The following is a 115343-nucleotide window of genomic DNA, read 5'->3' as shown; positions in this document are numbered from 1 at the left end:
ATTGCCGGCAAAGACCGGGTTGGGCAGATGATGGCTGATTTGCACCAGACCGCCTTTTTTCCAGTAGTCGATCAGCGTGCTGTTACAACTGTAATCCACCAGGTCCGCCTCGTTACCCGCCGAGGTTCTGTCCCAGCCGCGCGCGTAGTCGCAGGCGTAGATGGCCGGATACTGGCCGGTGCGGGCGGCGATGTTCTCCGCTTCGGTCAGCGAGAAGGCGTCATCGCCGCCGATATTGGCGTAACCGCCAAACGCGCCGGAGAGCAGGCGAGAGTCGCTGCGATTCGGCAGGTGCGCCATCCAGTTGTAGATAGCGCGGGTAGTGGCCATCGCATTAGCGGTAACCGGTGAAACGGTATGGGCGCCGACCTGGCTGATTGTGGCGGTCATCAGACAGGCGGCAAGCGATATCCGGCGAAATAGCTGATACGTCCTTTGCATGAGATATATCCTGTTGGTGAAGGGAAAATGCTTCGGTCGCAACGACTGCCCCGAGGTCGAGCACGACAATCCTGCGCCCGCCGATGTGAAACCGGGCGTGATCATCGTCATGGTTAGAGAGCGTCATGGCAACAGAAATTGTTGTCGTTTATCCGGTAATTGCAACCCCGATGGTGGTAACATGGGCCTGTTTTGGCATAAGTTTTCGATTGTCGGGTCGGGGTAGCCCGGCTTCGGCCAGTGTATCGACTATCACGGAGAGAAGCATGCGGACTCGTATTCTGATGGGATTGGCTGCCGTCGCCTTGCTGGCGGGATGCAGCACCAGCAACGAACTCAGTGCTGCCGGTCAGGCGGTGCGTTTTACTGACAGTAAACCGGCGGCGCAATGCCAGCTGTTGGGCAACATCACCGGCACGCAGTCCAACTGGCTGTCGGGCGGCGGCAACGAAGGCAGTTCAATGCGTGGTGCGGCGAACGACCTGCGCAATAAAGCGGCGGCGATGGGCGGCAACGTGATTTATGGTGCGACCACGCCGAGCCAGACGTTCCTGTCCAGCTTCGCGCCGCTGGACAGCAAGATGCAGGGTCAGGTTTACAAGTGCCCCTGATGTCGAAGACCGCCAGCGTCGCGTGACGCTGGCGGCGCCTCAGTTCTGATTTTCCTGCCGTTGCGGCATTCCGATATCCAGCAGCGTCTTGCTGGCTTCGCCGCCGATTTCCCTTGTCAGGCTTGGCACCAGATAGCCTGATACCTGCGTCATCAATTCCCTGATCAGCGCTCGCGCTTCGTCGTCCGGCACCAGAAAGTGCGCCGCGCCCTGTACCTTGTCCAGCACATGCAGGTAATAGGGTAGAATGCCGGCGTCGAACAACGCGTTGCTGAGCGCCGCCAGCGTATCGGCGTTATCGTTGACGCCCCGCAGCAATACGCTTTGATTGAGCAGCGTCACGCCTGCGCGGCGCAAACGTGCCATACTGTCGGTGAATTCGGCGTCGATTTCGTTGGCATGGTTGATATGGGTCACCAGCACCACGCGCAGCGACGATTGCGCCAGCCGCTGGCAGAGTTCAGCGGTGATGCGCGCCGGAATCACCACCGGCAGGCGGGTGTGGATGCGCAGCCGCTTCAGGTGGGGAATCTGTTCCAGTTCGTTCAGCAGCCAGTCCAGCTCATGATCCTTGGCCATCAGCGGATCGCCGCCGGAAAAGATGATTTCGTCCAGTTGCGGCTGCTGGCGAATGTAATCCAGCGCCTGACGCCAGTTGGCCTTGTTGCCCTGGTTATCCTGATAAGGAAAATGGCGGCGGAAACAGTAACGGCAGTTGACCGCGCACCCGCCCTTCACCAGCAGCAGTGCGCGATTGTGGTATTTGTGCAGCAGTCCGGGCACCACGCTGTGCTGTTCGTCCAGCGGATCGTGGCTGAAGCCGGGGGTGACGATGAACTCGTCCTGCGCGGTCAGCACCTGCAACAGCAGCGGATCGCGGGCGTCGCCGGGGCGCATACGCGCGGCAAACGCGCGCGGCACCCGCAGCGGAAACAGTTTGCGGGCATCGCGCCCGGCGCTCAGTTGCGGATGGGTATCCAGCGCCAGAAGTCGCAGCAATTCATCAGGATCGGTAATAACGTCGGTGAGTTGCTGCAACCAATCTTCTCGGGAAGGTATATTTAGGGTTACAATGTGTGCCATTTTTTTGGCTAAGTACCAGTATTAATGTAGAGGGCCATTATGGCGACTTATTTTAGCAACGATTTCCGCTCCGGTCTTAAAATCATGTTCGAGGGCGAGCCGTATGCCATCGAATCCAGTGAATTTGTGAAACCGGGTAAAGGCCAGGCTTTTGCTCGCGTCAAAATGCGTCGTCTGTTGACGGGCACCCGCGTTGAGAAAACCTTCAAGTCTACCGACTCGGCGGAAGGTGCCGACGTGGTGGATACCAACATGACCTACCTGTATAACGACGGTGAGTTCTTCCATTTCATGCACCCTGAAACCTTTGAGCAGCATCAGGTTGAAGCGAAAACCGTGAGTGATTCCGCTAAATGGTTGCAGGATAACGCCGAATGTATCGTTACCCTGTGGGACGGTCGACCGATCGCCGTTCAGCCGCCGAACTTTATCGAAGCTGAAATCACCGAAACCGATCCGGGCCTGAAAGGCGACACCGCTGGTACTGGCGGCAAGCCGGCCACGCTGTCTACCGGCGCGGTGGTAAAAGTGCCGCTGTTCGTCCAGATCGGCGAAGTGATTAAGGTTGACACCCGCTCCGGCGAATACGTCTCCCGCGTGAAGTAATCTTCCCGGCGCGTAAACTGCCCGTCGGGCGGTTTACGCGTTGCAATGCCCTTGATATCCCGCCTGAAAAATTCTCTCACACAAGCTGAGCGTTGCCTGATGGTATTTTCTCCCGCCTGACGTAATAATGCCGCGTCTTGGTTAAGGAGATCGCTATGTCCCCACTGATTATTACCGTTTTCATGCTGACCCTCAGTAATGTATTCATGACCTTTGCCTGGTATGGGCATCTTCGCTATTTCAGCGGCCGAACCTGGATGGTGGCGGCGTTGGTCAGCTGGGGGATCGCGCTGTTTGAATACCTGTTGCAGGTGCCGGCCAACCGTATCGGTTATCAGGTAGCGTCGGCCGGGCAACTGAAAATTTTGCAGGAAGTGATCAGCCTGTCGGTGTTTATTCCTTTCTCGATGATTATTCTCAAAGAACCATTCCGCACCGACTATATTTGGGCCGGTTTGTGTCTGCTGGGCGCGGTATTCTTTATGTTCCGCGACAAAATTATGGGTTGACCCATCGCGTAACGATATTTCATAAAAACCGCCGGTTCACACGGCTGAAAATAAACCGGGTGAACCGGTTTGCTGTTGCAGGAAACAATAATATCGAAACGCTGTTTTATTTATTTCCTGAGCTGTTTTGACTAACCAGATTATTTCCCTAAACCGGCGAACGGATTCACCCAGATTAAGGGCGAGCCCAGATTAAGTTGTCCGTCTGAAAACCATTGCGTTGGGCGGTCGCCAGCAGCGCCTGCCTGACGAGATGATTGATTTCAGGCGTGCGGGACAGAATCCAGAGATAATCTCGGTTTGGCCCGCACACCAGCGCGTAACGATAATCGCTGTCCAGCGCAATTACGTTATAACCGCCATAAAACGGCCCGAAGAACGACACTTTCAGTGCGGCACGTTGCGGCGAGCCGGTGAAGTAGCCCTTGCCGATACTTTCGCGCCAGACCCGCTTAACCGGGTCGAAACCGCGGTTAACCACGGTGATGCCGCCGTCCTCCCGCGGGCTGTAGGTGGCGGTGACCTGCTCCAGACCGCGCTCGAAACGGTTGTCCAGTCGGGCGATTTCATACCAGGTTCCCATATAGCGGGAGAGTTCGAAGTTGTCCACGACCTGAACGCCCCGCGGCGGCGTGGTGCTGCAGGCAACGGAAAACAGCGCAACGGCGGTGGTGAATATGACGCGCCAGTATGTCATGGCGGGTGATCCCTTTTCAGTCCGAACACGACTTTAAAGGTAGAAAGGGCTAGGCGAAGATGCAATGAAAAGCTGAGGGATAAAGCCTGACGTGGGGCTGGCCCAAAGCATAACGGCCTGCGCAGGCAGGCCGTTGGTGCAGACGTGGGTAGCGCCTTACAGCGTCACGACGCCGATGACGGTCACCACCGACAGGATCGCCGCCAGACCGTAGAACACCCATTTACCGGCCGGCACATGGATTTTCAGGTCGTGCATGGCGTGGTGGATGCGGTGCAGGCCGAGCCACAGCGGCAGCACGATCATCAGCAGCAGAAACACGCGGCCAATCAGGCTATGACTGAACGCGGCGATGCGATCGTAGGTCAGCGCCTGCGGGAACAGACCGAGCGGCAGCAGCACGCCCACCAGCAGGATGATAACCGGCGCGAACATGGCGCACCACATGCCGCCGGCGCCGAACAGGCCCCAGAACGGTGGTTCATCGGAACGTTTGGGTTGTTGATTAATCACGAGATTCCTCCTGTTCAGAACAGCAAGGCGATGGCCAGCACCGCCAGCGTGATGACCACAGCGGCCGCCCACAGTCCTTTAACGATCGGCTCCGGCCCCATTTTTTCATCTTTTACGATGATGATGGCGGCCTTCGGCGCCAAATCGAACCAGGTCTTGGTGTGCAACACCGCCGCCAGCAAGGCGATGATGTTGAGCAACAGTACCAGCGGGTTTTGCAGGAAGCCGACAAACTGGCTCCAGCCTTCCGGGCCGGCTTTGAGCGAAAACACGCCATGCAGCAGCACGATGCTGAACCAGACGGCGGGCACCGCAGTGCCTTCGCGCAGCATATAGAAACGGTAGAAACCGAGCTTCTGCCACCAGGTGGGCGTCATGCCACGGACATACGCTTTACGTTTGGTGATCATTTGTTGCCTCCCTTATTGTGGTCTCAGCATGGCGATCATGAAGTCTTTGGCGCTTTCCACCTTACCCTGCTGGATAGCCGCCGCCGGATCGACGTGCTTCGGACACACTTCGGAGCAGTAACCCACGAAAGTACAGGACCAGACGCCGTTGTCGCTGTTCAACTGCGCCATACGCTCTTTCTTGCCGTGGTCGCGGTTGTCCAGGTTGTAACGGTGCGCCAGCGTGATGGCGGCGGGACCGATGAACTCCGGGTTCAGGCCGAACTGCGGGCAGGCGGCGTAGCACAGCCCGCAGTTGATGCAGCCTGAGAACTGATGGTATTTCGCCATCTGAGCCGGCGTCTGTTTGTTCGGGCCCTGATCCGGCGTGCGGTTGTTGCCGATGATGTACGGCTTGATGGCTTCCAGACTTTCGATGAAGTGGGTCATGTCCACCACCAGATCGCGTTCGATCGGGAAGTTACCCAGCGCTTCGATCTTCATGCCGGCCGTGTAGTCGCGCAGGAAGGTTTTACAGGCCAGCTTCGGCACGTTGTTGACCATCATGCCGCAGGAGCCGCAAATCGCCATGCGGCAGGACCAGCGGTAAGACAGGTCCGGCGCCAGGTTGTCCTTGATGTAGCCCAGCGCATCGAGCAGCGAGGTTTCGCGGGTATACGGCACGTCGTAGGTTTCGAAGTGCGGGGCGTTATCCTGCTCCGGGTTATAGCGCATGACTTCCATTTTCAGGGTTTGCATATCAGCCATTCGCTTGCTCCTTCTTGTTTTTCTCCTGAGCTTCCGCTTCGGCGCCGTAAACGCGTTTCGCCGGCGGCAGCTTGGTGATCTTCACATCGCTGTATTCCAGGCGAGGCGCGCCTTCCGGGTTATAAAACGCCAGCGTGTGCTTCAGGAAGTTGACGTCGTCACGCTCGGTGCAGCCTTCGTCCAGACGCTGATGCGCACCGCGTGACTCTTTGCGGTTGATGGCGGAATGCGCCATACACTCGGCAACGTCCAGACTGTGGCCCAGTTCGATGGTGTAGAGCAGATCGGTGTTGAACACGCTGGAGCGGTCGGTGATCTTCACGCGCTTGAAGCGCTCTTTCAGTTCCGCCAGTTTGTCGACGGTTTTCTGCATCAGGTCGGTGGTGCGGTAAATACCGCAGCCTTCTTCCATTGACAGCCCCATTTCGTCGCGGATTTTGGCCCAGCTTTCGGTGCCTTCCTGCTTCATCAATGCGTGCAGGCGCTGCTCCACGTCATTGGCCTGCGCATCCAGCGCGCTGGCGTTGGCCGGCGCTGCGGACTGCGAGCGTTCCACTGCTTTTTCACCGGCGACGCGGCCGAACACCACCAGTTCCGCCAGCGAGTTGGAACCGAGACGATTGGCGCCGTGCAGACCGACGGACGAACATTCGCCGACGGCGAACAGGCCCTGAATACGGGTTTCACACTGCTGATCGGTTTCGATGCCGCCCATGGTGTAGTGCGCGGTGGGGCGAATCGGAATCGGCTCTTTCACCGGGTCGACGCCGACGTAGGCTTTCGCCAGTTCGCAAATGAACGGCAGACGTTCTTTCAGTTTCTTCTCGCCCAGATGGCGTAGGTCGAGGTAGACCACGTCGCCCAGCGGGGTGGGCACGGTGCGCCCGGCGCGCCATTCGTGCCAGAAAGCCTGCGACACTTTATCGCGCGGCCCCAGTTCCATGTATTTGTTTTTCGGCTCGCCCAGCGGCGTTTCCGGCCCGAGGCCGTAGTCTTGCAGATAGCGGTAGCCGTCTTTGTTGACCATGATACCGCCTTCACCGCGGCAGCCTTCGGTCATCAGAATACCGGAACCCGGCAGGCCGGTAGGGTGGTACTGTACGAATTCCATGTCGCGCAGCGGTACGCCGTGGCGGAAGGCCATGCCCATGCCGTCGCCGGTAACGATGCCGCCGTTGGTGTTGTAGCGATAGACGCGACCGGCGCCGCCGGTAGCCATCACGATGGCGTTGGCGCGAATCTGAATCAGCGACCCTTCCATCATGTTGATGGCGACGACCCCGCGGGCGTGCCCGTCATCCACCAGAATATCCAGTACGAAATGCTCGTCGAAACGCTGAATCTGCGGGTATTTCAGCGAGGTCTGGAACAGGGTGTGCAGCATGTGGAAGCCGGTTTTATCCGCGGCGAACCAGGTGCGTTCGATCTTCATCCCGCCGAAACGGCGCACGTTGACCGAGCCGTCCGGCTTGCGGCTCCACGGACAGCCCCACTGTTCAAGCTGGGTCATTTCGCGCGGGCACTGTTGCACGAAGTGGTCCACCACGTCCTGTTCACACAGCCAGTCGCCTCCGGCCACGGTGTCGTGAAAGTGGAAGTCGAAGCTATCGTGATCTTGTGTGACCGCCGCCGATCCCCCCTCTGCGGCCACGGTGTGGCTGCGCATCGGGTAGACTTTGGAAATCAGCGCAATCTTGAGTTGGGGATTTGCTTGTGCCGCAGCAATCGCGGCCCGTAAACCTGCTCCCCCGGCCCCGATAATGGCCAAATCGGCATTAAAGGTTTGCACTGCATGCCTCCAGTTACTTAAGTTAAATAAATTAAATTAAGAAAATAATATGCAATTCAGTCTAGTCACTTATTTTCCGTTTTAATTTCCAAGACATTAAATCGAGTGAAAAAATATCCGAACTACCTATAAAGAGAGAGTCAATCACCCTTTTTTTGTATGGAAATGATTATAGCGATTTGCAGATGTCTGAAATTTGATGTGATCCAGTATTTTGCTGTTTTTTAATATCTATACGGACATATTTCGGAAATTGTGATTTATCCGCAAATAACGCTTTCATACCCTAAATAATTCAAGTTACGGGAAGACGGCAACCAGGTGAATGGTCAGGATCGTGCACCGTAATTATGAATGTAGGTAAGCTAAATAGTCGCTTGCCAATATAGAGGAAAACCTTTCGCGGGATAAATTTGTCTGGTTGTGGTGATGCGGGTAGACTGCACCTCCAGTTTGAGTGTGGAGTGGAAATCATGAGCGAAACGGCAAGTTGGCAGCCCAGCGCCCCTGTCGCCAATCTGTTGAAGCGGGCGTCGATAATGAAAGAAATCCGGTGTTTCTTCTCAGACCGCGGCGTGCTGGAGGTGGAAACGCCGGCCATGAGCCAGGCGACGGTGACGGATGTGCATCTGTTCCCGTTCCAGACCCACTTTGTCGGCCCCGGCGCCGCCGATGGCATGGCGCTGTATCTGATGACCAGCCCGGAATACCACATGAAACGCCTGCTGGCGGCGGGCAGCGGGCCGATTTACCAACTGTGCCGCAGTTTCCGCAACGAAGAGTCCGGCCGTTATCACAACCCTGAGTTCACTATGCTGGAGTGGTATCGCCCGCACTACGATATGTACCGGCTGATGAACGAAATGGATGACCTGCTGCAACAGGTGCTGGAGTGCGATAGCGCGGAGATGCTTTCCTATCAGCAGGCGTTCCAGCGTCATCTGGAGGTGGATCCGCTGTCGGCGGACAAGGCGCAACTGCGTGACGCGGCGGAGAAAATCGGCGTGGGGGATGTCGCCGGCCGGGAAGAGGATCGCGATACCCTGCTGCAACTGCTGTTCGCGTTTGGCGTGGAGCCGCACATCGGCCGCGACAAACCGGCGTTTGTCTACCATTTCCCGGCGACGCAGGCGGCGCTGGCGGAAATCAGCACCGAGGATCACCGGGTGGCGGAGCGTTTCGAGGTCTATTACAAAGGCATCGAACTGGCTAACGGTTTCTGCGAACTGACCGACAGTAAAGAGCAGCGTCAGCGTTTCGAGCAGGATAACCGCAAGCGCGCGGCACGCGGCCTGCCGGTGCAACCGATCGACGAAAACCTGCTGGCGGCGCTGGAAGCCGGCATCCCGCCGTGTTCCGGCGTGGCGCTGGGCGTTGATCGTCTGGTGATGATGGCGCTGAACGCCGAGTCTATCGGCGAGGTGATGGCGTTTACGGTCGATCGCGCCTGACATCGCTTTTTCATTCTTAATGACTTAGGGATGACAGAAAACCACGGAAGCCATCGCTTACCGTGGTTTTCTTTTTCTAAGAAATTACAATCCGCTTAAGAGGAATTACAACCCGCCTGCGGTGCGGGTTGACGTGGTAGCGTTACGCCCGGCGATTTGCACCGAATCCATCTGTACCTGAAACGGTGGGAATGGCATCACCAGATTGTGCTCGCGGTAGCTTTCCAGAATCAGCTGGTGCAGTTCATGGCGCAGCGGCATACGGTGGCCCATTTCCGCGGCGAAGATACGCAGTTCGAAAATCTGGATGCCCTGACGCAGGTCCACCAGAAACACTTCCGGCGGCGGGTTATCCAGCACCAGCGAGCAGCGTTTCACCGCGTCCAGCAGCAGCGTGGTGACCTCCTGCGTACTGGCGTCGGCGGGCGCCGGGATGGTCAGCACCACGCGGGTGACCGAGTCGGACAGCGACCAGTTGATGAACTGTTCGGTGATGAAAGCCTTGTTGGGCACGATGATCTCTTTGCGGTCCCAGTCGGAAATGGTGGTGGCGCGGGTATTGATGCGCATCACGCTGCCGGTTAGATCGCGGATGGTCACGGTATCGCCGATACGGATCGGTTTTTCGAACAGAATGATCAGGCCGGAGATGAAGTTGGCGAAGATTTCCTGCAAACCGAACCCCAGCCCCACGCCGAGTGCTGCCACCAGCCACTGGAGCTTCGACCATTCGATACCGATCAGCGAGAACCCCATCAGCCCGCCCACCAGCATCATCAGGTATTTGCTGACGGTGATGATGGCGTAGCCGGTGCCGGGCGACAGTTCGATATGTTGCAACACCGCCAGCTCCAGTAGCGCGGGCAGGTTGCGCATTAGCTGCGCGGTGATGATAAATACCAGCAGCGCGATCAGCACCGCGCCAAGGGTAATCGGCTGCACGCTCTCCACGCCTTTCACCGTGCTGGTGACATCCCACAGGCTGATGTTTTCCATAAAGGCGAACGCGGAATGGATTTCCGACCACAGCGCAATCACCGACACCAGCGCGATCAGCGTCAGGATAGAGCGCACCAGTTTCAGCGAGCGGGCGCTGATAGCGTCCAGATCCACCACCGGCTCTTCCATTACGTCGCCGCTGGCTTCGTGGGACGACGGGTTCGCGTCTTCCTCGCCGCGGGCGCGTTGCGCCAGCATGTCCGCCCGGCGCTGTCTGGCGCGGTCAAAGGCGATGCGGCGGCGCTGAATCCACATCCAGCGGCGGATGATGTGATAAATCACCAGCAGGAAGAACCAGATGGCGACCGAGGTTTCCAGCCGCGCCAGCAACGCCTGCGAGGTAGTCAGGTAGCCCAGACAAGACGCCAGCGCGGCGATCAGCGGGATGCAGATCATCAGATTCCACATCGCGCGGTTCACCGGGTTTTCGCCGGAGCCTTCCTTATCCAGATACAGCGGAATACCGGCGCGTTTCAGGCTGGTGGTCACCAGGCTAAGCGCCATACACAGCAGGATGAAGCACAACCGCCCCAGCGTGCTGGAAAACTCGCGGTCGTTGAGGTTATCAAAGGTGATCAGCGCCATCACCAGCGGCACGATAAGGCCGATGGACAACCGGTAGTAGCGCATGGCGCGCGCCACCTGTTTCGGCGACCAGCCGAAATGCACGATGAACAGCCCCTGGCGGTGGGAAAACGCGGCGCAGACCATCACCACCCACATCAGCGGCACCGTGGCGGTAACACTGTCGCCGATCGCCACCGCCACCGGGTAAGGCCAGGCGTTTTGCAGGCCATAACCGAGCGCGGCCCACAGCACCGGCAGCGGCATCGCCACCATTACCGACCAAAACACGGTACGCAGCGTTAGCATGAAATAGTCGAGGGTGACTTTGCCCACCCGGCTGCTGGCGCGTTCCAGAAAAGCGTGATAATGACGGCGCGAGCTGATGCTGAGCCCGACCAGCAGCAACGCGCCCAGCAGCGGCAACAGCGTGCTCTGGCTGGTTGCCATCATCAGCATCGCGCCGCTCAGTTGGGTGAGGGTATCCAGCGACAACAGGCGCGACAGGTCGCGCAGCAGGTTGAGCGGGTAGGCGAAACCGATCGGGTCGACATCCGCCACCCAGAACAAATAACGGTGCGCCGCGTCGCGTATTTCGGTCAGCGCGTCCTCCAGTTGGCTGCTGGCGACTTTCAGCTTGGTCAGTTCCAGAATCTGGGTGTCGCAGCCGGAAATCAGCGACGTGAGCAGATCGCGCTGGGTGCGTTGCTGATCGTTGACGATCTTTTGCTGGGCGGTGGTGAGCGGTGTGCCGTCGTCCTGCCGGGCGGGTTCGCCGGTCGCCGACAGCTTATTGAGCAGGTCTTCGTAATGCAGGCGCTGGGCGCGAAGTTGCGCCATATCGCCGTCCAGTTGCTGGGGCTTGGGCATTTCCGGCAGCCGCGCCACCTGTGCGCGCAGGGTTTCACCCAGCGCCGGCGACGAGCCGAGCCATTGCGCCTGTTCGCGCAGCGTGCTCAGCGCCTGACGTACCTGTAGCGTTTGGGCGGCGGTCTGGCGCTGGCGGGCGGCAATCTGATCCATGCGTTGCGCCTGCTGGTTGAGCGCCAGAGACAGCTCGCGGTTGGTTTGCAGCAGGCCGGCGACCGCGGTGGGCAACTGACCTTCCTGTTCCGCCAGTTGCTCGGTACGCTCCAGCGCTTGCTCCGCCTCGCGCTGGCGCAGTGTATTCAGCGTGCTGCGCAACAGCTGGAGCTGATTATCCAGCCGGTCGCGCCGCTTTTTGTAGACGTCCGCCTGCAGGCGCGACAGTTCCTGACGGTTGCTGGCGGAAAGCTGCGCCAGTTCCAGCTCTTCCACCCGGCTTTTACGCAGCGCCGCCTCGGCCTGCAATGCGGCCAGTTGTGCTTGTCCGAGCGCGGTCGTCGGGTTGCCCAGCGCCTGTAAGCGCCGTTCGACCTCGCTCAGCGCGCGGTTGGCTTCGGTTTGCTGTTGCGGCAGTTGGGCCAGCGAATCGCTGATTTCCCGCTGGTGGTCCTGCTCCTGCTGCAACTGGCGGCTTTGCTCCAGCAGTTGGCTGCTGAACTGAACAATCTGCTGTTCCAGTTCGTTGACCGATGTCGCTTTCGGCGGCGCCGCCGGTTTGGCGTTTTCGGCGTCTAACTGCTGGCGTAGGTCGCGGGTCAGTTTGGGAAAGTCGTCAATCGCGCGCTGGTACTGATCGGCGCGCTGGCGGGTGTCCCGGCGCTCGTCCAGCAGGCGCAGCGCCGATTGCAACTCTTTGACGATGTCGGCCTGCGCCGGGGTGTTCTTGTTGGTTTCCGCCTGTTGCAGATCTTGCTTCAGTTGCGTTTCGTCAGGCAACTGGGCGGCCAGCGACGTGGTTGATAACAGGCATCCCAGCAGGAAAATCAGGATCAGACGCACGGCTGGCCTCCTCAGGCGTGTTGATGGGGTCAGGGGGTGGTATCAGTGTCGTCGTTGGCGCTCATGCGTGCCAGAATGTCCTCATCCAGCGCTTCAGCCATGGCTTCACCCATGCGGGTTACGCTTTGGCTGGCCAGTCCGGGCATCAACTGCACACGGTCTTTGGCAAACAGGTTAATCACCGTGGAGCCGAGTTTGAAGCGCCCCATCTCGTCGCCTTTCTCCAGGATAACGGCGCCTTCGCCTTCCATCGGATAGGCCCAACGTTTGATGATGCCTTCACGCGGCGGCGTGACCACTCCCGCCCAGACGGTTTCGATGCTGCCGACGATGGTGGCGCCGACCAGAATCTGCACCATCGGGCCGAACGGCGTATCGAACAGACAGATCACGCGCTCGTTGCGGGCAAACAGATTCGGCACGTTGGCGGCGGTCAGCGGGTTGACCGAAAACAGGTCGCCCGGCACGTAAATCATGTCGCGCAAAATGCCGTCGCACGGCATGTGGACGCGGTGGTAATCACGCGGGGAGAGATAAGTGGTGACGAACAGGCCGTCGCGAAACAGGTCGGAGATGATGTAGTTGCCGGCCAGCAGCGCTTCCAGCGTGTAGTCGTGCTGTTTGGCCTGCAGGATCCGGTCGTCGTCAATGGCGCCCAACTGGGAGATGGCACCGTCGGCGGGAAACACCAGCCGGTTCGGCAACGGGTCTACCGGGCGAATGCCGGGTTTCAGCGGGCGCACAAAGAAGTCGTTGAACGAGTGGTAGGACGCGGTGTCCGGTTGTTGCGCTTCCTGCATATTGACCTTGTAGATGCGGGCAAACAGGTCGATCACCAGTTTGGTGAGCATACCGGCCTGGCGGTCGGCTCCCCAACCGGCTAGCTGCGTCAGCCAAACCTTCGGGAGCAGATGTTGTAGAGCAATCTTGATTCTGTCCAGCACAGTGGGCCTCGTTGTTTTTTTAAGGGTACGCCGTAAAAAGGGGCGCATTGTAGCGGTGGATACGATAAATGTCAGTTATCCGGAGCAGAAAAGGATTTACGCGTTTTTACCTGCGCCATGCTCTCAAGGATGCGGTGGTAATTGTCGAAACGCTCCGGCGCGATCTCCCCGCGTTCCAGCGCGGCGCGAATGGCGCAGCCGGGGTCGGTGTCGTGTTTGCAGTCGCGGAATTTACAACTGCCCAGGTAGTCGCGAAACTCGATAAACCCGCGCGTCACCTGTTCCGGCTCCAGGTGCCACAGCCCGAACTCGCGCACGCCCGGCGAGTCGATAACATCGCCGCCGTGCGGGAAATGGTACAGACGCGCGGCGGTAGTGGTGTGCTGGCCCAGCCCGGAGGCGTCGGAGACGTCGTTGACCAGAATTTGTGCATCGTCAGGGTAGAGCAGCGCGTTGAGCAGGCTTGATTTGCCGACGCCGGACTGCCCGGCGAAGATACTGACCCGGCCGGTCAGCGCGGCCTCCAGCTCGGCGACGCCCTGCTGGGTGTGGCTGGACATCATCAACACCCGGTAATGCAGCGCGCGATAGATATCCATCACCTCTTCCACAAACGCCCGGCCTTCGTCATCCAGCAGGTCGATTTTGTTGAGCACGATCAGCGGCTCGATTTCCAGCGTTTCGCAGGCCACCAGATAGCGATCGATAATATTGAGCGACAGCTCCGGCAGAATGGCGGAGACAATCACAATCTGGTCGATGTTGGCGGCGATGGGTTTGAGACCGTCATAGTAGTCCGGGCGGGTCAACACCGACTGGCGCGGATGCACCGCTTCGACGATGCCGCTGATGCCGGCCAGCGTTTCGTTGCCGGCGCGCCAGACCACCCGATCGCCGGTGACCAGTGAGTGGATAGTGCGGCGAATGTTGCAGCGGTGCAGCTTGCCGTCCGGCGCTTCCACATCGGCGTGCATGCCGAAACGGCTGATGATGACGCCTTCCTGCGGTTCGCTCAGTTGGCTGTCATCCCACTCGACCTTGCTGTCGGCATGTTTCAGGCGGCGCTGATGGTTGGCGCTGACCCGCCGTTGCTGACCTTTTGACAGTTTCTTTTTACTCACGCAGTCTCTCTTGGTTCGGCGCTTATCGCCGGTGGCGATGGAAGCGACTATAATACACGCTATTTTATTTTAATTAACCGCCGCCGGCAGGGCTGGATAGCCCGCTGACGGCGAAACCCGATGGGAATGGCGACGATGGTAAATGAAAACAACCTGATCTGGATCGATTTGGAAATGACGGGGCTTGATCCCGAGCGGGATCGGATCATCGAGATCGCAACGCTGGTGACCGATGCCAACCTGAACGTACTGGCGGAAGGCCCGACGCTGGCGGTGCATCAGCCGGACAGCCAGCTAGCGCTGATGGATGACTGGAACGTGCGCACTCACACCGCCAGCGGGCTGGTGGATCGGGTTAAAGCCAGCGCTTTTGACGAAGGCGCCGCGGAACGGGAAACCATCGCGTTCCTGCAGCAGTGGGTGCCGGCGGGCAAATCGCCGATTTGCGGCAACAGCATCGGGCAGGATCGCCGTTTTCTGTTCCGTTACATGCCGGAACTGGAAGCTTACTTCCACTACCGTTATCTGGACGTCAGCACGCTTAAGGAACTGGCGCGCCGCTGGAAACCGGAGATGCTGGCCGGGTTCAAAAAGCGCAACACCCATCAGGCGCTGGACGATATCCGCGAGTCGGTGGCGGAACTGGCTTACTACCGCGAGCATTTCATTCAGTTGTAGTGCGGGAAACTTGTACCCAGGGCCGAGTGGAAAATCGGCAGGTAGTGGTTTTTTTCTGCGAGCTGCCGGTTTTGTCAGCGGTTGAACCGCATTTTTCATTTAAGGGGTTGCGAGACGAAACGTTTTTCGTATAATGCGCCCCACATAACGACAGCACACCGTGCCGCGTTATGACTCACCCAAGCGGGAATAGCTCAGTTGGTAGAGCACGACCTTGCCAAGGTCGGGGTCGCGAGTTCGAGTCTCGTTTCCCGCTCCAAATTCAGTTGTGCAGATGAATGTCTGCATAATGCAGAAAACCACCGAAAGGTGGTTTTTTTGTTTCTGGCGGATGAAAGCAACCCTTTCCACGTTGCCAGAGGCTACCGATCTCGAATGTCCTGAAAAAACATCCCTGTTTAAGAGGCTCTCAGTACCGCATGTTCCCGGCTGTTGTGGCGGAGTTACCCCTCCGCCAGACGTTTGTACCGCTCGAAACGCGCTTTGGCGTCCTGCTCGGTTTTGGCGAACAACTGGCTTGCCAGCTCCGGGTATTGGCGCTGTAACGCGCTGTAGCGCACTTCGCCCATCAGGAAGTCCTGGAAATCGGCTTCCGGTTCGTCGGAATCCAGCGTGAACGGGTTTTTGCCTGCCGCCTGCAACTGCGGGTTGAAGCGGTACAGGTTCCAGTATCCCGACTCCACCGCCTTTTGGGTTTCCCGCTGGCTGCACCCCATGCCGGCTTTCAGGCCGTGGTTGATACAGGCGGCGTAGGCAATGATCAGCGACGGGCCGGGGTGGGCTTCCGCTTCGGCGATGGCGCGCAGCGTTTGCGCTTTGTCCGCGCCCATCGCTACCTGCGCCACGTACACGTAGCCGTAACTCATCGCCATCAGGCCGAGGTCTTTCTTGCGGGTGCGTTTGCCTTCGGCGGCGAATTTCGCCATCGCCGCCGCCGGGGTGGATTTGGACGACTGGCCGCCGGTGTTGGAATAGACCTCGGTATCGAACACCAGCACGTTAATATCCTCGCCGGAGGCCAGCACATGGTCCAGCCCGCCGAAGCCGATGTCGTAAGCCCAGCCGTCGCCGCCGAAAATCCACTGCGAGCGTTTGGCGAGGTAATCCCGGTTTTGGTAGAGACGGTTGAGCAACGGGTCGTCGCCCTTTTCACGCTCAAGCAGGGCGATGACGTGATCGGCCCGCTCGCGGGTGCCGTCGCCGCGGTCTTTCAGCTCCAGCCACAGATTGAGCGCGTCGGTCAGCGCCGGGCTGAGCGGCTGCATCAGCGCCGTGGCGGCGTCGCCGGCCAGCTGTTCGCGGATGGCGTTGCCGCCAAGCAGCATCCCCAGCCCGAATTCGGCGTTGTCCTCAAACAGCGAGTTGGCCCAGGCGGGGCCGTGTCCACGGTGGTTGGCGGTATAAGGGATGGACGGCGCGCTGGCGCCCCAGATGGAGGAACAGCCGGTGGCGTTGGCGATCAACATGCGGTCGCCAAACAGCTGGGTCACCAGCCGGGCGTACGGGGTTTCGCCGCACCCGGCGCAGGCACCGGAGAACTCCAGCAGCGGTGTCTCGAACTGGCTGCCCTTGACGGTGGTTTTATTGAACGGGTTCGGCTTGGGCGGCAGGCCGAGCACCTGTTCCCACTGCGCGATTTTGGGTTGCTGCGACGCCAGCGGTTGCATGGTCAGCGATTTGCCGCGCGACGGGCAGATATCCACGCAGTTGCCGCAGCCGGAGCAGTCCAGCGGCGACACCGCCAGATGATAGTGCAGGGTTTTGGCGCCGGTGGCCGGTTTGCTGAGCAGGGTGTCGGGCGCCAGCGTGCGCTCCTCGTCGGTCAACAGCGCCGGGCGGATGGCGGCGTGCGGGCAGATAAACGCGCACTGGTTGCACTGGGTGCAGCCTTCCGGCTGCCAGGCGGGCACGCTGATGGCGATGCCGCGTTTCTCAAACGCCGCGGTGCCGAGCGGAAAGGTGCCGTCTTCCATGCCGGCAAAGGCGCTGACCGGCAGGCTATCGCCTTCCTGCCGGTTCATCGGCGTCAGAATGCGCCGGATAAACTCGGGCAGCGCGGCGGCAGCGACCGTCGGTTCCGGCAGGTCGGCCCAGTGCGTCGGAATCGTGACCTGAACCGGCGCTAGCATGCCCTGATCGATGGCGGCCTGATTCATCGCCACCACGTGCTGGCCTTTCTTACCGTAGGACAGGGCGACGGCGCTTTTCAGGTAGTCGGCGGCGGTGTCGGCGGGGATGATCCCGGTCAGCTTGAAGAACGCCGCCTGCATAATCATGTTGAAGCGGCCGCTAAGCCCGAGCTGTTGGGCGATATCCACCGCGTTGACCACGTAGAAGCGGATCTGGTTGTGCGCCAGATAGCGTTTCATCGCCGCCGGCAGCGCGTCTTCCAGCGCCGCCTGGCTCCAGGTGCAGTTAAGCAGGAAGGTGCCGCCGGGTTTCAACCCTGCCAGCAGGTCGTATTTCTCCACGTAGGATTGCTGCGAGCAGGCGATGAAATCGGCGTTGCGAATCAGGTACGGCGAGGTAATCGGCTGGGTGCCGAAACGCAGGTGCGAGACGGTAATGCCGCCGGATTTTTTCGAGTCGTAGGAGAAATAGGCCTGCGCGTACATCGGCGTCTGGTCGCCGATGATCTTGATGGCGCTTTTGTTGGCGCCCACCGTGCCGTCGGAACCCAGCCCCCAGAACTTGCAGGCGGTGGTGCCTTCAGGCGCGGTGTCGATGTCGTCGACCGGCAGCGGCAGCGAGCTGTGGGTCACGTCGTCCACGATGCCGACGGTAAAACCGTCCTGCGGCATCGGGTGCAGCAGGTTGGTAAACACCGCGGCGATATGCGTCGGCGCGATGTCTTTGCCGCCCAGCGCATAACGGCCGCCGACGATCAGCGGCCGGGCGTCGTGGTTATAGAAGGCGTTTTTGACGTCCAGATACAGCGGTTCAGCCTGCGCGCCCGGCTCCTTGGTGCGGTCCAGCACCGCGATGCGTTGCACCGTGGGCGGGATGGCGGCAAAAAAAATGCGTCAGCGAGAACGGGCGGTACAGGTGCACGGTCAGCAGCCCGACCTTTTCCCCGCGCTGGTTGAGGTAATCGACGGTTTCCGCGATGGTTTCGCATACCGAGCCCATCGCGATAATCAGGCGTTCGGCGTCCGGCGCGCCATAATAGTTGAACAGATGGTATTCGCGGCCGGTGAGTCGGCTGATGTGCGCCATCGTCTCTTCCACCAGTTCCGGCAGCGCCTGATAGAAACGATTGACCGACTCCCGCTCCTGAAAGTAGATATCCGGATTTTGCGCGGTGCCGCGCGCCACCGGATGGTCCGGATGCAAGGCGCGGCGGCGAAAACTGTCCACCGCCTCCCGGTCCAGCAGCGTAGCCAGTTCGTCGTACTCCAGCAGTTCGATCTTCTGGATCTCGTGGGAGGTACGAAAGCCGTCGAAGAAGTTGATGAACGGCACCCGGCCTTTGATCGCCGCCAGATGCGCCACGGCGGATAGATCCATCACCTGCTGCACGCTGCTTTCCGCCAGCATGGCGCAGCCGGTTTGCCGCACCGCCATCACGTCCTGATGGTCGCCGAAGATATTGAGTGAACTGGTGGCCAGCGCGCGGGCGCTAACGTGGAACACCGCCGGCAATAGCTCCCCGGCGATTTTGTAGAGGTTGGGGATCATCAGCAGCAATCCCTGCGAGGCGGTATAGGTGGTGGTAAGCGCGCCGGCCTGTAGCGAACCGTGCACCGCCGCCGCCGCGCCGGCTTCCGACTGCATTTCCACCATTCTGACCGGCTGGCCGAACAGATTTTTTTTGCCCTGCGCCGCCCATTCATCCACGTTTTCAGCCATCGGCGTGGAAGGGGTGATGGGATAGATGGCCGCCACCTCGGTAAAGGCGTACGAGATATACGCTGCCGCCGCGTTGCCATCCATTGTTTTCATCTTTCTTGCCATGTACGGGTTCCTCTCTGTGGTGTCGAAGGGCGCCAGCCATGCTCTGCCGGCCGGCGCACCGTCATGGGCTGATCTAGCACGGCTTATGCCAGTTAGCGCCGGATACAGGAAAGACAGAAGATTGAACGGGTTACGAGGGGCGCCACGGCGGCTGGGGCGGTATCGCGCCGGTGTGATTGGGCGGAACAAGACACGGACTGCGACATCCTGTCGGCCTGCTAACAAAGTGTCGGAGTCAGTAAGGTGGGCAACCTGACGCAATGTCTGACGACAATGCCTGACGACAAACCATCACGCTCATCTTTCCCGATTGTCCCTTTTCCAACAATTGGTCTGCCGATTGTCTTGTCTCTGTGCTGTCGCGGCGGCTGGTGATTTTTAAAAACCAAAATAAATCAATTAGTTGATTGATTTGGCCCGGCTGGTACGTTCCCTGCACTCCTTGAGGTGTGTGCAACAAGCATTCAACCCGAACAGGAGAAGCAATCATGGCAATGCGTCAATGTGCCATCTATGGCAAGGGCGGTATCGGTAAATCCACCACTACCCAGAATCTGGTCGCCGCGCTGGCGGAGATGGGGAAGAAGGTGATGATCGTCGGCTGCGACCCGAAGGCGGATTCCACCCGTCTGATCCTGCACGCCAAGGCCCAGAACACCATTATGGAAATGGCGGCGGAAGTCGGCTCGGTGGAAGACCTCGAATTGGAGGACGTGTTGCAAATCGGCTACGGCGGCGTGCGCTGCGCTGAATCCGGCGGTCCGGAGCCGGGCGTGGGCTGCGCCGGTCGTGGCGTCATCACCGCCATCAACTTCCTCGAAGAAGAAGGCGCGTATGAAGAGGACATCGACTTCGTGTTCTACGACGTGCTGGGCGACGTGGTGTGCGGCGGCTTCGCCATGCCGATCCGCGAAAACAAGGCGCAGGAAATCTACATCGTCTGCTCCGGCGAGATGATGGCGATGTACGCCGCCAACAACATTTCCAAAGGCATCGTGAAGTACGCCAAGTCCGGCAAGGTGCGCCTCGGCGGGTTGATCTGCAATTCCCGTCAGACCGATCGGGAAGATGAATTGATCATCGCGCTGGCGGAAAAACTCGGCACCCAGATGATTCACTTCGTGCCGCGCGACAACATCGTGCAGCGCGCCGAAATCCGCCGTATGACGGTGATCGAATACGACCCTAAATGCAATCAGGCCGATGAGTACCGCACGCTGGCGGGCAAGATCGTCAACAACACCAAAATGGTGGTGCCGACGCCGGTGACGATGGACGAACTGGAGTCGCTATTGATGGAGTTCGGCATCATGGAAGAAGAAGACACCAGCATCATCGGCAAGACCGCCGCCGAAGAGAATGCCGCCTGACGACCCCCACGCCGGCGGCCGTGAGACGGGCGCCTGGCGAAGCATGAAGGAAAGACGGAATGACAAACGCAACCAGTGAACGTAATCAGGCGATCATCCAGGAAGTGCTGGAGATTTTCCCTGAAAAAGCGCGCAAAGAGCGCAAAAAACACATGATGGTGACCGACCCGGCGATGGACGGCGTGGGCAAATGCTTGGTGTCCAACCGCAAATCCCAGCCGGGGGTGATGACCGTGCGCGGCTGTGCCTACGCCGGCTCCAAGGGCGTGGTGTTCGGCCCGATCAAGGACATGGCCCACATCTCTCACGGGCCGATCGGCTGCGGGCAGTATTCCCGCGCCGGACGCCGCAACTATTACACCGGCGTCAGCGGTGTGAACAGTTTCAGTACCCTGAATTTCACCTCTGATTTTCAGGAGAAAGACATCGTGTTCGGCGGCGATAAAAAGCTCACCAAGCTGATCGAGGAACTGGAGCAGTTGTTCCCGTTGACCAAGGGCATTTCCATCCAGTCGGAGTGCCCGGTAGGACTGATCGGCGACGACATCGAAGCCGTCGCCAACGCCAGCCGCAAAGCCATCGGCAAACCGGTGGTGCCGGTGCGCTGCGAAGGGTTTCGAGGCGTGTCGCAGTCGCTGGGGCACCACATCGCCAACGACGTGATCCGCGACTGGGTGCTGGATAACCGCGACGGTAAACCGTTCGAATCCACACCCTATGACGTGGCGATTATCGGCGACTACAACATCGGCGGCGACGCCTGGGCCTCGCGCATTCTGCTGGAAGAAATGGGGCTGCGGGTGGTGGCGCAGTGGTCCGGCGACGGCACGCTGGTGGAGATGGAAAACACCCCCCACGTGAAGCTGAATCTGGTGCATTGCTACCGGTCGATGAACTACATCTCGCGCCACATGGAGGAAAAACACGGCATTCCGTGGATGGAATACAACTTTTTCGGTCCGACCAAGATCGCCGAGTCGCTGCGCAAAATCGCCGCGCAGTTCGATGACAGCATCCAGCAAAACGCCGAGGCGGTGATCGCCCGGTATCAGGCCCAGACCGAGGCGGTGATCGCCAAATACCGCCCACGGCTGGAAGGGCGCAAGGTGATGCTGTACCTCGGCGGGCTGCGGCCGCGCCACATTATCGGTGCGTATGAAGATCTCGGTATGGAGATCATCGGCACCGGCTACGAATTTGGTCACAACGACGATTACGACCGCACGTTGCCGGATCTGAAGGAAGGCACGCTGATGTTTGACGACGCCAGCAGTTACGAGCTGGAAGCCTTCGTCAAGGCGCTGAAACCGGACCTGATCGGTTCCGGCATCAAAGAAAAGTACATCTTTCAGAAGATGGGGGTGCCGTTCCGCCAGATGCACTCCTGGGACTACTCCGGTCCGTACCACGGCTATGACGGCTTCGCCATTTTTGCCCGCGACATGGACATGACGCTCAATAACCCTAGCTGGAGCGAATTAACCGCCCCGTGGCTGAAGTCCGCCTGACGATGATTATTTAGCGATGACTGTTTAGCGGTGATTGTTTAGCGATGATTGTTAATAAAACCAGCCTGATATCCCGTCAGTTCACCGATTAGTGACGCGGGAGGAGAACACCATGAGTCAAACTGCTGAAAAAACCCAGCCCTGCTACCCGTTGTTTGAGCAGGAAGAGTACCAGACGCTGTTTCGCAACAAGCGCGGTATGGAGGAAGCCCACGACGAACAGCGCGTGCGCGACGTGTTCGAATGGACCACCACCCAAGAGTACCAGGACCTGAATTTCCAGCGTGAAGCGCTGACCATCGACCCAGCGAAAGCCTGCCAGCCGCTGGGCGCGGTGCTGTGCGCGCTCGGGTTTGCCAATACCTTGCCTTATGTGCACGGTTCGCAGGGGTGCGTGGCTTATTTTCGCACCTATTTTAATCGTCACTTCAAAGAGCCGATCGCCTGCGTTTCCGACTCGATGACCGAAGATGCCGCGGTATTCGGCGGTAATAACAATATGAACAGCGGCTTGCAAAACGCCAGCGCGCTCTACCAGCCGGAGATGATCGCCGTCTCTACCACCTGCATGGCGGAAGTGATCGGCGATGACTTGCAGGCCTTTATCGCCAACGCCAAGAAAGACGGATTTGTCGCGGCAGACATGCCGATCCCTTACGCCCACACCCCGAGTTTTATCGGCAGCCACGTCACCGGCTGGGACAACATGTTCGAAGGGTTCGCCCGCACCTTCACCACCGGCGAAGGGAAAAACTACCAGCCCGGCAGTCAGCCGCGGCTGAATCTGGTTACCGGGTTTGAAACCTATCTCGGCAACTTCCGGGTGATGAAACGGATGATGGCGCAGATGGACGTGCCGTGCAGCCTGCTGTCGGACCCGTCCGAGGTGCTGGATACCCCGGCCGACGGCCACTACCGCATGTACGCCGGCGGCACCAGCCAGCAGGAGATGCGCGAGGCGCCGAACGCCATCGATACGCTGTTGCTACAGCCGTGGCATCTGGTGAAAACCAAAAAGATGGTGCAGGACGTGTGGAATCAGCCCGCCAGCGAGGTGCCGGTGCCGATCGGCCTGGCGGCGACCGACAAACTGCTGATGACGGTCAGCGAACTGACCGGCAAACCGATTGGCGAGGCGCTGACGCTGGAGCGCGGCCGGCTGGTGGACATGATGCTCGACTCCCACACCTGGCTGCACGGCAAGCGCTTCGGCCTGTACGGCGACCCGGATTTTGTCATGGGGTTAACCCAGTTTCTGCTGGAGCTGGGCTGCGAACCAACGGTGATTCTGTGTCACAACGGCAGCAAACGCTGGCAGAAGGCGATGAAGGCATTGCTGGAAGCGTCGCCCTACGGTCAGGACAGCGACGTGTACATCAACTGCGACCTGTGGCATTTCCGCTCGCTGATGTTCACCAACCAACCGGATTTCATGATCGGCAACTCCTACGGCAAGTTCATCCAGCGCGACACGCTGGCGAAGGGCGAGCAGTTTGAAGTGCCGTTGATCCGGCTCGGCTTCCCGCTGTTCGACCGCCACCACCTGCACCGTCAGACCACCTGGGGCTACGAGGGGGCGATGTCGATCCTTACCACGCTGGTGAACACGGTGCTGGAGAAACTGGATCACGACACCATGAAGCTCGGCCAGACCGATTACAGCTTCGATCTGATCCGTTGAGGTAGCGGCGTCTCCCTGCGGACGGGGAGATCGCGCGACCTTCTGCCATAACCAGGCGCCCGGCGTTGTCCGGGCGGCCCTGTTCCGTTAAGGAGAAACCGATGCCGGTGGTGATTTTTCGTGAGCGCAACGCGCAGCTGTATTGCTACATCGCCAAGCTGGACCTGGAAGCCAAAGTAACGGGCATGGAGTTTGATCGGTACGATTACTGGGGCGGGCGCGTCGAGCTGGAAGGTGGCAAAGCCTATTACGTCAATCCTCAGGACGCGAAACCCGTGTTCCCGGTCAGCTTGCGCGCCAGCCGTGCTGAGCTTGGATAAGGAGAAAGGAGCATGTCTGATGACGATGTGTTGTTCTGGCGCCTGTTCGCGCTGATCCAGTGCCTGCCGGAGCTGCCGCCGCCCCGGCTGCTGGGCTGGCTCGGCGACGGCGATGAGGCATCGCTGGATGCGGAGCGGCTGGCGTCGCTGACGCAGGCGCAACTGGCGGCGCGTTTTCCGGTTGATGCCGACGCCATGACCCCGGCGCGCTGGCGCTCGGTAATGGACTGCCTGCGCGGCGCGCTGCCGCCGCATCTGGCGGTAGTTGCGCCTTCCCGACGCAGCCCGCAGCTACTGGCGGCGTTCGCGTCGCAGGATGGGCTGACCATTAACGGCCATTTCGGTCAGTGTCGGCTGTTTTTTATCTACGCGTTCGATCAGGACGGTTCCTGGCTGCACGACCTGCGCCGCTATCAGCCCGCCGGGGGCGAGCAAGAAGGCAACGAAGTGCGTTCAGCGCTGCTGAACGATTGCCACCTGTTGTTCTGCGAGGCGATTGGCGGCCCGGCGGCGGCGCGCATCATTCGCCACAATATTCACCCGGTGAAGATTGCGCCCGGCACCCAGATTCAGCCTCAACGCGACGCGTTGCAAACCCTGCTGGCCGGCACGCTGCCGCCGTGGCTCGCCAAGCGGCTGGAGAAAGGCAACCCGCTGGAGGATAGGGTGTTTTGATGCCCGGCAAGCATACCGGTGTATTGGTCTGTTTTTTCCTGGTGGCTGGTGTTTGCTGTTATACATCGTGTCTCGCCGTCGATCGGCGTAATCATCGTGATGCCGGTTTTTTTGATAAAAGGTAGCCATATGGCTACCTTTTTATGTTCTGTCTCGTTTATTAGCTATATGGCTAACTTTTTGGGTGGTATTCTCTTGATAAGCGATGGCATAACGTTAGCGGCGGCGGAGCATGGCAAGCAGAGAGAGTATGGGAAAAACGATAGCCAGTACCCGTAAGGCGTGCGGGTTGACGCAAAAACAAGTGGCGGAACAGACGGGGATTAACAAAACCACGTTATCCGAGATTGAAAACGGCCGGTTTACCGGCTCGCTGGATATTTTTGAACGGTATCTGGATGCGGTCGGTTTACAGCTTGAATTGATGACGAAGCAGCATCGGCTGCCAGGCTGGGATGAGGTCGACAAGCTATTCGCGGAGGATGAATAATGGTGCTGGAGCAACTGCCCGGAAAAATCGACAAGATTACCGTGTGTTCATCAGGCCAGCCATTGGGCGTTCTGACGCACGGTTCGGTTCATCATTATCAGCCCACTCAGGTTCAGCATCATGTGTCGTTAACCATGACAAACTCTACGCTGGATGGCTATGTATCCGGCGCCCTGCATCCTGTTTTCGCGCAGAACCTTCCTGAAGGATTTAACCGACGTTATATCGCGGAAAAACTGGCCCGTTATGCGCGGGTCAATGATATGTATCTGCTTGCATTGCAGGGAGAGCATGGTATTGGCATGCTGGATTACCAAAGCGATTTACATTTTTCTGAAACTGAAAATATCTCGTTATCCGAGATTTTGCATTATCAGGGCGCGGAGCCGTTATTTCCCCAGTTGCTGGAAAAATATTACTTGAGTAATACGCTGGCCGGCGTACAGCCCAAGGTTAGCCTGCCCGAAACAGGCAGGACGGTGGAACAGAAAGCGCTTATCGTGAAATCGTTTGACGAGCTATTTCCTTTGCTGACGGTTAATGAATTTGTATGTATGGGGGCGGCGAGGTATTGCGGTTTAGAACCGCCTGATACCTGGTTGTCAGAGAATCTTGAAACCTTTGTTGTTGCGCGTTTCGATAAACCAGAAGGGCAGCGATTGGGGTATGAAGATTTCACTACATTGCTGAAAAAATCCAACAATCCTGATGCGAAATATAGTGGCAGCTACGAGACATTGTTGAAAGCAACGCATCTTTACACCGGTAGTTATGATGAAGTATTCAAAATGTATCAATACATTGTGTTTAATTGTTTGATCGGTAATGGCGATGCTCATCTGAAAAATTTTGCCTTGCAATATACGCCCGACATGAAACGGATATTTATTTCTCCGCCGTTTGATATCACCCATACTCTGATTTATGACGCCATTGATAATAAGATGGCGCTCAAGATGGCAAACAGTAAGGTATTTCCGGATAAAGCCTGTCTGCTGAAACTGGCTGAGTCGTCTACTTTCCGTATTCGTGACGCACAAACTATTATTGAGTCCCTGGCTCAGGGGATCAGTGATTATCTGGATATCTCAAATGAAATCAGCTTGTTTAAAGGATTAAAAGAGTCAATTAAACAAGCGGTATCGACAGTCATGACGCCGGCTTACAGTGCGAAGCCGTACCGTCATGATAAGAAGAAAAAATTCAATTAAGTTCCGTGCTATCACTCCACCGTGATGCTCTCTGCGTCCTGATGCGTGATCCGCAGCCGGGTGCCGGTAATCGCCATCTGCACTGCCTGACGGATGGTCATGGTGCCGACCACCGGATGAGGCCGGACGGCGGCGGTGCTGTTGTCGGTGATGATGCCGCAACCGGTGGCGTGGGCGATCTGCTGAGCGGTTTCGTCGAAGCGATCGAACCGGATGTTGTAGTCGCCGACTTTGTCGCACTTGCCGTAGGGAATCGGCTGTTTGGCCGGCGGCCATTCTGACTTGCGAGGGCAACCGGACAACAGCAGCATGCTGCATAGCAACAGTGTCCAGGATAATAACGCGTTAGTTGGGGTGATGCCGGTTCGGGCAGGCTTGAGCGCCATGATGTCTCCTGATAAGGCCGATGCAGGTAAGAGTCGCTGTTAACGCTGGGCGGTGTCATGCCTCATTGCGGGACACAGTTCGATTATCTTCACTTCTATTATCGTCGCGGGATGTAAAAGATCGCTTGCCGGGTGTAACAAGCGCGTTGATTGGTGTGAGCGGCTGTGTCTACCGGCGAAATAGGGGGAAAATCAACCCGCCGTTGATAGCGGGCTGACGAAGAGGCCGCGGTTGCGGCCGGAAAGCGTCAACGCGGCGCGGCGATAGCCAGTGGGCTGTTGTCGCTCAGGTTGAAAAACGTCATGGTGTCGTCCAGATTTTTCGCCTGTTCGTGCAGCGAGGAACTGGCGGAGGCGGACTCTTCGACCAGCGCCGCGTTTTGCTGGGAGGCTTGCTCAAGCAGGGTGATGGCGGTGTTAACCTGTTCGATGCCTTTGGCTTGCTCTGATGAAGCCATCGAGATATCCGCCATGAATTCATTCACGCGTTTAATCTCATCCATCAGCCGCGTCATATCCTGGGTGGAGAGCGAGGCGACTTTTTCGCCCAGAGCGATTTCACTGGCCGTTTTTTCGATCAACTCTTTGATTTCTCGCGCTGACCCGGCGCTGCGCTGCGCCAGACTGCGCACTTCAGACGCCACCACCGCAAAGCCTTTACCGGCTTCGCCCGCGCGGGCGGCTTCCACCGCGGCGTTAAGCGCCAGAATGTTGGTCTGGAAGGCGATGCCGTCCATGATGCTGATGATATCGTTGATCTTGTTGGAGCTGTCGGCGATATGCTGGATGCGTTCGATCATCTGGCTAAAGTTGCTGGCGTTTTTTTCCGCCAGCGTCGCCACGGAGTTGGTCAGAGTCATGGCTTTGCCGGTGTTGGCGGTGTTTTCCTGCACAGATGCGGTGATTTGTTCCATGCTGGCGGCGGTTTGCTCGACGGATGACGCCTGCGCTTCGGTACGGGCGGCGAAATCCCGGTTGGCGGCGGAGATCTGTTCCGCGCCGGCCGCCACGGAACCGGCCGAGTCTCTGACATCCAGCACGATTTTGCGGAATGCCTGCTGCATGTCTTTCAGCGAAACCATCAGCCCGCCCATCTCGGTATTGTGCTGAGGAGGAATATCCAGCGTCAGTACGCCTTGTTCCATCATGCCGAAATAGGTTCTGACTTTCTGCATCGGGGTCAGCACCACGGTGCGGATGAACTTCAGGGTGAATAGACTGATGAGCACCACCACACCCAGCGTGGCGATCAGGACCGTTAATGTTTGCTGATAGAAGCTGTCCGCCTGTGCGATCTCTTCATGCCCGATACCTTTGGCGAAGGTGACAAACTGCGTCAGCTTCTGGCGGAAGGTCGCGCCTTTCTCCAGTGCACTGGGCACCAGCGTGGTGTAGAACCGCTCAACGTTGCGCTCGCGCAGCGCGGTGAGCATCGGGGCGACGGCGTTGTTCATGTAGTCATTGAAGGCTTCATCGATTTCACCGCGCAGCGCGCGGCCTTGCGACGTCAGCGTCGGAATATTGCGCAGTTCCGCCATCGTACCGTTGGCGGCGTCGATATAGCCGTTAAGCCGGTTCAATGCGGCGTCGATCGTGGCGTTATCCTTTTTTTCCTCAATCGCCAGCGCGACGTTGATGCCGGCCAGTCTGGCATTGAGCATTTCCGAATAGGCGGAATAAAGGGGGATAAGCTGTTCTCCATCAATGCTGTTGACCTTTCGGATCGACAGGTTGCTTTGCATGGAGGAATACAGACTGTACGTGCAAATGGAAAGTAATAGCAGCACAAATACGGCGATAACGCAGTAAAGCCCATTTTTTATTTTGATTTTTTCTAACATCCCCTATCTCCTTTAAACGACTGGTTTTCCCTGCCTGCCGCTATGGTTTCTTCCGTCTTGCTGACATGAAATCAATATCGGTAAGGCAGAGGCTGTGTTCCATAATTACGTGTGCCGCTGGTGCAGACCCGCCCCGCCGCTATCAACGCGGAGAGCGGCGCGCAGAGTGGGCCTATGCGCGAGTCCGCAGCCTGTTACGCTGTGTTTCCTATCAGAGGTGGCGCACCGGCCTGATAGGAGGGACAGCCTAATAGTTTTATAACGAAGGGTCGTTGATGTAGGTCAGACTGTGTCCCGCAATGATTCGCGTCCCTCTGTGCTGATCCTCTCCGCCAATTGTCTGCTTTGTCGTAAACCTCACATCACTTTTTCCTTATAAATCAAAATATCAGCGCTGGCCTGCGTTTTGCACCGTCCGGGTGATATCAACAAACGCGGCGAGGGTGAGATGAAGGGAAGTGAGATTCTGGCGTTGTTCGACGAGCCGGCCTGTGAACACAACCACAAGCAAAAGTCGGGGTGCAGCGCGCCTAAACCCGGCGCTACCGCGGGCGGCTGCGCGTTTGACGGCGCGCAGATCACGCTGCTGCCGCTGGCGGATGTCGCCCATCTGGTACACGGGCCGATTGGCTGCACCGGCAGTTCCTGGGATAACCGCGGCAGCCAGAGTTCCGGCCCGACGCTCAACCGACTCGGTTTCACCACCGACCTCAACGAGCAGGACGTGATCATGGGGCGCGGCGAACGGCGGCTGTTCCACGCGGTGCGGCATATCGTCAGCCGTTATCACCCGGCGGCGGTCTTTATCTACAACACCTGCGTGCCGGCGATGGAGGGCGACGACATCGAGGCGGTGTGTCGCGCCGCATCGACAGCGGTGGGCGTGCCGGTGATCGCTATCGACGCCGCCGGGTTTTACGGCAGCAAGAATTTCGGCAACCGGCTGGCGGGCGAGGTGATGGTGAAACAGGTGATTGGTCAACGGGAACCGGCGCCCTGGCCGCAGGACACCCCATTCGCCCCTGAGCACCGGCACGATATCGGTCTGATTGGCGAGTTCAATATCGCCGGCGAGTTCTGGAACGTGCTGCCGCTGCTGGACGAACTGGGCATTCGGGTGTTGGGCAGCCTGTCTGGTGATGCCCGTTTCGCCGAAATCCAGACGCTGCACCGGGCCGAAGCCAACATGCTGGTGTGCTCGCGGGCGCTGATCAACGTCGCCCGGCAACTGGAGCAGCGCTACGCCATTCCGTGGTTTGAAGGCAGTTTCTACGGCGTGCGGGCGATGTCCGACGCGCTACGGCAACTGGCGTCGATGACCGGCGATGCAGACCTGATGACCCGCACCGACGCGCTGATCGCCCGCGAAGAGGCGGCGACCGCGCAGGCGCTGGCGCCGTACCGCGAACGCCTACAGGGGCGTAAGGTGCTGCTGTATACCGGCGGCGTCAAGTCCTGGTCGGTGGTGTCGGCGTTGCAGGATTTGGGCATTACCGTGGTCGCTACCGGTACCCGCAAATCCACCGAGGAGGACAAACAGCGCATCCGCGAACTGATGGGCGACGACGCGCTGATGCTGGAAGAGGGCAACGCCCGCACGTTGCTGGATGTGGTCTATCGCTACGGCGCGGACATGATGATCGCCGGCGGGCGCAACATGTACACCGCGTACAAGGCGCGGCTGCCGTTTCTGGACATCAATCAGGAGCGCGAGCACGCGTTCGCCGGGTATCGCGGGCTGGTGGCGCTGGCGCAGCAGCTGTGCCTGACGCTGGACAGCCCTATCTGGCGGCAAACCCATCAACGGGCCCCGTGGCACTAAGGAGTAGCCGATGGCACAGGTGATTCGCAATAAAAAACCGCTGGCGACCAGCCCGATTAAAAGCGGGCAACCGCTGGGGGCGATTCTGGCCGCTCAGGGAATCGAGCACAGCATTCCGCTGGTGCATGGCGCGCAGGGTTGCAGCGCCTTCGCCAAGGTGTTTTTCATCCAGCATTTTCACGAGCCGATCCCGTTGCAGTCCACCGCGATGGACCCGACCACCACCATCATGGGGGCGGACGACAATATCTTCACCGCGCTCGCCACGCTGTGCCAGCGCAATACGCCAAAGGCGATCGTGCTGGTCAGCACCGGGTTGTCCGAGGCGCAGGGCAGCGACATGGCGCGTGCGGTGCGGCAGTTCCGCGACGACTATCCGCGCTTTAAATCGGTGGCGATCCTGACGGTCAACACGCCGGACTTTTACGGATCGCTGGAGAATGGCTTCAGCGCGGTGGTGGAGAGCGTGATCCAGCAGTGGGTGCCGGACAAACCGCCGGTGGGGATGCGCAACCGGCGCGTCAATCTGCTGCTGAGCCATCTGCTCAATCCCGGCGATGTCGAGCTGATCCGCAGCTACGTTGAAGCGTTCGGGCTGCAACCGGTGATCCTGCCGGATCTCTCGCAGTCGCTGGACGGGCATCTCGCCGGCGGCGATTTTCAGGCGGTGACGCAGGGCGGTACGCCGTTGCGCGGCATCGAGCAGATGGGGCAAAGCCTGAGCACCGTCGCCATCGGCGTGTCGCTGAACCGCGCCGCCAGCTTACTGGCGATGCGCAGCCGCGGCCAGTCGCTCAGCCTGCCGCATTTGATGACGCTGGAGAACATGGACTGCTTCATCCGGCATCTGCAACAGCTGGCCGGACGCGACGTACCGGCGTGGATCGATCGCCAGCGCGGCCAGTTGCAGGACGCGATGATCGACTGCCACATGTGGCTGCAAGGGCAGCGCATGGCGCTGGCGGCGGAGGGCGATCTACTGGCGGGCTGGTGCGACTTTGCGATCAGCCAGGGGATAACGCCGGGGCCGGTGGTGGCGCCGGTCAACCAGCCAAGCCTGGCGGCGTTGCCGGTGGAGCAGGTGCTGATCGGCGATCTGGAGGATTTGCAGGATCAGCTGTGCGACAGCCCGGCCGACATGCTGGTGTCCAATTCCCATGCCGCCGATCTGGCGGAGCAGTTTGGCATCCCGCTGATCCGCGCCGGATTTCCTGTCTTCGATAAGATCGGCGAATTCCGCCGGCCGCGTCAGGGCTATGCCGGTATGCGCGACACCCTGTTTGAACTGGCGAACCTGATGCTGGCGCGCCATCATCACCAGCCGGTTTACCACTCGCCGCTCAAGCAGCAGTTTGCGCCGCAGCGGCGTCAGGAGGCGGACCATGCAGCATATTAACCGGCATCTCAGCGCCATCAGCGCGGGCGTGTGGTCCATGAAGGTGGCGTTCGCCAGTTCTGACTATCACCATGTCGATCAGCACTTTGGCGCCACGCCCCGGCTGGTGGTTTACGGCGTAAAGGAAGATCAGGTCACGCTGCTGAAAGTGGTGGATTTCAACGTGCGCTACGGCCATCAGGAGGACAAACTCACCTGTCGCATCGACGCACTGGAAGATTGCGTCACGCTGTATTGCGTGGCGATTGGCGACGCCGTGTTCCGCCAGTTGCTGCAGGTGGGGGTGCGGGCGGTGCGCGTACCGGCCGACACGCCGATCGCCCAACTGCTACAACAAATTCAACAGTGCTGGCACGACGACGATCAGCGCGTTGCCCGCCGCCAGCGCGACCCTGATCGTTTCGATCGGTTGATCGCCGAACAGCAGTGGAGCGAGGAGGATGATGTGTTGTGAGTGAGGGTTATGTAAGCTTCTGGGGTTGCCGCGTGACAAGGCTCGTCATGAGCCTTGTCCCTGAGGCCAGGGCGTTGCGCTGTTCGAAACGCGACCGACTGGCGTTGTGTTGGAATTTTTGCGTAATTTTATGAAAAATATAATTTATTTTCTTATTTTGCTCTTCTTGTTCGCATCTATCCTGCCTGAACAGGCATTAAGGGATTTTGTTATGAGCCACCTGACTATCAGCGGCGATGGCGAAGAAGCGATGGATGATTTCTATTTTTCAGTATTGGTTATCAAGGTACTGATATCGTCCGTTTTATCTTTTGCCGTAACGTACCTGGTTGGCGTGTTTTTGAAAAAGAAAACATAGTTTTGCTTGTCATGGTTAGCCGGTGAATTTGATTTTACCCACGAAAAATAGGCGCATCCTTAATCGAGGCTCTGGTTTTAAAATTGTTCCGGGTTAGGGCAGCAGCAAGTCCTATAACGACGCCAGCAGTTATAATCTCACTTGATATAATTGATCGCCGTTATTTAAGTAATGAATGCAGTATACCCATAGGAAACTATCCAAGAGATTATATACTTATTTGCTAATTTAATTTATTTTTTGAATTTTTTTGATGTACTATCCATGAACACTATTAATATGGTGCGATTATATTATTTTCACAAGGATGGTAATCAATGTCACATATTATTTATCTGACTCTGGAAGGTAATCAGCAGGGGCTAATTTCTTCGGGGTGCTCAACATTTGATTCTATTGGAAATCGTTATCAGAAAGGGCATGAAGACCAAATACAGGTGTTGGGGTTAAACCATACGATAACCCGAGAGGAGAATATAGCCCATCATCCTATACAGCTGATTAAACCGATAGATAAATCCTCTCCTCTCCTTTGCTTGGTGTTTCTGTTACATCAAATGAATCACTTACTGCTTACTTTTTTCTTTTATCGGACAAACCTGGCTGGACAACTAGAGGTTTTTTATGAATTAAAACTTACTGATGCCAGAATTGTTGAAGTATCAGCAACTTATCCGCATTCGTTAAATGATAGTGATTCTCTACCATATGAAGTTATCATGCTCCGGTATAACACTATAGAATGGACCCATAAAACCGCAGGCACATCAGGATATAGTATATGGAATGATAATCAATTTTAATTCATATTAAATTGATTTTTTATCTTGTAAAAGCCTGTTGTTACAGGCTTTTACTGTAGGCTAATTATTCTTTTTATTTTACTAATCAGATACCCTTCCTTTTTCTCTGAAAATAGATTTGTCACCATTGTCTGTTGTTTTATAGACATCCAGGAACCAGATGCTGTCATCATAATTATCTGCTTCTGGAGAAGGGGTGAGTGTATAAGTGTATGAGCCATTTTTAAATATATACCCTCTGAAGTCTTTTGATGGCCCTACATTTAATGTTTTTCCTTTTATATTTAACTCGCTTTTATTCTTTTTATTAATTGAATGATATGTTATATCGCTGCATTCGATGTCATGTCGAGAACACTTACCATAGGATAAATAAATATTATATGTTTCTCCTTCGAAAAAAGGGAGGGCGGGATTCTCTTCTTTAGAGAATGCATTGAATGAAATAATCATAATTGCAATTATTGATGTGATTATTTTCTTCATAATTTTATATAATTACCTTTGTGATATACATTTAGTTCACTTCTTCTTCTGTTAACTAACCCCCGCATTTGGTGCCCCTGAGATATTGTATATCTCATCCATGCGTTATCTATGTTTTCTGACGATTCACCATTTATGATTTTTAAGACGGTTGAGTAATATAATCCTCTGTGTCTCTGTCTATCCTTTATTCCAATATTAAAAGATAGCATGACGAGTGCATCAAATTCATTTTGAGTGATATCCACTTTAACAAAGTTTCTAACCGCTAGTATGAATCTGCTAATATCTTGGGCGAATAACGTGTCTGCTTCAGAAAGAGCTATTCCTTGCTTATATCGTTCAAATTCATTCTCACTAATTAAATGCCCATAACCTATTGTGGCGCCTACTTTCCAAAATGTTGTTTCCCTTCCAGTCTGATCATCATAAGGCTTAGTTTTCAGTTTTTCATATTGCTTCATTAAATAAATGCATTGAGAGCTGGGGGACATGAGGGATGCTCTTTTTCTTTCACCTCTGGGGTTTATTCCTGTCGCTCCATGAGGATTAGGTAAAGAATCTGTATGCGAAGTTGATGTAAGGTTTTCAATGGTTTTTCCGCCGGGTTCTATAATGCCATAAGGAGAGAAGTGGAAGTACTTTTGATAAGCAATAATTGCTCTTTTTGTGTTTCTCCCGCAAATTCCATCCACGCGTAAATATGGAAAGCCACTGTTCCTCAATAACTGTTGCACGATAGTAACATCGTTTTTCCTATTTATACCGCCAAGGCCAACGGATGACTCAATAGCATTCATATCATCTCCTTATGAAAAAATCCATTTTCCCTCTGCCCTATAACCTTATGATTTTATATCATAAATAAGATATTTGAAAATTAAAATGGTTAAATAATTTTTCAGATCGAATACACATTCATGCAGTATGCGTTAAGTGTTGTGCAAACTCTCTTTATGATCCAACTAAAAGCGGAAAAGCTATTTAATAGCACCCCAAGTGAGAATCTATTTCCCTGCGGTCAGGCTTTCGCACTGGAAGGATAGCCTTTGATTAATGTCACCTCTCTGACAAACCCGACATAAACCGCGACATTCGTGGTGGTTTTTTTAGCGGCCGTCGCGGCTATCTCGTTGATCTGCATTTATTTCTGTGACTGGCATCACATTTGCTCTGACTCTGCTTACTCAGACCATGCAACGCGCGTGAGCGCCGGGCGGCTGGGTGCCCGGCGTTTTCACCCATTCAGTAGGGAGCAGAGCAGATGTGGAACTATTCCGAGAAAGTGAAAGACCATTTTTTTAATCCCCGCAACGCCAGGGTGGTGGCGGAAGCCAACGCCGTGGGCGATGTCGGTTCGCTCAGCTGCGGCGATGCCCTACGGTTGATGCTGCGCGTCGACCCGGACAGCGAAACCATCCTCGACGCCGGGTTTCAGACGTTCGGCTGCGGCAGCGCCATCGCGTCGTCTTCGGCGCTGACGGAGCTGATCATCGGCCGCACCCTGCGGGAAGCGGAACAGGTAACCAACCAACAGATCGCCGATTATCTCGACGGTCTGCCGCCGGAAAAAATGCATTGCTCGGTGATGGGTCAGGAAGCGTTGCGGGTGGCGATCGCCAACTACCGCGGCGAAACGCTGGAAGACGATCACGAGGAAGGGGCGCTGATCTGCAAATGCTTTGCGGTGGATGAAGGGCAGATCCGCCGCGCGGTGGTGGCTAACGGCCTGACGACGTTGCAGGAAGTGATCAACTACACCAAAGCGGGCGGCGGTTGCAGCGCCTGCCATGAAAAGATCGAGCTGGCGCTGGCGCAGATCCTGAGCGAGCACGAGGCGACGCCGGCTGCGGCGGCGATAGTGGTGAAGGATGCGCGCTGGCAACAGGTGGCGGAGGCGGTGGCGGAGCTGCGGCCGCATATTCAGGCCGACGGCGGCGATATGTCACTGGTGAATGTCAGCGAGCGTCAGGTCACGGTGAGCCTGTCCGGCAGTTGCAACGGCTGCATGATGACCGACATGACGCTGGCCTGGCTGCAGCAGAAGCTGGTGGAGCGCACCGGGCAGTATATGGACGTGGTGGCGGCGTAAGTGGTCGTCAGGCAGACAGGCATGAGGAAAAAACCATGAACAACGTGTATCCGGACAAAAAAAGTGGTTCAGACAAAAAAATCTATCTGGACAACAACGCCACCACCCGGCTTGACCCGATGGTGCTGGAGGCGATGCTGCCGTTTCTGACCGAACACTACGGCAACCCGTCGTCGATTCACGATTTCGGCACACCGTGCCGCGGCGCGCTGGAGCGGGCGCGCCAGCAGGTAGCCAGCCTGCTGGGGGCGCGTTATGACAGCGAGATCCTGTTTACCTCCTGCGCCACCGAAGCCACCTCTACCGCGATTTACTCCGCGGTGAATCTGGCGCCGGAACGGCGCGAAATCATCACCACCGCGGTGGAGCACCCGGCCACGCTGGAGGTGTGCGAGCATCTGGCGCGGCAGGGCTATACCATTCACCGGCTGGCGGTGTCGCCGCAGGGCGCGCTGGATCTGGCGGAGTACCGCCGCTTGCTGAGCGATCGCGTCGCGCTGGTCAGCGTGATGTGGGCCAACAATGAAACCGGGGTGCAGTTCCCGGTGCCGGAGATGGCGGCGCTGGCGCATGAACACGGCGTGTTGTTTCACTGCGACGCGGTGCAGGCGGTGGGCAAAATCCCGATGGTGCTGTCCACCACCGATATCGACATGCTCTCCTGTTCGGCGCACAAGATTCACGGCCCAAAAGGGGTCGGTTGCCTGTATCTGCGTCGTAACACCCGTTTTCGCCCGCTGCTGCGCGGCGGGCATCAGGAGCGCGGCCGGCGTGCCGGCACGGAAAATATCGCCGGGATTGTCGGCATGGGCAGCGCCTGCGAACTGGCGGAAGTGCACTTGCCGATGATGACGGCGGCGGTGGCACCGCTGCGCGATACCTTGCAGCATGAACTGGTGCGGCGCATTCCCAGCGTAATGGTGATGGGCGACGGGCAACCGCGTACCCCCAACACCCTCAATATGGCGTTCGAATTCATCGAAGGGGAGGCGATTCTGTTGCTGATGAACCATGTCGGCATCGCCGCTTCCAGCGGCAGCGCCTGCACGTCCGGCTCGCTGGAGCCGTCGCACGTGATGCGGGCGATGGACATTCCCTACACCGCCGCTCACGGCAGCATCCGTTTCTCGCTGTCGCGCTATACCCGTGAAAAGGAGATCGACTACGTGATTGAGCAATTGCCGCCGATTATCGCCCGGCTAAGAACGCTGTCGCCTTACTGGCAGCAGGACAAACCGGCGGCGCTGGCCGGGACGGCGTTCGCGCCGACCTACGGCTAAGGGGAACGGGCGATGGAGCAGGTGATCATCAACGACACCACCCTGCGCGACGGCGAGCAGAGCCCTGGGGTGGCGTTTTGCGCCAGTGAAAAACTGGCGATTGCCGAGGCGCTGGCGGAGGCGGGCGTGCCGGCGCTGGAGGTCGGCACCCCGGCGATGGGGCCGGAAGAGCGCTCACGTATGGCGCTGGTCAGACGGCGGCTGCCGGGCATCGTGATGATGGCCTGGTGCCGGATGAATGAAGACGAAATCCATCAGAGCGCCGATCTGGGCATGGACTGGGTCGATATTTCGGTGCCGTCGTCCGATCGGCTGCGGCAGCAGAAACTGCGTCAGCCGCTTTCCGCGCTGCTGCCCCGGCTGGCGGCGTTGATTGCGCTGGCGCGTCAGTGCGGGCTGCGGGTGAGCATCGGCTGTGAAGACGCCTCGCGCGCCGGCGACGACACCCTGCGTCAACTGGCGCAGACGGCGCAGGCGGCGGGTGCGCAACGGCTGCGCTTCGCCGATACGCTGGGGTTGCTGGACCCGTTCGCCACTTACGATCGCATTCAGGCGTTGCGCCAGTGCTGGCCCGGCGAGATCGAGATGCACGCCCATAACGATCTGGGGCTGGCGACCGCCAACACGCTGGCGGCGGTACGGGCGGGAGCCACCCACGTCAACACTACCGTGCTGGGACTGGGCGAGCGGGCGGGCAACGCGGCGCTGGAATCGGTGGCGCTGGGGTTGCAACGCTGTCTCGGGCGCTCAAGCGGCATCCGTTTCGAGCGCCTGCCCGCGTTGTGTCAGCGGGTGGCGAACGCGGCGCAGCGCCCGATCGATATGCAACAACCGCTGGTGGGAGAGCAGGTGTTCACCCATGAATCCGGGGTGCACGTGGCGGCGCTGCTGCATGACCGGGAAAGCTATCAGGGCATCGATCCGCATCTGATGGGGCGGGAGTTCCGGCTGGTGCTGGGCAAACACTCCGGCCGTCAGGCGGTGGGCGGCGTGTTCGCCCGCTTGGGCTACGGGCTGGAGGCACAACAGGTCGACGCGCTGCTCGACGCGGTGCGGCTGTTCGCCGAAAGCAGCAAGCGCAACCCGCGGGATAGCGAGCTGCGGCAGATCTATCAGGATCTGTTTGGCGACGAACGGGCGTTGCGCTGTCAGGGAGGGTGAGACGATGGAATGGTTCTACCGTTTGCCGGGGGTACAGGCGTTGCAGGGCGCCGACGCTTTTTTTGCCTTTTTTGAGGTGCCGTACGACGCCGACCGACTAAGCCGGTGTCAGGTGCCGGTGCTGCGCGAGTTTCGCCGTCGGCTGATGGCGGCGGTGCCGCTGCGTAATGCGCTGGATGATGTGCAGAACGCCGACTGGCAATTGGCACGACGGCTGCTGGCGGAGAGTTATCAGCAATCGGTGGGCGGAGGTCGCGATGACGCCGAAATTTGAGTGCGGTGACGCCGTGCGGGTGGTGCGCGCGCTGCGTAACGACGGCACGTTCGTCGGCCGGGCGCGCGGTGAGTTGCTGGTGCGCCGCGGCAGTGTCGGGTATGTGCGCGAGTGGGGGGTATTTCTGCAGGATCAGATCATCTATCAGGTGCATTTTCTCGATCGGGATCGGGTCGTCGGCTGCCGCGAGTCAGAGCTGATCGACGCCGATCGGCCCTGGCTGGCCGGGGATTTTCAGTACGGCGACCGGGTGCGCTGCGTGCAGCCGCTGGCGATCGGCGGCGATATCGTGGCGGCGGCGGGCCTGCAGGGCGAGGTGCTGGCGACCGCGCAGGGAGAGCGGTGCGACAGCTGCATCGTGCTGTTCGGCGAACGGCAGTTTCAGGTGCCGGTATCGGCGCTGTACAACCTGGAGGTGGCGGAATGACCGGGCGAGAAAGCATGACGCCGCCGGCCTGGCAGCGCTTTAGCCGCCTGCGGCTGGCGCAGACCCGTTGGCATTGTCTACCGGAGCAACTACCTGAGGCGGAGCTGCCGCGTTTTGAGCGTCAACTGCTGCGCCAGCTGGCGCTGGAGCAGGCAGTGGCGGCGGCGGCCTGCCAACAGTCGCTGACCGCGACAAGCGCGCAATTGCAGCAGGTGGCGCAACAGCTGGCGCAGGAGCTGGTTAGCGCCGGGTTTTCCGCCGACGAGCAGCGGGCCATTGTGCTGCATCACTCGTTGATGGAATTGCAACTGGCGAGCGTCGGCGCGCAGGCCGACGAACCGCAACCGGCGGAGGTTCGGCGCTGGTATCGACAGCACGCCGACCGTTTCCGCCGACCGGAGCAGCGGCTGACCCGCCATCTACTGCTGACTGTCGATGGTAACCGCCCGGCGGTCGATCAACAGGTGGCGGGGATGTTACGTCAGTTGCGTGCCGATCCGGACGGCTTTGCGTCGCTGGCGCAGCGCCATTCCCACTGCCCGACCGCGTTGGAGGGGGGGCTGATGGGCTGGGTCAGCCGCGGCCTGTTGTTTCCGGCGCTGGAGCGTTGCCTGTTTGCGCTGGCGGTGGGGGAGCTGAGCGAACCGGTGGAGACCGAACTGGGCCTGCATCTGCTGCGCTGTGAGGCGATTCGTCCGGCCGTGCCGCTGCCGGAAGCGGAGGCGCTGGTTAAAGCGGGCGATTACCTGCGCTTACAGCGTCAGCATCAGCAGCAGCGACAGTGGTTGCAGACGCTGCTGCCGTCTTAACGGCATGACGCCGTTCGTGCGCCAGTAGCCACTGTTTGGTCGCCAGCCCGCCGGCGTAACCGGTCAGCGCGCCGGAGGTCGCGATCACCCGGTGGCAGGGCACGATGATGGAAATCTGGTTTTTGGACGACGCCATGCCTACCGCCCGCGACCCTTTGGGGTTGCCGACGGCGATGGCGACGTGCTGGTAACTACGGGTCACGCCGTAGCCGATATCCAGCAGCCGGGCGTAGACCTGCCGGCGGAACGGCGTGGCGTCCTGATGCAGCGGCAGGTCGAAGGTGGTGCGCTGGCCGGCGAAATATTCCTGCAACTGCCGGCAGCAGGTTTGTGTGACGGTATCCGGCCGGGCGGTTTTTTTCTCGTTGCTGAACAGCACGCTGGTCACGCAGCCGTCAGCGGCGGTGACGTCGGCGTAGCGCCAGGGGAAACCGTTCGGGCAGTCCAGTTGTTGCGTCGCCATCTTCACAGGGTGTTCCTCCACAAAACGTGTTTCCACGGTCTGTTTTTTCACTGAATGTTCTTCCTCAACATGTTTTTCCACCGAATGCTTTTTCCACTGCATGTTTTTTTCCACAGCATGCTTTTTCCACGGATAGCGCATGTTTACAGCGTGTTCCACAGATGCAGCGTGAGGTAGCTTTTCCACGGCGCCGCCCGCTGCGGGTCGATGTCACCCAACTGGCGCAAAGCGTTGCGGATGCCGAGATCGCCGCCAAGCCAGATATCGGGATCGTTGAGCGAACGCAGTTTCAAATAATCGAGCGTCCAGCGACCGACGCCTTTGACCTCGGTGAGCCTGTCGATCTCGCTGAGGTCGTGGTGGCAGAACCAGTCGGCGATATTCACCAGCGTGGCTTTTTTCGACTGCATGGTGCGCAGTTGGCCGACAACCTCTGGCGTAATGCGATCCGGCGTTGGGAAATAACGCTGGCCGTCTTCCTCAATCGCGCAGAGCGACACCAGCTGGTTCAGCAGCGTGGTGGCGGCGGATACGCTCACCTGCTGACCGCAAACGGCGCGGAGAGCGGCTTCAAACGGTGAGAACACGCCGGGAATGCGGATGCCGGGGACGATCGGCAATGTCGGATAGGCTCGACGCAACTGATCCTCGACCGCCTCGATATTGACGTTGAGATCGAACAGGTTGCGGATCCGCTCCAGCACCTGCGACAACAGCGTCAGGCGGCTTAGCGCGATCGTCACATCAAACCCGCCCGTCGCCGGACGTATCTGAAACGACCCCCTCTCGCCGTTAAGGCTAAAGCGGCGGCCGTAAGTGGCGCCCTCGATCCATTCCACGCCGTCGATCAACCGCCGCGACTGGAACGCCAGAAAATAATCCCAGTGGTAGCGCCCGCCGACCGGCAGGCGCAGCCTGATGTGTTCGGTCTTATTCCGGCTGTCCGATGGCGACAGCATCATCCGTTTGGGCGTGGTTTTCAGGTATTTGTCGATAAGCTGATAAAACCCGCTCAGGCCGCTGAATCCGCACGATGCGGCGATATCGGTGATGCTGAGGCTGGAGCTTTGGAACAGCTTTTTGGCGAAAAAAATCTTCGCGATGTTTTGGTATTCCTTCACCGAACAGCCGTAATGCTCGCGGAACAACCGGTTCAGGTAGCGGCTGGAGAGAAAGTGGGCATCGGCAATCTGCTCCACCTTCGACAGCAGGTGTTCACCGCTGTCGATGGCGGCGGCGATGCGCACCGGCAGTAGCTGTTTGCGGTCCAGTTCGGCAAAGCGCGGCGCGTATTCCGGCTTGCAGCGCAGGCAGGGGCGAAAACCGGCCTGAATCGCCTCGGTGCGGGTGCGGTAGTAAACGACGTTCTTCTCCAGCGGCAACGACGCCGGGCAGATGGGGCGGCAGAAAATACCGGTGGATTTGACGGCGACGAAAAAGGTGCCGTCAAAACGCGGATCGCGGCTGATCCTCGCCTGTTGCCATATTGTCAGCACCGTGTCGTTCATGTCGTGTTCCTCGTGTGTTGCCTTAAGTTAATCGCAAAACGGCGCGTTAATCTTCCTCGTTTCGGAACAGGATGATGAATGTGGCGGTTAAGTGTGATTTTTATCACGTTCAATCGAGGTGGCGATCTGGCTGGTCTTTTAATATCAAGTAATTAGGTTTTTGACGCACGACGATGGGAAACGCCGTTGGCGGGCGCGGGCGACCCGGCCGTTGCCCTGACGGAGCAACAGGCCGGGAAGGGATGACGTGGGATGAAAGGACACACGGCACAGGCTGCCGCGCGGCATTACAGGATGGTGGACTTGATTTGCGCCAGCCAGTTGTCGAGGCGCTGTTCCGTCAGGTCGTGCTGGTTGTCCTGATCCAGCACCAGACCGACAAACCGGTCTTCCTGCAACGCGGCGGAGGCGTTGAATTCGTAGCCGTCGCTCGGCCAGTCGCCCACCACGCGCGCGCCCAGATCGGTCATGACGTCGTAGAGCGGTTTCAGGCCGCTGGCGAAATTGTCCGGGTAGCCCTGCTGATCCCCCAGCCCGAACAGCGCGACGATTTTCCCTTTCAGGTCGGCACCCGCCAGTTCATCGGCGAATTCCAGCCAGGACGGCGCTTCGCAACCGGCTTCGATGCCGGGCAACTGGCCGTCGCCCAGCGTCGGGGTGCCCAGCAGCAGCACCGGATAGGACAGAAACGTCTCCAGCGAGGTACGGTTGATGTTGACCGGCGCGTCCGCCGCCTCGCCCAGCTTCTGATGAATCAGTTTGGCGATTTTGCGGGTTTTGCCGGTATCGGTGCCAAAGAAAATGCCAATGTTCGCCATAGTTATGCTCCTGACAGCGTGATGATGAAGAGAAAAACCGGTAATGAAGAAAACGGCGCTCCTGGAAGGAGGCATCAGGCCGTTCGTTCATGTTGTGAATCCTGTTACGAATTCTGTTAGTGCGAATCCCGTGCCAGTTTTGGCCGGTGCGCCACATGGATTTTTCTGCACATTGATGGCGCACGGCTGCACTTTTGTTGTGCTTTTTTTGTACTGGCGAGGCGGCTTTTTCCCCTGATAAACGCGCATGGTTGCGGGGTTTGACGGTTTTTGGCGGCAAAACAGGGATCCGGATCAATGTTTAGTCTTCTTAATCAATAAAAGGTGCAGTGTTTGCATGGTTATTCCCCGTAATTCGCCAGCCGGACGGGGTGTCGCAGCCTGCGACAAATTGTCGAAAAGCCGACATCCCCGCCGCCAAACCGTAAGGGAGTCACCCTATGTCCATGCATGTGATGGCGGAATCTTTTCCGCTGGGCGAAATCGCCAGCCATCTGTCCCGACAGCACCCGTCGCTGTTTTCCACCGTGGTGGAGCAGTCGTCGGTGGCGATCTCCCTGACCGACCCGCACGCCCATATCGTGTACACCAACCCGGCGTTTTGCCGCCTGACCGGCTATAACCTGCCGCAGTTGCTCGGGCAGAATCATCGCATTCTCGCCAGCCAGCAAACCCCGGCCGAGGTGTATCAGGCGCTATGGCAGACGCTGTTGCAGGGGAATGCCTGGCGCGGTCAACTGATTAACCGCCGCCGCGACGGCAGCCTGTATCTGGCCGAAATCGACATCACGCCGATTTTCAATTCCCGCGGCGAGGTGGAGCACTACCTCGGTATGCACAAGGACATCAGCGCCGGCTATGCGCTGGAGCAGCGGCTGCGCAACCACATGACGCTGATCACCGCGGTGCTGAATAACATTCCGGCGGCGGTGGTGGTGGTGGACGAGCAGGACCGGGTGATCATGGATAATCTGGCTTACAAGACACTGTGCGCCGACTGCGGTGGCCGCGAGCTGCTGGCGGTGCTGGATTATCCGGCCAATAAAGCGGCGCTGCAGCAAGGCGCGGCGCTGCCGGTCACCGTCCGCGGCGCGGTGCGCTGGCTGACGCTCGGCTGCTGGGCGCTGCCCGGCGTCAATGAAGAAGCCAGCCGCTATTTCACCGATACCGCGCTGCCGCGCACGCTGCTCGTCATCAGCGACTGCACCGAACAGCAGCAGCAACACCAGCAGGGGCGGATCGACCGCCTCAAACAGCAGATGACCAACGGCAAGCTGCTGGCGGCGATCCGCGAGTCGTTGGATGCGGCGCTGATTCAGCTCAACTGTCCGCTCAACATGCTGGCGGCCGCCCGCCGGCTCAACGGCGAAGACCGCAGCAACGTGGCGCTGGAGTCCGCCTGGCGCGAAGGCGAAGAAGCGGTGGCGCGGCTACAGTCCTGCCGCCCGTCGCTGGATTTCGAACCCGTGGCGGACTGGCCGCTCGGCACGCTGGCCGAGGATCTGGCCGCGCTGTATCACACCCGCTTTACCGACGGCGACCAGTTGCGCTACGAGCTGGAAACGCCGCAACTGGTCGGATTCGGCCAGCGCACCCAGATTCTGGCCTGCCTCAGCCTGTGGCTGGATCGTACGCTGGCGCTGGCGGGAGAAATTCGACCCTTCGCACTTTCAGTGCATCTGTTCGCCCGGCAGGACGGCGACTGGCTGGCGTTGTATCTGGAAGACAACGTGCCGCTGGAACAGGTGCGCTACGTCAGCACCCAGACCGCGCTCACCTCGCCGGGCAAAGGCATGGAACTGCGCCTGATTCAAACGCTGGTAGCCCATCATCAGGGGGCGATAGACTTGACCTCCCGTCCGGGCGGCGGCACCTGTCTGACCCTGCGCTTCCCGCTATCAGCCTCACCCACAGGACTTTCCGCGTCACTAACAGGACACTCCCCTTCACTAACAGGAGGCTCAAAATGACACAGGCATCCGATACGGGCCACGTGGTATGGCGTTTTGATTTGTCTCAGCAGTTTACGGCGGTGCAACGCATCAGCGCGGCGCTGAGCCGGGCGACCGATGTGGGGCAGGCGCTGCAGGCGGTGCTGCGGGTGCTGCATGATGACGCCTTTATGCAGCACAGCATGATTTGCCTGTATGACCCGCAGCGCGGCGCGCTGAGGGTGGAGGCGCTGCACTGTGAGGATGAACGGGTGGCATCCAGCAGCAGCCAGGTGTGCTACCGGCCGGGCGAAGGGCTGGTGGGCGCGGTGATGGCCCAGCGTCAGCCGCTGGTGTTGCCGCGCGTGGCGGATGACCAGCGTTTTCTCGACCGGCTTAGCCTGTACGACTACGAACTGCCGTTCATCGGCGTGCCGCTGCTGGGCATCGAACAACAGCCGATCGGCGTGCTGGCGGCGCAGCCGATGGCGCGCTACGAGGAACGTCTGCCGGCCAGCACCCGTTTTCTGGAAACGGTGGCCAGCCTGATCGTGCAGACGGTTCGGCTGATGCGTGCGCCTCAGCGTGATGGCGAGCCGCCATCAGCCGTGAACCGCCCGGCCGCCTGCAAGACGCCGCGGCCGTTCGGTTTTGACAGCATGGTGGGAACCAGCGTGGCGATGCGCCAGACGCTGGAGATCATCCGTCAGGTATCGCGCTGGGATACCACGGTGCTGGTGCGCGGCGAGAGCGGCACCGGTAAAGAGCTGGTGGCGAACGCTATCCACTACAATTCGCCGCGCGCGGCGGCGCCGTTCGTGAAATTCAACTGCGCGGCGCTGCCGGACAACCTGCTGGAAAGCGAACTGTTCGGCCATGAAAAAGGCGCCTTCACCGGCGCGGTGCGTCAGCGCAAAGGGCGCTTTGAACTGGCGGACGGCGGCACGCTGTTTTTGGATGAAATCGGCGAAAGCAGCGCTTCGTTTCAGGCCAAACTGCTGCGCATCCTGCAGGAAGGGGAGATGGAGCGCGTAGGCGGCGACGAAACCCTGCGCGTTAATGTGCGGATTATCGCCGCCACCAACCGTCATCTGGAGGAAGAGGTGCGCGCCGGTCATTTCCGCGAAGATCTCTACTACCGGCTGAACGTGATGCCGGTATCGCTGCCGCCGCTGCGGGAACGGCAGGAGGACATTGTCGAACTGGCGCAGTTTCTGGTGAAAAAGATCGCCGCGCATCAGGGGCGGACGCTGCGCATCAGCGACGGCGCCATCCGCCTGCTGATGGGATACAACTGGCCGGGCAACGTGCGCGAGCTGGAGAACTGTCTGGAGCGGGCGGCGGTGATGACCGACAGCGGGTTGATCGACCGTGACGTCATCCTGTTTAACCACCACGACGCGATACCGATGATGAACAAACCGACGCCGCCGGCCGCCGCCGAAGAGGGCTGGCTCGATCAGAATCTGGATGAACGCCAGCGGCTGATCGCCGCGCTGGAGAAAACCGGCTGGGTACAGGCTAAGGCGGCGCGGTTACTGGGGATGACGCCGCGGCAGGTGGCCTATCGCATCCAGATTATGGACATCAATATGCACCGTCTTTAAGCGGCCGTCGGGATTAAGGCGTGTGGCAGATGAGTGTGTGGCCGATTGTAGTGTGGCAGATTGTAGTGTGGCAGATTGTGGTGGGGCGGATGAATGTGTGGCCGATTGTGATATGTGGCACATTGTCGGCCGAATGCCACAATCCCGACAAACCCGCCTGACGGTTTTATTCGCATCATATTGTTTTTAAATCAATAAATTTTTATGTCATGCGGTATGGCTCTTGCACCTTCCGGGTATGATTTCTTTCTTCGCATAGGCCATAACCATGACATCCTGCCCTTCCGCATCCGGCTGCCGTTCCGACCAGACCGACCGTTTTACTCCGCTGCAAGCCAGCAAGGTGGCGCATCACCCCTGCTACTCGGTGAGCGGGCACCATCACTACGCCCGTATGCATCTGGCGGTAGCGCCCGCCTGTAACCTGCAATGCCACTACTGCAATCGCAAATACGATTGCAGTAACGAATCCCGGCCCGGCGTGGTGTCCGAACTGCTGACGCCGGAGCAGGCGGTGGCGAAAGCGCATCAGGTGGCGGCGGCCATCCCGCAGCTGTCGGTGGTCGGCATCGCCGGGCCGGGCGACCCGCTGGCGAATATCGCCCGCACCTTCCGCACCCTGACGCTGCTGCGCGAGCAGTTGCCGGACCTCAAGCTATGCCTGTCCACCAACGGTCTGATGCTGCCGGAGGCGGTGGATCGGCTGCTGGATGTCGGCGTCGATCACGTCACGGTGACGGTCAACGCGCTCGATGCGGATATTGCGGCGCAGATCTATGCCTGGCTGTGGCTGGATGGCGATCGCTATACCGGGCGTGAGGCGGGCATGATCCTGCTGGAGCGCCAGCAGGAGGGGATCCGGCGACTGACGGAAAACGGCGTGCTGGTGAAGATCAACTCGGTACTGATCCCCGGCATCAACGATCGGCATTTGTTCGAGGTCAGCCAGCAGGCGCGGCGCTGGGGGGCATTTTTGCACAACATCATGCCGCTGATCGCCCGACCGGAACACGGCACGGTGTTCGGCCTCAACGGCCAGCCGGAACCGGACGCCGACGCGCTGGCGGCGGTGCGGACGCAGTGCGGCGCGGCGATGCCGCAGATGGCGCATTGTCAGCAGTGCCGGGCGGACGCCATCGGCATGCTGGGGGAAGACCGTAGCCAGCAGTTCCGGCTGTCATCGTTGCCCGCTGAGCCGCAACCTTATCTGCCGCTGTTGCACCAGCGCGCGCAGGTACACGCCAGCATCGCCTCGCGGGGCGAATCCGAAGAGCCGGATGCCTGTCTGGTGGCGGTGGCGTCGTCCGGCGGCGAGGTGATCGACTGCCATTTCGGCCATGCCGAACGCTTTCAAATCTACAGCCTGTCGGCCGCGGGCGTGGTGCTGGTCAACGAACGTTTCGCGCCTAAATATTGCCGTGGCAGCGATGACTGCGAACCCGCCGACAGCGAAGATCGCATGGCGGCGATGCTGGCGTTGCTGGCGGACGTAGAGGCGGTGTTTTGCGCCCGCATCGGCTATGCGCCGTGGCAGAAGCTGGAGCAGCAGGGGATCCAGCCCAACGTGGAAGGGGCCTGGCAGAATGTCGCCGAGGTGCTGGGCCGCTGGTGGCGGCAACGTCAGCAGGCACGCCCCGCCGGGGAACGTGCGCAGGGTGCGGCGTGATGGACGGGGCGGAGTTCTGGCTGCGGCGACTGCTGACGCTACATGACGCCGGCGCAGCCTGTTTCCCCCGGCTAATGGGGCTGGATGAGGCGGCCTGGCTGGCGCTGCGGCAGCGGCTGAACCAGCCCGCGCCGGGAGCGAACGCCGCGCGGGATCAGCGCCAGTCGCTGATCAATGAACCACAACAGAACTCGGCCAGAAGAGCGGCCGCAAGCTGGCCGTGCTGGCTGAACCCTTACCAGAATCAGCAGGACGCCGCGCAGTATGCATCAGCTAATATCGCCAGCTGCCTCGCTACGTTTCACAGCAACAAAAACAGCATCTGGGGTCGGACTACCGCTGCACAAATGCGCCTCTGCATAAGCGATCGCGTCCCGGAGCTGATCCCGCTGAACACACGGCACAACATGAGCTGGAAAAAATCAACCTGACCGTCAGCGCCGTACTGCATCAAACGACGAGCGAAGTGATGAGCTGATGCACAGGCTTCCATACCAATTAAACAGGGCGACAACTGCGCCAGAAATGGCAGCAATGCGTTTCTGCGCAGGAGCAGGCGCAATACAGTTGTGCCCCGCAATGATCAACGCCATGAAGCTGAGAAAACATTTTACTGCCAAATCAATGCCAAGGCCTGATACTTGCATGTGGACGCTCCTGCTGTAACTGAAGTGTGATGCTCTCAGTATGGCAAAAACGACGCCGCCTAAGTTGGAGCGGCCATCTCATCATCCATGCAGCTCACACGACGAAGCCGCTCACCTCAGCACAGTTTTAACGCCGGGAAAACCCTTCATTATGCTCTTATACGGTCTGCCAGCGAATAAGAAATATATTTTTTTAAATATATTTCTTACTTATCATTTTCAGCTTGCCGGTTAAATAAAAAGGCGGAATGGCCGATATAGCAGGCATCTCTGCTGCGATAAAAGGAGGCGGATAACAATTAATTAAAATAAGCCCGAGTCAACAGCTATAAAACTAATAATCAATCGCATGATCGAGAGGTATTAAATGAGTTTTATTTGTAACGTCAGGGTTAAAATTATGATGCTGGCTATCCTGATCATATTCACCCTGTTATGGGGCGGAGTGTCGTTTTTTTCTCTGTATTCACTAAATAGTCTGACCGGCGAGATTGGCCTGACGAATGTGCAGCAAACTAACGGCGACATTATTAACGGCGCCAGCGATCGTTACTACAAAGTTAAATTGTCGATGGATGAAGCGGCCATTGCCGAAAATAACAGCGATCGCGTGCGCACGTTGCTTAACGATGCCGCGGCGGACGTGGATTTTCTGAAAGGCGGGCTGGCGCAGTTCAAGGCTACCGACCACGCCAATATCAGCAGCAACATCATTGATGATATTTACAATAGTTCCTACCAGCTGTTCAGCGAAGCGATTGTGCCGATGCTGGACGCGGTCAGGCAGAATAATCACGATGCCTATAACAAACTCGTCAGGGAGAAATACAACCCGCTGCGGGTAAAATTCACCACCGCCATTAACGAATATAACCAGATTATTAAAAACCTGAAAACCGATGCGCAGGCCCGCATTTCAGCCTGGGTATACTGGTGTAAGGTTACGCTGATCGTCGCCATGATTGTTGGGTTGTGCGTGGTGATATTAACCGACCGCTATCTCGCTATTCAAATGGGCCGCCCGCTGGAAAAGGTTAAAGCGCATTTGCAGATTCTGTCGAACGGGCAACTGGATTCGACAATTGGCGAAATGGGGCGTAATGAGATTGGGCAGTTAATTCCGTTTGTTAACGCCATGCAGCAGAACTGGATAAAAACGGTGGCCGATATTCGCCGGAGCGCCAGCGAGATTTATCACGGCAGCAGCGAGATCGCCGCCGGTAACGCCGACCTGTCCTCTCGCACCGAAGAACAGGCCGCCGCCCTGAGCGAAACCGCCGCCAGCATGGAACAGCTGAGCGCGGTGGTGAAACAGAACGCGGATAGCGCCCATCAGGCCAGTTCGCTGGCGCGGGATGCGTCAAAAGCGGCCAACAACGGCGGCGACGTGGTGAAAGCGGTAAGCAACAGCATGCAGAACATCACCCACAGTTCGCAGAAAATCGTCGATATCATCAATGTGATCGACAGTATTGCCTTCCAGACCAATATCCTGGCGCTGAATGCGGCGGTGGAAGCGGCGCGCGCCGGAGAAGCCGGGCGCGGGTTCGCGGTGGTGGCGAGCGAGGTCAGAAATCTGGCCCAGCGCAGCGCCCAGGCGGCGAAGGAAATCAAAACCCTGATCGACGAGTCGGTAGACAATGTCAAAAATGGCTACGAGCAGGTATCGCTGGCCAGCAAGTCGATGGAGGACATCCTGAAGTCGGTCATCAATGTGACGGATATCATGGGGGAAATCGCCTCGGCGTCCAGCGAGCAGAGCAAGGGCATTTCCCAGGTGGGAACGGCCATCACGCAAATGGATAGCGTGACGCAGCAGAACGCGGCGCTGGTCGAACAGTCTTCGGCGACGTCGTCTTCGCTGGAAGAACAGGCGCATCACCTGAACGAGATTGTCTCGGTATTCAAACTGCCGGGCGTGGCCGACGCCACGGCGGCGCGCCGGGAACTCAAACCGGCCGGGAAGGTGGCCGCGCTGGCGAACCTGAGTCAGACCTCCCGACAGGAGAAGGCCGGCGACGACTGGACGTCGTTCTGAACCCGGTGGTGTCCGGCTTTACGCGGCGCTTTTAGCGTGAGCCTCACTTTAGCGTGAGATTCACCACGGCGACGGCCTGCGGGTGGTCGCCGTTTTTTTTTTGCATCAGCGATGCGTTAAACCAGCGATGCATTAAACCAGCGATGCATTAAACCTCCGATGCGTTAAACCAGCGATGTGCTAAACCACAGACGCGTTAAACCACAGACGCGTTCATCGCGCCGGTTACCGGCAATACCGCCGAAACAGTTTGGCTAATTGAGCGCCCATCGGCGACAGCATGGTGTCCTTGCGTTGAATCAGATAGAAGGTGGCTTTGGGCAGCGGCTGGTCCAGCTCCAGCACCCGCAGGCGTTCGCCGAGGATCGGGTCGCGGATGACGTCCCGCGACAGGATGCTGATGAAGTCGGTTTTGGCGACCAGACTGACGCTGGACATCAGGGTTTCGCAGGTGACGCTGACCCGGGGCGTGACCGGCAGCGTGGCGAACAGGTCAAACAGCTGTTTGTAGTAACTGCCGCGCGGGGTGGGCATGGTCCACTCGTAGTCCAGTAAATCCTCCAGCGAATGCGCCCGTTGAATCGGGTGATCGCGCCGCACTACCACGCAGTATTCCTTTTCCATCAGTTTTTCGTATAACAGTTCGTTATCATAGGACGAGCCGGAATAGGTATTGACGGTGAAATCCAGTTCCCCCTGCCGCAGCTCGTGGATCATCGCCACCAGTTGCCCTTCGGTGATCCGCAGTTTGACCTGCGGATACAGCCGGTGAAAACGGCTGACGATCTCCGGCATCACCGTGTGGGCGATGCTGGCGCCGACCCCGATATTGACCCGTCCGCTGGCCTGCCCGAGCCGCTGCTGGATGTCTTCGCGCGCCACGCGCAACTCTTCCATAATCAGGCTGGCGTGGCGGAAATAGGCTTCGCCGCAGTCGGTCAGCGCCATCCCCTGGCGGTGGCGCAGAAACAGGCGCGCGCCCAGACAGGCTTCCAGTTCCTGAATGGATTTAGTCAGCGCCGGTTGCGACAGATTCAACTGCCGCGACGCGGCCCGGATGCTGCCGTGGCGCGCCACTTCTACGAATGATTGCAACTGATGCAGCTTTACGTTCTGAGTCATCTCGTTCTCTGATCGCCGTTCTGGTGATAACTATGATTTATCACGCCAAAGATCCTGACATCTTATTCACACTGGTGGGTTTGTGTACATTTTTTTCAGTTAATGACAGTCCGTTGCACGGGCGTCTTCGAATCAGAACACCACCAGAGAAAACAGGCTTATGCACTCAGACGTTCTTTATTCCGATTTGTCTCAACGCGTGGAACAACTCATTCCGTGGCTGCGGGAAACGCGCCGCGATTTGCATAAATATGCGGAATCCGGCTGGCTGGAGTTTCGTACCGCCACTCGGGTCGCCGAAGCGCTGCACCAGTTGGGCTACCCGCTTAAGCTCGGACGGGAGGTGATCAACGCCGACGCCCGCATGGGGCTGCCGCCGGCCGAGGTATTGCAGGCGCAGGAACAGCGGGCGCTGGCGCAGGGCGCGCTGCCGCAATGGCTGCCCTATTTCTCCGGTGGTTTTACCGGCATCGTGGCGACGCTGGACACCGGTCGCCCCGGCCCGGTCATCGGGTATCGCGTCGATATGGACGCGCTCGATCTTAACGAACAGCTGGCGGACGATCACCGCCCATTCCGCGACGGGTTCGCCTCCTGCAACGCCGGCATGATGCATGCCTGCGGCCATGACGGTCATACCACCATTGGGCTGGGGTTGGCGCAGGTATTGATGGCGATGCGCGATCAACTGTGCGGCACCATCAAGATTCTGTTCCAGCCGGCGGAAGAGGGCACCCGCGGCGGTAAGTCGATGGCGGAAGCAGGCGTGGTGGATGACGTGGACTATTTCACCGCCATTCATATCGGCACCGGTATTCCGAACGGGCATCTGGTGTGCGGCAACGACACGTTCATGGCGACCACCAAGCTGGACGTCACCTACCGCGGCGTGGCGTCTCATGCCGGCGGCCGGCCGGAAGAGGGCCGCAACGCTCTGCTGGCGGCGGCGCAGGCCACGCTGGGGCTGCATGCCATTCCACGCCACAGCGGCGGCAGTTCGCGCATCAACGTCGGCGTGTTGCAGGCCGGCACCGGGCGCAATGTGGTGCCGTCGCACGCCATGATGAAAGTGGAAACCCGCGGCGCCACCAACGAGGTTAACGAATTTATCTATCAGCAGGCGCTGAAGGTGATCGACGGCGCAGCCGCCATGCACGGCGTCGAGGTGGATGTCGCGCTGATGGGCGCGGCGCAGTGCAGCCAGCCCAGTCCGGAATGGGTGGCGTTTATTCGCCGTCAGGCCGGGCGGGTCGGTGAACTGAGCCACATTATCGACCGCAAAGACGGCGCGGCCGGCTCTGAAGACGCCACCTACCTGATGGAACGGGTGAAGGCGCACGGCGGTCTGGCGTCTTACGCGGTGTTCGGCACCGAACTCAGCGCCGGGCATCACAACGAGAAGTTCGATTTTGACGAAAGCGTGATGGCGGTGGCGGTGAAAACGCTGGCGCTGCTGGCGCTCAATATCCGCGAGTTTGGGGAGGCGCAATGACCCAGGCGATCGTCGGATTGGTTAACGACGCGCTGGCCGCCCGCGCGCAACAGCTGGCCGCCATCGCGGATGATATCTGGGATCACCCGGAAACCCGTTTTACCGAGCATTACTCGGCCGAACGGCTGGCCGGCACGCTGGAAGCGGAAGGCTTCAGCGTGCAGCGCGGCATCGCCGGTATCGACACCGCGTTCGTCGCCAGCTTTGGCAGCGGTAAGCCGGTGGTGGCGCTGCTGGGCGAATTCGACGCGCTGGCCGGGTTGAGTCAACAGGCCGGCTGCGCCGCACCGGCGCCGCTGGCGGCGGGCGGTAACGGTCACGGCTGCGGCCACAACCTGCTCGGCACCGCCGGGCTGGGCGGGGTGCTGGCGGTCAAAGCCTGGCTGGAACAACACCCGCAGGCCGGCACCGTCCGTTTTTACGGCTGCCCGGGGGAAGAGGGCGGTTCCGGCAAAACCTTTATGGCGCGCGAAGGCGTGTTCGACGATGTGGATGCGGCGCTGACCTGGCACCCGGAAACCTTCAGCGGCATGTTCTGCACCCCAACGCTGGCCAACATTCAGGCCGCGTTCCGTTTCAAGGGCGTGGCGGCGCACGCGGCGGCCGCGCCGCATCTGGGGCGCAGCGCGCTGGACGCGGTGACGCTGATGAACACCGGCGCCAATTTCCTGCGCGAGCACATCATTCCCGAAGCCCGGCTGCATTACGCCGTGACCGACACCGGCGGCCATTCGCCCAACGTGGTGCAGGCGGACGCCGAAGTGTTGTATCTGGTGCGCGCCCCGCAGATCGACCAGGCGCAGGCTATCTATGAGCGGGTGGTGAATATCGCCCGGGGCGCGGCGCTGATGACCGATACCACTCTGACGGTGCGCTTTGATAAGGCTTGTTCCAACTATGTGCCCAACCGGACGTTGGAACAGGCGATGTACGGTTTTGTCGAGGCGTTTGGCGTGCCGGCGTACAGCGCGCAGGAGCAGGACTACGCCGCCGACATCGTCCGGACGCTGAGCGCCGAGGACATCGCCAGCAATTTTTCGAGCATAGCCCGCACCGGCGGCACGGCCGGTCAGGCGTTCAGCCGTTCGCTCAAAGGCCATGCGCTGACCTCGCAGGTCGCGCCCTATGCGCCGACCGACGCGTTGCTTTCCGGCTCCACCGACGTCGGGGATGTCAGCTGGCTGGTGCCGACCGCCCAATGCTTCAGTCCCTGTTACGCGCTCGGCACGCCGCTGCATACCTGGCAGGCGGTGGCGCAGGGTCGCACCTCGCTGGCGCACAAGGGCATGCTGCTGGCGGCGAAAGTGATGTCGGCCACCGCGCTGGCGCTGTTTACCGATAGCGCGCTATTGCAGGCCTGCCGACAGGAATGGCGGCAACAGCGGCAGGAAACGCCGTACCGTTGCCCGATCCCGGCCGGTATCCAGCCATCGCCCTTATCACATTGATCTTAAATTTTTTTCTTGAGGTTTTGCCTGGGGATTTCCTGCGTTGCGCCGTTCCCGCAACGCAGCTCTGGGCCGGATAAGCCGAGTCGCGCGGCTGCCCGAAAAGCGATAACACGAATAACAACAATACCAACCACAACACAATAAATCACAACAAAACAACCACATAAAATTCAGTACAGAGGGGAAAACCATGAGTGTGACAGCGGAAAGCAGCCAGCCGCAGCCGGGCGGGCTATTTCAGTGGGTAGAGCGGGTGGGGAACAAAATCCCCAATCCGTTTCTGTTGTTTGTATACCTGATCGCCGCGTTAATGGCGGCCAGCGCGCTGTTTTCCTGGTTTGGCATTACCGCCACCAACCCGGCCAACGGTGAAGTGGTGCGGGTGAAAAACCTGCTCAGCGTGGAAGGGTTGCAATGGATTTTGCCCAACGTCATCAAGAATTTCAGTGGATTTACCCCGCTGGGCGCCATTCTGGCGCTGGTGCTGGGGGCCGGGCTGGCGGAGCGCGTCGGCCTGCTGCAAACGCTGATGTACAAAATGGCTTCGCGCGTCAGCGCCCGCTATGCCAGCTACATGGTGCTGTTTATCGCTTTTTTCAGCCATATCTCGTCGGATGCCGCGCTGGTGGTGATGCCGCCGTTGGGCGCGCTGATTTTTCTGGCGGTCGGCCGTCATCCGGTGGCCGGCCTGCTGGCGGCGATAGCCGGCGTCGGCTCCGGTTTTACCGCTAATCTGCTGATCGTCACCACCGATGTGTTGTTGTCCGGGTTGAGCACCGAATCGGCCAAGGTCATCAATCCGGCGGTGCATGTCAGCGTGATTGATAACTGGTTTTTCATGGCGGCGTCGGTGGTGGTATTGACAATTGCCGGGGCGCTGCTGACCGACAAATTCATCGAGCCGCGTCTGCCGCCGTATCAGGGCGAGCGTCACGAGCATCTGTCCCGGCTGACGCCGGAGCAGAACCGTGGCCTGCGCGCCAGCGGTATCGCCGCGCTGGCGTTCATCGCTCTCGTCGCATTGCTGGTGGTGCCGGAGTGGGGGCCGCTGCGCGATCCGGTCAAACATACCGTGATGCCGTCGCCGTTTATTCAGGGCATCGTGCCGTTGATCATCCTGTTTTTCTTCGTGGTGTCGATTCCTTACGGCATGGTCACCGGCCAAATCAAATCCCAGAACGACCTGCCACAGCTGATGGTGGACCCGATGAAGGGCATGGCCGGTTTCATCGTGATGGTGTTTCCGCTGTCGCAGTTCGTGGCGTTCTTCAACTGGAGCAACATGGGCAAGTTCATCGCCATCGGGCTGACCGACCTGCTGGAGTCGCTGGGTATGACCGGGATACCGGCGTTTGTCGGGCTGATCTTCCTGTCGGCGTTCCTGTGCATGTTCATCGCCAGCGGTTCGGCCATCTGGTCGATTCTGGCGCCGATTTTCGTACCGATGTTCATGTTGCTGGGCTTTCATCCGGCGTTTGCTCAGATCGTGTTCCGGGTGGCGGATTCGTCGGTGATCCCGCTGGCACCGGTGTCGCCGTTCATTCCGTTATTCCTCGGATTCCTGCAGCGCTATAACAAAGAGGCGCGGCTGGGCACCTATTACTCGCTGGTGCTGCCGTATCCGCTGGTGTTTTTTACCGTCTGGCTGGCGCTGTTGGTGGTGTGGTATCTGCTGGGGCTGCCGATCGGGCCGGGGGTTTATCCGCATTTATAATCGCCGTATTGCATGACGTTGATGGAAAACCGGCGGTGTCACTCGCCGGTTTTTATTTATTATCAATGTATTATAATTTATTTTCCGTTTTTTGTTATTTTTTAATCTAAATCGTTTGCTATTTAATTTTGAGCGATGTAGAGTGGCGACCATGAACAGAAATGATACCGACACCAAACCGACATTCACCAAACCAGCATTGAGCGATGACGCCTTCCGACTGGATGGCCAGCTCTGTTTCGCGCTCTACTCGGCGAATCTGGCAATGAACAAGTTGTATCGTCGCCTGCTGGCCGAGCTGAACCTGACCTACCCCCAGTATCTGGCGATGCTGGTGCTGTGGGAACGCGATGGGGTGACGGTATCTGAACTGGGTGAGCGCCTGTTTCTGGATTCCGCTACCCTGACGCCGCTGCTCAAGCGCCTGCAAGCCGCGGGGCTGGTAACGCGCCGTCGCGGCACCGAAGATGAACGTCAGGTACTGATTGAGCTGACCGATGACGGGCGTGATCTGCAAAATAAAGCACAGGCGGTGCCGGAAGGCGTGTTCTGCGCGTCAGAATGTAATATCGAGCAGTTGCGTGCCATCAAGCACGATCTGGAAACGCTGCGCGCCAGCCTCATCAGACATATTTGATGAGTCGATATGATGTAACGCGTGCTTGCCGGCCGCGTTTTTTTATCACCAATTAAGTAGTGTACGATTTAATTTTTAACGATACAAATAAGCGTAATCCATCCACAGGAGTCACATGATGTCTATTGAAAAAGTTCTCTACGTTGCACATGCCCAGGCTAACGGCGGCCGTGATGGTCGGGCGGTCTCTTCCGACCAACAGCTGGATGTCAAGCTGACCACTCCGCGTGAGCTGGGCGGCGCCGGCGGTGAAGGCACCAACCCGGAGCAGCTGTTCGCGGCCGGTTACTCCGCCTGTTTCCTGGGCGCGCTGAAGTTCGTCGGCGCCCGCGACAAAGTGTCGATTCCGGCGGGCACCACCATTAACGGTAGCGTGGGGATCGGTGCGATTCCGAACGGTTTCGGCATCGAAGTTGAACTGAAAATCTCTCTGCCAGGTCTGGACCGTGCGGTAGCGGAAGAGCTGGTACAGAAAGCGCACATCGTCTGCCCGTACTCCAATGCGACACGCGGCAACATCGATGTAACACTGACTGTTATCTGAGTCAGGTGAGAAGTAAGTGTAATTTGTTAAAAAATAAACTCTTTTTCACTTAACAACAGGGTAATTCACCATGAGAAAATGTCTTGTCGCAGCCTTGCTGGCCGCCGTAACCGGAAATGCCGCCGCAGCGGATAACAACGCGCCGTATGTTGAACGTCATGTGCAGGCGTTTCTGGACAAACTGAACGCGGGCGGCGGCAAGCCTCTTGAACAGTTGTCGCCGGCTGAAGCGCGTGAAGTGCTGGTGGGGGCGCAGGCGGGCGCGAAACTGCCGGCGGCCGACGTCACCCAGAAAACCATTACCGTTGACGGTCAGAAGATCCCGCTGATTATCGTCAAACCAGCGGGCAGCACCGGCATTCTGCCAGTGTTCATGTTCTTCCACGGCGGCGGCTGGATTCTGGGGGATTACCAGACGCATGAACGCTTCGTGCGTGACCTGGTGGTACAGTCCGGCGCGGCGGCAGTGTTCGTCGATTACTCGCGGTCGCCGGAAGTGCATTATCCGGTAGCGATTCGTCAGGCGTACGCCGCGACCCGCTGGGTAGCGGAAAACGGCAAAGACATCGGCGTTGACGGTTCACGACTGGCGCTGGCGGGCAACAGCGTGGGCGGCAACATGGTGGCGGCAGTGGCGCAGCAGGCCAAACAGGCCGGTACGCCGCGTATTCGCTATCAGGTGATGTTCTGGCCGGTGACCGACGCTAACTTCAACACCGCGTCTTACCAGCAGTTCCAGAATGGTTATTTCCTGAGCCGCAACATGATGAAATGGTTCTGGGATGCCTACACCACCGACGGCAAGCAGCGCCGCGATATTCTGGCCTCGCCGCTGCAGGGCACCCGCGAACAGCTGAAAGGCTTGCCGCCGGCGCTGATTCAAACCGCGGAACTGGACGTGCTGCGCGACGAAGGCGAAGCCTACGGCCGTAAGCTGGACGCCGCCGGGGTGGATGTCACCGTCACGCGCTATAACGGCATGATCCATGACTTCGGTCTGCTGAATGCGCTGAGCGATGTACCGGCCACCCGCGCCGCGCTGTTGCAGGCGTCCACCGAACTGCGTGAACGACTGAAATAACCCGCTCTCCCCGGCGTCAGCCGGGGAATTGGGACACAATCTATTGAGACACAATCTATTGAGACCCAATCTATTGGGACCCAGCTTAGAGCACCTTGTTTAAAAAGCTGACGGTGCGCGGATGGGCTGGATGGTTCAGCACCTGCTGCGCGTCGCCGCTTTCCACGATTCTGCCGTCCACCATAAACACCACCCGATCCGCCACTTCGCGCGCGAAACCGATCTCATGGGTAACGATCACCATCGTCACGCCGGATCGCGCCAGATCCTTGATCACGTCCAGCACCTCGCCCACCAGTTCCGGGTCCAGCGCCGAGGTCGGTTCGTCAAACAGCATCACCTTGGGGTTGAGCGCCAGCGCGCGGGCGATGGCGATGCGTTGTTGCTGCCCGCCGGAGAGGTGGCGCGGGTAAGCGTTCGCCTTGTGGCGTAATCCGACCCGGTCCAGCAGCGCCAGCGCTACGCTCTGCGCCTGCGCACGGCGGTACAACCGGTGCACCCGCGGCGCTTCAATAATGTTTTCCAGCACCGTTAGGTGCGGGAACAGGTTGAAATTCTGGAAGACGTAACCGACGCCGAGGCGCTGGCGCAGAATTTCCCGTTCTTTCAGTTCGTACAGCGTATCGCCTTCGCGGCGGTAGCCGATGTAGTCGCCGTCGATACGGATGGTGCCTTCGTCCACCCGCTCCAGATGGTTGATGGTACGCAGCAGGGTGGATTTGCCGGAACCGGACGGCCCGATAATCACCGTGACCGAACCGGGCGGCAGCGTCAGGCTGATGTTATCCAGCGCCCGGTGCGCGCCGAACCACTTGCCGACCCCCTGAATGTCGATCCGGCCTTTTTCGGTTACGGGGCGGGGCGCGGTACGCGGGATGGAATAGAGATCAATGGCTTCAGACATGTTGCTTCTCCCTGAAAATCAGCGGCGGCGCGTGCTCAGGCGCTGGAATAGCCGCCGCAGCGGATGCGTCGGCGTTTCCCGCACCGCGCCGCGGGCGACGTAGCGTTCGACAAAATACTGCAACACCGACAGCACGCTGGTGATCACCAGATACCAGACGGTGGCGACCATCAGCAGCGGAATCACCTGCTGGGTACGGTTGTAAATTACCTGCACGGTGTAAAACAGCTCCGGCAGCGCCAGCACGTACACCACCGAGGTCCCTTTGGCCAGGCTGATGATTTCGTTGAAACCGGTCGGCAGAATCGAGCGCAGCGCCTGCGGCAGAATAATCCGCCAGGTGCGGCGGTAACCCGGCAGGCCGAGCGCGGCGGCGGCTTCGAACTGCCCGGCGTCGACGCCGAGAATGCCGCCGCGGATAATTTCGGCGGTGTAGGCCGATTGCACCAGCGTCAGCCCCAGCACCGCCACGGCGAATGGGCCGAGCACATCAATGGTCGGGTAGCGGAAAAACTCGATGGAGGTGAAGGGGATGCCCAGCGCCAGCGCGTCGTACAGGTACGAAAAGTTGTAGAGGATAATCAGTACCAGAATCAGCGGCAGCGATCGAAACAGCCAGATGTACAGCCAGGCCAGCGTGCTGAGTAGCGTGGACGACGACAGCCGCGCCAGCGCCAGCCCGGTGCCGGCGATGATGCTGAACAGGGAGCCAAGCAGCGTCAGCAGCAGCGTGCGCCCCAGCCCTTCCACAATCACCGGATTAAAGAAATAGCTGGCGAACACCGGCCATTCCCAACGGCTGTTGAGCGCCACCGATTCGGCGATGCCGGCGAAAATAAACAGCGAAAACAGCGCGCCGGCGATGCGCAGCGGATAACGGGTCGGCACCACGCGTAACGGCGTCGCAGGCGCGTCGGCTGAATTCTGGGACAGCGAAGGATGGATGGATTGCGTCATGAGCTTATACCTTTACCCGTTCCTGATGCGCTGTCCGGGTAAGGGCCGGGTCATACAGTGGTTTGCGAAACGGCAGCCGGCCATCGTGCGGCGGCAGGCTGTAATATTCCGGGTCGATCTGGGTATCGAACTGCGGCTGATAACCTTCGCTCAGGTACAACCCGACCGCTTCCGGCTGACGGAAACCGGTGGTCAGAAATACCTCCCGGTAGCCCAGCCGGCGGGCGTGTTGCTCCAGCTCGTGCAGTACCCGTCTGGCTAACCCCTGACGCCGCAGGGTTCTGTCGGTCCAGATGCGTTTAAGCTCGGCGGTGGCGGCGTCGTAGCGTTTGAACGCGCCGGTGGCGATCGGCCGCTCATCGCGCAGCAGTACGATGAAGATGCCGTCCGGCGGTAAATAAAGCCCCTGCGGCTCTGGATCCCGATGGGCGAAGTAATCGCCGTAGCGCTGGCGGTATTCGGCAAACAGCCCGTCCAACACCGGCACAATGCGGTGGTCTTCCGGGTCGGTGATGATAAAGCGTTCGTCAGACATAACGTCCTCCCTGTGCGGCTGGATGCGGATTACAGCGGCGCGTCGCCCAGACCCGGCGGGTTGATCTCCGAGCGGCTGATGCGTTCTACGCCTTCCCCCCAGCGGTTCAGCACCCGGTCGTACTCGCCGCCCTGAATCACGCCGTTAAGCGCGCTATTGAGGGCGGTCACCAGCCCGTTGCCTTTGCGGGTGGTCACCGCGATATGCGCCACCTGTGGCCAGCCGCCGTTGACGGTGCCCACCAGTCGGGTCTGCCCATTCAGCGCCGCTTTGTACGCGCCGGTGACGTTCGGGCCGAACGTGGCGTCGGCGCGGCCGGACTGAATGCTCAGGTTGGCGGCGGCAGCGTCGGTGACGTAGACCGGCTGGAACGGCGGCAGGCCGGCCGCCTGATTTTGCTTGTCCCAGTCGAGCAGGATGGCTTCCTGATTGGTGCCGGAACCGACGATAATCTTCAGCCCGGCGATATCTTTGGCGCTCTGTATTGTCTGGATTTTACTGCTGGATTTCACATAGAAGCCCAGCGTGTCGGCGCGGTAGGTGGCAAAGTCAAAACGCTCTTTTCGCGCTTTGGTCACCGTCACGTTGGTGATGGCGACGTCATACTTGCCGGAGGCGACGCCCAGCGGCCAGTCTTCCCACGAGGTCGATACCAGATTCAATTCTAGTCCGAGGCTGTCGGCCACCAGCCGGGCGATATCCGGTTCGCTGCCGATGATGCTTTTGTTGTCGTCCGCCAGAAAGGCCAGCGGCGGCGAGGAGCCTAATGCCGCGACCGCGACGGTGAGTTTGCCCGGTTCGACAAACGTAAATCCGGCCGGAATCTGCGCGATGGCCTGCGGATTTTTGGGCGCCTGGATTGGCTGTTGGTTAGCCTTCAGATCGATGCCGGCGGCGTGCGCGCTGCCGAGCAATAGCCAGCCGCCGAACAACGTGGCGGCCAGACGGTAAAACGGACGAACGGCGAGAGTCTGCATAGCGTATTCCTTGAACATAAAAAATCGACGGCGGCGCGAGTCGGGTTATTCGTCCAGACCGCGCGGATTGACCTCGGAACGTGTGACTTTTTCGTCATTCTCGCCCCAGCGGTCCAGCACCTGTGCGTACTGCCCGCCGGCGATGACGCCGTTGAGCGCGGTGCTGATCGGTTGCGCCAGCCCGTTGCCCTTGCGGGTGGTGACCGCTACCGGCGCCACGGTGGGGCCGATACCCACCATCCGCGTTTGGCCGGTCAACGCCGCTTTGTAGGCCCCGATGGAGTGCGGGCCGAAAAAGGCGTCCACCCGGCCGGACTGAATACTCAGGTTGGCGGCGGCATCGTCGGTAACGTAGACAGGTTGCACCGGCGGCAAGCCCTGCGCGCGGTTCTGGCGATCCCAGCCCAACAGGATATTTTCCTGATTGGTGCCGGAACCGACGATCACCTTCAGCCCCGCTACGTCCGCCGGCCCGCGAATCGCCTGAATCCGGCTGGTGGATTTGACGTAAAAGCCCAGCGTATCGACGCGGTAGGTGGCGAAATCGAATCTCTCCTTGCGCGCTTTGGTGACCGCGATATTGATGATGGCGGCATCGTAGCGGCCGGAGGCGATGCCCAGCGGCCAGTCCTCCCAGGCGGTGGGTACCAGCTTGAGCTTCAGCCCCAACGCGTCGGCAAGCAGCCGGGCGATGTCCGGATCGCTGCCGATGCGCGTCTTGTTGTCATCCGCCAGCAGCGCCAGCGGCGGGGAGCTGTGATTGGAGATCGCCACCGTCAGCGTGCCGGGTTCGGCAAAGGTAAACCCGGCCGGGATCTCGGCGATGGCCTGCGGATTGCCCGGCGCGCGCACCGGCAACTGGTTGGCTTGCAGGTCGATCCCGCCGACGACGGCAGGCCCGGCGTGCCCGCTGGCGCTGAACACATGTCCGCTGGCGCTGAACACATGTCCGCTGGCGCTGAACACATATCCGCTGACGCTGAACAACAGCGCGGCGAGCAGCAACGGCGTGGCGTGGCGCGCGTTCACGGTGCCGTTTCCTCTGCCGGCTGGCGGGCGTCGGCGTAGCGGTTGGCCGGATAATCCAACGCCAGGCTTTCCCGCAGCGTGTAGCCGGGGTACTCCCGACGGAATAGGCCGCGCTGTTGCAGCAGCGGCACCACCTGATCGACAAACCGGGTGAAGTTGTCCGGCGTGGCGCTCTGGATGATGAAGCCATCGGCGGCGCGCTGTTCGAACCACGATTGCAGCCCGTCCGCCACCTGTTGCGGCGTGCCGCTGAACAGCGGACGCGGGGTGGTGGCTTCCAGCGCTGCCTGGCGCAGGGTCAAACCGCGTTCGCGGGCGTTGCGTTTGATTTCATCGGTGGTGCTGCGAAAACTGTTCTGGCCCAGCGCGCCGATATCCGGGAACGGTTCATCCAGCGGGTGCTGCGAGAAGTCGTAGTGTTCGAAGTAGCGGCCGAGGTAATTGAGCGCATCTTCAATAGTGACCAATGCGGCGGTATCCTGATACTGACGCTCCACGTCTTCCGCGCTGTCGCCCACCAGCACGCTGACGCCCTGAAAGATATGCAACTGGTCTTCGCGCCGCCCTTGTTCCACCAACTGTTGCTTAACGTCGCGGTAAAACGCCTGTGCCTCCGCCAGCGTGTGTTGGTGGGTGAAGATGGCATCCGCGTGGCTGGCGGCCAGTTTCTTGCCGTCATCCGACGCGCCGGCCTGGAAGATAATCGGCCGGCCCTGCGGCGTACGGCCGATGTTCAGCGGCCCGGCGACCGAGAAGAATTCACCCTGATGGTTCAGCGTATGCAGTTTCTGCGGGTCGAAGAAGCGGCCGCTGGCCTTGTCGCGGATAAACGCGTCGTCTTCCCAGGAGTCCCACAGTCCTTTCACCACCTGTAGAAACTCATCGGCGATGCGGTAGCGCAGGGCGTGTTCCGGGTGCTGGGCACGCGAGAAGTTTTTCGCCGACCCTTCCAGCGGCGAGGTCACCACGTTCCAGCCGGCGCGGCCGTGGCTCAGATGGTCGAGGCTGGCGAACTGCCGCGCGGTGGTAAACGGCTCGCTGTAAGAGGTGGATAGGGTGCCGACCAAACCGATGTGATGGGTTGATGCCGCCAGCGCCGACAGCAGCGTCAGCGGTTCGAACCGGTTAAGAAAGTGGGGAATAGACTTCTCGTTGATGTACAGACCGTCAGCCACGAAGGCGAAGTCGAATTTTCCCTGCTCGGCTTTTTTCACGGTATCCAGTACAAACCCGAAATTGATGCTGGCGTCCGGCACCACATTGCGGTGTCGCCAGGCCGACATGTTTCCGGCCGCGCCCTGCAATATCACGCCCAGCCTCAGCTGACGCTGGTCAGGACTCGTCTTTTGTCGGGAAATCGTTTTTTCACTCATCAGCATGCTCCCTACAGCGAAATTTGGCGAAAAGAAACCCGTCTCCGGCATGGATAACGAGCCGGAGAAATCTCATGTCCGGGTGGTTAATAGAGAGTTAAGAAAACTGGAAAATACTATTGATGAGAGAATACGGGATGTAAAACAACAAAATTGAATATGCCAAAGCAAAAAAACGTCTCAGGGGGTTTTGTGATTTGTTTATTCGAGAATTGAAATTGAAGCCCGTGGGTACGCCTATTTCCCGAATGAGAGCAGGACGAAAATACGTTAGAAAAGTATGCAGTTCACTACGCTGATTATTGTGATTCCCATTTTATTAATAGTGAGAATTATTAATAGTGCGGATTTGTACTAACCAAACCCTATTTTGTTATTTATGGATTTTTCCGGGCTATGAAAATATGCGGAAAATGTAGGCTGGATCAAAAAAGGGAAATATATGAGTTATCGTCTTGGCTTATTGGATCAAAGCCCGATTGCGGAGGGGATGACCGCCGCCGACGCGCTGGCCCGGACCGTCGAACTGGCCAGTCTTGCTGAAGCGTCGGGGTATTCCCGTTTCTGGGTGTCTGAACACCACAATTCCGATTCACTGGCGGGATCGTCGCCGGAAGTATTGATTACCTGGCTGCTGGCCCACACCCGCCGCATCCGGATTGGTTCCGGTGGGGTCATGCTGCAGCACTACAGTCCCTATAAAGTGGCGGAGAATTTCCATGTGCTGGCGTCGCTGGCGCCGGATCGGGTCGATCTGGGCGTCGGCAAGGCACCCGGCGGTTTTCCTCTGTCGACCCGTGCGTTGCAACAGGAGATTGACCCGGCGCGTCAGATATCGTTTGCCGATAAGCTACGGCAATTGCATGAGCTGCTGGAGCCAGCGTCGACGCCGAATACCGACCTGCGCGCTACACCGCTGCCGCCGGCGCCGCCGGCACGTTTTCTGCTGGGCGCCAGTGTGGAAAGCGCGCGCCTGGCGGCGTCGCTGGGCTGGAATTTTGTGTTCGCCGGGTTTATCCAGCCCAGTGAAAGTTTGTTGACGGAAGCGCTGCTGACCTGGCGCGAGTACCAGCCTGAGCAGGCGCAGGCGCTGTTGTCGCTCTCGGTGATCGTGGCGGACAGCCATGACGAGGCGAAAGCGCTGGCGGGCGAACGGTATAACTACAAGGTGTATATCGAAGACCGCGCGCCGCTGAATGTACTGTCGCAGGAGCAGGCGGACACGCTGGTGCAGCAGTCCGGCAGCGCGCAGTTTCGTATCGAGAAACAGGCACAGAACATCCTGTACGGCACGGCGGCGGAGGTCCACCGCCAGTTGCAGCACTATCACCAGCGTTTTGGCATCAACGAGTTCATCATTCATACCCCGGTCAACGACCCGGCCGCGCGACTGACGTCAATCAGAGGGCTGACCGCCGGGCTTAAGGTGCAGGATTCACGGTAGTCGGCGCCATTTCCCGTCTGGGGCTATCCTGCCGGATGGCAAGCAGCATCTCCAGCAGGCTCGGGTAATCAGCCAGACCGGAAAAATCGAAGGGGTGAGCCCCGTCGCGGTTGGGCAGCAGGTGGCATTGCAATTCCCGCTCGTAGTGGCGCGGGTATTGCGCTTTTTCAATCGCTGGCAGCTCCCGGTAATTTTTCAGTACTTCGGTAAAAAAGCGTATTTGCCACTGAGGATGGCGGTAGTTCAGACGGGCCTGCGTGACGACGTGCTGCCGCCAGGCTTGATCCAGAGAGTAGGCTTCGCTCCAGGCGGCCCGGCGTTCATTCAGGGTAAACTCGCCGCTTTCATCGTAGACAATCAGCGATAGTTGATGGTAAGTCAGCCCGTTGAACGGATTTGCGGCGTGGCCGTTGACGAAGTCGGAGGCCTGCCGGGCGCGCGCCAGACGTTCGGGGGCATCGTCAGCGGGCTGCCCGCAGCGGTCATTCTGATAACTATCATTGTCTAGGCCGGTGAGCTGGTCGAGCAGCGCACGGGCTTTTTGATGTAATTCCTGACGGCTCAGCGCTGCCGCCCGGGCACTGGCGCGCCCGGCGGCATCATGTAATTGCCGTTCGAGCAGGGAAGAAAAAAATATATTGATATCTAGCATACGCGTTCTCTCCAGAAATGAGCCAGCAACCTGCTTCTCAAAAGCCTGCATAAAGAAGAATGAAATAGTGGTTGTGGTGTTGTCGAGTAATAACGCTATGTGAAATTAATGGCTTTATTTTTAATTCATGACATCAATAGTGATTGATGCGCCATTGGGCGTCGGTTTAATTTGCCAGAATGCCGGCGTGTGCTCAATCAGATTTTATATCTACAGCATCTTATTTATGTCGCTCGCCGGATATTGCCGATAAAATGCACGGAATAGTATGCGACTTAAAATGATAACTATTCCACGGTGATATTATGACGTCTCGGAATAGATGATGATGGGTGGTGAAAAAATAAAATATATTGATTGGTTATACTGAATAACCCTCTTGCCCGACAGATAGAAAACGAGAAAGCACCGGCGCGACTCTGTCTGCTTCGGTATCACCCTGGCGATGCGATGGCGGGAGAAGGACTTAGGGGGTAGCATTGCCGCGTTGTATCGACCGCCGGGAGATGCATAGGGCAGCAGATTGTCGATATTATAAACAAACGAAACTGATGGCACGAAAAAGCACTTGCCATAGCGGGAGAACCGGTCCATAATCAGCGCCATTCCAAACGCCTTAAAGTGTTAAAGCCTTTTTAATCAGTTGGTTACAAAGAATTAGATGCTTCAAGGCGCTTTGAATAACCATCCTACGCGGGAATAGCTCAGTTGGTAGAGCACGACCTTGCCAAGGTCGGGGTCGCGAGTTCGAGTCTCGTTTCCCGCTCCAAGTTTTCTTTCTGTTTTATCTTACTTTTCTTCTCGTTTTCAAACAGTCTCAGCCATAAGCTACCGCTATTTGGCGTCATCCCGATTTCATATATTATCGTCGCATTGAATTTTTCCCAGACGACGAACATGACATCTATTCTGCTGTTGGATTCCCGTGCGGATGAGTTACGGGATGTGCTGCATGAGGCGGCGCCGGACTTACCGCTGGTGATCGGCTCGGGCGAGGCCGCTCAGGCTCAGGCCTGTGAGATCTGGGTGGGCGAGCCGGACAAGGCTGCACAATTGTTGGCTCAGGGGGTGAAACCTCGCTGGTTGCAATCGACCTGGGCCGGCTATAAACCTTTACTGGCTGAGGGATTGCCGCGTGATTATCGGCTGAGCCGGGCCGTCGGGGTGTTTGGCCAGCCTATTGCTGAATACGTGCTGGCTTACCTGTTGCAGCATGAGCTTCATTTATCGCAACGGCTGCGGAGCCAGCAATACGGCGAATGGAAAAAGATATTGCCGGGGTCGTTGTTCGGGCGTCGGGTGCTGATTGTCGGTGCGGGGGATATCGGTCGGGAGGTGGCGGCTTTTTTGCAGCCTTTCGGCGTGGAGCTGTACGGCGTGGCTTATTCACCGCGTGAGATACCGATGTTTGCACGGGTAGAAGGGTTATCATCGCTTACGTCGGCAGTGGCGTCAGCGGATTACGTCATCAACATTTTGCCGGATACGCCAGCTACAACGGATATCTATCACGCTGGCGTGTTTGCCGCGATGAAGCCTTCGGCGTTGTTTATCAACGTTGGCCGCGGCACCGCGGTGGTGGATACGGATTTGTGCACGGCCTTGCATGAAGGGCAGATTGCCGGGGCGGTGCTGGATGTGTTTCGAAAGGAGCCTCTGCCGGGCGATCATCCGTTCTGGCGCACGCCGAACCTCACGATCACGGCGCATGTTGCCGGGCCGCTGGTGCCCGCTCGTCTGGGGAAACTGTTTCTGGACAACCTGCCGCGTTTTCGGCAAGGGCTGGCGTTAGCCGGAGAGGTGGGTTTCGATAAAAGTTACTGATAATAAAGCGGAAATCAGGCATCCTTGCCGCCATAACATCCTTGCCGCCATAAATAGGGGGATGACTAGGCGTGCTCCCTATGCAGAAGTTTTTTGTAAAGGGCGACGTAGTCATTCACCATTTTTTCAGCCGTGAATAACTCGTGGAATCGTTTTTGGGCGTTCATGCCCATTTCCTGTGCTTTCTCCGGGTTCACCCACAGATATTCCATCGCTTCACGCAGTTTTGCCGGATCCGATGGCGGCACGACAATCCCGGTTTGACGATCAATATTAATAAAAGATGTACCGGTGCCAATTTCACAGGAGATCAGCGGTTTACCATACATTGCCCCTTCCAGCAGGGTGATGCCAAACGCTTCTGTTCGTAATTGAGACGGAAAAACAATGCCGGAACAAAGTGCAAGTAATGTGTTTTTATCATTATCAGGCAGTGCACCAAGAAAATAGACATTCTCAATGTTTTTTCTTGAGACCTGTTCTTTTAACTGCTTTTCCTGAGGCCCGGATCCAATAATAACAATTTTTATTTCCGGGCTATTCTCTATGGCATCTAAAAGTGTGCCCAGACCTTTGTAATACCGTAGATTTCCGATAAACAGCAGAAAGCGTTCGGGGAGGATTTTTTGCCATTTCAGCTTATTGTCATTATCAATAACCTGATGAGAGCGAGCATCCAGACCAATAGGAATCACCGAGGTTTTATGGCTGAATTTTTGCAGTGTCTCGCTGGTAGCCAGATAGTTTGGCGACGTTGCTACAATCGATGTCACCGAATCCAGAAAATTGTACATCAGTGGCTTGTACAATTTCAGTAAATACTTTTGTTTCAGAATATCAGAGTGATAGCTGACGACTGTCGGCTTTTTAATTTTGCAGATAAAATGCAGCATATCCGCAAAGGGATAAGGGAAATGGTAATGAATGATATCTGCGGATTCCGCCAGCTTTTTGAATTTTCTTATCGATGATAAGGAAAAAGGGGTAGAAGATATTTCGAAAAATTTATGGTCGCAGGTGACGTTATGGTGGTGAAACTGTTCTATATCACTGTCTTTATTGGGAGCAATATACTCAACCGTTGAGTTAACGCCATGATGAGCCGCACCCTCACAAAGTTGAAATATAACCTGCTCAATTCCACCATAAGTGTAGGGGTAGTACGTTTTATAAAAATGCAGAACGTTAATCATGTTTTTCCCAGAAAATGATGAGCCGCCTCACCAAGAGACGGCTCTTTCGCTTTATTCTGTCGACAGCTTGATATAAAGCTCGGCCTGAGACCGTAGAGTATATTTCTTCTCTCCGGATGATGCTTGCTTAGGCTTGGCAGGAATAAAGCGCGTTGTTTTGGTTGCCAGTTCCAAATAGTTACCGATATCGAATCGCGAATAGTTGCTGTAATCTGGAATTAGGCGGAATAATTCATCAAATGCAAATGACGAAGAGCACAGCACTTGTTTGGATACGTCCATACAAATGGACGCGATACCTGAACCATCCTGGCCGTTTTCTACATAGGGTAGCCAAACGTAGTCAACCGATCCTGCAAGGTTGATAAAATCTTCGTTATCGTATTCACCCATGAAGAAAACGCGATCCGCGACTTTATCACAATGAATCTGATGCTGAAGTGATGAAATATAATGGTTAACCAGTTCGTTATTCTTGATCGTCTGAGGGTGCTGTCTGCCAAAGATCATTAATTTATAACCTTTCGGCATGCAGGATAACGTCTTAATCGCCATTGAGTGGCCTTTGTATTCATTCACAAAGCCAAACATACCGATGATTTTATCATTCTCACGGAATTTATATTTTACTCTAATCGCCTTCAGGAGGTCCGGCGATGTTTCATGTGATTCATCCACGATTTTCAACGGATGTACATGAACGTTGTCGTAATTGAAGAATAATTCAATCTGTTCCTTCGCTCTTAAAGTATGAGCGATAATATTGATTCTTCTCTTGATCAGGTTTTTGATAATGGTCGCATTCAGACGGGTCGACACATTACGTCTGAGTTCGGCGAAATACATCCTGATGGCTGTTTTGATACGTAGCTTGAGCGCCTGTTTAATGGCTTCGCGCTGTGACGCGCTATCGCTAACCAGTCTTGGGCTATGCAGCGTCACGCTGGTGTGCGGGTTGGCGGAAACCAGCTTTAATGTGCGTTTGATGATATCGGACGGGATAGTGCCATAGAGCCCGGCTTCAAACTGAATATTTACACCGTCAAACTGTTTGAGTTTTTCACACAGATCGTCGATATGTTTGTCGGCTTTCTTTCTGACCTCAGGGTTAACAGATTGAGTTAACAATAAGTTTAAGCTGAGACACTCAACCTGAACACCAGCATCTGTCATGGAGTCCATCAAAATTCTTGTAAAATAAGCGTTGCCACAGCTTTCGGAGAAGCTGGAAATTATAGCTATTTTTTTCATTTTCTTATCCTGGAAATATTGTTCTCATACCAAGAAATTGTATCTGAGATTTGCAGGTTTAAATCAAACTCTGGTTGAAAGCCTGAATCATTCAAGCGCTTTATTGATACACTTCTTTTCGGAATTCCGATCGGAGCGTTCGCGTCCCACACTGCCGTTATTTTGTTATCATAATAACGGGCAATCGCGTTCACGATATCTCCCATTGACGTTTCTACGCCGCTGGCAATATTGACCACACCACTCAGGTTATTCATGACGTGTAGCGCTGCCAGACCAGCCTGCTTATTGTATAGGAAATCTCGTGTCGTTTCAGGTCTACCCCATACTGTCAGTTGGTTATCACCGCGTAGCAAACTGTTGTATGTTTTATCGATCAATGAAGGAATGACATGTCCATTGATTGGATCAAACTTATCGTTTGCGCCAAACAGATTGGTGAACAGGGCATAACAATAATCAACATTATGATACTGGTTCAATATCTTAAGGTAAGCCAGAGCATGTCGTTTGGACATGGCATAGCCATACTCGCCCCCATGAGGCTCACCCAACATCAAATCGCCTTCATCCAATGGTAGCTGAACATACGGGAAAGGATAAGAGGCGACGGTACCAGCAAAGAAGATTTTCTTTACGTTAAACTTATGGCAGGCCAGGATAACGTTCTGGTTGATAATGGTATTGTTGGATATCGATTTTAGCTGGTTATCTAGATTCCCTTTCAAACCGAATACAAGCGATGCCAGATGGAAAACATAATCAGGTTGGTGTTGGTTGAAATAATCATCAACACTTTCCTGACTCAGGCAGTTCATCTCATCTCTATTTGGGGTAAGTACATTATCATAACCATTTTTTGCCAGCGCATCGGTTAAGCCATATCCTAAGACACCGCCTGCGCCAGTGATTAAAATCTTGCTCTTCCTTTCCATTTATTCACCATTATAGATAATTATCTAAATCAGAGAGTGCCAGTTCTGTAATACTTCCGTTCTGTAGTAAGAAGAACCTATTACAGTATTTTTTGATAATATCTTTAGAGTGAGAGGCCAGTACCAGAACAGATGTATTGTTGATCATCTCCTCCAGTTTTTTCCCCATTTTCTCTCTGAAATAGGTATCGCCAACGGTCAGCCATTCATCCATCAGCAGAACACTGGGTTTCAGGATAGAGATGATAGAGAAGGCAAGACGTAACAGCATACCACTGGAATAGGTTCTGACGGGGAGGTTGATATAATCACCGAGTTCACTGAATTCGATAATGTAATCGATATGCTTGGCAATTTCTTTTCTTTTCAAACCAAGCAGGATTCCTCGTATATAAATATTCTGGTATCCCGTTGCTTCACTGTCCATTCCCATTGCCATATCGATGAGGGAGACAACCTCCCCTGCAATATTGATAGCGCCGGAAGAGGGGTGATAGACACCGGCCAGAACTCGTAACAGCGTAGTTTTCCCTGCACCGTTATGCCCTATCAGCGCGACCCGTTCGCCTTCATGCACATCAAAGGAGACGTTATTCAGGGCCTTAACCGTGACATAACTTGTGTTATCGGTGAATCCACCCCCAACGGTACGCTTGAAAATCATCTTTTTCAGGCTGCGCTGGGATGATGAATATATTGGAAACTCAACGCTGACGTTTACCGCCTCAATTATTTTCTTCATATATTAAAGCCAGTACGCAATCTTGGTTTTAGTCTTATTGAGAGTTATCATTGACAGTATAAACAGAACAACAGTTATTGCGGTTGCGATAATCATTGAGTTCTGATCTGGCAAATGACCAAGCATGGGCTCACGGATGATATTAAAAAAATGAACTAATGGATTGAATTGAACCCAATAAAGCCATTGTTCATTCAGTTGATCTGTTTTCCACATAATTGGAGTAAAGTAGAAACTGACTAACAGGATGTTTTGAATAATCATCTGCATATCTCTGAATCGGGTACATATGATACCTAATATCAGAGAGCTTGAGACTAATGCCACTGATAACAATACAAACCCTATAATGGATAGCAGGGCAGTAACAGTCCATCCCGGACCGACAAAGGTAATAACAAAAATAATAATGATGAAGTTGTGAAGGAAAACAATAATGTTTCTACTTAGTATTCTTAACATTATTGATGTGAAAGATATTTTCGACTGGCGGATTATATAATCAAACTGAATAAAACCGTTACTGGCTTCGGTCAGTTGGGTAGAGATATATGTCCAGAATACCTGACCTATACAGAAGAAAGGGAGGTAATCTTTTACATCTAACTTAAAGAGAGTTGACCACAATAAGCTCAACATCCCTACCAGAATAGCAGTGCTGATTGTTACCCAAAAAGGGCCTAGCGTTGAGCGTTTATATCTCTGCTTAATATCATACCAGGATAAAACTACCCACGACTCCGGGTTCTTTAACGCTGATTTTAAGTCATTTAACATGTAAGAAGTGCCCAAATTAATAAAAGAGCTGATTAATACAGCTCTTTTAATTTGTTGTATCGAGTTATTCTACGCTTACGCTTACATCGTAACCGTTGGATTTCAGCAAAGCGAATTGCTTAGCTTTTTCCAGGTCATAAGCGACCATTTCATCGATCATTTCTTCCAGTGTCGTTTCCGGTACCCAGCCCAGTACATTTTTCGCTTTGCTCGGGTCACCCAGCAGCGTATCTACTTCGGCAGGACGGAAGTAACGCGGGTCGACAGCCACGATCACATCACCTACTTTCAGTGCCGGCGCATTATTGCCCGTGATTTTGGATACTACCGCTTTTTCGTTGACGCCAGTACCGGTGAATTCCAGTTCAATACCCAGTTTGGCGGCAGACATTCTGATGAAGTCACGTACGCTATACTGAACGCCGGTCGCGATGACGAAGTCTTCCGGTTTTTCCTGCTGCAGCATCATCCACTGCATTTTGACGTAGTCACGAGCGTGACCCCAGTCGCGCAGAGAATCGAGGTTGCCCATGTAAATGCATTTTTCCAGGCCTTGTGCGATGTTGGACAGGCCGCGTGTGATTTTACGGGTCACAAACGTTTCGCCGCGACGCGGAGATTCATGGTTGAAGAGGATGCCGTTACAGGCGTACATACCATAGGATTCTCTGTAGTTTACTGTAATCCAGTAAGCGTACATTTTAGCTACGGCGTACGGGCTTCTCGGGTAGAACGGCGTGGTTTCTTTCTGCGGGATTTCCTGCACCAGACCATACAGTTCAGAAGTTGATGCCTGATAAAAACGGGTCTTGTTGGCCAGGCCCAGGAAACGGATAGATTCCAGCAGGCGAAGCGTACCGATAGCATCAACATCCGCGGTGTATTCCGGGGATTCGAAGCTGACTGCAACGTGTGACTGTGCGCCCAGGTTGTAAATTTCGTCAGGCTGAACTTCAGCAATAATACGAGTCAGGTTGGAGGTATCAGTCAGATCGCCATAATGAAGGTTGAATTTTACATTCTCTTCATGCGGATCCTGATACAAATGGTCAACACGCTGTGTATTAAATAGTGATGAACGGCGCTTAATACCGTGAACTTCGTAACCTTTTTCCAAAAGGAACTCAGCAAGATAAGAACCATCCTGCCCTGTTACACCGGAAATCAAAGCAACTTTCTTCATCTATAACTCTCCAATATTATTTTACTGTCTTGATATTAAGATTTAATAATTTTATCTAGCTTTTCAACTTCGGCACGCAGTAACTCGCTGCTGTTGTTGGTTTCTACATTCAGTCTCAGAAGCGGTTCAGTGTTGGAAACTCGGACATTGAATCTAAAATCCTCATATTCAATACTCACTCCATCAACATATTCTGCGCGCTTGGCGTTACCCACATAAACTTCTTCAATCCGGGACAGGACTTCTTTTGCATTCTCAACACGATAATTTATTTCCCCGCTGCACGGGAATAAATTCACTCTTTCATTCAGGGTGTCTGAAAGCGTGGTTTTTTTAATACACAGTAATTCCGCGACCAGCAACCAGGGAATCATACCGCTATCGCAGTAGGCGAAATCTCTGAAGTAGTGGTGTGCGCTCATTTCGCCGCCATAAATGGCGTTTTCGCTGCGCATCCGTTCTTTGATGAACGCATGGCCGGTTTTTGACATGACGGGAACACCGCCAGCCCTCTTCACGATATCAATCGTATTCCAGGTCAGGCGTGGGTCATGGATGATTTTTGCGCCAGATTCTTTCTGCAGAAAGGCTTCGGCGAGTAAACCGACAATGTAGTAACCCTCGATAAACTCGGCATGATTATCATAAAGGAAGCAGCGATCAAAATCTCCGTCGAACGCAACGCCCATATCCGCATTATGCTTGAGCATGGCATCAGACGTATCTTTACGGCATTCAGGCAGAAGAGGGTTCGGGATACCATTAGGGAAATTACCATCCGCCTGATGGTGTACCTTGATAAATTCAACCGGAGCATTGGCTTGCTTGAATCGTTTCTCGATCTCATCGATAACATGACCGGCGGCGCCATTGCCTGAGTTGATTACCAGCTTGAACGGCTGCGTAAAATTATTGAGGTCGATATAGCTCATTAGATGATCGACGTACGCATTCAGTATATCGATCTTCTTATAAGAACCGCGTTTTTGCGGATCAACCGCAGGGAAGGTGTTTTCTTCCGCAAGCCGTTGAATATCTCGTAGCCCAGTGTCGCCGCTGATCGGCTTCGCATTATCTCGGACTAATTTCATGCCGTTGTAATTCATTGGATTATGGCTGGCCGTGACTTCAATACCACCATCAAGATTCAGGTGGAAGGTAGTGAAATACACTTCTTCCGTGCCGCTTAACCCTATATCCAGCACATCGGTGCCGGAGTCCATTAATCCGTTTGCCAGCGCCATTTTCAGGGATTCGCTGGTTAGACGAACATCTCCGCCTACGACTACCGTTTTCGGTGAAAGAAATTGCCCATAGGCTCGGCCGATGCGATAAGCGATATCCTCATTCAACTCTTTGCCTAATTCACCGCGAATATCATAGGCTTTGAAACACGTTAATGCTGACATATATCCCTTCTGAAATTTTGATTATCAATTGATTTCAATAAAATCATCATCACCCAAATAGGAACCAGACTGGATTTCCAGCATTTCCAGCGGGATCTTTCCAGGATTCTCAAGCTTATGCATAGCGCCAATGGGGATAAAAGTGGATTGATTTTCAGTTAATAGCTGAGTTTTATCCTGAATAGTCACCTTGGCCGTACCGGACAAAATGACCCAGTGCTCGGTGCGGTGATAATGCATTTGCAGTGGGAATGATTCGCCGGGTTTCACGGTAATGCGGTTAACGTTAAACCGGTCAGTGCGGACAATCAGATCGCAACGTCCCCAGGGCCAGTAAGTTTCCCGGTGACGACGGTATTCGCGGCGGCATTTTTCTTTCAGGAATTCAACCACCCGTTTTACATCCTGAACCTGGTCTTTCTGGACGACCAGCACGGCATCCTTGGTATTGACGATTACCAGGTTATCAACGCCGATCGCGGCAACCAGTTGGTCATCGGTATTGATATAACAGTTCTTGGTGTTATGCAGGAAGGTGTCGCCTTTCAGCGAGTTGCCGTCGTCGTCTTTTTCATTGACTTCCCACAGCGCCGACCAGGAGCCGACATCGCTCCATCCTGCGTCTAAAGGAACAACAACGGCGTCTTCGGTTTTTTCCATTACCGCGTAATCGATGGACTCGTCCGGGCAGGTAATAAAGTGCTCGGTCTGGACATTAATAAAGTCCCCTTGCTGACTAACGCCCTCAATAGATAACTGGCACGCTTTCAAAATATCGGGACGGAATTTTTCCAGTTCCTGTAAATAACGTTTGGCGCGGAACATGAACATGCCGCTATTCCAGTAATATTCGCCCGACTGCAAATATTCCTCTGCAATTTTGAGGCTTGGTTTTTCAACAAACCGTAAAACCTTATGAGGCGAGGATTCGTCGCCGGGTAGTCTTTCGCCGCGCTGAATATATCCGTAGCCGGTTTCAGGTCCGGTAGGGACGATACCAAACGTGACCAAACTTCCTTTCTGGGCGTAGGCGATGGCTTTTTTGATGGAGGAGTGAAATGCGGCTGTATTTTCAATGATGTGGTCGGCGGCAAGTACTAATAGGAGCGGGTCTTCTCCCTGTCTGATCGCGTTCAGCGCGGCTAGCGCGATCGCTGGAGCAGTATTGCGCCCCGCAGGTTCCAGAATGATATTGTTGGATAGCTGGTTAATTTGTCTCAACTGTTCCGCAACCAGGAAACGGTGCTCTTCGTTGCAGATAACTACAGGCGCTCGCGTTTCAATACCACTCAGGCGGTTAACCGTTTCCTGCAGCATGGAATTCTGACCGTGGAGACAAATGAACTGCTTGGGATAAAGTTCACGTGAAAGCGGCCACAGGCGACTACCTGTACCACCAGCCATGATTACGGGGAGTAACATCTTGTAATGACCTTGATTGTTTTCCGTTCGAAAAGGGGTTTTTCGAATCGCTTGGGGATATATTAATTCAGACAAGCTACCGCCCTTGGCTCACAGTTGCCAAAGCTCTGAATTGTATGGGTTTTATATATATCAAGCAGATGCGCCTGCATCATCTATGTTCAGTACCTATCTTTTACTGTCCCGATTTTACAGGTTAAGTCACTATTTTACAGCAATGACGGACTTTTTTTAGTGGTGATTTTCCTATTTGTCATATTCGATAATAAGAATTTTTATCGTTTACTCTTTATAGGAGAATGTTCTGAAATAAAACCGTGCTTCCTTATTTTCAAAAATCAGGCAGGATACGTTTTTGCGTCATCGGCAGAGTGTGGAAGGACCGGTGATGGCTGACGGGTGAAACCACTTACCGGGCTCAGTGCGGTGCAAAGAAAATTGTTTATCTCCCCTTGTCAGAAGGGAAAGATTGGTTCATAATGCTGCCCTCTCTGCGATATGACTTTTAAAATTCAGTTAAATCAATAGGTTAACTGTGTTGTCATAAAAGTGGCGCAAAATGTGATCACGTCAGTTTGCGTTTGGCGGAAAAGCGTCAATACTTAATCGTTGCGTGTGCGGGAATAGCTCAGTTGGTAGAGCACGACCTTGCCAAGGTCGGGGTCGCGAGTTCGAGTCTCGTTTCCCGCTCCAGTTTTACACTTCTGCATTTCTTCATTGTCATACACTTTTTCTGCTTATGTTCATACTTTTCTGAACAGACTTATCCACAGCCTGAAAACGGGCCATTTGCGCCTGCCCGGAAATGTCACGAAGAAGATATTATTTCAAGATATTGAAATAAAAAGATAAATTTATGATAAAAAACGCTATCCAGATCACTTGTACTTTTTGTGATGATTGATTGACAACGCTTTTTTAAAATTATCCACAGACGGATGGTTCAGTATCGTCAAACAATCGCAACGTAAAATTTCAGGCGTCTCGCGGCAAACCTTTCTCTATCGCGCGGATTAACCGTTTTTTTTGCGGCGGTTGAACGTCAACCGATTGTTGACCGCGTCGGGTTAGCTGTTGGTCGATGGCCCAATGAATATGTTCGTCCAGCAAGGCGCTTTCCCCCAGCCGGCCCCGCAGCGCCAAAATGATCCGATCTTCGTAGGGCGCGTTGCCCAGTGCGACGGCGATATTGCGCAACCAGCGTTCGTGGCCGATGCGCCGGATGGCGGAACCTTCAGTTACCCGCAAAAAACGGGTTTCATCCCAACTAAACAGCGTCAGCAGCTCCGGCGCATGTAAAGCCGCCCGCGGGCTGAAATCAGCTTCATCGGTCAGTTGCGAGAAGCGATTCCAGGGGCAAATCAGTTGGCAATCGTCACAGCCGTAGATGCGGTTCCCCATTAGCGGACGCAGAGGTTCCGGAATTGCGCCCTCCAGCTCAATAGTCAGGTAGGAAATGCAACGGCGAGCATCAACAGTATAAGGCTCGACAATCGCGCCGGTAGGGCAGGTAGTCATGCAGGCTACGCATTTACCACACTGTTCTTCAACCGGCTGGTCTACCGGTAAGGGCAGGTCAATCAGCAGTTCCCCCAGAAAGAACCAGGACCCGGCTTCCCGGTTCAACACCAGTGAGTGCTTGCCAACCCAACCAAGCCCGGCCTTGGCGGCCAGTGGCCGTTCCATGATCGGAGCGGAATCGACAAAGGGACGAAACTGCAACTCGCCGCAGTGCGTCTGAATTCGGTCGCCCAGCTTTTTAAGGCGTTGACGCAGTAACTTATGATAATCACGCCCCAGTGCGTAGCGGCTGACGTATCCGAGGTTCGGGCTTTTCAGCGTACTGGCAAACGCGGCTTTGGCCGGCAGATAATTCATGCGTACGCTGATGACGCGTAACGTTCCGGGCAACAACTCATGTGGACGGGCCCGCATCATGCCGTGGCGCGCCATCCATTCCATTTCGCCGTGATACTGCTTGTCGAGCCATGCCTGAAGCCGGGGCTCTTCATGAGATAAATCCGTGTCGCAAATCCCCACTTGCTGGAAACCCAATTCAAGTCCCCATTGTTTGATGAGCTGTGCGAGTTCGTTGAGATCGTAGGGGTATGTCATGCGTAACCATCAAGAAAAAACCGGACGTCTGATTTTATCACATTGTCCCTGCGTCGTTCGCGGCGAGTCGATGATAGTGTTAGTAATAAATTGACATATATATTAATAATTTTGCACAGAGTGTCGATAATTTGAGCTAATTGGCAATATTCGTCATGGCTCTGGGAGGAAATGAAGTGGAAACAACAGCGCTTTCGGCTTACCGGCTGGTGAATCAGGATCTGAATTTGCATATTGACCCCAATAAGCCGCAGGAGGCGACCATGGTGTATGTGGCGCCTTCGGAGAAACAGGCGGTTGAATACGTCCAAATCAGTAATGAAGGACGCCAACTGGCGGAAGGAGATATGGTGACGTCGCCGGCACGGTATTATTTTTCTTCGCAGATCGATAATGGCATAGCGGATGCGCTGGCCGATCAACCGGAACAGGTTTCGCAAGCCATATACCGCCTGATTGACGACAACTTCGTAAATGCGACTGAGTCGGACGACGAGCAGCGTCAGCTGGCGCTGGAACTCGGTTTATCTCAGGCCGGCTATTTTGCCGAGCGTTATTTAAGCGGCAATAAGAAAACGGCGTTTATGGAAAGTATGAATCTGCTGGCATCGGTAGTGAATACGCGTCAGGTGGATGACGGCGGCAACGTCTCTTATCTTACTCTGCCTGAGCGTGTTCCCGGCACGAACGAATATAAAGTGGATGTCGCCGAACTGATGAAGGAAAAAGATCCTGGCCGCTATCAGGCATATCGGGATGCGCTGGAAAGCGGCGGCGACTGGTTTTCGCCTTATCTCGATTTCGTGAAGCAGCTTCCCCAGCACCCCGAATGGAGCAGTGAATATCAGACGAATGCCGAAAAATTGTTCCAGTCAATTGCCGGAGAACGGGTAACGAACCGTTTTGCTTCGGCGGATCTGTCTTCGTCGGCGACATTCATTAGTGATATGCGTGACACGTTGCGAATAAGCTACGACGAGCAAACCGTGCAGACGCATGTACAAGCATTAAAACAGTTTGTCGATGTGCTGGAAGGGTCGCTGCGCTGAATTGAATGCAGCGTGTCTGTTATCTTTTTCCGTTTATCCGCGTATGGCGCTTCCCGGCAGACCTTGCTAAGTTGAAGCGCACTATCCTCTTACCGACGGAGGGATGACATGCATCAAGACCATTGCGTGTATCAGCCCGGCGGATCATTGCCCGACCTGCCTCAAACTGTTTTTCTACCCGATTGGCTGCGCCGTGAGGAACCCCATGCGGCGGACTATGTCGGCGTTTCATTAAATACGCTTATGCAGCGCGCGGGCGATGCCGCTTTTCGCATCGCGCAACAGCAGTATCCCACCGCACGGCACTGGCTGATTCTGTGCGGGCATGGCAATAACGGCGGCGACGGGTATGTGGTGGCCGCGCTGGCCCGCGCCGCAGGGGTTGCGGTAACGGTGGTGGCGGGGAGCGGCGATCGGTCCCTGCCGGCAGAAGCGCATCTGGCGCGTCAGGCATGGTGCGATGCCGGGGGCTGCGAGCAGCATGTCGATGCGCTGTGGCCTGACGATATTGACCTGATCATTGACGGACTGTTGGGAACCGGGCTGACGTCCGCGCCCCGCGCGCCTTATGACGCCCTGATCACCCAGGCCAACCGCTATCCGGCGCCGATCGTCGCGCTGGATATTCCTTCCGGATTGAATGCGCAAACCGGCGCCTGTGCAGGAGCCGCGATTCACGCCGCTCACACGGTGACGTTTATTACGCTGAAACCCGGTTTGTTGACCGGTCAGGCACGGGATGTCGTCGGGCAGCTTCATCACCATGATTTGGGGCTAGGCGATTGGCTGGCGCAACAATCGGCGCCGATCGCGCGTTTGACCGCGGCGTCGCTGACGCAATGGCTGAAACCGCGGCGTCCGGGCGCGCATAAAGGCGAGCACGGCCGTTTGTTGATTATCGGCGGCGATGAGGGCACCGGCGGTGCGATTTTCATGGCCGGAGAGGCGGCGTTACGCAGTGGCGCAGGTCTGGTGCGAGTGCTCACTCACAAAAGCTATCTGGCCGCCTTGCTGGTGGCACGTCCGGAGCTGATGGTGCAGGAACTGACAACCGATTCGGTCAAAGCCGGTGTCGAATGGGCGGATGTGGTGGTGATCGGGCCGGGGCTGGGGCAGCGTGAATGGGGAAAAAACGCACTGCGAATCGCAGAAAATTGTAACAAATCCATGTTATGGGATGCCGATGCGCTCAACCTGCTGGCAATCAGCCCGCATAAACGTCAGAATCGCGTTTTGACGCCTCATCCCGGCGAAGCCGCCCGTCTGCTGAACTGCCGGATTGCCGATATTGAAAGTGATCGCTTACTTGCTGCACAACGCCTGGTGAAACGCTATGGCGGCGTGGTCCTGCTAAAAGGCGCCGGTACGGTGCTGGCTGGCGAGCAGGGCGAATTGGCGATCGTCGATGTGGGGAATCCCGGCATGGCGACCGGCGGTATGGGCGACGTGCTGGCGGGCATGATTGGGGCGATGCTGGCGCAAGGGCTGTCGTTATACGACGCTGCCTGCGCCGGTTGTGTAGCCCACGGAGCGGCAGCGGACTGGCTGGCGCGGCGGCAGGGCACACGCGGGATGTTGGCAACCGATTTAATGGCGGTATTGCCGCAGTATGTAAATCCTGAGCGGATATCCTTAGAAAACACAGAATGAAGACGCTTTTGTTACCTTTGCCGGACGAGGCAGCCACGATTGCGCTGGGAGCGGCGTTAGCCCGAGCCTGCGAGCGCGCCACCATTATTTATCTGCTGGGCGATCTGGGGGCGGGGAAAACCACGCTGAGCCGCGGATTCCTGCAAGCGTTGGGTCATCAGGGCAATGTGAAAAGCCCGACCTATACGCTGGTAGAGCCGTATGCGCTGCTACCGCGCCCAGTGTATCACTTCGACCTTTATCGACTGGCGGATCCTGAAGAACTGGAGTTCATGGGCATTCGTGACTATTTGTCGCAGGATGCCCTCTGCCTGATTGAGTGGCCGCAACAAGGAACGGGTTTTTTGCCGCAAGCCGATGTCGAATTACATCTTGGCTATCAGGGAGCAGGCCGGCAGGCGGAGATCAATGCCCGTACGCCGCAGGGCGAGCAGATCGTGGCGGCGTTGGCCGCCTGGCCGGAGCAAGAAGCGCCATGACTGTGCGGTTGATGAAAGCTCTGCTGGGGCTGATGCTGATGTTGTCATCGCCGCTGTGGGCGAGCAGCCTGACCGATATCCGGGTGAATAATGCCGCCAGCGAGGCGGTCGTTACGCTGAGTTTTGGCGGCCAGCCGGTGTATGAATACTTTTCGCTGAACAATCCCAATCGGGTGGTTATCGATATCAGCCAGTCCGGCATGATGAAAGGGCTGCCGCTCGCGTTTAACGGCCAGAATCTGATTGCCCGCATTCGCACCAGCAATGCTAAAGACCCGAAAAGCCTGCGTCTGGTGCTGGACCTGACCCAAAAGGCGCAGGTTCAGGCCGTGAAGGAAGGCAATGGCGCCGTCTTTACTCTGACTGGCGAACGCAAAACGGCGCTCCGCAAATCTGCGGTTCAACCTGTGCAACCGTCGGCGCAGGCCGGGCGCAATCCTCTGGTTCCCCAGACATCAGCGGTAGCGGCTACGCCGACCCGTGTATCGGGGCGGGTGGGTAGCGGCGAGAAAATCATCGTAGCGATTGACGCCGGCCACGGCGGTCAGGACCCCGGCGCTACCGGACCAGGCGGGCTACATGAAAAAAACGTCACCATTTCGATAGCCCGTAAACTGCGCGCCATCATGAGCGCCGATCCGGCGTTCAAACCGGTGTTGACCCGCGACGGCGACTACTTTATTTCGGTGATGGGGCGTTCCGATGTAGCGCGTAAGCAGGGCGCCAACCTGCTGGTATCGATTCATGCGGACGCGGCGCCCAACCGCGGCGCAACCGGCGCATCAGTGTGGGTACTGTCCAACCGGCGCGCCAACAGTGAAATGGCCAACTGGCTGGAACAGCATGAAAAACAGTCCGAATTGCTGGGGGGCGCGGGCGACCTGCTGGCCAACAGCGCGGCCGATCCGTACCTGAGTCAGGCGGTGCTGGATCTGCAATTCGGGCATTCACAGCGGGTGGGGTATGATGTGGCGGTGAAAGTGCTGCGCGAACTGCAGCGTGTCGGCAGCCTGCATAAACGCCGACCGGAACACGCTAGTCTGGGCGTATTGCGTTCACCGGATATTCCGTCTCTGCTGGTGGAAACCGGGTTCATTTCTAATCCGAGCGAGGAACGGCTGCTGGGCAGCAACGAGTATCAGGAAAAAATTGCCAACGCCATCTATCAGGGGTTGCGCAGCTATTTCCAGACTCATCCGTTACAAAATATCCCAAAGCAGGAAAACCGTCCGCTCGGCTCGCAGACGGTGAAAAACGCAGCAGCCACTGAGCCAGCTCAGATCGCCACAGGGGCAACGGTGCGTCATACTGTGGCGACCGGAGAAACATTATCGGGAATCGCCGCACGTTATGGCGTTAGCATGAGCGCCATTCGTGACGCAAACCGCCTGAAAAAAGACGAGGTCTGGGTCGGACAACGGCTGAAGATCCCCTCTGGCGCCTCACCGGCGGTCAATATCGCCTCGGCGACGAAGAGCAAACCCGTGGCGGCGACGCCATCTTCGGGCGAGAAGAAAAGCGCAACCGTGATAAAACACAAAGTAACGCTGGGCGATACGCTGAGTGCCATCGCCAGCCGTTATGGCGTGAGCATGAAAGCGATCCAGCAGGCGAACAATATGTCTTCCGGAACCGTGCAGTTGGGGCAGACACTGATTATCCCTTCTGCCTGATCCGGGTGGGTGAAACGAGGAGAGTTCATGCCGATTCAGGTGCTGCCGCCCCAGTTAGCGAACCAGATCGCCGCCGGCGAGGTGGTGGAGCGGCCCGCTTCCGTGGTCAAGGAACTGGTGGAAAACAGCCTGGATGCCGGGGCGACGCGGATCGATATCGAAATCGAACGCGGCGGTGCGAAGCTGATTCGCATTCGGGATAACGGCTGCGGTATCGGCAAGGCGGATCTGGCGCTGGCGCTGGCTCGTCACGCTACCAGCAAGATCGCCACGCTTGACGATCTGGAAGCGATCGTCAGTCTGGGGTTCCGCGGCGAAGCGCTGGCCAGTATCAGTTCGGTCTCCCGCCTGACGCTGACTTCCCGTACCGACGCGCAAGCGGAAGCGTGGCAGGCCTATGCCGAAGGGCGGGATATGGCGGTGACCGTCAAACCGGCGGCGCACCCGGTTGGCACAACGCTGGAAGTGCTGGATCTGTTTTACAACACCCCGGCCAGACGCAAGTTTCTGCGTACCGAAAAAACGGAATTCATGCACATTGATGAAGTAGTGCGGCGCATCGCGCTGGCGCGTTTCGATGTGGCGATCACCTTGCATCACAACGGTAAGTTAATCCGGCAATATCGTGCGGTGTCTGATCCCGGCCAGCGCGAGAGACGGCTCGGCAGCATCTGTGGTGCGGCGTTTTTGCAGCATGCGCTGGCGATTTCCTGGCAGCATGGCGATCTGAAAATTCACGGTTGGGTGGCGGATCCGTCCGGGTCGCGCCAGTTGCCCGAAATGCAGTATTGCTACGTCAATCAGCGCATGATGCGTGACCGTTTAATCAATCATGCGATTCGTCAGGCGTATCAGGATCAGCTGCGAGATGAACAGCAGCCGGCGTATGTGCTGTATCTGGAGGTCGACCCGCATCAGGTGGATGTCAATGTGCACCCGGCCAAGCATGAGGTTCGCTTCCATCAGGCCCGGCTGGTGCATGACTTTATCTATCAGGGGGTGATGACGGTCTTGCAGCAGGCGGCGTCGCCGGGGCTGACCGGTGCCGGCGAGACGCCGATGGCGACATGGCAGCCGGAAAATCGGACGGCCGCAGGTGAAAATCAGTTTGCCCGACCGGCAGAACCGACGCCGGAGACGCCGAGAGCGGCATCGTCGGGTAGCGCGGGACGCCACGTGGAGAGTCACCATTCCCGTGAACGTCAGCCTGCCCGAACCGAGACCGCCGGCTATCAAAAGAAACAGGGCGAACTGTATCAGCAGTTTCTGCATACTGAGTCATCGCGGCAACAAACGGTCGCCCGAGAGGCGCCGCCAGTGAAGGATGCACCCACGACGCAGCGCGATATGACGGAAAAGACGGCGGCAGTCGGCGAAGCGCCGCTGGAGAGCCATGCGCTGGGGCTGGGGCGAGTGCTGACGGTGTATCCGCCCAGCTATGCGCTGGTGGAATATCAGCACGGTCTGGCGTTGTTGTCGCTGACCGTGGCGGAGCGTTACCTTCGGCAGGCGCAGTTGACGCCGTTGGAGGCTGGCGAAGGGTTACGGCCGCAGCCATTGCTGATTCCGCAGCGGCTGACGCTGAACCCGTCCGAGCTGACGGTCATGCTGCAGCAACAGCCGCTGTTGGCCCGCATGGGAATAGAAGTCGAGCTGGCGCCGCCGCGCGCTACGCTGCGGGCGGTACCTTTACCATTGAGACAACAAAATTTACAAAACTTGATTTCTGACCTGCTAGGCTATCTCGCTGATTCTCATGACGCGAAGCCTGATGCGGTGGCGGCGTGGATAGCCGGGCGGCTCGGCAGCGAGCGTGAAAACTGGACGCTCGCTCAGGCCGTGCAGTTGTTGTCCGACGTAGAGCGTTTGTGCCCTTTGCAGGTAAAAACGCCGCCGTCAGAATTGTTATATGTGATGGATATTGAATCCGCCATCAGGGCGTTGAAGCATGAATGAGTTTGAAGCGGCGCAGCATCCGCCCGCCATTTTTATCATGGGGCCGACGGCGTCCGGGAAAACCGCGCTGGCGATGGCATTGCGCGAGCGCCTTCCCGTTGAGTTGATTAGCGTGGATTCTGCGCTGATTTATCGCGGTATGGATATCGGCACAGCCAAGCCCAGTCAGGAAGAGCTGGCGCGAGCCCCGCATCGCCTGCTCGATATTCTTGATCCGGCCGAGGCTTATTCCGCCGCGGATTTTCGGCGCGATGCGCTGCAGGCGATGGCGGAAATCACCGCAGCCGGGCGCATTCCGCTGTTGGTCGGCGGCACCATGCTGTATTTCAAGGCGTTGCTGGAAGGATTGTCGCCGCTGCCGTCGGCGGATGCTCAGGTTCGACAGGAAATCGAAGAACGCGCTCGGATCGAGGGATGGGAAGCGCTGCATCGCCAGTTGAGCGTCATCGATCCGGTGTCCGCGGCTCGGATTCATCCAAATGATCCGCAGAGACTGTCTCGGGCACTGGAAGTTTTTTTCGTTTCAGGTAACACTTTAACCGAGTTGACAAAGACATCCGGTGAAGCGTTGCCCTATCGTGTTCATCAGTTTGCGATTGCTCCGGCAACGCGCGAGTTGTTACATGAGCGGATAGCGTTGCGTTTCCGACAGATGTTGGAATCAGGTTTTGAAACAGAGGCTCGGGCGCTGTTTGCCCGGCCGGATTTGAATCCTGCGTTGCCGTCAATCCGTTGTGTCGGATATCGCCAGATGTGGTCATATTTGTCGGGCGAAATCGATTACGATGAGATGGTGTATCGTGGCATCTGCGCCACCCGGCAACTGGCGAAACGCCAGATGACTTGGTTGCGTGGCTGGGAAGAGGTCTGCTGGCTTGACAGCGATCGACCCGGAGAGGCGTTATGCACGGTGATTCAGGCTGTTAGTGCATAGGTTAGACGATTGTGTACATTAGACGATTGTGTACAATTGCCTGTGTCTACAATTGACTGATTCTCGGCACAAAATTTTTATAACGTTATTTTAGGGCCACAGGGTTCTTTGTTACAAATAACAAGCAAATAAGGAAAATATAGAATGGCTAAGGGGCAATCTTTGCAAGATCCGTTCTTGAACGCTTTGCGTCGCGAACGTGTTCCGGTTTCGATTTATTTGGTTAATGGCATCAAGCTGCAAGGTCAGATTGAGTCTTTCGATCAGTTTGTAATTCTGCTGAAAAACACGGTTAGCCAGATGGTGTACAAACACGCCATTTCTACGGTAGTTCCATCTCGTCCGGTGTCGCATCATAGTAATAATCCCGGCTCAAATAACTACCATGCCAATAACCAGTCTGCGCAGCAACAGCCGCAGCAGGAAAGTGATGACGCTGAATAACGCGTCCTTACCAGTTTACCACGGCGGAAAAAGCGCTGATTTCAGCGACTTTCACTGCCGTGGTCGTTTTTTTCTGAGAGGGTGCCCGGTTGTTTGACCGTTATGAAGCCGGTGAACAGGCCATATTAGTTCATATTTACTTTTCGCAAGAGAAAGATACTGAGGATCTGCTGGAGTTTGAATCTCTGGTGTCTTCAGCCGGAATAGACGCGTTGCAGGTGATCACCGGCAGCCGCAAAGCGCCGCACTCCAAATATTTTGTCGGCGAAGGCAAGGCGGAGGAGATCGCTCAGGCGGTCAAAGCGACCGGTGCCTTTGTCGTGTTGTTCAATCATGCGTTGACGCCCGCGCAGGAGCGTAACCTGGAGCGGCTGTGCGAATGCCGGGTTATCGACCGGACCGGACTGATTTTGGATATCTTCGCTCAGCGCGCCCGTACCCATGAAGGGAAGCTACAGGTTGAGCTGGCGCAGTTGCGCCATCTGGCGACGCGTCTGGTGCGCGGCTGGACCCACCTTGAGAGGCAGAAAGGCGGGATTGGTTTGCGTGGGCCGGGTGAAACCCAGTTGGAAACCGACCGGCGCTTGCTGCGTAACCGCATCAGTCAGATCTTGTCCCGCCTTGAAAAGGTGGAAAAGCAGCGTGAACAGGGGCGTCGGGCGCGTACCCGAGCCGAAGTGCCGACGGTTTCGCTGGTGGGGTACACCAACGCCGGTAAATCGACCCTGTTCAACCGTATGACATCGGCGGATGTTTATGCCGCCGATCAACTGTTCGCCACGTTGGATCCGACCTTGCGACGCATCAGTGTGGATGATGTCGGGGATACCGTACTGGCGGATACCGTTGGTTTTATTCGTGAATTGCCGCATGACCTGGTGGCGGCTTTTAAAGCGACGCTGCAGGAAACCCGTGAGGCGACGTTGTTGTTGCATGTGGTTGATGCTTCTGACGCTCGCGTCGATGAAAATATCGATGCCGTGAATGAGGTATTGGCGGAGATCGAAGCGGACGATATTCCGTTTATGCTGGTCATGAACAAGATCGACCGGCAGGAAAACGTTGAACCGCGTATCGACCGTGATGAAGAGAACCGACCGATCAGGGTATGGCTTTCTGCCCAGACCGGAGAAGGGATTCCATTATTATTGCAGGCGTTGACTGAACGGCTTTCCGGAGAAATTGCGCATTATTCTCTGCATCTTCCTCCGCAGGCCGGGCGCCTGCGAAGCCGTTTCTACCAGCTTCAGGCAATAGAAAAAGAATGGATTGAGGAAGACGGCAGCGTAGGGTTGGTGGTCAGAATGCCCATTATCGACTGGCGGCGCCTGTGCAAGCAGGAGCAGAAATTGCAAGATTATATTGTCTGAGCGACACAGACAGTCTCATAACTCTGGGACACATTGACCCCGAAAAATACCTATCATAATGAATGGAGCTAAACATGGCGTGGAATCAGCCCGGTAACAACGGACAGGACCGCGACCCGTGGGGGAGCAGCAATAACAATAGCGGCAACTCTGGCGGAAACAATAAAGGTGGACGGGATCAGGGACCGCCTGACCTCGACGATATATTCCGTAAGTTGAGCAAAAAGCTCGGCGATCTGGGTGGCAAGTCGTCTGGTTCCGGCGCCGGTTCTCAGGGCGGCGGCAACGGCGGCCGTATTCTGGGGCTGGTCGTGGCGGCTGCCGTGGTGGTTTGGGGCGTCAGCGGTTTCTATACCATCAAGGAAGCCGAGCGCGGCGTGGTCACCCGTTTTGGCAAATTCAGCCATCTGGTTGGCCCGGGCCTGAACTGGAAACCGACCTTTGTTGATTCGGTTCGCGCCGTAAACGTTGAGTCCGTCCGTGAACTGGCGACGTCCGGCGTTATGCTGACATCCGACGAAAATGTGGTGCGGGTGGAAATGAACGTCCAGTACCGCGTCACCCAACCGGACAAGTATCTGTTTAGCGTCACCAATGCCGATGACAGCCTGCGTCAGGCCACCGACAGCGCGCTGCGCGGGGTGATCGGCAAATACACCATGGATAAAATCCTGACCGAAGGGCGTACCATTGTGCGTACGGATACCCAGCGCGTGCTGGAGGAAACCGTGCGCCCGTATGATATGGGTATCACCCTGTTGGATGTGAACTTCCAGACCGCTCGTCCGCCTGAGGAAGTCAAAGCCGCGTTTGACGATGCGATCGCCGCTCGTGAAAACGAGCAGCAGTACATTCGTGAGGCGGAAGCCTACGCCAACGAAGTCCAGCCGCGCGCCAATGGTCAGGCGCAGCGTATTCTGGAAGAGTCCCGCGCCTATAAAGACCGTACCGTTCTGGAAGCGCAGGGTGAAGTTTCCCGCTTCTCGCGTCTGTTGCCGGAGTATAAAGCCGCGCCGGAAATTACCCGCGAGCGTCTCTACATCGAGACGATGGAACGCGTGCTGAGCCACACCAACAAGGTGCTGGTGAGCGATAAGAGCAACAATCTGATGGTTCTGCCGCTTGATCAGCTTATGCGTGGTCAAGGGGGCGTTTCGACCAGCGCGCCGACGAGTGGGGCTTCCAATCAGGCGCCGTTGCGTCTGCCGTCAACCTCATCAAACAGTAGTGGTGTCGGCTATGCGCCGCGTTCTTCCGGCAACAACGGCAACATTATGGATCAACGCCGCGCCAACGCGCAGCGCGACGAGAACATTCGCGTAGGGAGAGAATAATCAATGCGTAAGTCAGTCCTCTTTATTCTTGTCCTGTTACTGTTGGTGGTCTATGCCTCGCTGTTTGTGGTGCAGGAAGGCCAGCGCGGTATCGTGATGCGCTTTGGCAAGGTCCTGCGCGACAACGAAAACAAGCCGCTGGTGTATTTGCCTGGCCTGCATGTGAAGATTCCGTTCCTGGAGTCGGTAAAAATGTTGGATGCCCGCATCCAGACCATGGAAAATCAGGCTGATCGCTTCATTACCAAAGAGCAGAAAGACCTGATTGTCGACTCGTATATCAAATGGCGTATCAGCGATTTCAGCCGTTACTACCTTGCTACCGGCGGCGGCGATGTGTCTCAGGCGGAAGTGCTGCTGAAACGTAAGTTCAGCGACCGTCTGCGTTCCGAGATTGGTCGTCTGGATGTGAAAGGCATCGTGACCGATTCCCGCGGCCAGTTGATGTCCGATGTGCGTGAAGCGCTGAACGCCGGCACCGGTGAGACCACGGAAGCGGATAACGCCATTGCATCGGCGGCGGCGCGTGTGGAACGTGAAACCTCCAGCGGCGGGCCGCGGATCAACCCCAACAGTATGGCGGCGCTCGGGATCGAGGTGATCGATGTGCGTATCAAGCAGATCAACCTGCCAACCGAGGTATCGGACGCGATCTACCAGCGTATGCGCGCCGAGCGTGAAGCGGTTGCACGCCGTCATCGCTCTCAGGGCCAGGAGCAGGCCGAGAAGATCAAGGCGGCGGCCGACTATGAAGTCACCCGCACACTGGCGGAAGCTGAACGTCAGGGTCGAATCATGCGCGGTGAAGGGGATGCCGATGCGGCCAAACTGTTTGCCGTCGCGTTCAGTCAGGATCCGGCTTTTTATGGTTTTATTCGTAGCCTGCGCGCCTATGAGAATAGCTTTAACAGCACCAATCAGGATGTGCTGGTGCTGAGTCCCGATAGTGATTTCTTCCGTTATATGAAATCGCCCGAGAAAAGCCTCCCTACGCGTTAAGGCTATTTACCGCCACTATCAAGCCCGTGTTTACGGGCTTTTTTCTGTCTGGAGTTTTTTATGAATGTGAGCATCTGGCTAACGCTGGGGTTGGTGCTAATCATGGAAGGGTTGGGGCCGCTACTGTTTCCACGTATCTGGCGGCGGATGATCCTGACCATGGCACAGTTGCCCGATAATATTTTGCGCCGCTTCGGCGGGGGAATTGTGGTTGCCGGCTGTGTGATCTACTACATGTTGCGTAGCCGGGCTGGCGGCTGAAACTTCCGCTAAAAATGTGCGCAAACGTGTGCTAAAAGTACTGAAAGCCGAAAGATGAGATGCTAGAATCCTTTTTTAACCAATCTGGTGATTCTTGAGATGGGTAAGAACGTTGTCGTACTGGGCACCCAATGGGGTGACGAAGGTAAAGGCAAGGTCGTAGACCTGCTGACTGAACGGGCCAAATATGTTGTGCGCTACCAGGGCGGTCACAATGCTGGTCACACGCTGGTCATCAACGGTGAAAAAACCGTTCTTCATTTAATTCCCTCCGGTATTCTGCGCGAAAATGTCATCAGCATCATCGGTAACGGTGTGGTGCTGGCGCCGGATGCGCTTCTGAAAGAAATGACCGCACTCGAAGCACGTGGCGTGCCGGTGCGTGAGCGTATGTTGCTTTCCGAAGCCTGCCCGCTGATTCTGCCGTACCATGTAGCGCTGGATAATGCTCGTGAAAAAGCGCGTGGCGCTAAAGCGATCGGCACCACCGGTCGTGGTATCGGCCCTGCGTATGAAGACAAGGTTGCGCGTCGCGGTCTGCGCGTCGGCGATCTGTTTGACCGGGAAAGCTTTGCCGTCAAGCTGAAAGAAATTATGGACTACCATAACTTCCAGCTGGTGCATTACTACAAAACGGATCCGGTGGATTACCAGAAAACGTTGAACGACGTGCTGGAGGTTGCCGACATCCTGACTGCGATGGTGGTGGATGTTTCCGATCTGCTGCACAAAGCGCATCAGCGTGGCGATCGGGTGATGTTCGAAGGCGCGCAGGGCACGCTGCTGGACATCGACCACGGTACTTATCCGTATGTCACCTCTTCCAATACCACCGCCGGTGGCGTGGCGACCGGTTCCGGTCTGGGGCCGCGGTATGTGGATTACGTGCTGGGTATCGTCAAAGCCTACTCCACCCGCGTTGGCGCCGGCCCGTTCCCGACTGAACTGTTCGATGAAGTTGGCGAGCACCTGTCGCAGAAAGGCAATGAGTTTGGCGCCACCACTGGCCGTCGCCGTCGTACCGGCTGGCTGGATGCGGTCGCGGTGCGTCGCGCGGTGCAGATTAACTCTCTGTCCGGCTTCTGCCTGACCAAGCTGGATGTGCTGGATGGCCTGAAAGAAGTGAAAATCTGCGTTGGCTACCGTATGCCGGATGGCAGCGAAGCGGACGTGACCCCGCTGGCAGCTGAAGGCTGGGAAGGCATTGAGCCGATTTATGAAACGCTGCCGGGCTGGTCTGAAAGCACCTTTGGCGTGAAAGAGTACAGCAAACTGCCGCAGACTGCGCTGAACTACATTAAGCGCATCGAAGAAGTGACCGGCGTGCCGGTGGATATCATTTCCACAGGCCCGGACCGTGAAGAAACCATGATTCTGCGCGATCCTTTCGACGCCTAATCACGATGGTGGCTGCATGAAAAAGGACGGGCTTGCCCGTCCTTTTTGCTGTCTGTTCGCCGGCAAATAGGTTGCCGGCGAAGTATGCCGCCTGTGATAACCCGTCAGCCTTCGTGGTCCGCCGCCTGTGCTTTGGCGTTCAGCGCATCCAGCAGTTTGTTGTGAATATTGCCGAAGCCGCCGTTGCTCATCACCAGAATATGATCGCCCGGCTGAGCGGTTTTGCTGATCATCTCTACCAGCGTGTCGATATCCGCGCTCCAGTAGGCCGGCTGAACGCAGGCGTCAGCCACTTCAGCCACCTGCCAGGGAATATGCTGGGGCTGGAACAGGAAAACACCGTCAGCGCGTCCCAACGATGGTGCTAACTCGTTTTTGCAATGACCCATTTTCATGGTGTTGGAGCGCGGCTCCAGCACGGCGATAATCCGTGCGGTGCCGCCTACTTTGCTGCGCAGGGCGGCCAGCGTGGCGAGGATCGCGGTCGGGTGATGGGCAAAATCGTCATAGACCGACACGCCGTGCGCGGTGCCGCGCAGTTCCAGCCGGCGACGGGCGTTAATGAAACCGCCCAGCGCGCGGCAGGCTTCCGCCGGCGTAACGCCGACATGACGCGCTGCGGCGATCGCCATCAGGCCGTTATGCATGTTGTGTTCACCCACCAAGTTCCAACTGACTTCCCCGACCAGTTGGTCGTTGAGGTACACCTGAAACACGCTGGCGTCGGTGGTGACCTTTTTCGCTTTCCAGATGCCTTCTTCACCCACCAGTTCCTGCTCGCTCCAGCATCCCATCCCCATTACCTGTTTCAGATGCAGGTCGTGAGACGGCACGATGATGCGGCCCTTGCCCGGAACCAGACGCACCAGATGGTGGAACTGCTTTTGGATGGCCTTGAGGTCGTCGAAGATATCCGCGTGGTCAAATTCCAGATTATTCAGAATTAACGTGCGCGGGCTGTAGTGCACGAACTTGGAACGCTTATCGAAGAAGGCGCAGTCATACTCGTCCGCTTCCACCACGAAGAACGGGCTTTCGCCCAGGCGAGCGGAGACGGTGAAGTTGCCCGGCACGCCACCAATCACGAATCCCGGCTGGTAGCCGCAGTCTTCCAGAATCCAGGTCACCATACCGGCGGTGGTGGTTTTGCCGTGGGTACCGGCGACGGCGATAACCCAGCGTTCGCGCAGCACGTGATCATGAAGCCATTGCGGACCGGACATATAAGGGATATTTTGTTCCAGCACCGCCTCAACGCAGGGATTGCCACGGGTCATGGCATTGCCAATGATGACCAGATCCGGAGCCGGATCCAACTGTGCGGGGTCGTACCCCTGGATCAGGGTAATCCCTTGTTCTTCCAGTAAGGTACTCATTGGCGGATAGACGTTAGCATCCGAACCGGTTACCTGATGTCCTTGTGATCGGGCCAGCAACGCCAGTCCTCCCATGAAGGTGCCACAGATTCCTAAAATATGAATACGCATACGTTTTCCATCTATATTCAGAGAGTCTGCCGTCCATTCTAACGCCTGGAATACGTCATAAGAAATGGATTTGCTAGGTACTCGCTTTCTCTTTGGGCTACACTGCAGACGCAAACGCTGGCGGTACAAAAATGAAACCGCTTTTCATTCGTAGATTCTGGAATAGTGTTATGAAAACGTTAGGCGAATTTATCGTCGAAAAACAGCACGATTTCTCTCACGCCACTGGTGAGCTGACCGCACTGCTGTCGGCCATCAAACTGGGTGCGAAGATTATCCACCGTGACATCAACAAGGCTGGTCTGGTGGATATTCTGGGCACCAGCGGCGTTTCCAACGTTCAGGGCGAAGTGCAGATGAAACTCGATCTGTACGCCAATGAAAAGCTGAAAGCGGCGCTGAAAGCACGTGGCGAGGTGGCAGGGATTGCTTCCGAAGAAGAAGACGAGATCGTTATCTTCGACGGTGAGCGCGCCGAAAACGCCAAATACGTGGTATTGATGGACCCGCTGGACGGTTCTTCCAATATTGACGTCAACGTCTCTGTCGGAACCATTTTCTCTATTTACCGCCGCATCACCCCGCTGGGCATGCCGGTGCGCGAAGAGGATTTCCTCCAGCCCGGTCACAAGCAAGTGGCCGCCGGTTATATCGTGTATGGTTCTTCCACCATGCTGGTATACACCACCGGTCATGGCGTACATGCCTTCACTTATGACCCGTCGCTGGGGGTATTCTGCCTGTCTCACGAGCGTGTGTGTTTCCCGGAGAAAGGCAACATGTACTCCATCAACGAGGGGAACTACATTAAATTCCCGCAGGGTGTGAAGAAGTACATCAAATACTGCCAGGAGCAGGATGAGGCGACGCAGCGTCCGTACACCACCCGTTATATCGGTTCGCTGGTGGCAGATTTTCACCGTAATCTGTTGAAAGGCGGTATTTATCTCTATCCGAGTACTGCCAGCTACCCGGAAGGGAAACTGCGTTTGTTGTACGAATGCAACCCGATGGCGTTCCTGGCGGAACAGGCGGGCGGTAAAGCCAGCGACGGCAAAAACCGTATTCTGGACATTACTCCGCAGAAACTGCACCAGCGTGCACCGTTCTTCGTCGGCAACACGTCGATGGTGGAAGATCTGGAAGGGTTCCTGCGCGACTATCCAGACGCGTAAATTCACGCCAGCCGTTACATTCAGGCCCGCTTATGCGGGCCTGAGTCGTTTATGGCGTCGATAATCAATACGTGTGATTTACTGCGGCCGGGCGAGTTGCTGCTCGAACCAGCTTTCCAGGATAATCACGGCGGAGGCGGCGTCTACACTGCCTTTGTCCAGCGCCCGGAATCCACCGCGCTCGAACAGATCCGCTCGCGCTTCCACCGTGCTGAGCCGCTCGTCGTGCAGGTCAACCTTGACGCCGAAACGGCCATGCAGGCGTTGGGCGAATTTGCGCGCCCGGGCGGTCAGCGGTTGTTCGGTGCCGTCCATGTTCAACGGCAGGCCGACGATAACCAGCGCGGGCTGCCATTCGTTAAGCAATTTTTCCACTTTCTGCCAGTCGGGCACGCCATCCTGCGCTTTCAGCGACGTTAGCGGGCGGGCGGTACCGGTGATCTCCTGGCCGATGGCGACGCCGATGCTGCGGGTGCCGAAGTCGAAAGCCAGCAACGTACGGTTCCCCATCAGGCGTGCCCCGCTTCGGCGGCGATATTATGGATGTCCACGCCCAGTTTTTTGGCGGCGGCGCGCCAGCGCTCGGCAATCGGGGTGTGGAACAGTAGATGATGGTCCGCCTGTACTGTCAGCCAGGCGTTTTCCAGCAGTTCCTCTTCGAGCTGACCGCTTTCCCAGGCGGAGTAACCCAACGCCACCAGCGTATTGCTCGGTTGTTCCGGCGTCCCCAGCGTTTCCAGCACATCCTTGGAGGTAGTGATCATGGTTTCGTCGGAAATACTGATGCTGGACGCGAAGCCAGGCAGTGGCGTATGCAGGATAAAACCGCGATCGTCCGCCAGCGGACCGCCGGAAAAGACCGGCTTGTCGAGGCGAATCGTCGTATCTCGCGGGTTAGGCGTGATTTTCAGTTTTTTGAGGATATTTTCGACGGTGAACTGTTCCATTGGCTTGTTGATGATAAGGCCCATGGCGCCGTCCTCATTGTGCTCGCAGATGTAAATCACCGTCCGCCTGAACACGGGGTCCTGCAGAGAGGGCATCGCAATCAGAAAATGGTGCTGTAAATTCATCGTCTTTATTATCGCTTCTCTGTCGGAGTGGATGCTTCCGGTTCGCCGCTGGGCAGCGAACCGGGTAGGGATACATCACCGACCGGGATACGGTCCGTGTATCGTTAACGCTGCGCCAGACGGCGCTCAATGGCGTCCATCAGCATGCCGGTAATAGAAACATCCGGATAAGCCGCTTCGATTTCACGCACGCAGGTCGGGCTGGTGACGTTGATTTCGGTCAGGCGGTCGCCAATGATGTCCAGTCCGACGAAGATCAGTCCTTTCTGTTTCAGCACCGGCGCGACGGTACGGGCAATCTGCCAGTCACTTTCGCTGAGCGGGCGGGCTTCGCCGCGGCCGCCGGCCGCCAGGTTGCCGCGGGTTTCACCGCTTTTCGGGATACGGGCCAGACAGTAGGGCACCGGCTCGCCATCCACCACCAGCACGCGCTTATCGCCGTCTTTGATGGCGGGCAGGTAATTCTGCGCCATGCAGTAACGGCTGCCGTGTTCGGTCAGGGTTTCGATGATCACCGACACGTTGGCGTCTTCCGGTTTCAGGCGGAAAATCGAGGCGCCGCCCATGCCGTCGAGCGGCTTGAGGATCACGTCGCTGTGCTGCTGATGGAATGCGCGCAGTCGGTCGGCGTTGCGGGTCACCAGCGTGTCCGGCGTCAGTTGCGGGAACCAGGCGGTGAACAGTTTCTCGTTGCAGTCGCGCAGGCTTTGCGGTTTATTGACGATTAACGTCCCCTTTTCTTCCGCTCGCTCCAGAATATAGGTGGCGTAGATGAATTCGGTGTCGAACGGCGGGTCTTTGCGCATCAGCACCACGTCCAGTTCATGCAGGGCGATGTCCTGCGTCGCGCCGAAGTCGTACCAGCCGTTGTAGTCGTATTGAACGCTCAGAATGCGGGTTGTGGCGCGTGCTTCACCCGCATGCAGGTAGAGATCGCCCATTTCCATATAGTGCAGCTCCCAGCCGCGACGTTGAGCTTCCTGCAACATCGCAAAGCTGGTGTCTTTCTTGATATTGATGGACGAAATCGGGTCCATCACGATACCGAGTTTAATCATTGTTATCTCCTTTACCCCAGATCGCCGAATCGTACCTGCAACGCGGTGATTGCGGTGAGCGCGGTGGTTTCTGTACGCAGAACGCGAGGCCCCAGCAGAATATCAGTAAAACCTTGAGTTGCGGTCATGGCGATTTCGTCCGCCGATAACCCGCCTTCCGGGCCAATCAACAGCCGAATGCGCGATACCGGCAACGGCAGCGTGTTGATACTGTGCGCCGCCCGCGGATGCAGATTCAGTTTTAACCCATTGTCCGGTTCCGCGCACCAGCTTTTCAGCGTCTGGACGGGGCGAATTTCCGGCACGCGGTTTCTGCCGCATTGTTCGCAGGCGGCAATGGCGATTTTCTGCCACTGGGCGATTTTCTTCTCCAGTCGTTCACCGTCCAGTTTGACGCCGCAGCGTTCAGAGAGCAGCGGGGTGATGACGTTAACCCCCAGTTCAATGGATTTTTGGATGGTGAATTCCATTTTCTCGCCGCGCGACATCACCTGACCCAGATGCAGGTGCAGCGGCGACTCTCGGTTTTCAGTTTGTCCGGCAGCGTAACGGACCCGCACGTTTTTTTTCCCTGCCTGCACAATCTCGGCGTCAAATACCTGATTGCTGCCGTCGAACAGTTGCAGCGCCTGCCCGGCGCTCATGCGAAGCACCCGGCCCACATGATTGGCGGCGTCTTCGCTCAGATCTGTCTCTCCCCCCTGCGGGGCAAGCGTATCGGGATGGAAAATGCGCGGTATTCGCATGAATAATCTGGCCTTACCTGGTTATCAGTCGGAGGGGCGAATGGCCCGGCGGGCGTCAGCCACCGTACAGCGACGGTGGCGACAGCGGCAATCATTATAAGAGACAAGCCGTTATAGTAGGGAGCGGCGTCAGGGCTGGCAAGCCTGTTGCACATACGGGTTGTGGTTGCCCTGTACGGCGGCGATGCGTTTTTCGCGGGTGCACTCCCACGTGGTGGCCGGATACTGCTTGTTCCAGGCGTCAAACAGCTGGGTTTGCTGGCGGGACAGGTTCAGGTTGTAACGGTCGCGCATATAAAAATAGGTGCGGGCGATGGCGCCGCGGGCGCGTTCGGGCGGCTCCGCCAGTTGGCTTTTAAAATCAATCTTCATTTCGCACTGGCCGTACTGACGCTCGCCGCCATTCCACTGGCTGTACATAAAGTTGCCGCGATCGCCGTTCACTTCGCCAATCGCCGGCTGTAGGTTGTGCAAATCGGTTTCTATCTGGCGGTAAACATCGTCTTTGGTGCAGTTCTTACGGCCGCCGTCCTGCCAGCACTGGCGCTGGTGACCAAACTGCCACGCCGGCACCACGTGCTCCCACTCGATGCGGTTGGCGCGGTTGACGTCTTTGCGAACCTGGTAGCCGCAGGAAGCCAGGTCCGGCGTCCCTTTTTTGCCCTGCCAGTTGATCTTACAGCCGCAATAGAAGGTACCGGGCGCATCCTGATGGATTTTGGCGGCGGCGGCCTTGGCCTGCGTAAAGTTGTTGATGTCCTGACCGGCGGCGGCCAGCGTCGTCAGGCCCGCGCCCAACACAGCGAAAATGACAAGATTGCGAAGCATATTCCAGAATCACCAGCAGGGTTGAAAGTGGGCAGCGTACCTGAAGAACACCATGCAGGCAAACGTAAAAAAGGCAGCATGAAACGCTGAATTTCTGGTTTAAACAGAGTTTGTTACGAGGGCGCGTAACCGTTCGCCGCAAGACCGGCAACGGTATTCCGATTCGCCCCGGACGACCCGGTTGTGACGACGCAGGGTGAGTTCGTGCCGGCGGCAGGCGCACTGATAAGGGAAGGTTTTGCCCTGTACCGAGGCAAGCGCAAACTGGTGGGTACGGCGGGCGGGTACGTTCAGCACGCTTTCCATCATCCAGCGCCATTCCCGGCCATGCGGCGCCGCTTTGCCGAAACGGGCGTATACCAACAGATGCGCCAGTTCATGCGGGACGACTTCATCGATAAACGCCTGCTGGTTTTCCCGCAGCAACACCGGGTTGAGGCGGATTTCCCACTCTTTCAGCCAGGCGCTGCCGGCGGTGGAACCGCGTTGCTGATAGTTGACGGCGGGTTCGGGGTAATCACTGCCCAACGCGGTATTGGCCTGCTGGAGTTTTTCCCGCAAACAGCGCATCACCGCTTGCTGCAGGGCGATAGGGAGTCGTGGCGTGTTCATGCTGGCAGCTTACGGTCTGGACGAGCCGGATGCAATAACGCCCGTCGGCGGCGCGACAATAAAAAAACGGCGAAGCAGAGGCTTCGCCGTGTGGCATGACAGTGCGGGTCGCGGGTCGATTATTTCAGGCCGGCGGCATCACGCAGTTTTTCCGCCACGTCGGTTTTTTCCCACGGGAATTCCGCACGGCCAAAGTGACCGTAAGCCGCGGTTTGCTGGTAGATCGGGTGCAGCAAGTCCAGCATCTGGATCAGGCCGTACGGGCGCAGATCGAAGAACTGGCGCACCAGGTCGACCAGACGGTCGCTGGACACTTTCTCGGTTCCGAAGGTTTCCACCATGATGGAGGTCGGTTCCGCTACACCGATAGCGTAGGACACCTGAATTTCACAGCGGTCCGCCAGGCCGGCGGCCACGATGTTCTTCGCCACATAACGGGCGGCGTAGGCGGCGGAACGGTCCACTTTGGACGGGTCCTTGCCGGAGAATGCGCCGCCGCCGTGACGCGCTGCGCCGCCGTAGGTATCGACGATGATTTTACGACCGGTCAGGCCGCAGTCGCCCATTGGGCCGCCGATCACGAAACGGCCGGTCGGGTTGATGAAGTATTTGGTGTTGGCGGAGAGCCATTCAGACGGCAGAACCGGCTTGATGATCTCTTCCATTACCGCTTCCTGCAGATCTTTCTGCGCGATGGATTCCGAATGCTGGGTAGACAGCACCACCGCATCGATGCCGACGATCTTGCCGTTGTCGTACGCGAAGGTCACCTGGCTTTTGGCGTCCGGGCGCAGCCACGGCAGGGTGCCGTTTTTACGCACTTCGGACTGACGCTGCACCAGACGGTGCGCGTAAGTGATCGGCGCCGGCATCAGCACGTCGGTTTCGTTGGTGGCATAGCCGAACATCAGGCCCTGGTCGCCCGCGCCTTGTTCCAGCGGGTCCTTACGGTCAACGCCCTGGTTGATGTCCGGAGACTGTTTGCCGATGGCGCTCAGTACGGCGCAGGAGTTGGCGTCAAAGCCCATCTCGGAGTTGACGTAGCCAATGTCGCGTACGGTGCGGCGCGTAATCTCTTCGATATCCACCCAGGCGCTGGTGGTAATTTCGCCACCAACTAACACCATACCGGTTTTTACGTAAGTTTCGCAGGCGACTCGCGCTTTGGGGTCCTGCTCCAGAATCGCGTCAAGGACGGCGTCGGAAATCTGGTCAGCGATTTTATCAGGATGTCCTTCGGAGACCGACTCGGACGTAAAAAGGTGTTTAGCCATGAGTTTCTTTACCTTATAAGCTAAAGCCGTTAAGCAATTTATCAGTTAATCAGTATAGATGGATTAACATCTGGACGGCTATTCTAGGTCACACTGTAGCCCCATGCCAGCAGTTTTTATGCCGCACAGACTGGTTGAAGATGTTCATCGGCATCTTTTGTAGAAATGATAGGGTTTTTTACCATTTTCATTTTGCTTTTCCGGGGGCGGATAGGTATAAACGGCGGGCGGTTTTGTTGTCCGTCATTCGGGCGGTTCCGGCACGCGGCGCAGCGCTTATCCAAAGGGATTTGCGGGTGTCGGCGACGGGGTTCGGCCTGATACTGTTCGACCATTTTCCCGATGGTTTTTCTTGATGGCCTGACCGCATCATCTGCGGCGAGCGTGGAGGTGATAGGATTAATGATCCGTTGTTTATTGAGTGAGTTGCGCCCGCTGCGCTTTTCTTCCGACGCCATCGCGTCACTGACTCAATCCTTTCCGCCATTTGCCCGAAGTTGCCTGTCCCGCAGCGCAACGCAGGATTCCCGAGCTGGCTAACCTGCTTTTTTCTCCGCGCCAGTGAATGCGTTTGCATTCTTCCTGGTGATGTTTTCCCTGGTTTTCACCGACCCGAACCTCGGAGTCTGACATCGTGTTTTACACTAATAAGAGTCATAAAACGGCGGCATACTACTGCCCGTCGGGTTTTTCACTGCCGGCGTTGCACGCTTTTGCCGTGTCGCCGGTGTTTGTTGCGGGAAAAAATGTGATTATTCATCAAGAAGTGGAAGAAGGGGATCGCCATGTCTGACGATATGATTCAACCGTACTCGTCAGCGGCGGGTAAACACGATCATCTGCGCTCCATGCAGGAGGTAGCCATGAATGACCGCGACGCCAGTGAGATGCTGAGAACCTATAACATTGCCTGGTGGGGTAATAACTATTACGACGTCAACGAGCTGGGGCACATCAGCGTGTGTCCGGATCCGGATGTGCCGGAAGCGCGCGTTGACCTGGCCAAGCTGGTGAAAACCCGTCAGCAGAACAATCAGCGCCTGCCGGCGTTGTTCTGCTTCCCGCAGATTCTGCAGCACCGTCTGCGCTCCATCAACGCGGCGTTCAAACGCGCGCGTGAGTCCTTCGGTTATGAAGGCGGCTATTTCCTGGTATATCCCATCAAAGTTAACCAGCATCGCCGCGTGATTGAATCCCTGATCAATTCCGGCGAACCGTTGGGGCTGGAAGCGGGTTCCAAAGCCGAACTGATGGCGGTGCTGGGCCACGCCGGTATGACCCGCTCCGTAATCGTCTGCAACGGCTATAAAGATCGCGAGTACATCCGTCTGGCGCTGATCGGCGAAAAGCTGGGCCACAAGGTGTATCTGGTCATCGAAAAGATGTCGGAAATCAATATGGTGCTGGAGGAGGCCGAACGGCTGAACGTGGTGCCGCGCTTGGGCGTGCGTGCTCGCCTGGCATCACAGGGTTCCGGCAAATGGCAGTCGAGCGGCGGCGAGAAATCCAAGTTCGGCCTGGCGGCGACGCAGGTACTGCAACTGGTGGAGCTGCTGCGCAAGGCCAACCGCCTCGACAGCCTGCAACTGCTGCACTTCCACCTCGGTTCGCAGCTGGCGAACATCCGCGATATCGCGACCGGCGTGCGTGAATCGGCGCGTTTCTACGTCGAACTGCACAAGCTGGGCGTCAACATCCAGTGCTTTGACGTGGGCGGCGGTCTGGGCGTCGATTATGAAGGAACTCGTTCCCAGTCGGACTGTTCGGTCAACTACGGCTTGAACGAATACGCCAACAACGTTATCTGGGGTATCGGCGACGCCTGTAACGAATACGGCCTGCCGCATCCGACGGTGATTACCGAGTCCGGACGTGCCGTCACCGCGCATCACACCGTACTGGTGTCCAACATCATCGGGGTGGAGCGCAACGAATTCAGCGAACCGGTGGCGCCGGATGAAGACGCGCCGCGCGCGCTGGAAAGCCTGTGGAATACCTGGCAGGAAATCAAGGAGCCGGGCAACCGTCGTTCTCTGCGCGAGTGGCTGCACGACAGCCAGATGGACCTGCACGACATCCACACCCAATACACTCACGGCATGCTGGATTTGACTCAACGCGCGCAGGCCGAGCAGCTGTATCTCAATATCTGTCAGCAGATTCAGCAGCAGCTTGACCCGAGCAACCGCGCCCACCGGCCGATCATTGATGAATTGCAGGAACGCATGGCGGACAAGCTGTACGTCAACTTCTCGCTGTTCCAGTCAATGCCGGATGCCTGGGGGATCGACCAGTTGTTCCCGGTACTGCCGCTGGAAGGGCTGGATAAGCCGCCGCAGCGTCGCGCGGTGCTGCTGGATATTACCTGTGACTCCGACGGCGCCATCGATCACTATGTGGACGGCGACGGCGTCGCCACCACTATGCCGATGCCGCCGTACGACCCTGAAAACCCGCCGCTGCTGGGCTTTTTCATGGTTGGCGCTTATCAGGAAATTCTCGGCAACATGCATAACCTGTTCGGCGACACTTCCACCGTGGACGTGTTCGTGTTCCAGGACGGCACCGTCGAGCTGGAAGAGTCGGACGAAGGCAACACCGTGGCCGATATGCTGGAATATGTGCAGTTGGACCCGGACGTGCTGATGTCCCGCTTCCGCGATCAGGTCAAGGAAACCGATCTGGCGCCGGAACTGCAAGCGCAATTCCTTGAAGAATTTGAAACCGGCTTGTACGGTTATACGTATCTGGAAGACGAATAATATTTCGTACGGAAAGGTTGGGTACTGATGAGGTACTCAACCTTTTTCTTTTTCAGGGGCGGCAGAATGCCTGATCGGGTAGCGAGGCCTGCTGCGGAGTCAGAATAATGGGTTGGCACTATCGTAAGATATCGCGGCCAGATAAACACTCTGATTAGGGGTTGCGCATTATTTCGATACTGAATCCCGTATCGGGATGGCGTTTTTCATGTTTATGACAGGAATGATATATGTCTGATCTCAATCGTCAGCGGCTGTTTTTTACCAGTTGCTTTTCTTATGCGTTGACCGGCGCGCTGGTTATCGTGACCGGCATGGTCATGGGTGATATCGCTCAGTATTTCAATGTGCCGATAGCCAATATGAGCAATACCTTTACGTTTCTGAACGCCGGTATTTTGCTGTCCATTTTCCTCAATGTGTGGCTGATGGATATCTTCCCGCTGAAAAAACAGCTGGTCTTCGGTTTTATTCTGATCGTCTTGTCGATCATCGGGCTGTTCGTGGGTAAATCGCTGGCTGTCTTTTCCGCCTGTATGTTTACGCTGGGCGTGGTCAGCGGCATCACCATGTCGATCGGCACCTTCCTGATTACGCAGCTCTATTCCGGCCGTCAGCGCGGCGCCCGTCTGCTGTTCACCGATTCGTTTTTCAGCATGGCCGGCATGATTTTCCCGATTGTGGCCGCGGCGTTACTGTCCCGTCATTTCGGTTGGTACTGGATTTACGCCTGTATCGGGCTGCTGTATGTGGCGATTCTGGTACTGACGCTGTTGTCGGATTTTCCTGCCATCGGCACGGATAAAACCAGCGCTCAGAAAACGGCCGTCGAGGCGGAAAAATGGGGCATGGGCGTGGTGTTTCTGTCGATCGCGGCGCTGTGCTACATCCTGGGACAACTGGCGTTTATCCAGTGGGTGCCGGAGTATGTGACCAAATCCTTTGGCATGAGCATCGGCGATGCCGGCGAACTGGTCAGCAGTTTCTGGACGTCATACATGATTGGCATGTGGGTCTTTAGCTTCGTGCTCAAGTTCTTTGATTTGCAGCGTGTGGTTACCGTACTGGCGATTTTGGCCGCGGGGGCGATGTACCTGTTCGTGAGCAGCGATCAGCCTCAACTGCTGAAATACTTCATTTTCGGCCTGGGCTTTATTTCCAGCGCTATCTACACCACGCTGATTACTTTGGGCTCCCAGCAGACCAGAGTACCGTCGCCGAAGCTGGTGAACTTCATTCTGACCTGCGGAACGGTCGGGACCATGTTGACCTTTATCGTCACCGGGCCGATCGTGCAGCATTTTGGCGTGCATGCCGCGCTGGTGACCGCCAATGGTCTGTATTTTGTGGTGTTCGTCATGTGCTTCCTGCTGGGGCTGGTGACCCGTCACCGCCAGCACGGGCATGAGGCCGCCGCGCATTAATCGCGATGATTTTCGGCAATAATGTCAAAGGGGCATCCAACAGGACGCCCCTTTTTACATCATCTGTCTGTGGTGGGGCGAGCGAGGAAAGCCAACGCACCTGCAACGTGAAGTATGACGGGTATAAACAGGCAAAGCTGCTACATCGAGTGAGCTGGAACGGATAAAACCGGCCTGATAAAGAGAAAAGCCTGCTATCCGGCCTGCGTGTCAGCAGATCCGTACGTTTTTTCCGCTTGCTGTTCCATGTGCAATCGGCCGGGTTTTCATGTACATTTGTGGATATCTTTTCTTTGCCTTTTTGAGCTAACACATTGATTACTATGTTTTATGTTCGACAGGCAACTGTTCAATCCGATCTGGAGTAAAGCATGTCCTCTCGTAAAGAACTTGCCAATGCTATCCGTGCGTTGAGTATGGATGGCGTGCAGAAGGCCAAATCTGGTCATCCGGGCGCACCGATGGGTATGGCGGATATCGCCGAAGTACTGTGGCGTGACCACCTGAACCACAACCCGGCCAACCCGCACTGGGCCAACCGCGACCGCTTCGTGCTGTCCAACGGCCATGCATCCATGCTGATCTACAGCCTGCTGCACCTGACCGGTTACGATCTGCCGATCGAAGAACTGAAAAACTTCCGCCAGCTGCACTCCAGAACGCCGGGCCACCCGGAAGTGGGTTATACGCCGGGCGTGGAAACCACCACCGGTCCGCTGGGTCAGGGGATTGCCAACGCCGTGGGCATGGCTATTGCCGAGCGCACGCTGGCGGCGCAGTTCAACCGTCCTGGTCATGACATCGTTGACCACCACACCTATGTGTTCCTGGGTGACGGCTGCATGATGGAAGGGATTTCCCATGAAGTTTGTTCACTGGCCGGGACCCTGAAACTGGGCAAACTGGTCGCCTTCTACGATGACAACGGTATTTCCATCGACGGTCATATCGAAGGCTGGTTCACCGATGATACCGCTGCTCGTTTCGAAGCCTATGGTTGGCATGTGGTGCGCGGTATTGACGGCCACGACGCCGACGCTATCCAGCGCGCCATCAAAGAAGCGCAGAGCGTGACCGACAAACCGTCGCTGCTGCTGTGCAAAACCGTGATCGGTTTCGGTTCGCCGAACAAAGCCGGTACCCATGATTCCCACGGCGCGCCGTTGGGCGACGCCGAAGTGGCCGCCACCCGCGAACAACTGGGCTGGAAATACGGTCCGTTTGAAATCCCGGCCGATATTTACGCCGCCTGGGATGCCCGCAAAGCCGGTCAGAGCAAAGAAGCGGCCTGGCAACAGGCGTTCAACGCTTACGCCAGCGCTTATCCGGAACTGGCTGCCGAATTCACCCGTCGCGTGAGCGGCGAACTGCCGGCCAACTGGCAGGCGGAGTCGGCCAAGGTTATCGAACAACTGCAGGCTAACCCGGCCAAGATCGCCAGCCGTAAAGCCTCGCAGAACGCGCTGGAAGCCTATGGCAAACTGCTGCCGGAATTCCTGGGCGGTTCCGCCGACCTGGCGCCGAGCAACCTGACTATCTGGTCCGGTTCCAAATCGCTGAATGAAGACCCGGCGGGCAACTACATTCACTACGGCGTGCGCGAATTCGGCATGACCGCTATCGCCAACGGTATCTCGCTGCACGGCGGCTTCGTGCCGTACACCGCCACCTTCCTGATGTTCGTCGAATATGCCCGTAACGCGGTGCGTATGGCGGCGCTGATGAAAGTGCGCAGCATTTATGTCTACACCCATGACTCCATCGGTCTGGGCGAAGACGGCCCGACCCACCAGCCGGTGGAACAGCTGGCCAGCCTGCGTGTAACGCCGAACATGAGCACCTGGCGCCCGGCGGATCAGGTAGAAACCGCGGTGGCCTGGAAATACGCCATTGAGCGTAAAGACGGCCCGACCGCGCTGATTCTGTCTCGTCAGAATCTGGCGCAGCAGGAGCGTACCGCTCAGCAGCTGGCGGACGTCGCCAAAGGCGCCTACGTGCTGAAAGACAGCGGCGGCCAGCCGCAGCTGATTCTGATCGCGACCGGTTCCGAAGTCGAGCTGGCGGTTGCCGCCTGGCAGAAGCTGACCGACGAAGGCGTCAAGGCGCGCGTGGTGTCCATGCCGTCTACCGATGCGTTCGACAAACAAGACGCGGCCTACCGTGAAGCGGTGCTGCCGTCTGCTGTGGCTGCCCGTGTGGCGATCGAAGCCAGCATCGCTGACTACTGGTACAAATATGTGGGTCTGAATGGCGCGATTGTCGGTATGCAAAGCTTTGGCGAATCCGCGCCGGCAGAAAAACTGTTCGACGTGTTTGGTTTCACCACCGACAACGTAGTAGCGAAGGCGAAAGCGCTGCTGAAATAAGCACATCGCTTCGTTAGCCTCTCTTGCAAGGCCGGGATCGTCTCCCGGCCTTTTTTGATCTCGTCAGTTTTTAGGTAGCAAACCGTGCGGTAATTTTTTGACGCAGATCACTCTTCTGGCATCCACCCTGTCGCCATATTTCCTTTGACCGGCAATTCGTTTATGCTAGCTGAAGCGTTTCAGTTGTTGGTGTGACAGCGTTTGGCGGTCAGAATCCTGGCGGATCCGATTGGCGGCACACCGCGCGCAACAAGCGGTTTATTCCTGACGACGTACTGATTATTCTATGATGCGCGATGCTTTTATCACTACACAGGGAATTTCATGACAATCCGTATTGCGATAAACGGTTTTGGTCGCATAGGTCGTAGCGTACTGCGCGCGCTGTATGAGTCCGGCCGGCGAGCTGAAATCGCGGTGGTGGCGATAAATGAGCTGGCTAACGCCGAAGGGATTGCCCACCTGCTTAAGTACGACAGCAGTCATGGCCGTTTTTCGTGGGATGTGCGTCAGGAATGCGATCGCTTGTCGGTAGGGGATGACACTATCCGCCTGCTGCATGAGCCGGACCTTCGTTCCCTGCCGTGGGGGGAGCTCGGCGTAGACATTGTGCTGGATTGCAGCGGCGTCTACGGTAGCCGCGCCGATGGCGAAGCCCACATGGCGGCGGGAGCGAAAAAAGTATTGTTCTCCCATCCCGGCGCGCCGGATCTCGACGCCACCATCGTGTACGGCGTCAACCATCCGGATTTGCAGCCGGCTCACCGGCTGGTGTCCAACGCCTCCTGCACCACCAACTGCATTATTCCGATTATCAAGCTGCTGGACGATGCGTACGGCATCGAAAGCGGCACCGTCACCACGATCCATGCGTCGATGAACGATCAACCGGTGATTGACGCTTATCACCATGATCTTCGGCGTACCCGCGCGGCCAGTCAGTCGATCATTCCGGTGGACACCAAACTGGCGGTGGGGATTACCCGTTTCTTTCCGAAATTTGAAGACCGTTTTGAGGCGATTTCGGTGCGGGTGCCGACCATCAATGTGACGGCCATTGACCTGAGCGTCAGTGTGAAAAACGCGGTAAACGTAAGTGAAATCAATACGCTGTTTCGTCAATCAGCGCAGAATACATTTCGTGGTATAGTTGACTATACCGATTTGCCGTTGGTTTCCGTAGATTTCAACCATGACCCGCATAGCGCGATTGTCGATGGAACGCAAACCCGGGTCAGCGGAGGGCATCTGATCAAGACGCTGGTCTGGTGCGATAACGAATGGGGCTTTGCCAACCGAATGTTGGACACAACTCGGGCGATGGCGGCCTGCGGTTTCTGATAGGCGGCGCCGGGATACCGACGCCTCACTCAAGCGACTTTAAAGAGAATCAACAAGAGGATTCACCATGGCTGTAATTAAGATGACCGACTTGGATCTGGCTGGCAAACGCGTGCTGATCCGTGCGGATCTGAACGTGCCGGTTAAAGATGGCAAAGTGACGTCTGACGCCCGCATCCGTGCTTCCCTGCCGACCATTGAAATCGCCCTGAAGCAGGGTGCCCGCGTGATGGTGACATCCCACCTGGGCCGCCCGACCGAAGGCGAGTACAACGAAGAATTCTCCCTGCTGCCGGTAGTGAACTACCTGAAAGATCGCCTGTCTTCACCGGTACGTCTGGCGAAAGACTACTTGGAAGGCGTCGACGTGGCGGAAGGCGAACTGGTGGTGCTGGAAAACGTCCGCTTCAACAAAGGCGAGAAGAAAGACGACGAAGTGCTGTCCAAAAAATACGCCGCGCTGTGCGACGTGTTCGTGATGGATGCGTTCGGTACCGCGCACCGCGCCCAGGCTTCGACCCACGGTGTGGGCAAGTTCGCGCCGATCGCCTGCGCCGGTCCGCTGCTGTCCGACGAACTGGAAGCATTGGGCAAAGCGCTGGGCAACCCGGCCCGTCCGATGGTGGCTATCGTTGGCGGTTCCAAAGTGTCCACCAAACTGACCGTGCTGGACTCACTGTCCAAAATCGCCGACCAGCTGATCGTCGGCGGTGGTATCGCCAACACCTTCGTAGCGGCTCAGGGTCATAACGTCGGTAAATCGCTGTATGAAGCGGAACTGATTCCGGAAGCGAAAAAACTGCTGGAAACCTGCGATATCCCGGTACCAAGCGATGTTCGCGTGGCTACGGAATTCTCCGAAACTGCTACCGCGACATTGAAATCCGTTGCCGCCATTAAAGATGATGAACAGATTCTGGACCTGGGCGATGTGTCCGCAGAGCGTCTGGCCGATATTCTGAAAAACGCCAAAACCATTCTGTGGAATGGCCCGGTCGGCGTATTCGAATTCCCGAACTTCCGCAAAGGTACGGAAATCATCGCTAATGCCATCGCCAACAGCGACGCGTTCTCCATCGCGGGCGGCGGCGATACGCTGGCGGCGATCGATCTGTTCGGCATTGCCGACAAGATTTCCTATATTTCTACCGGTGGCGGTGCGTTCCTGGAGTTTGTGGAAGGCAAAAAACTGCCGGCGGTGGTCATGCTGGAAGAGCGTGCTCGTCAGTAAGCGTTTTCAATCAGTTATCTGAAGCGGGCATGTTTCCCGCTTCCGGTTGCCCGGCCGCCGGCCGGGCAACCAGCAGGTAAATCGTGCAGTAAATCGGAATGATGTCGGCACAATCGCGGTTATGTCGACAATGTAGTAACAGACAAATCTCTAACCCTCCACGGCCAACGAAACAGGACACGTGACATGTCTAAAATCTTTGATTTCGTAAAACCTGGTGTCATCACGGGTGATGACGTTCAGAAAGTATTCGCAATTGCCAAAGAAAACCACTTTGCATTGCCGGCGGTTAACTGTGTCGGTACCGACTCTATTAACGCCGTTCTGGAAGCCGCAGCCAAAGTGCGCGCGCCGGTAATCGTTCAGTTCTCCAACGGCGGCGCTGTGTTTACCGCGGGTAAAGGTCTGAAAGCTGAAGGTCAGCAGGCGGCAATTCTGGGTGCGATTTCTGGCGCTCACCATGTACATCAGCTGGCTGAGCATTATGGCGTGCCGGTGATTCTGCACACCGACCATTGCGCGAAGAAACTGCTGCCGTGGCTGGACGGCCTGCTGGACGCCGGCGAGAAGCACTATGCCGCTACCGGTAAACCGCTGTTCTCTTCCCACATGATCGACCTGTCTGAAGAATCTCTGGAAGAAAACATCGAGATTTGCAGCAAGTATCTGGCGCGTATGGCCAAACTGGACATGACCCTGGAAATCGAACTGGGTTGCACCGGCGGTGAAGAAGACGGCGTGGACAACAGCCACCTGGACAACTCTGCGCTGTATACCCAGCCGGAAGACGTAGCTTACGCCTACGAAAAACTGAACGCCATCAGCCCGCGTTTCACCATCGCGGCGTCCTTCGGCAACGTACACGGCGTGTACAAGCCGGGTAACGTTCAGCTGACGCCGAAAATCCTGCGCAACTCTCAGGAATTCGTGTCCAAGAAATTCAACCTGCCGCACAACAGCCTGGACTTCGTGTTCCACGGCGGTTCCGGTTCTTCTGCGGAAGAAATCGCTGAAGCGGTCAGCTACGGCGTGGTGAAGATGAACATCGACACCGACACCCAGTGGGCGACCTGGGAAGGCATCCTGAACTACTACAAGAAAAACGAAGGCTATCTGCAGGGCCAACTGGGCAACCCGGAAGGCAGCGACAAGCCGAACAAGAAATACTATGACCCGCGTGTCTGGCTGCGTGCCGGTCAGGCGAGCATGGTAGCTCGTCTGGAAAAAGCGTTTAAAGAACTGAACGCGATCGACGTACTGTAATTTTCTCAGTATGGTTTGACGAAGGCTCCTGCGGGAGCCTTAATTTTATCTGCGCACAGATAACGCGAATAACGCTAACAGGAGCGAACAGATGGAAGAACTCAACGTAGCCGAAAGCATGGGTCGTCTGCAGTCATGGCTGGTGAATAACCAACATATCTTGTTGCAGTACGGGGTGAATATCGTCGCCTCGCTGGTGATCCTGTGCGTCGGGATGGTTGTCGCCCGCATTATGTCGAACACGATGAGCCGGCTGATGGTGGCTCGCGGTATCGACGTCACGGTGGCGGATTTTCTGTCCGCACTGGTGCGCTACGGCATTATTGCTTTCACGCTGATCGCGGCGTTAAGCCGGGTCGGGGTACAGACTGCGTCGGTCATCGCCGTATTGGGCGCCGCCGGCCTGGCGGTTGGTCTGGCGTTGCAAGGCTCACTGTCGAACTTTGCCGCCGGGGTGCTGCTGGTGGTGTTCCGGCCGTTTCGTACCGGCGAGTCGGTGGATCTGGGTGGCGTCGCCGGTACGGTGACGCAGGTGCAGATTTTTTCCACCACGCTGCTGACGGCCGACGGCAAGGTGATTGTGGTGCCGAATGGCAAGATTATCGCCGGCAACATCATCAATAGCTCCCGTGAACCGGATCGCCGTACCGAAATTATTGTCGGCGTGGCGTATGACGCGGATATCGATGTGGTGAAAACCGTGCTGGGAGACATTGTAGCGGCGGATACGCGCATCCAGCAGGATAAGGGCGTCACCATTCGTTTGAATGAAATGGGCGCCTCCTCGCTCAATTTCGTGGTTCGGGTCTGGACCAGCAACGGCGATGCGGCGGCGGTGTACTGGGATCTGCTGGAAAGCTTCAAACGGGCGCTGGATGAGCACCGTATCGGCATTCCTTACCCGCAGATGGACGTGCACCTGCATCATGGCGCTTCCTCTGCGCAGACCGGCTCTCAGAGCGCGCCTACGCTGTAATAACATGTCTCCGGTCGGCGTCTATGGCGGCGCGGAGGCGGTTTCCTCTATTGCATCACATAAAATGCTGTTTCATGATGGTCCTCGTCCCGTCAGAGTTTGATGTCCTGGCGGGCGTAATGAGAGGAAGATCAGACGTGATAAATGAACGTAGCATTGATGACGAGGGAAAGGCGGAAAAGCCGCTGGGGAGTCAAAGCCTGTTTCGCGGTTTACAGTTGATCGAAATACTGAGTGATTACCCTAATGGGTGCCCGCTGGCGCGGATTGCCGAGTTGTCCGGCATGAACAAAAGCACTGTCCACCGTTTGTTGCAAGGGCTGGCCGGGTGCGGCTATGTCGCGCCGGCGCGACAGCCGGGCAGCTATCGCCTGACCACCAAGTTCATCGCTATCGGCCAGAAGGCGCTCTCGTCGCTGAATGTGTTGCATGTGGCGGCGCCGCACCTTGAAGAACTCAACCTGACGGTGGGTGAAACCGTTAATTTTTCAACGCGTGAAGACGACCACGCGATCCTGATTTACAAGCTGGAACCCACCACCGGTATGATGCGTACCCGTGCGTATATCGGCCAGCATATGTCTTTGCACAGTTCGGCGATGGGCAAGATTTTCATGGCCTATGGCGCAGAAGATTACCCGGCCGAATACTGGCATACCCACCGGGACGACATTCGTCCCCTGACCGACAATACCATCATCGAACTGGCAAGCATGGAGCGGGAACTGGCGGAGATTCGCCGTCAGGGTCTGGCAATGGATCGGGAAGAGAATGAACTGGGCGTTTCCTGCATTTCCGCCCCGGTGTTTGATATCCAGCACCGGGTGGTTTATGCCGTTTCCATTTCGCTGTCGATGGCGCGTTTACAGCAGATCGGCATTGACGCGTTGGTCGCGCCGTTGCAGGAAACCGCCCGGAACATTTCCCACGAACTGGGATTCACGCCGTCTGCATAAGCGCCGGTCTTCATCCGGTTACGCCATACTTAACCGGTATTGGAACACGAACCGGTATTCGGACATTCGCCTATATTGAATGAAGCCTGCCCGGGGTAGGCTTTGTCATTCACTCACACGCAAAGGGGATAACGTGAAGCTGAAAGTTCTGGCACTGACCACCTTGCTTGGTATTGGTCTGTCGTCGATGACGGTTCAGGCCGGCAATGAATTACCCAGCGGGCCGCACATCGTGACGTCCGGCGCCGCCAGCGTCGATGCAACGCCGGATATCGCCCGGCTGGCGATAGAAGTCAGCGTTTCATCCAAGGATGTGGCCGACGCCAAAAAGCAGGTGGATGAACGGGTCGCGCAATACTTTGCTTTTCTTGATAAAAGCGGTATCGACAAGAAAGACATTAATGCCGCCAACCTGCGCACGCAGCCGGAGTACGACTACCTGAAAAACGGCGGTTCGGTGCTGAAAGGCTACCGGGCGATTCGTCAGGTGGAGGTGACATTACGCCAACTGGACAAACTCAACGAATTGCTGGACGGCGCGCTCAAGTCCGGTCTTAACGAGATTCGGGCGGTGGAACTGGGGGTATCCAATCCGGACGTCTACCGCGAGCAGGCGCGCAAAAAGGCGATAGAGCAGGCGACGCAGCAGGCGCAGTCGCTGGCTAGCGGATTTAACGCCGCGCTGGGGCCTGTCTACAGCATCCGCTATCACGTCGCCAACTATCAACCCGTGCCGGTTGCCCGCATGTTCAAAACCGCCGATATGGTGGCGCAAAGCGAGGTCTCTCAGACCTACGAACAACAGACCATTCACTTTGACGATCAGGTGGATGTGGTGTTTGAACTGCAACGCGCGCCCTGAAACAGACTGAACGGGCGCGGTTTTTAACGTCAGGACTGGCGCAGAACCTGATGCCCGTGCGTGAGCAGAGCGTCAGTGACCTGCCGCATCATCCGGCTTTCCGGCGCGAAACGATGCCAGTACAGCATGCGGCGCTGGAACAGCCCCGGCGTCAGGTCGATCAGCTCGCCGTTGGCCAGTTCTCTTTCGATTTGCAAATGAGGGATCATACAGCAGGTGGTACCCTGCCGAGCCAGCTGTACGAAGGCTTCGGACGAGTTAACGATGTGGCAGGGTACGCTGCCGGGCGGCAGGTCGAAGTTCTGCTGCAAAAACGCCTGATGCATGTCATCCAGATGGTCGAACGCCACCACCGGCGCACGCAGCAACGCGGAGCGGGTCACGCCGTTCGGGAAGTAACGGTTGGCGAATCCCGGCGACGCGACGAACAGATAGTCCAGCGCGCCCAGCTTATCCACCAGACAGCTTGGCAACGGCTGAGGCTGAATACTCACCGCGCCCACCACTTCGCCCCGACGCAGGCGTTCCTGGGTGCGGGTTTCATCTTCCACCTGCAGATTCAGCCGGATCGGCGAATCCACCAGCACCGGTTGCAGCGCGGGCAGCAGCCAGGTCGCCAGGCTGTCGGCGTTGACCGCCAGCGACAGCAGCAGCGGCGTTTCACTGCTGTTTTCGTTGCCCAGCCACTCTTCTTCCAGTAATTCCACCTGATGCAGCAGCGCCAGCAGCTTCTGCCCTTGCTCGGTCGGACGCGGCGGAATCGTTCTCACCAGCAGCGGCTGACCGAACAGATTCTCCAGCTGTTTGATACGTTGCGAGACGGCGGACTGCGTAATACAGAGTTTTTGTGCGGCGCGTTCAAAGCCTCGCTCACGGATCACGGCGTCCAGCGCCTGAAGGGTGCGATAGTCCGGGCGTTTCATGAAGGTGAAGATTCCTTTGCGTAAAAACCATTTCGGCAATATGCCACATTTTTGTGATGCACCGCCGAAAAAAATCGCCTGACTCGGCGCGCGGAGGCTGAAATATTGCCGCGGTCAGGGCACAACCCTCTGCTTTTGAGCATGCCATGCCCTATAATACGCACACGTTTT

General features: G+C 56.9%; 103 protein-coding genes, 3 tRNA genes and 2 pseudogenes (1 of these 108 only partly in view). 61 read left to right on the top strand and 47 right to left on the bottom strand.

From position 1 onward, the window contains the following. On the bottom strand, nt 1–441 hold the 5' portion of the coding sequence (locus DDA898_RS19070) for a glycosyl hydrolase (RefSeq protein ID WP_038912056.1). The gene continues 696 nt to the left of window position 1, outside the view; 441 of the gene's 1137 nt are visible here — the first part of the coding sequence; it begins with the start codon at nt 439–441; its stop codon lies off the left edge, out of view. A gap of 266 nt (nt 442–707) precedes the next feature. Between DDA898_RS19070 and DDA898_RS19065 the strand changes: the two genes are divergently transcribed. Next, entirely contained in the window at nt 708–1052 is a 345-nt protein-coding gene (locus tag DDA898_RS19065; protein WP_038902197.1) for a DUF4156 domain-containing protein, read from the top strand. 39 nt (nt 1053–1091) lie between these two features. Here the strand turns inward: DDA898_RS19065 and epmB are convergent, their stop codons facing one another. Beyond that, nucleotides 1092–2135: an EF-P beta-lysylation protein EpmB gene (gene epmB / locus DDA898_RS19060; RefSeq protein ID WP_013319661.1), complete on the bottom strand. Its 1044-nt coding sequence runs from the start codon at nt 2133–2135 to the stop codon at nt 1092–1094. A 39-nt stretch (nt 2136–2174) separates the two neighbouring features. Here epmB and efp point away from each other — a divergent pair, with 39 nt between their 5' ends. Both efp and DDA898_RS19050 read left to right on the top strand, forming a co-directional pair. After that, entirely contained in the window at nt 2175–2741 is a 567-nt protein-coding gene (efp, locus tag DDA898_RS19055) for an elongation factor P (RefSeq protein WP_013319660.1), read from the top strand. Between the two features lie 155 nt (nt 2742–2896). After that, nucleotides 2897–3250, top strand: a complete 354-nt coding sequence (locus DDA898_RS19050) for a DMT family protein (RefSeq protein WP_012768150.1) — start codon at nt 2897–2899, stop codon at nt 3248–3250. Between the two features lie 175 nt (nt 3251–3425). Here DDA898_RS19050 and blc read toward each other — a convergent pair whose 3' ends face one another. From blc to frdA, 5 genes are all read right to left on the bottom strand, one after another. After that, nucleotides 3426–3947 carry an outer membrane lipoprotein Blc gene (gene blc / locus DDA898_RS19045; RefSeq protein WP_038912055.1) on the bottom strand — a complete coding sequence of 174 codons (522 nt, stop codon included), beginning with the start codon at nt 3945–3947 and terminating at the stop codon, nt 3426–3428. Between the two features lie 156 nt (nt 3948–4103). Next, nucleotides 4104–4460: a fumarate reductase subunit FrdD gene (frdD, locus tag DDA898_RS19040; RefSeq protein ID WP_013319657.1), complete on the bottom strand. Its 357-nt coding sequence runs from the start codon at nt 4458–4460 to the stop codon at nt 4104–4106. A 14-nt stretch (nt 4461–4474) separates the two neighbouring features. After that, nucleotides 4475–4870, bottom strand: coding sequence for a fumarate reductase subunit FrdC (gene frdC / locus DDA898_RS19035; protein ID WP_013319656.1), 396 nt, complete (start codon nt 4868–4870; stop codon nt 4475–4477). Between the two features lie 12 nt (nt 4871–4882). Next, on the bottom strand, nt 4883–5617 hold the full coding sequence (locus DDA898_RS19030; protein ID WP_038912054.1) for a succinate dehydrogenase/fumarate reductase iron-sulfur subunit: 735 nt from the start codon (nt 5615–5617) through the stop codon (nt 4883–4885). Beyond that, on the bottom strand, nt 5610–7406 hold the full coding sequence (gene frdA, locus DDA898_RS19025; protein ID WP_013319654.1) for a fumarate reductase (quinol) flavoprotein subunit: 1797 nt from the start codon (nt 7404–7406) through the stop codon (nt 5610–5612). The genes DDA898_RS19030 and frdA overlap by 8 nt, the downstream gene beginning before the upstream one ends. Before the next feature lie 473 nt (nt 7407–7879). Between frdA and epmA the strand changes: the two genes are divergently transcribed. Next, nucleotides 7880–8857, top strand: coding sequence for an elongation factor P--(R)-beta-lysine ligase (gene epmA, locus DDA898_RS19020; RefSeq protein ID WP_038912053.1), 978 nt, complete (start codon nt 7880–7882; stop codon nt 8855–8857). Nucleotides 8858–8962: 105 nt separating this feature from the next. Here epmA and mscM read toward each other — a convergent pair whose 3' ends face one another. From mscM to rsgA, 3 genes are all read right to left on the bottom strand, one after another. Next, nucleotides 8963–12286, bottom strand: coding sequence for a miniconductance mechanosensitive channel MscM (gene mscM, locus DDA898_RS19015; RefSeq protein ID WP_038912051.1), 3324 nt, complete (start codon nt 12284–12286; stop codon nt 8963–8965). Nucleotides 12287–12315: 29 nt separating this feature from the next. Then, on the bottom strand, nt 12316–13230 hold the full coding sequence (gene asd, locus DDA898_RS19010; protein WP_038912050.1) for an archaetidylserine decarboxylase: 915 nt from the start codon (nt 13228–13230) through the stop codon (nt 12316–12318). A 71-nt stretch (nt 13231–13301) separates the two neighbouring features. Next, on the bottom strand, nt 13302–14351 hold the full coding sequence (gene rsgA, locus DDA898_RS19005; RefSeq protein WP_013319650.1) for a small ribosomal subunit biogenesis GTPase RsgA: 1050 nt from the start codon (nt 14349–14351) through the stop codon (nt 13302–13304). Between the two features lie 135 nt (nt 14352–14486). Here rsgA and orn point away from each other — a divergent pair, with 135 nt between their 5' ends. Both orn and DDA898_RS18995 read left to right on the top strand, forming a co-directional pair. Beyond that, entirely contained in the window at nt 14487–15029 is a 543-nt protein-coding gene (orn, locus tag DDA898_RS19000; RefSeq protein WP_033112427.1) for an oligoribonuclease, read from the top strand. A 183-nt stretch (nt 15030–15212) separates the two neighbouring features. Further along, nucleotides 15213–15288: transfer RNA gene (locus DDA898_RS18995), tRNA-Gly, on the top strand. Nucleotides 15289–15472: 184 nt separating this feature from the next. Here the strand turns inward: DDA898_RS18995 and nifJ are convergent. Beyond that, nucleotides 15473–18983: pseudogene (gene nifJ, locus DDA898_RS18990) on the bottom strand (pyruvate:ferredoxin (flavodoxin) oxidoreductase). 488 nt (nt 18984–19471) lie between these two features. Between nifJ and nifH the strand changes: the two are divergent. The 7 genes from nifH to DDA898_RS18955 all read left to right on the top strand — a co-directional run bounded on the left by nifH (nt 19472) and on the right by DDA898_RS18955 (nt 26238). Next, nucleotides 19472–20353 carry a nitrogenase iron protein gene (gene nifH / locus DDA898_RS18985; protein WP_013319646.1) on the top strand — a complete coding sequence of 294 codons (882 nt, stop codon included), beginning with the start codon at nt 19472–19474 and terminating at the stop codon, nt 20351–20353. Between the two features lie 59 nt (nt 20354–20412). Continuing rightward, complete coding sequence (gene nifD, locus DDA898_RS18980; RefSeq protein WP_038912049.1) at nt 20413–21861, top strand: nitrogenase molybdenum-iron protein alpha chain; 1449 nt, start codon at nt 20413–20415, stop codon at nt 21859–21861. Nucleotides 21862–21973: 112 nt separating this feature from the next. Continuing rightward, on the top strand, nt 21974–23542 hold the full coding sequence (gene nifK, locus DDA898_RS18975; protein ID WP_038912047.1) for a nitrogenase molybdenum-iron protein subunit beta: 1569 nt from the start codon (nt 21974–21976) through the stop codon (nt 23540–23542). Nucleotides 23543–23643: 101 nt separating this feature from the next. Then, the gene (nifT, locus tag DDA898_RS18970) at nt 23644–23862 is read left to right on the top strand and encodes a putative nitrogen fixation protein NifT (protein ID WP_038902187.1); all 219 of its coding nucleotides are present in this window, start codon (nt 23644–23646) and stop codon (nt 23860–23862) included. A gap of 12 nt (nt 23863–23874) precedes the next feature. Further along, nucleotides 23875–24537 carry a NifB/NifX family molybdenum-iron cluster-binding protein gene (locus DDA898_RS18965; protein WP_038912046.1) on the top strand — a complete coding sequence of 221 codons (663 nt, stop codon included), beginning with the start codon at nt 23875–23877 and terminating at the stop codon, nt 24535–24537. 232 nt (nt 24538–24769) lie between these two features. After that, the gene (locus DDA898_RS18960; protein WP_038912044.1) at nt 24770–25027 is read left to right on the top strand and encodes a helix-turn-helix transcriptional regulator; all 258 of its coding nucleotides are present in this window, start codon (nt 24770–24772) and stop codon (nt 25025–25027) included. Next, the gene (locus DDA898_RS18955; protein WP_038902186.1) at nt 25027–26238 is read left to right on the top strand and encodes a type II toxin-antitoxin system HipA family toxin; all 1212 of its coding nucleotides are present in this window, start codon (nt 25027–25029) and stop codon (nt 26236–26238) included. Before DDA898_RS18960 ends, DDA898_RS18955 begins: the two co-directional genes overlap by 1 nt. A gap of 11 nt (nt 26239–26249) precedes the next feature. On the opposite strand, the gene DDA898_RS18950 is transcribed toward DDA898_RS18955, so the two are convergent. Together DDA898_RS18950 and DDA898_RS18945 are read right to left on the bottom strand one after the other, a co-directional pair. Then, nucleotides 26250–26624, bottom strand: a complete 375-nt coding sequence (locus DDA898_RS18950) for a hypothetical protein (RefSeq protein ID WP_050570292.1) — start codon at nt 26622–26624, stop codon at nt 26250–26252. Between the two features lie 248 nt (nt 26625–26872). Next, nucleotides 26873–28465, bottom strand: a complete 1593-nt coding sequence (locus DDA898_RS18945) for a methyl-accepting chemotaxis protein (RefSeq protein WP_038912043.1) — start codon at nt 28463–28465, stop codon at nt 26873–26875. Nucleotides 28466–28913: 448 nt separating this feature from the next. Between DDA898_RS18945 and nifE the strand changes: the two genes are divergently transcribed. The 5 genes from nifE (at nt 28914) to DDA898_RS22555 (ending at nt 33298) form a co-directional block, all read left to right on the top strand. Then, on the top strand, nt 28914–30287 hold the full coding sequence (gene nifE / locus DDA898_RS18940; protein ID WP_038912659.1) for a nitrogenase iron-molybdenum cofactor biosynthesis protein NifE: 1374 nt from the start codon (nt 28914–28916) through the stop codon (nt 30285–30287). Nucleotides 30288–30297: 10 nt separating this feature from the next. Then, complete coding sequence (gene nifN, locus DDA898_RS18935; protein ID WP_013319636.1) at nt 30298–31683, top strand: nitrogenase iron-molybdenum cofactor biosynthesis protein NifN; 1386 nt, start codon at nt 30298–30300, stop codon at nt 31681–31683. Further along, complete coding sequence (locus tag DDA898_RS18930) at nt 31670–32137, top strand: NifB/NifX family molybdenum-iron cluster-binding protein (protein WP_038902182.1); 468 nt, start codon at nt 31670–31672, stop codon at nt 32135–32137. Before nifN ends, DDA898_RS18930 begins: the two co-directional genes overlap by 14 nt. A 211-nt stretch (nt 32138–32348) precedes the next feature. Continuing rightward, nucleotides 32349–32495, top strand: a complete 147-nt coding sequence (locus tag DDA898_RS23460) for a hypothetical protein (protein ID WP_167401384.1) — start codon at nt 32349–32351, stop codon at nt 32493–32495. Between the two features lie 317 nt (nt 32496–32812). Continuing rightward, on the top strand, nt 32813–33298 hold the full coding sequence (locus DDA898_RS22555; RefSeq protein WP_071604569.1) for an Hcp family type VI secretion system effector: 486 nt from the start codon (nt 32813–32815) through the stop codon (nt 33296–33298). A gap of 81 nt (nt 33299–33379) precedes the next feature. On the opposite strand, the gene DDA898_RS22550 is transcribed toward DDA898_RS22555, so the two are convergent. Continuing rightward, the gene (locus DDA898_RS22550) at nt 33380–33784 is read right to left on the bottom strand and encodes a hypothetical protein (protein ID WP_013319632.1); all 405 of its coding nucleotides are present in this window, start codon (nt 33782–33784) and stop codon (nt 33380–33382) included. Continuing rightward, entirely contained in the window at nt 33781–34584 is an 804-nt protein-coding gene (locus tag DDA898_RS18925) for a glycoside hydrolase family protein (RefSeq protein WP_038912042.1), read from the bottom strand. Before DDA898_RS18925 ends, DDA898_RS22550 begins: the two co-directional genes overlap by 4 nt. Before the next feature lie 464 nt (nt 34585–35048). On the opposite strand from DDA898_RS18925, the gene nifU reads away from it, so the two are divergent. From nifU to nifM, 6 genes are read left to right on the top strand one after another with little or no spacing between them, the layout of a single operon-like run. Continuing rightward, complete coding sequence (gene nifU, locus DDA898_RS18920; protein WP_013319630.1) at nt 35049–35876, top strand: Fe-S cluster assembly protein NifU; 828 nt, start codon at nt 35049–35051, stop codon at nt 35874–35876. Nucleotides 35877–35911: 35 nt separating this feature from the next. Beyond that, a complete protein-coding gene (nifS, locus tag DDA898_RS18915; RefSeq protein WP_050570291.1) occupies nt 35912–37156 on the top strand; it encodes a cysteine desulfurase NifS in 1245 nt (414 codons plus the stop codon). A 12-nt stretch (nt 37157–37168) separates the two neighbouring features. Next, complete coding sequence (gene nifV / locus DDA898_RS18910; protein WP_038912041.1) at nt 37169–38317, top strand: homocitrate synthase; 1149 nt, start codon at nt 37169–37171, stop codon at nt 38315–38317. A gap of 4 nt (nt 38318–38321) precedes the next feature. After that, complete coding sequence (locus tag DDA898_RS18905; protein WP_038902180.1) at nt 38322–38591, top strand: nitrogenase-stabilizing/protective protein NifW; 270 nt, start codon at nt 38322–38324, stop codon at nt 38589–38591. Further along, on the top strand, nt 38575–39018 hold the full coding sequence (locus tag DDA898_RS18900; RefSeq protein WP_038912040.1) for a nitrogen fixation protein NifZ: 444 nt from the start codon (nt 38575–38577) through the stop codon (nt 39016–39018). The genes DDA898_RS18905 and DDA898_RS18900 overlap by 17 nt, the downstream gene beginning before the upstream one ends. Further along, entirely contained in the window at nt 39015–39827 is an 813-nt protein-coding gene (gene nifM, locus DDA898_RS18895; RefSeq protein ID WP_081639266.1) for a nitrogen fixation protein NifM, read from the top strand. The genes DDA898_RS18900 and nifM overlap by 4 nt, the downstream gene beginning before the upstream one ends. On the opposite strand, the gene DDA898_RS22545 is transcribed toward nifM, so the two are convergent. The 3 genes from DDA898_RS22545 to DDA898_RS18880 form a co-directional block, all read right to left on the bottom strand. Then, the gene (locus DDA898_RS22545) at nt 39748–40392 is read right to left on the bottom strand and encodes a methylated-DNA--[protein]-cysteine S-methyltransferase (protein ID WP_201765871.1); all 645 of its coding nucleotides are present in this window, start codon (nt 40390–40392) and stop codon (nt 39748–39750) included. The two genes, nifM and DDA898_RS22545, sit on opposite strands and share 80 nt — an antisense overlap. A 41-nt stretch (nt 40393–40433) precedes the next feature. Then, the gene (locus DDA898_RS18885) at nt 40434–41798 is read right to left on the bottom strand and encodes a DNA-3-methyladenine glycosylase 2 family protein (RefSeq protein ID WP_038912039.1); all 1365 of its coding nucleotides are present in this window, start codon (nt 41796–41798) and stop codon (nt 40434–40436) included. A 287-nt stretch (nt 41799–42085) separates the two neighbouring features. After that, nucleotides 42086–42616, bottom strand: coding sequence for a flavodoxin (locus DDA898_RS18880; protein ID WP_013319623.1), 531 nt, complete (start codon nt 42614–42616; stop codon nt 42086–42088). A 440-nt stretch (nt 42617–43056) separates the two neighbouring features. Here DDA898_RS18880 and nifL point away from each other — a divergent pair, with 440 nt between their 5' ends. From nifL to nifB, 3 genes are all read left to right on the top strand, one after another. Continuing rightward, on the top strand, nt 43057–44586 hold the full coding sequence (gene nifL / locus DDA898_RS18875; RefSeq protein ID WP_038912038.1) for a nitrogen fixation negative regulator NifL: 1530 nt from the start codon (nt 43057–43059) through the stop codon (nt 44584–44586). Then, nucleotides 44583–46154 carry a nif-specific transcriptional activator NifA gene (gene nifA, locus DDA898_RS18870; protein WP_038912037.1) on the top strand — a complete coding sequence of 524 codons (1572 nt, stop codon included), beginning with the start codon at nt 44583–44585 and terminating at the stop codon, nt 46152–46154. The genes nifL and nifA overlap by 4 nt, the downstream gene beginning before the upstream one ends. 268 nt (nt 46155–46422) lie before the next feature. Further along, nucleotides 46423–47820 carry a nitrogenase cofactor biosynthesis protein NifB gene (nifB, locus tag DDA898_RS18865; protein WP_038912035.1) on the top strand — a complete coding sequence of 466 codons (1398 nt, stop codon included), beginning with the start codon at nt 46423–46425 and terminating at the stop codon, nt 47818–47820. A gap of 299 nt (nt 47821–48119) precedes the next feature. Here the strand turns inward: nifB and DDA898_RS23860 are convergent. Next, nucleotides 48120–48467 (bottom strand): annotated as a pseudogene (locus tag DDA898_RS23860) (IS110 family transposase); the annotation flags it as partial. A 367-nt stretch (nt 48468–48834) separates the two neighbouring features. On the opposite strand from DDA898_RS23860, the gene DDA898_RS18855 reads away from it, so the two are divergent. After that, nucleotides 48835–50505, top strand: coding sequence for a methyl-accepting chemotaxis protein (locus DDA898_RS18855; RefSeq protein WP_038912034.1), 1671 nt, complete (start codon nt 48835–48837; stop codon nt 50503–50505). 225 nt (nt 50506–50730) lie between these two features. On the opposite strand, the gene DDA898_RS18850 is transcribed toward DDA898_RS18855, so the two are convergent. After that, a complete protein-coding gene (locus tag DDA898_RS18850; protein ID WP_013319616.1) occupies nt 50731–51627 on the bottom strand; it encodes a LysR family transcriptional regulator in 897 nt (298 codons plus the stop codon). Nucleotides 51628–51787: 160 nt separating this feature from the next. On the opposite strand from DDA898_RS18850, the gene DDA898_RS18845 reads away from it, so the two are divergent. From DDA898_RS18845 to DDA898_RS18820, 6 genes are all read left to right on the top strand, one after another. Further along, nucleotides 51788–53119 carry a M20 family metallo-hydrolase gene (locus DDA898_RS18845; RefSeq protein WP_013319615.1) on the top strand — a complete coding sequence of 444 codons (1332 nt, stop codon included), beginning with the start codon at nt 51788–51790 and terminating at the stop codon, nt 53117–53119. Next, on the top strand, nt 53116–54567 hold the full coding sequence (locus DDA898_RS18840) for a M20 family metallopeptidase (protein WP_038912033.1): 1452 nt from the start codon (nt 53116–53118) through the stop codon (nt 54565–54567). The genes DDA898_RS18845 and DDA898_RS18840 overlap by 4 nt, the downstream gene beginning before the upstream one ends. A gap of 193 nt (nt 54568–54760) precedes the next feature. Then, the gene (gene abgT / locus DDA898_RS18835) at nt 54761–56284 is read left to right on the top strand and encodes a p-aminobenzoyl-glutamate transporter (RefSeq protein WP_038902168.1); all 1524 of its coding nucleotides are present in this window, start codon (nt 54761–54763) and stop codon (nt 56282–56284) included. A 151-nt stretch (nt 56285–56435) separates the two neighbouring features. Continuing rightward, a complete protein-coding gene (locus DDA898_RS18830; RefSeq protein ID WP_050570289.1) occupies nt 56436–56921 on the top strand; it encodes a MarR family winged helix-turn-helix transcriptional regulator in 486 nt (161 codons plus the stop codon). A 118-nt stretch (nt 56922–57039) separates the two neighbouring features. Continuing rightward, on the top strand, nt 57040–57465 hold the full coding sequence (locus DDA898_RS18825) for an organic hydroperoxide resistance protein (protein ID WP_033112099.1): 426 nt from the start codon (nt 57040–57042) through the stop codon (nt 57463–57465). Nucleotides 57466–57535: 70 nt separating this feature from the next. After that, nucleotides 57536–58546 (top strand): alpha/beta hydrolase, encoded by a 1011-nt coding sequence (locus DDA898_RS18820; protein WP_038912032.1) that lies wholly within the window; start codon nt 57536–57538, stop codon nt 58544–58546. Nucleotides 58547–58631: 85 nt separating this feature from the next. On the opposite strand, the gene DDA898_RS18815 is transcribed toward DDA898_RS18820, so the two are convergent. The 6 genes from DDA898_RS18815 to DDA898_RS18790 all read right to left on the bottom strand — a co-directional run bounded on the left by DDA898_RS18815 (nt 58632) and on the right by DDA898_RS18790 (nt 64321). After that, nucleotides 58632–59450 (bottom strand): amino acid ABC transporter ATP-binding protein, encoded by an 819-nt coding sequence (locus tag DDA898_RS18815; RefSeq protein ID WP_038912030.1) that lies wholly within the window; start codon nt 59448–59450, stop codon nt 58632–58634. A gap of 18 nt (nt 59451–59468) precedes the next feature. Next, the gene (locus DDA898_RS18810; RefSeq protein ID WP_038912029.1) at nt 59469–60407 is read right to left on the bottom strand and encodes an amino acid ABC transporter permease; all 939 of its coding nucleotides are present in this window, start codon (nt 60405–60407) and stop codon (nt 59469–59471) included. A gap of 4 nt (nt 60408–60411) precedes the next feature. Continuing rightward, nucleotides 60412–60942 (bottom strand): GNAT family N-acetyltransferase, encoded by a 531-nt coding sequence (locus DDA898_RS18805; protein ID WP_038912028.1) that lies wholly within the window; start codon nt 60940–60942, stop codon nt 60412–60414. Nucleotides 60943–60971: 29 nt separating this feature from the next. After that, a complete protein-coding gene (locus tag DDA898_RS18800; RefSeq protein ID WP_038912027.1) occupies nt 60972–61919 on the bottom strand; it encodes an ABC transporter substrate-binding protein in 948 nt (315 codons plus the stop codon). Between the two features lie 45 nt (nt 61920–61964). Then, entirely contained in the window at nt 61965–62843 is an 879-nt protein-coding gene (locus tag DDA898_RS18795; RefSeq protein ID WP_050572851.1) for an ABC transporter substrate-binding protein, read from the bottom strand. A 101-nt stretch (nt 62844–62944) separates the two neighbouring features. Next, nucleotides 62945–64321, bottom strand: coding sequence for an LLM class flavin-dependent oxidoreductase (locus DDA898_RS18790; RefSeq protein WP_038912652.1), 1377 nt, complete (start codon nt 64319–64321; stop codon nt 62945–62947). Between the two features lie 442 nt (nt 64322–64763). Between DDA898_RS18790 and DDA898_RS18785 the strand changes: the two genes are divergently transcribed. Beyond that, nucleotides 64764–65765: an LLM class flavin-dependent oxidoreductase gene (locus DDA898_RS18785; protein WP_038912026.1), complete on the top strand. Its 1002-nt coding sequence runs from the start codon at nt 64764–64766 to the stop codon at nt 65763–65765. Here the strand turns inward: DDA898_RS18785 and DDA898_RS18780 are convergent. Beyond that, nucleotides 65743–66417 carry a hypothetical protein gene (locus tag DDA898_RS18780; RefSeq protein ID WP_038912025.1) on the bottom strand — a complete coding sequence of 225 codons (675 nt, stop codon included), beginning with the start codon at nt 66415–66417 and terminating at the stop codon, nt 65743–65745. The two genes, DDA898_RS18785 and DDA898_RS18780, sit on opposite strands and share 23 nt — an antisense overlap. A 303-nt stretch (nt 66418–66720) precedes the next feature. Next, nucleotides 66721–67023: a hypothetical protein gene (locus DDA898_RS18775; RefSeq protein WP_038912024.1), complete on the bottom strand. Its 303-nt coding sequence runs from the start codon at nt 67021–67023 to the stop codon at nt 66721–66723. A gap of 87 nt (nt 67024–67110) precedes the next feature. Between DDA898_RS18775 and DDA898_RS18770 the strand changes: the two genes are divergently transcribed. Beyond that, a tRNA-Gly gene (locus DDA898_RS18770) sits at nt 67111–67186 on the top strand. A 128-nt stretch (nt 67187–67314) separates the two neighbouring features. Further along, nucleotides 67315–68241, top strand: a complete 927-nt coding sequence (locus DDA898_RS18765; protein ID WP_038912023.1) for a D-2-hydroxyacid dehydrogenase — start codon at nt 67315–67317, stop codon at nt 68239–68241. Nucleotides 68242–68306: 65 nt separating this feature from the next. Here DDA898_RS18765 and DDA898_RS18760 read toward each other — a convergent pair whose 3' ends face one another. The 8 genes from DDA898_RS18760 to DDA898_RS18725 form a co-directional block, all read right to left on the bottom strand. Beyond that, entirely contained in the window at nt 68307–69434 is a 1128-nt protein-coding gene (locus tag DDA898_RS18760) for a glycosyltransferase (RefSeq protein ID WP_038902158.1), read from the bottom strand. Nucleotides 69435–69485: 51 nt separating this feature from the next. Continuing rightward, on the bottom strand, nt 69486–70685 hold the full coding sequence (locus DDA898_RS18755; RefSeq protein ID WP_013319597.1) for a glycosyltransferase family protein: 1200 nt from the start codon (nt 70683–70685) through the stop codon (nt 69486–69488). Next, complete coding sequence (locus tag DDA898_RS18750; protein ID WP_038902156.1) at nt 70682–71620, bottom strand: GDP-L-fucose synthase family protein; 939 nt, start codon at nt 71618–71620, stop codon at nt 70682–70684. The genes DDA898_RS18755 and DDA898_RS18750 overlap by 4 nt, the downstream gene beginning before the upstream one ends. A gap of 10 nt (nt 71621–71630) precedes the next feature. After that, nucleotides 71631–72362 (bottom strand): ABC transporter ATP-binding protein, encoded by a 732-nt coding sequence (locus DDA898_RS18745; protein ID WP_013319595.1) that lies wholly within the window; start codon nt 72360–72362, stop codon nt 71631–71633. A 3-nt stretch (nt 72363–72365) separates the two neighbouring features. Further along, nucleotides 72366–73139: an ABC transporter permease gene (locus tag DDA898_RS18740; protein WP_033112096.1), complete on the bottom strand. Its 774-nt coding sequence runs from the start codon at nt 73137–73139 to the stop codon at nt 72366–72368. Between the two features lie 64 nt (nt 73140–73203). Continuing rightward, entirely contained in the window at nt 73204–74322 is a 1119-nt protein-coding gene (gene gmd / locus DDA898_RS18735; protein ID WP_013319593.1) for a GDP-mannose 4,6-dehydratase, read from the bottom strand. Between the two features lie 35 nt (nt 74323–74357). Next, entirely contained in the window at nt 74358–75731 is a 1374-nt protein-coding gene (locus DDA898_RS18730; protein ID WP_038912022.1) for a phosphohexomutase domain-containing protein, read from the bottom strand. Between the two features lie 24 nt (nt 75732–75755). Further along, nucleotides 75756–77153, bottom strand: coding sequence for a mannose-1-phosphate guanylyltransferase/mannose-6-phosphate isomerase (locus DDA898_RS18725; RefSeq protein ID WP_013319591.1), 1398 nt, complete (start codon nt 77151–77153; stop codon nt 75756–75758). Nucleotides 77154–77770: 617 nt separating this feature from the next. Between DDA898_RS18725 and DDA898_RS18720 the strand changes: the two genes are divergently transcribed. Next, nucleotides 77771–77846: transfer RNA gene (locus tag DDA898_RS18720), tRNA-Gly, on the top strand. Nucleotides 77847–78128: 282 nt separating this feature from the next. Here the strand turns inward: DDA898_RS18720 and queG are convergent. Further along, nucleotides 78129–79268, bottom strand: coding sequence for a tRNA epoxyqueuosine(34) reductase QueG (gene queG / locus DDA898_RS18715; protein WP_013319590.1), 1140 nt, complete (start codon nt 79266–79268; stop codon nt 78129–78131). A gap of 176 nt (nt 79269–79444) precedes the next feature. Between queG and DDA898_RS18710 the strand changes: the two genes are divergently transcribed. From DDA898_RS18710 to DDA898_RS18655, 12 genes are all read left to right on the top strand, one after another. Continuing rightward, nucleotides 79445–80317, top strand: coding sequence for a hypothetical protein (locus DDA898_RS18710; protein ID WP_038912020.1), 873 nt, complete (start codon nt 79445–79447; stop codon nt 80315–80317). Nucleotides 80318–80425: 108 nt separating this feature from the next. After that, complete coding sequence (gene nnr / locus DDA898_RS18705) at nt 80426–81967, top strand: bifunctional ADP-dependent NAD(P)H-hydrate dehydratase/NAD(P)H-hydrate epimerase (RefSeq protein ID WP_038912019.1); 1542 nt, start codon at nt 80426–80428, stop codon at nt 81965–81967. Next, complete coding sequence (gene tsaE, locus DDA898_RS18700) at nt 81964–82446, top strand: tRNA (adenosine(37)-N6)-threonylcarbamoyltransferase complex ATPase subunit type 1 TsaE (protein WP_013319587.1); 483 nt, start codon at nt 81964–81966, stop codon at nt 82444–82446. Before nnr ends, tsaE begins: the two co-directional genes overlap by 4 nt. Next, the gene (gene amiB / locus DDA898_RS18695) at nt 82443–84119 is read left to right on the top strand and encodes an N-acetylmuramoyl-L-alanine amidase AmiB (RefSeq protein ID WP_038912017.1); all 1677 of its coding nucleotides are present in this window, start codon (nt 82443–82445) and stop codon (nt 84117–84119) included. The genes tsaE and amiB overlap by 4 nt, the downstream gene beginning before the upstream one ends. A gap of 27 nt (nt 84120–84146) precedes the next feature. Next, nucleotides 84147–86075, top strand: a complete 1929-nt coding sequence (gene mutL, locus DDA898_RS18690; RefSeq protein ID WP_038912016.1) for a DNA mismatch repair endonuclease MutL — start codon at nt 84147–84149, stop codon at nt 86073–86075. Further along, complete coding sequence (gene miaA / locus DDA898_RS18685; RefSeq protein WP_038912015.1) at nt 86068–87009, top strand: tRNA (adenosine(37)-N6)-dimethylallyltransferase MiaA; 942 nt, start codon at nt 86068–86070, stop codon at nt 87007–87009. The genes mutL and miaA overlap by 8 nt, the downstream gene beginning before the upstream one ends. A gap of 144 nt (nt 87010–87153) precedes the next feature. Then, the gene (hfq, locus tag DDA898_RS18680) at nt 87154–87453 is read left to right on the top strand and encodes an RNA chaperone Hfq (RefSeq protein ID WP_033567471.1); all 300 of its coding nucleotides are present in this window, start codon (nt 87154–87156) and stop codon (nt 87451–87453) included. Between the two features lie 89 nt (nt 87454–87542). Continuing rightward, nucleotides 87543–88823, top strand: a complete 1281-nt coding sequence (gene hflX, locus DDA898_RS18675; RefSeq protein WP_013319582.1) for a ribosome rescue GTPase HflX — start codon at nt 87543–87545, stop codon at nt 88821–88823. Between the two features lie 74 nt (nt 88824–88897). After that, the gene (gene hflK / locus DDA898_RS18670; RefSeq protein WP_038912013.1) at nt 88898–90157 is read left to right on the top strand and encodes an FtsH protease activity modulator HflK; all 1260 of its coding nucleotides are present in this window, start codon (nt 88898–88900) and stop codon (nt 90155–90157) included. A 3-nt stretch (nt 90158–90160) separates the two neighbouring features. Continuing rightward, nucleotides 90161–91156, top strand: coding sequence for a protease modulator HflC (hflC, locus tag DDA898_RS18665; protein ID WP_038902149.1), 996 nt, complete (start codon nt 90161–90163; stop codon nt 91154–91156). Between the two features lie 60 nt (nt 91157–91216). Beyond that, a complete protein-coding gene (locus DDA898_RS18660) occupies nt 91217–91417 on the top strand; it encodes a DUF2065 domain-containing protein (RefSeq protein WP_013319579.1) in 201 nt (66 codons plus the stop codon). A 99-nt stretch (nt 91418–91516) separates the two neighbouring features. After that, nucleotides 91517–92815, top strand: coding sequence for an adenylosuccinate synthase (locus DDA898_RS18655; RefSeq protein WP_038912012.1), 1299 nt, complete (start codon nt 91517–91519; stop codon nt 92813–92815). 104 nt (nt 92816–92919) lie between these two features. Here the strand turns inward: DDA898_RS18655 and mpl are convergent, their stop codons facing one another. Beyond that, a complete protein-coding gene (mpl, locus tag DDA898_RS18650; RefSeq protein ID WP_038912011.1) occupies nt 92920–94302 on the bottom strand; it encodes a UDP-N-acetylmuramate:L-alanyl-gamma-D-glutamyl-meso-diaminopimelate ligase in 1383 nt (460 codons plus the stop codon). Nucleotides 94303–94472: 170 nt separating this feature from the next. Here mpl and fbp point away from each other — a divergent pair, with 170 nt between their 5' ends. Further along, on the top strand, nt 94473–95477 hold the full coding sequence (fbp, locus tag DDA898_RS18645; protein ID WP_013319576.1) for a class 1 fructose-bisphosphatase: 1005 nt from the start codon (nt 94473–94475) through the stop codon (nt 95475–95477). Between the two features lie 78 nt (nt 95478–95555). Here fbp and ruvX read toward each other — a convergent pair whose 3' ends face one another. The 8 genes from ruvX to DDA898_RS18605 form a co-directional block, all read right to left on the bottom strand. Beyond that, nucleotides 95556–95987, bottom strand: coding sequence for a Holliday junction resolvase RuvX (gene ruvX, locus DDA898_RS18640; RefSeq protein ID WP_038902146.1), 432 nt, complete (start codon nt 95985–95987; stop codon nt 95556–95558). Next, entirely contained in the window at nt 95987–96550 is a 564-nt protein-coding gene (locus tag DDA898_RS18635; protein ID WP_013319574.1) for a YqgE/AlgH family protein, read from the bottom strand. The genes ruvX and DDA898_RS18635 overlap by 1 nt, the downstream gene beginning before the upstream one ends. Nucleotides 96551–96654: 104 nt before the next feature. Continuing rightward, the gene (gene gshB / locus DDA898_RS18630) at nt 96655–97608 is read right to left on the bottom strand and encodes a glutathione synthase (protein WP_038912009.1); all 954 of its coding nucleotides are present in this window, start codon (nt 97606–97608) and stop codon (nt 96655–96657) included. Between the two features lie 11 nt (nt 97609–97619). Then, nucleotides 97620–98354 (bottom strand): 16S rRNA (uracil(1498)-N(3))-methyltransferase, encoded by a 735-nt coding sequence (gene rsmE, locus DDA898_RS18625; RefSeq protein WP_038912008.1) that lies wholly within the window; start codon nt 98352–98354, stop codon nt 97620–97622. A gap of 129 nt (nt 98355–98483) precedes the next feature. After that, complete coding sequence (endA, locus tag DDA898_RS18620; RefSeq protein WP_038912007.1) at nt 98484–99182, bottom strand: deoxyribonuclease I; 699 nt, start codon at nt 99180–99182, stop codon at nt 98484–98486. A 99-nt stretch (nt 99183–99281) separates the two neighbouring features. Next, nucleotides 99282–99794 (bottom strand): SprT family zinc-dependent metalloprotease, encoded by a 513-nt coding sequence (locus DDA898_RS18615; protein ID WP_038912006.1) that lies wholly within the window; start codon nt 99792–99794, stop codon nt 99282–99284. A 119-nt stretch (nt 99795–99913) separates the two neighbouring features. After that, nucleotides 99914–101068 (bottom strand): methionine adenosyltransferase, encoded by a 1155-nt coding sequence (gene metK, locus DDA898_RS18610; RefSeq protein WP_013319569.1) that lies wholly within the window; start codon nt 101066–101068, stop codon nt 99914–99916. Between the two features lie 116 nt (nt 101069–101184). Beyond that, nucleotides 101185–101526 (bottom strand): hypothetical protein, encoded by a 342-nt coding sequence (locus tag DDA898_RS18605; protein WP_038912005.1) that lies wholly within the window; start codon nt 101524–101526, stop codon nt 101185–101187. A 176-nt stretch (nt 101527–101702) separates the two neighbouring features. Here DDA898_RS18605 and DDA898_RS23360 point away from each other — a divergent pair, with 176 nt between their 5' ends. The 10 genes from DDA898_RS23360 (at nt 101703) to DDA898_RS18560 (ending at nt 114249) form a co-directional block, all read left to right on the top strand. Further along, nucleotides 101703–101861, top strand: a complete 159-nt coding sequence (locus tag DDA898_RS23360; protein ID WP_159077870.1) for a hypothetical protein — start codon at nt 101703–101705, stop codon at nt 101859–101861. Beyond that, nucleotides 101854–103830, top strand: a complete 1977-nt coding sequence (gene speA / locus DDA898_RS18600) for a biosynthetic arginine decarboxylase (protein ID WP_013319567.1) — start codon at nt 101854–101856, stop codon at nt 103828–103830. The genes DDA898_RS23360 and speA overlap by 8 nt, the downstream gene beginning before the upstream one ends. 230 nt (nt 103831–104060) lie before the next feature. Continuing rightward, nucleotides 104061–105254 (top strand): MFS transporter TsgA, encoded by a 1194-nt coding sequence (gene tsgA, locus DDA898_RS18595; protein WP_038902137.1) that lies wholly within the window; start codon nt 104061–104063, stop codon nt 105252–105254. 371 nt (nt 105255–105625) lie between these two features. Continuing rightward, nucleotides 105626–107620: a transketolase gene (gene tkt, locus DDA898_RS18590; protein WP_013319565.1), complete on the top strand. Its 1995-nt coding sequence runs from the start codon at nt 105626–105628 to the stop codon at nt 107618–107620. A 324-nt stretch (nt 107621–107944) separates the two neighbouring features. After that, nucleotides 107945–108961 carry an erythrose-4-phosphate dehydrogenase gene (gene epd, locus DDA898_RS18585; protein ID WP_013319564.1) on the top strand — a complete coding sequence of 339 codons (1017 nt, stop codon included), beginning with the start codon at nt 107945–107947 and terminating at the stop codon, nt 108959–108961. Between the two features lie 67 nt (nt 108962–109028). Continuing rightward, nucleotides 109029–110192 carry a phosphoglycerate kinase gene (pgk, locus tag DDA898_RS18580; protein WP_013319563.1) on the top strand — a complete coding sequence of 388 codons (1164 nt, stop codon included), beginning with the start codon at nt 109029–109031 and terminating at the stop codon, nt 110190–110192. Between the two features lie 186 nt (nt 110193–110378). Continuing rightward, complete coding sequence (gene fbaA / locus DDA898_RS18575; RefSeq protein ID WP_024107364.1) at nt 110379–111455, top strand: class II fructose-bisphosphate aldolase; 1077 nt, start codon at nt 110379–110381, stop codon at nt 111453–111455. A 91-nt stretch (nt 111456–111546) separates the two neighbouring features. Next, nucleotides 111547–112431, top strand: coding sequence for a small-conductance mechanosensitive channel MscS (gene mscS / locus DDA898_RS18570; RefSeq protein ID WP_038912004.1), 885 nt, complete (start codon nt 111547–111549; stop codon nt 112429–112431). Nucleotides 112432–112550: 119 nt separating this feature from the next. Next, a complete protein-coding gene (locus DDA898_RS18565; protein ID WP_107768385.1) occupies nt 112551–113387 on the top strand; it encodes an IclR family transcriptional regulator in 837 nt (278 codons plus the stop codon). Between the two features lie 133 nt (nt 113388–113520). Beyond that, nucleotides 113521–114249, top strand: coding sequence for an oxidative stress defense protein (locus DDA898_RS18560; RefSeq protein ID WP_013319559.1), 729 nt, complete (start codon nt 113521–113523; stop codon nt 114247–114249). Between the two features lie 29 nt (nt 114250–114278). Here the strand turns inward: DDA898_RS18560 and DDA898_RS18555 are convergent, their stop codons facing one another. After that, nucleotides 114279–115172, bottom strand: coding sequence for a LysR family transcriptional regulator ArgP (locus DDA898_RS18555; protein ID WP_013319558.1), 894 nt, complete (start codon nt 115170–115172; stop codon nt 114279–114281). Between the last annotated feature and the right edge of the window lie 171 nt (nt 115173–115343).

It is taken from the genome of Dickeya dadantii NCPPB 898, assembly GCF_000406145.1.
Classification (GTDB): Bacteria; Pseudomonadota; Gammaproteobacteria; order Enterobacterales; family Enterobacteriaceae; genus Dickeya; species Dickeya dadantii.
The sequence above is the reverse complement of the archived record's forward strand: the minus strand, read 5'-3'. Positions and strand labels throughout refer to the sequence as shown.

What these genes read in the sequence shown, in the direction of transcription:
- DDA898_RS19065 (WP_038902197.1), top strand. Translation starts at nt 708, where the DNA reads ATGCGGACTCGTATTCTGATGGGATTGGCTGCCGTCGCCTTGCTGGCG.
- epmB (WP_013319661.1), bottom strand. Translation starts at nt 2,135, where the DNA reads ATGGCACACATTGTAACCCTAAATATACCTTCCCGAGAAGATTGGTTG.
- efp (WP_013319660.1), top strand. Translation starts at nt 2,175, where the DNA reads ATGGCGACTTATTTTAGCAACGATTTCCGCTCCGGTCTTAAAATCATG.
- DDA898_RS19050 (WP_012768150.1), top strand. Translation starts at nt 2,897, where the DNA reads ATGTCCCCACTGATTATTACCGTTTTCATGCTGACCCTCAGTAATGTA.
- blc (WP_038912055.1), bottom strand. Translation starts at nt 3,947, where the DNA reads ATGACATACTGGCGCGTCATATTCACCACCGCCGTTGCGCTGTTTTCC.
- frdC (WP_013319656.1), bottom strand. Translation starts at nt 4,870, where the DNA reads ATGATCACCAAACGTAAAGCGTATGTCCGTGGCATGACGCCCACCTGG.
- DDA898_RS19030 (WP_038912054.1), bottom strand. Translation starts at nt 5,617, where the DNA reads ATGGCTGATATGCAAACCCTGAAAATGGAAGTCATGCGCTATAACCCG.
- epmA (WP_038912053.1), top strand. Translation starts at nt 7,880, where the DNA reads ATGAGCGAAACGGCAAGTTGGCAGCCCAGCGCCCCTGTCGCCAATCTG.
- orn (WP_033112427.1), top strand. Translation starts at nt 14,487, where the DNA reads ATGGTAAATGAAAACAACCTGATCTGGATCGATTTGGAAATGACGGGG.
- nifH (WP_013319646.1), top strand. Translation starts at nt 19,472, where the DNA reads ATGGCAATGCGTCAATGTGCCATCTATGGCAAGGGCGGTATCGGTAAA.
- nifD (WP_038912049.1), top strand. Translation starts at nt 20,413, where the DNA reads ATGACAAACGCAACCAGTGAACGTAATCAGGCGATCATCCAGGAAGTG.
- nifK (WP_038912047.1), top strand. Translation starts at nt 21,974, where the DNA reads ATGAGTCAAACTGCTGAAAAAACCCAGCCCTGCTACCCGTTGTTTGAG.
- nifT (WP_038902187.1), top strand. Translation starts at nt 23,644, where the DNA reads ATGCCGGTGGTGATTTTTCGTGAGCGCAACGCGCAGCTGTATTGCTAC.
- DDA898_RS18965 (WP_038912046.1), top strand. Translation starts at nt 23,875, where the DNA reads ATGTCTGATGACGATGTGTTGTTCTGGCGCCTGTTCGCGCTGATCCAG.
- DDA898_RS18960 (WP_038912044.1), top strand. Translation starts at nt 24,770, where the DNA reads ATGGCAAGCAGAGAGAGTATGGGAAAAACGATAGCCAGTACCCGTAAG.
- DDA898_RS18955 (WP_038902186.1), top strand. Translation starts at nt 25,027, where the DNA reads ATGGTGCTGGAGCAACTGCCCGGAAAAATCGACAAGATTACCGTGTGT.
- DDA898_RS18950 (WP_050570292.1), bottom strand. Translation starts at nt 26,624, where the DNA reads ATGGCGCTCAAGCCTGCCCGAACCGGCATCACCCCAACTAACGCGTTA.
- DDA898_RS18945 (WP_038912043.1), bottom strand. Translation starts at nt 28,465, where the DNA reads ATGTTAGAAAAAATCAAAATAAAAAATGGGCTTTACTGCGTTATCGCC.
- nifE (WP_038912659.1), top strand. Translation starts at nt 28,914, where the DNA reads ATGAAGGGAAGTGAGATTCTGGCGTTGTTCGACGAGCCGGCCTGTGAA.
- nifN (WP_013319636.1), top strand. Translation starts at nt 30,298, where the DNA reads ATGGCACAGGTGATTCGCAATAAAAAACCGCTGGCGACCAGCCCGATT.
- DDA898_RS18930 (WP_038902182.1), top strand. Translation starts at nt 31,670, where the DNA reads ATGCAGCATATTAACCGGCATCTCAGCGCCATCAGCGCGGGCGTGTGG.
- DDA898_RS23460 (WP_167401384.1), top strand. Translation starts at nt 32,349, where the DNA reads ATGAGCCACCTGACTATCAGCGGCGATGGCGAAGAAGCGATGGATGAT.
- DDA898_RS22555 (WP_071604569.1), top strand. Translation starts at nt 32,813, where the DNA reads ATGTCACATATTATTTATCTGACTCTGGAAGGTAATCAGCAGGGGCTA.
- DDA898_RS22550 (WP_013319632.1), bottom strand. Translation starts at nt 33,784, where the DNA reads ATGAAGAAAATAATCACATCAATAATTGCAATTATGATTATTTCATTC.
- DDA898_RS18925 (WP_038912042.1), bottom strand. Translation starts at nt 34,584, where the DNA reads ATGAATGCTATTGAGTCATCCGTTGGCCTTGGCGGTATAAATAGGAAA.
- nifU (WP_013319630.1), top strand. Translation starts at nt 35,049, where the DNA reads ATGTGGAACTATTCCGAGAAAGTGAAAGACCATTTTTTTAATCCCCGC.
- nifS (WP_050570291.1), top strand. Translation starts at nt 35,912, where the DNA reads ATGAACAACGTGTATCCGGACAAAAAAAGTGGTTCAGACAAAAAAATC.
- nifV (WP_038912041.1), top strand. Translation starts at nt 37,169, where the DNA reads ATGGAGCAGGTGATCATCAACGACACCACCCTGCGCGACGGCGAGCAG.
- DDA898_RS18905 (WP_038902180.1), top strand. Translation starts at nt 38,322, where the DNA reads ATGGAATGGTTCTACCGTTTGCCGGGGGTACAGGCGTTGCAGGGCGCC.
- DDA898_RS18900 (WP_038912040.1), top strand. Translation starts at nt 38,575, where the DNA reads ATGACGCCGAAATTTGAGTGCGGTGACGCCGTGCGGGTGGTGCGCGCG.
- nifM (WP_081639266.1), top strand. Translation starts at nt 39,015, where the DNA reads ATGACCGGGCGAGAAAGCATGACGCCGCCGGCCTGGCAGCGCTTTAGC.
- DDA898_RS22545 (WP_201765871.1), bottom strand. Translation starts at nt 40,392, where the DNA reads ATGCAGTGGAAAAAGCATTCGGTGGAAAAACATGTTGAGGAAGAACAT.
- DDA898_RS18885 (WP_038912039.1), bottom strand. Translation starts at nt 41,798, where the DNA reads ATGAACGACACGGTGCTGACAATATGGCAACAGGCGAGGATCAGCCGC.
- DDA898_RS18880 (WP_013319623.1), bottom strand. Translation starts at nt 42,616, where the DNA reads ATGGCGAACATTGGCATTTTCTTTGGCACCGATACCGGCAAAACCCGC.
- nifL (WP_038912038.1), top strand. Translation starts at nt 43,057, where the DNA reads ATGTCCATGCATGTGATGGCGGAATCTTTTCCGCTGGGCGAAATCGCC.
- nifA (WP_038912037.1), top strand. Translation starts at nt 44,583, where the DNA reads ATGACACAGGCATCCGATACGGGCCACGTGGTATGGCGTTTTGATTTG.
- nifB (WP_038912035.1), top strand. Translation starts at nt 46,423, where the DNA reads ATGACATCCTGCCCTTCCGCATCCGGCTGCCGTTCCGACCAGACCGAC.
- DDA898_RS18855 (WP_038912034.1), top strand. Translation starts at nt 48,835, where the DNA reads ATGAGTTTTATTTGTAACGTCAGGGTTAAAATTATGATGCTGGCTATC.
- DDA898_RS18850 (WP_013319616.1), bottom strand. Translation starts at nt 51,627, where the DNA reads ATGACTCAGAACGTAAAGCTGCATCAGTTGCAATCATTCGTAGAAGTG.
- DDA898_RS18845 (WP_013319615.1), top strand. Translation starts at nt 51,788, where the DNA reads ATGCACTCAGACGTTCTTTATTCCGATTTGTCTCAACGCGTGGAACAA.
- DDA898_RS18840 (WP_038912033.1), top strand. Translation starts at nt 53,116, where the DNA reads ATGACCCAGGCGATCGTCGGATTGGTTAACGACGCGCTGGCCGCCCGC.
- abgT (WP_038902168.1), top strand. Translation starts at nt 54,761, where the DNA reads ATGAGTGTGACAGCGGAAAGCAGCCAGCCGCAGCCGGGCGGGCTATTT.
- DDA898_RS18830 (WP_050570289.1), top strand. Translation starts at nt 56,436, where the DNA reads ATGAACAGAAATGATACCGACACCAAACCGACATTCACCAAACCAGCA.
- DDA898_RS18825 (WP_033112099.1), top strand. Translation starts at nt 57,040, where the DNA reads ATGTCTATTGAAAAAGTTCTCTACGTTGCACATGCCCAGGCTAACGGC.
- DDA898_RS18820 (WP_038912032.1), top strand. Translation starts at nt 57,536, where the DNA reads ATGAGAAAATGTCTTGTCGCAGCCTTGCTGGCCGCCGTAACCGGAAAT.
- DDA898_RS18815 (WP_038912030.1), bottom strand. Translation starts at nt 59,450, where the DNA reads ATGTCTGAAGCCATTGATCTCTATTCCATCCCGCGTACCGCGCCCCGC.
- DDA898_RS18810 (WP_038912029.1), bottom strand. Translation starts at nt 60,407, where the DNA reads ATGACGCAATCCATCCATCCTTCGCTGTCCCAGAATTCAGCCGACGCG.
- DDA898_RS18805 (WP_038912028.1), bottom strand. Translation starts at nt 60,942, where the DNA reads ATGTCTGACGAACGCTTTATCATCACCGACCCGGAAGACCACCGCATT.
- DDA898_RS18800 (WP_038912027.1), bottom strand. Translation starts at nt 61,919, where the DNA reads ATGCAGACTCTCGCCGTTCGTCCGTTTTACCGTCTGGCCGCCACGTTG.
- DDA898_RS18790 (WP_038912652.1), bottom strand. Translation starts at nt 64,321, where the DNA reads ATGAGTGAAAAAACGATTTCCCGACAAAAGACGAGTCCTGACCAGCGT.
- DDA898_RS18785 (WP_038912026.1), top strand. Translation starts at nt 64,764, where the DNA reads ATGAGTTATCGTCTTGGCTTATTGGATCAAAGCCCGATTGCGGAGGGG.
- DDA898_RS18780 (WP_038912025.1), bottom strand. Translation starts at nt 66,417, where the DNA reads ATGCTAGATATCAATATATTTTTTTCTTCCCTGCTCGAACGGCAATTA.
- DDA898_RS18775 (WP_038912024.1), bottom strand. Translation starts at nt 67,023, where the DNA reads ATGGCGCTGATTATGGACCGGTTCTCCCGCTATGGCAAGTGCTTTTTC.
- DDA898_RS18765 (WP_038912023.1), top strand. Translation starts at nt 67,315, where the DNA reads ATGACATCTATTCTGCTGTTGGATTCCCGTGCGGATGAGTTACGGGAT.
- DDA898_RS18760 (WP_038902158.1), bottom strand. Translation starts at nt 69,434, where the DNA reads ATGATTAACGTTCTGCATTTTTATAAAACGTACTACCCCTACACTTAT.
- DDA898_RS18755 (WP_013319597.1), bottom strand. Translation starts at nt 70,685, where the DNA reads ATGAAAAAAATAGCTATAATTTCCAGCTTCTCCGAAAGCTGTGGCAAC.
- DDA898_RS18750 (WP_038902156.1), bottom strand. Translation starts at nt 71,620, where the DNA reads ATGGAAAGGAAGAGCAAGATTTTAATCACTGGCGCAGGCGGTGTCTTA.
- DDA898_RS18745 (WP_013319595.1), bottom strand. Translation starts at nt 72,362, where the DNA reads ATGAAGAAAATAATTGAGGCGGTAAACGTCAGCGTTGAGTTTCCAATA.
- DDA898_RS18740 (WP_033112096.1), bottom strand. Translation starts at nt 73,139, where the DNA reads ATGTTAAATGACTTAAAATCAGCGTTAAAGAACCCGGAGTCGTGGGTA.
- gmd (WP_013319593.1), bottom strand. Translation starts at nt 74,322, where the DNA reads ATGAAGAAAGTTGCTTTGATTTCCGGTGTAACAGGGCAGGATGGTTCT.
- DDA898_RS18730 (WP_038912022.1), bottom strand. Translation starts at nt 75,731, where the DNA reads ATGTCAGCATTAACGTGTTTCAAAGCCTATGATATTCGCGGTGAATTA.
- DDA898_RS18725 (WP_013319591.1), bottom strand. Translation starts at nt 77,153, where the DNA reads ATGTTACTCCCCGTAATCATGGCTGGTGGTACAGGTAGTCGCCTGTGG.
- queG (WP_013319590.1), bottom strand. Translation starts at nt 79,268, where the DNA reads ATGACATACCCCTACGATCTCAACGAACTCGCACAGCTCATCAAACAA.
- nnr (WP_038912019.1), top strand. Translation starts at nt 80,426, where the DNA reads ATGCATCAAGACCATTGCGTGTATCAGCCCGGCGGATCATTGCCCGAC.
- tsaE (WP_013319587.1), top strand. Translation starts at nt 81,964, where the DNA reads ATGAAGACGCTTTTGTTACCTTTGCCGGACGAGGCAGCCACGATTGCG.
- amiB (WP_038912017.1), top strand. Translation starts at nt 82,443, where the DNA reads ATGACTGTGCGGTTGATGAAAGCTCTGCTGGGGCTGATGCTGATGTTG.
- mutL (WP_038912016.1), top strand. Translation starts at nt 84,147, where the DNA reads ATGCCGATTCAGGTGCTGCCGCCCCAGTTAGCGAACCAGATCGCCGCC.
- miaA (WP_038912015.1), top strand. Translation starts at nt 86,068, where the DNA reads ATGAATGAGTTTGAAGCGGCGCAGCATCCGCCCGCCATTTTTATCATG.
- hfq (WP_033567471.1), top strand. Translation starts at nt 87,154, where the DNA reads ATGGCTAAGGGGCAATCTTTGCAAGATCCGTTCTTGAACGCTTTGCGT.
- hflK (WP_038912013.1), top strand. Translation starts at nt 88,898, where the DNA reads ATGGCGTGGAATCAGCCCGGTAACAACGGACAGGACCGCGACCCGTGG.
- hflC (WP_038902149.1), top strand. Translation starts at nt 90,161, where the DNA reads ATGCGTAAGTCAGTCCTCTTTATTCTTGTCCTGTTACTGTTGGTGGTC.
- DDA898_RS18660 (WP_013319579.1), top strand. Translation starts at nt 91,217, where the DNA reads ATGAATGTGAGCATCTGGCTAACGCTGGGGTTGGTGCTAATCATGGAA.
- DDA898_RS18655 (WP_038912012.1), top strand. Translation starts at nt 91,517, where the DNA reads ATGGGTAAGAACGTTGTCGTACTGGGCACCCAATGGGGTGACGAAGGT.
- mpl (WP_038912011.1), bottom strand. Translation starts at nt 94,302, where the DNA reads ATGCGTATTCATATTTTAGGAATCTGTGGCACCTTCATGGGAGGACTG.
- fbp (WP_013319576.1), top strand. Translation starts at nt 94,473, where the DNA reads ATGAAAACGTTAGGCGAATTTATCGTCGAAAAACAGCACGATTTCTCT.
- ruvX (WP_038902146.1), bottom strand. Translation starts at nt 95,987, where the DNA reads ATGGGGAACCGTACGTTGCTGGCTTTCGACTTCGGCACCCGCAGCATC.
- DDA898_RS18635 (WP_013319574.1), bottom strand. Translation starts at nt 96,550, where the DNA reads ATGAATTTACAGCACCATTTTCTGATTGCGATGCCCTCTCTGCAGGAC.
- gshB (WP_038912009.1), bottom strand. Translation starts at nt 97,608, where the DNA reads ATGATTAAACTCGGTATCGTGATGGACCCGATTTCGTCCATCAATATC.
- rsmE (WP_038912008.1), bottom strand. Translation starts at nt 98,354, where the DNA reads ATGCGAATACCGCGCATTTTCCATCCCGATACGCTTGCCCCGCAGGGG.
- endA (WP_038912007.1), bottom strand. Translation starts at nt 99,182, where the DNA reads ATGCTTCGCAATCTTGTCATTTTCGCTGTGTTGGGCGCGGGCCTGACG.
- DDA898_RS18615 (WP_038912006.1), bottom strand. Translation starts at nt 99,794, where the DNA reads ATGAACACGCCACGACTCCCTATCGCCCTGCAGCAAGCGGTGATGCGC.
- metK (WP_013319569.1), bottom strand. Translation starts at nt 101,068, where the DNA reads ATGGCTAAACACCTTTTTACGTCCGAGTCGGTCTCCGAAGGACATCCT.
- DDA898_RS18605 (WP_038912005.1), bottom strand. Translation starts at nt 101,526, where the DNA reads ATGGCGTCGGAAGAAAAGCGCAGCGGGCGCAACTCACTCAATAAACAA.
- speA (WP_013319567.1), top strand. Translation starts at nt 101,854, where the DNA reads ATGTCTGACGATATGATTCAACCGTACTCGTCAGCGGCGGGTAAACAC.
- tsgA (WP_038902137.1), top strand. Translation starts at nt 104,061, where the DNA reads ATGTCTGATCTCAATCGTCAGCGGCTGTTTTTTACCAGTTGCTTTTCT.
- tkt (WP_013319565.1), top strand. Translation starts at nt 105,626, where the DNA reads ATGTCCTCTCGTAAAGAACTTGCCAATGCTATCCGTGCGTTGAGTATG.
- epd (WP_013319564.1), top strand. Translation starts at nt 107,945, where the DNA reads ATGACAATCCGTATTGCGATAAACGGTTTTGGTCGCATAGGTCGTAGC.
- pgk (WP_013319563.1), top strand. Translation starts at nt 109,029, where the DNA reads ATGGCTGTAATTAAGATGACCGACTTGGATCTGGCTGGCAAACGCGTG.
- fbaA (WP_024107364.1), top strand. Translation starts at nt 110,379, where the DNA reads ATGTCTAAAATCTTTGATTTCGTAAAACCTGGTGTCATCACGGGTGAT.
- mscS (WP_038912004.1), top strand. Translation starts at nt 111,547, where the DNA reads ATGGAAGAACTCAACGTAGCCGAAAGCATGGGTCGTCTGCAGTCATGG.
- DDA898_RS18565 (WP_107768385.1), top strand. Translation starts at nt 112,551, where the DNA reads ATGAGAGGAAGATCAGACGTGATAAATGAACGTAGCATTGATGACGAG.
- DDA898_RS18555 (WP_013319558.1), bottom strand. Translation starts at nt 115,172, where the DNA reads ATGAAACGCCCGGACTATCGCACCCTTCAGGCGCTGGACGCCGTGATC.